General features: G+C 71.5%; 91 protein-coding genes and 2 pseudogenes. 46 read left to right on the forward strand and 47 right to left on the reverse strand.

Features of this window, described 5'->3' with window-relative positions; all coding sequences use genetic code 11:
- Nucleotides 1–190: 190 nt before the first annotated feature.
- Nucleotides 191–715 carry a hypothetical protein gene (locus ACFRMN_RS24990; protein WP_383022992.1) on the reverse strand — a complete coding sequence of 175 codons (525 nt, stop codon included), beginning with the start codon at nt 713–715 and terminating at the stop codon, nt 191–193.
- Between the two features lie 213 nt (nt 716–928).
- On the opposite strand from ACFRMN_RS24990, the gene ACFRMN_RS24995 reads away from it, so the two are divergent.
- Nucleotides 929–1,741, forward strand: a complete 813-nt coding sequence (locus ACFRMN_RS24995) for a hypothetical protein (RefSeq protein WP_383022993.1) — start codon at nt 929–931, stop codon at nt 1,739–1,741.
- Nucleotides 1,742–1,789: 48 nt separating this feature from the next.
- On the opposite strand, the gene ACFRMN_RS25000 is transcribed toward ACFRMN_RS24995, so the two are convergent.
- Together ACFRMN_RS25000 and ACFRMN_RS25005 are read right to left on the reverse strand one after the other, a co-directional pair.
- Nucleotides 1,790–4,291 carry a PQQ-binding-like beta-propeller repeat protein gene (locus ACFRMN_RS25000; RefSeq protein WP_383022995.1) on the reverse strand — a complete coding sequence of 834 codons (2,502 nt, stop codon included), beginning with the start codon at nt 4,289–4,291 and terminating at the stop codon, nt 1,790–1,792.
- Between the two features lie 122 nt (nt 4,292–4,413).
- On the reverse strand, nt 4,414–5,391 hold the full coding sequence (locus tag ACFRMN_RS25005) for a VOC family protein (protein WP_383022997.1): 978 nt from the start codon (nt 5,389–5,391) through the stop codon (nt 4,414–4,416).
- 344 nt (nt 5,392–5,735) lie between these two features.
- Here ACFRMN_RS25005 and ACFRMN_RS25010 point away from each other — a divergent pair, with 344 nt between their 5' ends.
- Nucleotides 5,736–6,383, forward strand: a complete 648-nt coding sequence (locus tag ACFRMN_RS25010) for a TetR family transcriptional regulator (RefSeq protein WP_383022999.1) — start codon at nt 5,736–5,738, stop codon at nt 6,381–6,383.
- 112 nt (nt 6,384–6,495) lie between these two features.
- Here ACFRMN_RS25010 and ACFRMN_RS25015 read toward each other — a convergent pair whose 3' ends face one another.
- A complete protein-coding gene (locus ACFRMN_RS25015) occupies nt 6,496–7,074 on the reverse strand; it encodes a TetR/AcrR family transcriptional regulator (RefSeq protein WP_383023000.1) in 579 nt (192 codons plus the stop codon).
- Between the two features lie 94 nt (nt 7,075–7,168).
- On the opposite strand from ACFRMN_RS25015, the gene ACFRMN_RS25020 reads away from it, so the two are divergent.
- Together ACFRMN_RS25020 and ACFRMN_RS25025 are read left to right on the forward strand one after the other, a co-directional pair.
- A complete protein-coding gene (locus ACFRMN_RS25020) occupies nt 7,169–7,849 on the forward strand; it encodes a pyridoxal 5'-phosphate synthase (protein ID WP_383023001.1) in 681 nt (226 codons plus the stop codon).
- Between the two features lie 100 nt (nt 7,850–7,949).
- Entirely contained in the window at nt 7,950–9,152 is a 1,203-nt protein-coding gene (locus tag ACFRMN_RS25025; RefSeq protein WP_383023003.1) for a flavin-containing monooxygenase, read from the forward strand.
- 41 nt (nt 9,153–9,193) lie between these two features.
- On the opposite strand, the gene ACFRMN_RS25030 is transcribed toward ACFRMN_RS25025, so the two are convergent.
- On the reverse strand, nt 9,194–10,555 hold the full coding sequence (locus ACFRMN_RS25030) for an MFS transporter (protein ID WP_383023112.1): 1,362 nt from the start codon (nt 10,553–10,555) through the stop codon (nt 9,194–9,196).
- Nucleotides 10,556–10,730: 175 nt separating this feature from the next.
- Nucleotides 10,731–12,005, reverse strand: a complete 1,275-nt coding sequence (locus ACFRMN_RS25035; RefSeq protein ID WP_383023005.1) for an MFS transporter — start codon at nt 12,003–12,005, stop codon at nt 10,731–10,733.
- Nucleotides 12,006–12,093: 88 nt separating this feature from the next.
- On the opposite strand from ACFRMN_RS25035, the gene ACFRMN_RS25040 reads away from it, so the two are divergent.
- Nucleotides 12,094–13,086: a GlxA family transcriptional regulator gene (locus ACFRMN_RS25040; RefSeq protein ID WP_383023006.1), complete on the forward strand. Its 993-nt coding sequence runs from the start codon at nt 12,094–12,096 to the stop codon at nt 13,084–13,086.
- Between the two features lie 90 nt (nt 13,087–13,176).
- On the opposite strand, the gene ACFRMN_RS25045 is transcribed toward ACFRMN_RS25040, so the two are convergent.
- The 3 genes from ACFRMN_RS25045 to ACFRMN_RS25055 form a co-directional block, all read right to left on the reverse strand.
- On the reverse strand, nt 13,177–13,650 hold the full coding sequence (locus tag ACFRMN_RS25045) for an ATP-binding protein (protein WP_383023008.1): 474 nt from the start codon (nt 13,648–13,650) through the stop codon (nt 13,177–13,179).
- Between the two features lie 606 nt (nt 13,651–14,256).
- Nucleotides 14,257–14,769 carry an EF-hand domain-containing protein gene (locus tag ACFRMN_RS25050; protein ID WP_383023009.1) on the reverse strand — a complete coding sequence of 171 codons (513 nt, stop codon included), beginning with the start codon at nt 14,767–14,769 and terminating at the stop codon, nt 14,257–14,259.
- 55 nt (nt 14,770–14,824) lie between these two features.
- Nucleotides 14,825–15,199, reverse strand: a complete 375-nt coding sequence (locus ACFRMN_RS25055; RefSeq protein WP_383023011.1) for an STAS domain-containing protein — start codon at nt 15,197–15,199, stop codon at nt 14,825–14,827.
- Nucleotides 15,200–15,572: 373 nt separating this feature from the next.
- Here ACFRMN_RS25055 and ACFRMN_RS25060 point away from each other — a divergent pair, with 373 nt between their 5' ends.
- Nucleotides 15,573–16,154 carry a sigma-70 family RNA polymerase sigma factor gene (locus ACFRMN_RS25060; RefSeq protein WP_383023013.1) on the forward strand — a complete coding sequence of 194 codons (582 nt, stop codon included), beginning with the start codon at nt 15,573–15,575 and terminating at the stop codon, nt 16,152–16,154.
- Nucleotides 16,151–17,425, forward strand: a complete 1,275-nt coding sequence (locus tag ACFRMN_RS25065; protein WP_383023015.1) for a zf-HC2 domain-containing protein — start codon at nt 16,151–16,153, stop codon at nt 17,423–17,425. Before ACFRMN_RS25060 ends, ACFRMN_RS25065 begins: the two co-directional genes overlap by 4 nt.
- 125 nt (nt 17,426–17,550) lie before the next feature.
- Here ACFRMN_RS25065 and purU read toward each other — a convergent pair whose 3' ends face one another.
- Together purU and ACFRMN_RS25075 are read right to left on the reverse strand one after the other, a co-directional pair.
- Nucleotides 17,551–18,435 (reverse strand): formyltetrahydrofolate deformylase, encoded by an 885-nt coding sequence (gene purU, locus ACFRMN_RS25070; RefSeq protein ID WP_383023016.1) that lies wholly within the window; start codon nt 18,433–18,435, stop codon nt 17,551–17,553.
- Nucleotides 18,436–18,562: 127 nt separating this feature from the next.
- Nucleotides 18,563–19,009 (reverse strand): hypothetical protein, encoded by a 447-nt coding sequence (locus tag ACFRMN_RS25075; RefSeq protein WP_030351269.1) that lies wholly within the window; start codon nt 19,007–19,009, stop codon nt 18,563–18,565.
- Nucleotides 19,010–19,183: 174 nt separating this feature from the next.
- On the opposite strand from ACFRMN_RS25075, the gene ACFRMN_RS25080 reads away from it, so the two are divergent.
- Nucleotides 19,184–20,464: an ABC transporter substrate-binding protein gene (locus ACFRMN_RS25080; protein WP_383023018.1), complete on the forward strand. Its 1,281-nt coding sequence runs from the start codon at nt 19,184–19,186 to the stop codon at nt 20,462–20,464.
- A 96-nt stretch (nt 20,465–20,560) separates the two neighbouring features.
- Nucleotides 20,561–21,223, forward strand: coding sequence for an HAD family hydrolase (locus ACFRMN_RS25085; RefSeq protein WP_383023020.1), 663 nt, complete (start codon nt 20,561–20,563; stop codon nt 21,221–21,223).
- On the opposite strand, the gene ACFRMN_RS25090 is transcribed toward ACFRMN_RS25085, so the two are convergent.
- On the reverse strand, nt 21,204–22,478 hold the full coding sequence (locus tag ACFRMN_RS25090) for a transcriptional regulator (protein ID WP_383023021.1): 1,275 nt from the start codon (nt 22,476–22,478) through the stop codon (nt 21,204–21,206). The genes ACFRMN_RS25085 and ACFRMN_RS25090 overlap by 20 nt on opposite strands.
- Nucleotides 22,479–22,674: 196 nt before the next feature.
- Between ACFRMN_RS25090 and ACFRMN_RS25095 the strand changes: the two genes are divergently transcribed.
- Together ACFRMN_RS25095 and ACFRMN_RS25100 are read left to right on the forward strand one after the other, a co-directional pair.
- Nucleotides 22,675–23,091 carry a DUF6415 family natural product biosynthesis protein gene (locus tag ACFRMN_RS25095; RefSeq protein ID WP_383023023.1) on the forward strand — a complete coding sequence of 139 codons (417 nt, stop codon included), beginning with the start codon at nt 22,675–22,677 and terminating at the stop codon, nt 23,089–23,091.
- Nucleotides 23,088–23,282, forward strand: coding sequence for a hypothetical protein (locus ACFRMN_RS25100; protein WP_383023024.1), 195 nt, complete (start codon nt 23,088–23,090; stop codon nt 23,280–23,282). Before ACFRMN_RS25095 ends, ACFRMN_RS25100 begins: the two co-directional genes overlap by 4 nt.
- Nucleotides 23,283–23,365: 83 nt before the next feature.
- Here ACFRMN_RS25100 and ACFRMN_RS25105 read toward each other — a convergent pair whose 3' ends face one another.
- Nucleotides 23,366–24,538: a hypothetical protein gene (locus ACFRMN_RS25105; RefSeq protein WP_383023026.1), complete on the reverse strand. Its 1,173-nt coding sequence runs from the start codon at nt 24,536–24,538 to the stop codon at nt 23,366–23,368.
- A 9-nt stretch (nt 24,539–24,547) separates the two neighbouring features.
- On the opposite strand from ACFRMN_RS25105, the gene ACFRMN_RS25110 reads away from it, so the two are divergent.
- Complete coding sequence (locus ACFRMN_RS25110; protein ID WP_383023028.1) at nt 24,548–25,075, forward strand: hypothetical protein; 528 nt, start codon at nt 24,548–24,550, stop codon at nt 25,073–25,075.
- Between the two features lie 275 nt (nt 25,076–25,350).
- Here ACFRMN_RS25110 and ACFRMN_RS25115 read toward each other — a convergent pair whose 3' ends face one another.
- Nucleotides 25,351–26,733 (reverse strand): transcriptional regulator, encoded by a 1,383-nt coding sequence (locus ACFRMN_RS25115; RefSeq protein ID WP_383023030.1) that lies wholly within the window; start codon nt 26,731–26,733, stop codon nt 25,351–25,353.
- A gap of 308 nt (nt 26,734–27,041) precedes the next feature.
- Between ACFRMN_RS25115 and ACFRMN_RS25120 the strand changes: the two genes are divergently transcribed.
- The 3 genes from ACFRMN_RS25120 to ACFRMN_RS25130 all read left to right on the forward strand — a co-directional run bounded on the left by ACFRMN_RS25120 (nt 27,042) and on the right by ACFRMN_RS25130 (nt 30,468).
- Entirely contained in the window at nt 27,042–27,728 is a 687-nt protein-coding gene (locus ACFRMN_RS25120; RefSeq protein ID WP_383023113.1) for a bifunctional DNA primase/polymerase, read from the forward strand.
- Nucleotides 27,729–27,850: 122 nt separating this feature from the next.
- Nucleotides 27,851–28,750, forward strand: a complete 900-nt coding sequence (locus ACFRMN_RS25125) for an ABC transporter ATP-binding protein (protein WP_383023031.1) — start codon at nt 27,851–27,853, stop codon at nt 28,748–28,750.
- Nucleotides 28,751–28,752: 2 nt separating this feature from the next.
- Nucleotides 28,753–30,468, forward strand: coding sequence for a transporter (locus ACFRMN_RS25130; protein ID WP_383023033.1), 1,716 nt, complete (start codon nt 28,753–28,755; stop codon nt 30,466–30,468).
- Between the two features lie 112 nt (nt 30,469–30,580).
- Here ACFRMN_RS25130 and ACFRMN_RS25135 read toward each other — a convergent pair whose 3' ends face one another.
- Together ACFRMN_RS25135 and ACFRMN_RS25140 are read right to left on the reverse strand one after the other, a co-directional pair.
- A complete protein-coding gene (locus ACFRMN_RS25135; RefSeq protein ID WP_383023034.1) occupies nt 30,581–31,444 on the reverse strand; it encodes an alpha/beta fold hydrolase in 864 nt (287 codons plus the stop codon).
- Nucleotides 31,445–32,290: 846 nt separating this feature from the next.
- Nucleotides 32,291–32,983, reverse strand: a complete 693-nt coding sequence (locus ACFRMN_RS25140) for a metal-dependent transcriptional regulator (protein WP_383023035.1) — start codon at nt 32,981–32,983, stop codon at nt 32,291–32,293.
- Nucleotides 32,984–33,306: 323 nt separating this feature from the next.
- Here ACFRMN_RS25140 and ACFRMN_RS25145 point away from each other — a divergent pair, with 323 nt between their 5' ends.
- The 3 genes from ACFRMN_RS25145 (at nt 33,307) to ACFRMN_RS25155 (ending at nt 36,901) form a co-directional block, all read left to right on the forward strand.
- On the forward strand, nt 33,307–34,062 hold the full coding sequence (locus ACFRMN_RS25145; protein ID WP_383023037.1) for an SIS domain-containing protein: 756 nt from the start codon (nt 33,307–33,309) through the stop codon (nt 34,060–34,062).
- A gap of 654 nt (nt 34,063–34,716) precedes the next feature.
- On the forward strand, nt 34,717–35,301 hold the full coding sequence (locus tag ACFRMN_RS25150) for a carbonic anhydrase (RefSeq protein WP_383023039.1): 585 nt from the start codon (nt 34,717–34,719) through the stop codon (nt 35,299–35,301).
- Nucleotides 35,302–35,371: 70 nt separating this feature from the next.
- Nucleotides 35,372–36,901, forward strand: coding sequence for a SulP family inorganic anion transporter (locus ACFRMN_RS25155; protein WP_383023040.1), 1,530 nt, complete (start codon nt 35,372–35,374; stop codon nt 36,899–36,901).
- 101 nt (nt 36,902–37,002) lie between these two features.
- Here ACFRMN_RS25155 and ACFRMN_RS25160 read toward each other — a convergent pair whose 3' ends face one another.
- Both ACFRMN_RS25160 and pdxH read right to left on the reverse strand, forming a co-directional pair.
- The gene (locus tag ACFRMN_RS25160) at nt 37,003–38,496 is read right to left on the reverse strand and encodes a PAS domain-containing protein (RefSeq protein WP_383023041.1); all 1,494 of its coding nucleotides are present in this window, start codon (nt 38,494–38,496) and stop codon (nt 37,003–37,005) included.
- A 652-nt stretch (nt 38,497–39,148) separates the two neighbouring features.
- Complete coding sequence (gene pdxH / locus ACFRMN_RS25165; protein ID WP_383023114.1) at nt 39,149–39,781, reverse strand: pyridoxamine 5'-phosphate oxidase; 633 nt, start codon at nt 39,779–39,781, stop codon at nt 39,149–39,151.
- Between the two features lie 343 nt (nt 39,782–40,124).
- Between pdxH and ACFRMN_RS25170 the strand changes: the two genes are divergently transcribed.
- On the forward strand, nt 40,125–41,249 hold the full coding sequence (locus ACFRMN_RS25170) for a citrate synthase 2 (RefSeq protein ID WP_383023043.1): 1,125 nt from the start codon (nt 40,125–40,127) through the stop codon (nt 41,247–41,249).
- 104 nt (nt 41,250–41,353) lie between these two features.
- Here the strand turns inward: ACFRMN_RS25170 and ACFRMN_RS25175 are convergent, their stop codons facing one another.
- The 9 genes from ACFRMN_RS25175 to ACFRMN_RS25215 form a co-directional block, all read right to left on the reverse strand.
- Entirely contained in the window at nt 41,354–41,887 is a 534-nt protein-coding gene (locus ACFRMN_RS25175) for a TetR/AcrR family transcriptional regulator (RefSeq protein ID WP_383023115.1), read from the reverse strand.
- A gap of 116 nt (nt 41,888–42,003) precedes the next feature.
- Entirely contained in the window at nt 42,004–42,768 is a 765-nt protein-coding gene (locus ACFRMN_RS25180; RefSeq protein WP_383023044.1) for an enoyl-CoA hydratase family protein, read from the reverse strand.
- A complete protein-coding gene (locus tag ACFRMN_RS25185) occupies nt 42,765–44,360 on the reverse strand; it encodes a 4-coumarate--CoA ligase family protein (RefSeq protein ID WP_383023046.1) in 1,596 nt (531 codons plus the stop codon). The genes ACFRMN_RS25180 and ACFRMN_RS25185 overlap by 4 nt, the downstream gene beginning before the upstream one ends.
- Before the next feature lie 118 nt (nt 44,361–44,478).
- A complete protein-coding gene (locus ACFRMN_RS25190; protein WP_383023047.1) occupies nt 44,479–45,636 on the reverse strand; it encodes an acyl-CoA dehydrogenase family protein in 1,158 nt (385 codons plus the stop codon).
- Nucleotides 45,633–47,741: a biotin carboxylase N-terminal domain-containing protein gene (locus ACFRMN_RS25195; RefSeq protein WP_383023117.1), complete on the reverse strand. Its 2,109-nt coding sequence runs from the start codon at nt 47,739–47,741 to the stop codon at nt 45,633–45,635. Before ACFRMN_RS25195 ends, ACFRMN_RS25190 begins: the two co-directional genes overlap by 4 nt.
- Before the next feature lie 26 nt (nt 47,742–47,767).
- Entirely contained in the window at nt 47,768–49,366 is a 1,599-nt protein-coding gene (locus tag ACFRMN_RS25200) for an acyl-CoA carboxylase subunit beta (protein WP_383023049.1), read from the reverse strand.
- Complete coding sequence (locus ACFRMN_RS25205) at nt 49,363–51,246, reverse strand: acyclic terpene utilization AtuA family protein (protein ID WP_383023051.1); 1,884 nt, start codon at nt 51,244–51,246, stop codon at nt 49,363–49,365. The genes ACFRMN_RS25200 and ACFRMN_RS25205 overlap by 4 nt, the downstream gene beginning before the upstream one ends.
- Entirely contained in the window at nt 51,243–52,016 is a 774-nt protein-coding gene (locus tag ACFRMN_RS25210; RefSeq protein ID WP_383023119.1) for a TIGR03084 family metal-binding protein, read from the reverse strand. The genes ACFRMN_RS25205 and ACFRMN_RS25210 overlap by 4 nt, the downstream gene beginning before the upstream one ends.
- 192 nt (nt 52,017–52,208) lie before the next feature.
- A complete protein-coding gene (locus ACFRMN_RS25215; RefSeq protein WP_383023052.1) occupies nt 52,209–53,288 on the reverse strand; it encodes a DMT family transporter in 1,080 nt (359 codons plus the stop codon).
- A gap of 166 nt (nt 53,289–53,454) precedes the next feature.
- On the opposite strand from ACFRMN_RS25215, the gene ACFRMN_RS25220 reads away from it, so the two are divergent.
- Both ACFRMN_RS25220 and ACFRMN_RS25225 read left to right on the forward strand, forming a co-directional pair.
- Nucleotides 53,455–54,312 carry a LysR family transcriptional regulator gene (locus tag ACFRMN_RS25220; RefSeq protein ID WP_383023053.1) on the forward strand — a complete coding sequence of 286 codons (858 nt, stop codon included), beginning with the start codon at nt 53,455–53,457 and terminating at the stop codon, nt 54,310–54,312.
- 300 nt (nt 54,313–54,612) lie between these two features.
- Nucleotides 54,613–55,548, forward strand: coding sequence for an alpha/beta fold hydrolase (locus ACFRMN_RS25225; RefSeq protein WP_383023054.1), 936 nt, complete (start codon nt 54,613–54,615; stop codon nt 55,546–55,548).
- Nucleotides 55,549–55,673: 125 nt separating this feature from the next.
- Here ACFRMN_RS25225 and ACFRMN_RS25230 read toward each other — a convergent pair whose 3' ends face one another.
- Nucleotides 55,674–58,697, reverse strand: coding sequence for an FAD-binding and (Fe-S)-binding domain-containing protein (locus ACFRMN_RS25230; RefSeq protein WP_383023055.1), 3,024 nt, complete (start codon nt 58,695–58,697; stop codon nt 55,674–55,676).
- Between the two features lie 158 nt (nt 58,698–58,855).
- On the opposite strand from ACFRMN_RS25230, the pseudogene ACFRMN_RS25235 reads away from it, so the two are divergent.
- The 3 genes and pseudogenes from ACFRMN_RS25235 to serC form a co-directional block, all read left to right on the forward strand.
- Nucleotides 58,856–58,933 (forward strand): annotated as a pseudogene (locus tag ACFRMN_RS25235) (DUF742 domain-containing protein); the annotation flags it as partial.
- Nucleotides 58,917–59,633, forward strand: coding sequence for an ATP/GTP-binding protein (locus ACFRMN_RS25240; protein WP_383023056.1), 717 nt, complete (start codon nt 58,917–58,919; stop codon nt 59,631–59,633). The pseudogene ACFRMN_RS25235 and the gene ACFRMN_RS25240, both read left to right, overlap by 17 nt.
- 249 nt (nt 59,634–59,882) lie before the next feature.
- Entirely contained in the window at nt 59,883–61,001 is a 1,119-nt protein-coding gene (gene serC, locus ACFRMN_RS25245) for a phosphoserine transaminase (RefSeq protein ID WP_383023057.1), read from the forward strand.
- Between the two features lie 93 nt (nt 61,002–61,094).
- Here the strand turns inward: serC and ACFRMN_RS25250 are convergent, their stop codons facing one another.
- Both ACFRMN_RS25250 and ACFRMN_RS25255 read right to left on the reverse strand, forming a co-directional pair.
- Nucleotides 61,095–61,934 (reverse strand): ABC transporter permease, encoded by an 840-nt coding sequence (locus ACFRMN_RS25250; RefSeq protein ID WP_383023059.1) that lies wholly within the window; start codon nt 61,932–61,934, stop codon nt 61,095–61,097.
- A complete protein-coding gene (locus tag ACFRMN_RS25255) occupies nt 61,931–63,025 on the reverse strand; it encodes an ATP-binding cassette domain-containing protein (protein WP_383023061.1) in 1,095 nt (364 codons plus the stop codon). Before ACFRMN_RS25255 ends, ACFRMN_RS25250 begins: the two co-directional genes overlap by 4 nt.
- Before the next feature lie 75 nt (nt 63,026–63,100).
- Between ACFRMN_RS25255 and ACFRMN_RS25260 the strand changes: the two genes are divergently transcribed.
- Complete coding sequence (locus ACFRMN_RS25260) at nt 63,101–63,928, forward strand: TetR/AcrR family transcriptional regulator (protein WP_383023063.1); 828 nt, start codon at nt 63,101–63,103, stop codon at nt 63,926–63,928.
- Nucleotides 63,929–63,959: 31 nt separating this feature from the next.
- On the opposite strand, the gene ACFRMN_RS25265 is transcribed toward ACFRMN_RS25260, so the two are convergent.
- Nucleotides 63,960–65,063, reverse strand: a complete 1,104-nt coding sequence (locus ACFRMN_RS25265) for a WD40 repeat domain-containing protein (RefSeq protein ID WP_383023064.1) — start codon at nt 65,061–65,063, stop codon at nt 63,960–63,962.
- A 126-nt stretch (nt 65,064–65,189) separates the two neighbouring features.
- Between ACFRMN_RS25265 and ACFRMN_RS25270 the strand changes: the two are divergent.
- Together ACFRMN_RS25270 and ACFRMN_RS25275 are read left to right on the forward strand one after the other, a co-directional pair.
- A pseudogene (locus tag ACFRMN_RS25270) lies at nt 65,190–65,423 on the forward strand (MarR family transcriptional regulator); the annotation flags it as partial.
- Nucleotides 65,424–65,665: 242 nt separating this feature from the next.
- Nucleotides 65,666–67,222, forward strand: a complete 1,557-nt coding sequence (locus ACFRMN_RS25275; RefSeq protein ID WP_383023066.1) for a carotenoid oxygenase family protein — start codon at nt 65,666–65,668, stop codon at nt 67,220–67,222.
- Nucleotides 67,223–67,284: 62 nt separating this feature from the next.
- Here the strand turns inward: ACFRMN_RS25275 and ACFRMN_RS25280 are convergent, their stop codons facing one another.
- On the reverse strand, nt 67,285–67,845 hold the full coding sequence (locus ACFRMN_RS25280) for a MarR family winged helix-turn-helix transcriptional regulator (protein WP_383023068.1): 561 nt from the start codon (nt 67,843–67,845) through the stop codon (nt 67,285–67,287).
- A 96-nt stretch (nt 67,846–67,941) separates the two neighbouring features.
- On the opposite strand from ACFRMN_RS25280, the gene pip reads away from it, so the two are divergent.
- Both pip and ACFRMN_RS25290 read left to right on the forward strand, forming a co-directional pair.
- The gene (gene pip / locus ACFRMN_RS25285; protein WP_383023070.1) at nt 67,942–68,961 is read left to right on the forward strand and encodes a prolyl aminopeptidase; all 1,020 of its coding nucleotides are present in this window, start codon (nt 67,942–67,944) and stop codon (nt 68,959–68,961) included.
- Nucleotides 68,962–69,148: 187 nt separating this feature from the next.
- Entirely contained in the window at nt 69,149–70,144 is a 996-nt protein-coding gene (locus ACFRMN_RS25290; protein ID WP_383023072.1) for an aldo/keto reductase, read from the forward strand.
- Nucleotides 70,145–70,381: 237 nt separating this feature from the next.
- Here the strand turns inward: ACFRMN_RS25290 and thpR are convergent, their stop codons facing one another.
- Entirely contained in the window at nt 70,382–70,996 is a 615-nt protein-coding gene (gene thpR, locus ACFRMN_RS25295) for an RNA 2',3'-cyclic phosphodiesterase (protein ID WP_383023121.1), read from the reverse strand.
- 130 nt (nt 70,997–71,126) lie between these two features.
- On the opposite strand from thpR, the gene ACFRMN_RS25300 reads away from it, so the two are divergent.
- The gene (locus ACFRMN_RS25300; protein WP_383023123.1) at nt 71,127–71,717 is read left to right on the forward strand and encodes a Uma2 family endonuclease; all 591 of its coding nucleotides are present in this window, start codon (nt 71,127–71,129) and stop codon (nt 71,715–71,717) included.
- An 86-nt stretch (nt 71,718–71,803) separates the two neighbouring features.
- Here ACFRMN_RS25300 and ACFRMN_RS25305 read toward each other — a convergent pair whose 3' ends face one another.
- Nucleotides 71,804–73,369 (reverse strand): MFS transporter, encoded by a 1,566-nt coding sequence (locus ACFRMN_RS25305; protein WP_383023073.1) that lies wholly within the window; start codon nt 73,367–73,369, stop codon nt 71,804–71,806.
- Between the two features lie 29 nt (nt 73,370–73,398).
- Entirely contained in the window at nt 73,399–73,839 is a 441-nt protein-coding gene (locus ACFRMN_RS25310) for a MarR family winged helix-turn-helix transcriptional regulator (protein ID WP_383023075.1), read from the reverse strand.
- A gap of 173 nt (nt 73,840–74,012) precedes the next feature.
- On the opposite strand from ACFRMN_RS25310, the gene ACFRMN_RS25315 reads away from it, so the two are divergent.
- Nucleotides 74,013–74,210: a ribbon-helix-helix protein, CopG family gene (locus ACFRMN_RS25315; RefSeq protein ID WP_383023076.1), complete on the forward strand. Its 198-nt coding sequence runs from the start codon at nt 74,013–74,015 to the stop codon at nt 74,208–74,210.
- Nucleotides 74,211–74,276: 66 nt separating this feature from the next.
- On the opposite strand, the gene ACFRMN_RS25320 is transcribed toward ACFRMN_RS25315, so the two are convergent.
- Nucleotides 74,277–75,731 (reverse strand): NCS2 family permease, encoded by a 1,455-nt coding sequence (locus ACFRMN_RS25320; RefSeq protein WP_383023078.1) that lies wholly within the window; start codon nt 75,729–75,731, stop codon nt 74,277–74,279.
- 264 nt (nt 75,732–75,995) lie between these two features.
- Here ACFRMN_RS25320 and ACFRMN_RS25325 point away from each other — a divergent pair, with 264 nt between their 5' ends.
- Entirely contained in the window at nt 75,996–76,370 is a 375-nt protein-coding gene (locus tag ACFRMN_RS25325; RefSeq protein WP_383023080.1) for a DUF2530 domain-containing protein, read from the forward strand.
- Nucleotides 76,371–76,542: 172 nt separating this feature from the next.
- Entirely contained in the window at nt 76,543–79,158 is a 2,616-nt protein-coding gene (locus ACFRMN_RS25330; protein WP_383023082.1) for a cation-translocating P-type ATPase, read from the forward strand.
- Between the two features lie 39 nt (nt 79,159–79,197).
- Here ACFRMN_RS25330 and ACFRMN_RS25335 read toward each other — a convergent pair whose 3' ends face one another.
- Both ACFRMN_RS25335 and ACFRMN_RS25340 read right to left on the reverse strand, forming a co-directional pair.
- Entirely contained in the window at nt 79,198–82,329 is a 3,132-nt protein-coding gene (locus ACFRMN_RS25335) for a sacsin N-terminal ATP-binding-like domain-containing protein (protein WP_383023084.1), read from the reverse strand.
- A 624-nt stretch (nt 82,330–82,953) separates the two neighbouring features.
- On the reverse strand, nt 82,954–83,904 hold the full coding sequence (locus ACFRMN_RS25340) for a DUF3027 domain-containing protein (protein WP_383023086.1): 951 nt from the start codon (nt 83,902–83,904) through the stop codon (nt 82,954–82,956).
- A 514-nt stretch (nt 83,905–84,418) separates the two neighbouring features.
- On the opposite strand from ACFRMN_RS25340, the gene ACFRMN_RS25345 reads away from it, so the two are divergent.
- The 4 genes from ACFRMN_RS25345 (at nt 84,419) to ACFRMN_RS25360 (ending at nt 88,000) form a co-directional block, all read left to right on the forward strand.
- Nucleotides 84,419–85,780 carry an MFS transporter gene (locus ACFRMN_RS25345; protein ID WP_383023088.1) on the forward strand — a complete coding sequence of 454 codons (1,362 nt, stop codon included), beginning with the start codon at nt 84,419–84,421 and terminating at the stop codon, nt 85,778–85,780.
- A 79-nt stretch (nt 85,781–85,859) separates the two neighbouring features.
- Nucleotides 85,860–86,339 carry a DUF2771 domain-containing protein gene (locus ACFRMN_RS25350; protein ID WP_383023090.1) on the forward strand — a complete coding sequence of 160 codons (480 nt, stop codon included), beginning with the start codon at nt 85,860–85,862 and terminating at the stop codon, nt 86,337–86,339.
- A 63-nt stretch (nt 86,340–86,402) separates the two neighbouring features.
- A complete protein-coding gene (locus tag ACFRMN_RS25355; RefSeq protein ID WP_383023092.1) occupies nt 86,403–87,155 on the forward strand; it encodes a futalosine hydrolase in 753 nt (250 codons plus the stop codon).
- Nucleotides 87,152–88,000, forward strand: coding sequence for a 1,4-dihydroxy-6-naphthoate synthase (locus tag ACFRMN_RS25360; protein WP_383023093.1), 849 nt, complete (start codon nt 87,152–87,154; stop codon nt 87,998–88,000). Before ACFRMN_RS25355 ends, ACFRMN_RS25360 begins: the two co-directional genes overlap by 4 nt.
- A 27-nt stretch (nt 88,001–88,027) precedes the next feature.
- On the opposite strand, the gene ACFRMN_RS25365 is transcribed toward ACFRMN_RS25360, so the two are convergent.
- Nucleotides 88,028–88,411: a cold-shock protein gene (locus tag ACFRMN_RS25365; protein ID WP_383023094.1), complete on the reverse strand. Its 384-nt coding sequence runs from the start codon at nt 88,409–88,411 to the stop codon at nt 88,028–88,030.
- Nucleotides 88,412–88,606: 195 nt separating this feature from the next.
- Between ACFRMN_RS25365 and ACFRMN_RS25370 the strand changes: the two genes are divergently transcribed.
- A complete protein-coding gene (locus tag ACFRMN_RS25370) occupies nt 88,607–88,864 on the forward strand; it encodes a hypothetical protein (RefSeq protein ID WP_383023095.1) in 258 nt (85 codons plus the stop codon).
- On the opposite strand, the gene ACFRMN_RS25375 is transcribed toward ACFRMN_RS25370, so the two are convergent.
- A complete protein-coding gene (locus tag ACFRMN_RS25375; protein ID WP_383023096.1) occupies nt 88,834–89,478 on the reverse strand; it encodes an HAD family hydrolase in 645 nt (214 codons plus the stop codon). The two genes, ACFRMN_RS25370 and ACFRMN_RS25375, sit on opposite strands and share 31 nt — an antisense overlap.
- Before the next feature lie 166 nt (nt 89,479–89,644).
- Between ACFRMN_RS25375 and ACFRMN_RS25380 the strand changes: the two genes are divergently transcribed.
- From ACFRMN_RS25380 to ACFRMN_RS25395, 4 genes are all read left to right on the forward strand, one after another.
- Nucleotides 89,645–90,679, forward strand: coding sequence for a FecCD family ABC transporter permease (locus ACFRMN_RS25380; RefSeq protein WP_383023097.1), 1,035 nt, complete (start codon nt 89,645–89,647; stop codon nt 90,677–90,679).
- Nucleotides 90,676–91,767, forward strand: coding sequence for a FecCD family ABC transporter permease (locus tag ACFRMN_RS25385; RefSeq protein ID WP_383023098.1), 1,092 nt, complete (start codon nt 90,676–90,678; stop codon nt 91,765–91,767). Before ACFRMN_RS25380 ends, ACFRMN_RS25385 begins: the two co-directional genes overlap by 4 nt.
- The gene (locus ACFRMN_RS25390; protein WP_383023099.1) at nt 91,764–92,570 is read left to right on the forward strand and encodes an ABC transporter ATP-binding protein; all 807 of its coding nucleotides are present in this window, start codon (nt 91,764–91,766) and stop codon (nt 92,568–92,570) included. The genes ACFRMN_RS25385 and ACFRMN_RS25390 overlap by 4 nt, the downstream gene beginning before the upstream one ends.
- 115 nt (nt 92,571–92,685) lie before the next feature.
- On the forward strand, nt 92,686–93,561 hold the full coding sequence (locus tag ACFRMN_RS25395; protein WP_383023100.1) for a GyrI-like domain-containing protein: 876 nt from the start codon (nt 92,686–92,688) through the stop codon (nt 93,559–93,561).
- Nucleotides 93,562–93,649: 88 nt separating this feature from the next.
- On the opposite strand, the gene ACFRMN_RS25400 is transcribed toward ACFRMN_RS25395, so the two are convergent.
- Nucleotides 93,650–94,717: a hypothetical protein gene (locus ACFRMN_RS25400; RefSeq protein WP_383023101.1), complete on the reverse strand. Its 1,068-nt coding sequence runs from the start codon at nt 94,715–94,717 to the stop codon at nt 93,650–93,652.
- Nucleotides 94,718–94,752: 35 nt separating this feature from the next.
- Nucleotides 94,753–94,935, reverse strand: a complete 183-nt coding sequence (locus tag ACFRMN_RS25405) for a hypothetical protein (RefSeq protein WP_383023125.1) — start codon at nt 94,933–94,935, stop codon at nt 94,753–94,755.
- Between ACFRMN_RS25405 and ACFRMN_RS25410 the strand changes: the two genes are divergently transcribed.
- A complete protein-coding gene (locus ACFRMN_RS25410) occupies nt 94,915–97,539 on the forward strand; it encodes a helicase-associated domain-containing protein (protein ID WP_383023102.1) in 2,625 nt (874 codons plus the stop codon). The two genes, ACFRMN_RS25405 and ACFRMN_RS25410, sit on opposite strands and share 21 nt — an antisense overlap.
- Here ACFRMN_RS25410 and ACFRMN_RS25415 read toward each other — a convergent pair.
- Entirely contained in the window at nt 97,502–97,915 is a 414-nt protein-coding gene (locus tag ACFRMN_RS25415) for a winged helix-turn-helix transcriptional regulator (protein ID WP_383023103.1), read from the reverse strand. The two genes, ACFRMN_RS25410 and ACFRMN_RS25415, sit on opposite strands and share 38 nt — an antisense overlap.
- A gap of 121 nt (nt 97,916–98,036) precedes the next feature.
- On the opposite strand from ACFRMN_RS25415, the gene ACFRMN_RS25420 reads away from it, so the two are divergent.
- Entirely contained in the window at nt 98,037–98,912 is an 876-nt protein-coding gene (locus ACFRMN_RS25420; RefSeq protein ID WP_383023104.1) for an NAD(P)-dependent oxidoreductase, read from the forward strand.
- Between the two features lie 341 nt (nt 98,913–99,253).
- Here the strand turns inward: ACFRMN_RS25420 and ACFRMN_RS25425 are convergent, their stop codons facing one another.
- Nucleotides 99,254–99,922 carry a VanZ family protein gene (locus ACFRMN_RS25425; protein ID WP_383023105.1) on the reverse strand — a complete coding sequence of 223 codons (669 nt, stop codon included), beginning with the start codon at nt 99,920–99,922 and terminating at the stop codon, nt 99,254–99,256.
- 201 nt (nt 99,923–100,123) lie between these two features.
- On the opposite strand from ACFRMN_RS25425, the gene ACFRMN_RS25430 reads away from it, so the two are divergent.
- Nucleotides 100,124–101,767: a DNA repair helicase XPB gene (locus ACFRMN_RS25430; RefSeq protein WP_249952150.1), complete on the forward strand. Its 1,644-nt coding sequence runs from the start codon at nt 100,124–100,126 to the stop codon at nt 101,765–101,767.
- A gap of 66 nt (nt 101,768–101,833) precedes the next feature.
- Here ACFRMN_RS25430 and ACFRMN_RS25435 read toward each other — a convergent pair whose 3' ends face one another.
- The 3 genes from ACFRMN_RS25435 to ACFRMN_RS25445 form a co-directional block, all read right to left on the reverse strand.
- Nucleotides 101,834–102,172 carry a hypothetical protein gene (locus tag ACFRMN_RS25435; protein ID WP_383023106.1) on the reverse strand — a complete coding sequence of 113 codons (339 nt, stop codon included), beginning with the start codon at nt 102,170–102,172 and terminating at the stop codon, nt 101,834–101,836.
- Between the two features lie 48 nt (nt 102,173–102,220).
- Nucleotides 102,221–103,438, reverse strand: a complete 1,218-nt coding sequence (locus ACFRMN_RS25440; RefSeq protein WP_383023107.1) for a glycosyltransferase 87 family protein — start codon at nt 103,436–103,438, stop codon at nt 102,221–102,223.
- A gap of 98 nt (nt 103,439–103,536) precedes the next feature.
- Nucleotides 103,537–103,734, reverse strand: coding sequence for a hypothetical protein (locus ACFRMN_RS25445; protein WP_383023108.1), 198 nt, complete (start codon nt 103,732–103,734; stop codon nt 103,537–103,539).
- A gap of 389 nt (nt 103,735–104,123) precedes the next feature.
- Here ACFRMN_RS25445 and ACFRMN_RS25450 point away from each other — a divergent pair, with 389 nt between their 5' ends.
- Nucleotides 104,124–106,217 carry a HelD family protein gene (locus tag ACFRMN_RS25450; protein ID WP_383023109.1) on the forward strand — a complete coding sequence of 698 codons (2,094 nt, stop codon included), beginning with the start codon at nt 104,124–104,126 and terminating at the stop codon, nt 106,215–106,217.
- The last annotated feature ends 187 nt before the right edge of the window (nt 106,218–106,404 follow it).

Below are 106,404 nucleotides of genomic sequence, written 5' to 3' on the forward strand. Positions count from 1 at the left end.
CCGGGGCGTGGACCCCGCCAGTGGCGACGCCACCTGGGGCTATGCCCACCACCCCTGCGGCACGCAACACACGGTGTGGGGGCCGGGCTTTTACCCCCCGGCCCCCTCTTTCCCGTTCCGTGGACGCGGTTCCGGTGGACGGGGTTCCGGTGGACGCGGTTCCTGTGGATACCGTTCCTGCCGTCACGATCTAGGTCGTGACGGTCGCCTCGCACTTCCGTACCCGCGATATCTGCCTCGGGCTGTCCATCGGGACCCTGACCGTCGTCGTCTCCCCGCCCTCCAGCTCGACCGTCGTGTCGCCGAAGTCGACGACCGAGCCCGACGCGTCCTCGAAGGTCACATCGACCTCGTAGGTGTCCGCGAGACCGGGTCCGGCCGACACCCGCACGGTCGCGTAGGTGACGGCCTTCCGCTTGCCCTTCGCCCTGCTGACGCAGGTGACGATCCGCGCCTCGGCGCCGGCCGTCGCCGTCGCCGTGGGCGTCGGGTCGTCGTACGAGTTGCCGGACGAGCCGTAGTCGTCATCGGAGTCGTAGCGCGAGCCCGAATACGAACCGTTGCTCTTCTTGGAGTTGGAGCAGCCCCCACCGCCGCTCGATCCCCTGCTCTTGCCGCTTTTGCCGCCCTTGCCGCCCGTGGAGGACGAGAACCCCGTCAGGGCCAGCACCACCACGACCAGTACGGCCGCGATTTTCAGACGTCGGCGTATCACGATCGACTCACTCCCCCGTATGTACTCACTCACCCGTTGGCCCAGGGGCCGACTTGCCCCGTGGACCTGTCAAACGCGCGCGACACCCTAGCAGTTGGGGCACGAGCGCCCTCGGCGGCGTGGCGGGCACCTGACGGTCGCGTGGCGGGGGCCGGATACGCGGCGTAGCGTCGCCAGCGGAGCACGATCACGCACCGCGAAGGAGGGCCGACGATGGTCCGTAACGTCCTCGGCTCGCTGCTCGCTCTCATCGGAGCGGCCGCCGCCGTACTCAGCCCCTTCCGTCCCTGGTACGACGGCAGGGAGGCCAGCGACTACCCCGTCACCGACCTGTTCAACGGCATCTCAGGCAATGGTTCCGGCGTCCTGGCCTCGCTCGCGCTGCCCTTCCTCTTCGCCGCCCTGGTCACGCTGTTCGGCGTGGTGCTGCGCTCGCGCGCGCTCGTGGCGCTGGCCGGCCTCGTCGTGCTCGGCTTCACGGTCCTGTGGATGGTGCGCCAGGGCCAGTCGGCGGACGGCCTCGGCGTCAGCGCCAACGGCGCGGCCCTGGGCACCGGCGTCGCGTACGCCGCCGGTGGCGGGGTCGTACTGCTGCTGGCCGCGCTGGTGATGAGCGGCCGCCGGCGCCGCGAGCGGTGGCGGAGCCAGGAGCCCCCGTACGACTACGAGGCCCCGTACCCGCAGCCGTACCAGCCCCAGCAGCCCCAGCAGCCTCAGTACGAGCAGCAGTACCAGCCTCAGTACGAACACGCGCGGTACGAACACGCGCAGTACGAGCAGCCTCAGTACCAGCAAGCGCGGTATCAGCCTCCGTACGGGCCCGCGCGGCGGCACGATCAGTACGCGTACCAGCCGTACGGATACGAGCCCCAGCCGCCACCGTCCTCACCCCCGGAGGAGTGGTCCGCGCACGACGGCGACACCCAGTCGCTCCCCCGGGTCACCGACGAGCGGTGGAGTCCGAGCTCCACACCGCCGGCGGGATCGCCGCCCGAAGAACCGCCCGACGCCCCCCGGTCGCGCTAGCGCGACCCGCGCCCCGTCGCGTTAGCGCGACCCGCGCCCCGCGTCGCGTTAGCGCGACCCGCGACCCGTAGCCGTCCCCTTCACCGCGTCCAGCGCGTACACACAGCGGTCCTTGCTGCACGCGTACACCACGCCCCGCCGCGCCACGGGCGAGCCCGTGATCTCGCCGCCCGTCGCCAGCTTCCAGCGCAGCTGGCCGCCGCTCGCGTCGAGCGTGTAGAGGCAATGGTCGGCCGAGCCGAAGTGCAGCCGGCCGTCGGCGACGACCGGCGCGCCGATCACCTCGCCGCCCGCCGCGAAACGCCACTTGGGCGTGCCCGTCACCGCGTCCAGCGTGTACAGCGCGCTGCCGCTGCCGACATGGATATTGCCGTCCGCGACCAGCACCGGTTCGATCGACTGCCGGGATTCCGTCGCGATGCGCCAGCGGTCCTTGCCGGTGGTGGCGTCCAGCGCGTACACCGTGCCGAGATAGTCCGCGAGATAGACACCGCCGCCCGTCACGGCCGGCCCCGGCGCGAAGGCGGGCGGGGAGAGGAAGACCGCGGGCGCCTCGAAGTGCCAGCGCACATGGCCGCCGGCCAGATCGATGGAGAGCACGCGCGTACCGGCCGAGACATACAACTGGCCGTCGGCGGCGGGCCGTACCCGCACGGGCACGCCGCCGCAGGAGGCGGCGTCCCCGATGGGGTACGACCACAGCTCGGCGCCCGTGCGCGCGTCCAGCGCCAGCAACCGGGCGTCCTTCCACACGTACACCGTGCCGTCGTGGATCGCGGGCCCGGCCTCCGGTGTCTCGAAGTCCGTCTGGGCCCCGGCGGTCTCCCACAGCTTGTCGCCGTTCGACGCCTCCCACGCCTGGACGCCGCCGCCGCGCGTACCGGTGACGACCGTGCCCCGGTCGACCTTCAGGGAGTACACCCAGGCGTCGGTCTGGAGCCGCCAGCGCTCGGTTCCGTCCGCGGCGTCGAGCGCGTACAGCGTCGGCCCGTCCGAGGCGTGGATACGGCCGCCGGCGACGGCCATCGCCCACGCCACGTCTCTGGTCTTGAACTGGCGGCGTCCGCTGCCCACGTCGAGCGCGTGTACTTCGAAGGACGTGACGTAGAGCAGATCGCCGTCGACGACCGGCGTGCCCCAGACGTCGTTGGACATCCGGAACCGCCAGGGCCGCCAGCGGCCGGGGGCGCCGTCGGCAGGCGGGGCAGGCGCGGGCACCGGCGGGGCTCCCGTGGCGGGCGCCACACCTGTGGGCGCCACGCCGGTGGGCGCCTCCGCGCCGTTCAGCCCGGCCGGCGGGCGGATCCAGCCGGTGGCGGGGCCCGCGTCGGCGCCGCCGACGCGCGTGTCCGCGACCCGAGGTCCTGGCCCGATCGGCACCGGTGACCCCGGCAGCCTGACCGGGCCGTCCGACGGCGCGGAGCGGGGCGAGTGCGGCATGGCGGGCGGCGCCATCGCGGCCGACGCCTCGGACCGGCCGGCGTGCTGGCCCTCGTTCCCGCCACCTCCAGCGCCGTGCCGCGCCGCGCCGGGCCGCCACGCGGCGTCCCAGTCGGGCGCCGCCTGCGCGGGCACCGGCGGCTCGTGCGTGGGCCTCGGCGGTACGGGGGCGACCGCGCCGGGGCCCGCGTGCCGTAGGGCGGGCGCGGGTCCCCGGCCGCCGGCCCTGCGGCGCTCGATCATCGCGGTGGCGAGATCCGGCAGCCACGCCGACGCCGTGCCGCTGTCGTCACTGCCCGAGGCGAAGAGATGCGGGGCCAGCTGGGCCTGGAGGTCGGCGGGCGAGGGCCGCTGCGAGGCGTCCATCTTCATGCACGCCTCGATGAGCGGCCTCAGCTCCTCCGGCAGCCCCGCCAGGTCCGGGCCCTCGCGCAGCAGCATGAAGACCGTCTCGACGGGGTTGGCGCCATGGAAGGGCGCGTGTCCGGTGGCGGCGAAGACGAGGGTCGAGCCGAGCGAGAAGATATCGCTGGCGCCCGTCACACTGCGCGAGTCGCGGGCCTGCTCGGGCGACATGTACGCGGGCGTTCCCACGGCGACATTGGTCATGGTCAGCCGGGTATTGGAGACCCCGGAGGCGATACCGAAGTCGATGACCCGCGGCCCGTCCTCCACCACCAGGACATTCGACGGCTTCATGTCGCGGTGCACCAGGTTGGCGCCATGGATCGACTGAAGCGCCTCCGCGATCCCCGCCGCCAGCCAGCGCACCGCCTGGGCCGGCATCGGACCGCACTCATTCACTATTTCTTCCAGCGAGGGCGCGGGCACATACGCCGTCGCCAGCCAGGGCACGGCGGCCCGGGGATCGGCGTCCACGACGGCCGCGGTGTAGAACCCGCTGACGGCGCGGGCGGCCTCCACCTCTCGCGTGAAGCGGACCCGGAACAACTGGTCCTCGGCAAGCTCGGTACGTACCGTCTTGATCGCCACCCGGCGGCCGGACGCCGAGCGCGCGAGATAGACCAGCCCCATGCCGCCGGCTCCGAGCCGCCCAAGCACCTCGAAAGGGCCGATGCGCCTCGGGTCGTGCTGCGTCAGCTGCTCCACTTGCGTGCCACCTCCCCGTACGGGCCACAAAGGTACGGCCCCGTGCCCCCTGATTCTTCCTGTCGGAGGCGGCGGTTGCGAACCCGGGGGCGGATCGGGGTGTCTCACCTCGATCCGGACACTCATGTGCTTTCCGGCTCCGCTTCCCGCCCCGGCGCGGGCTCCGCCACCGCTCCTTCCCCCGCCGCCTCCCCTGCTTCCCCTGATTCCCCTGATTCCCCTGCTTCCCGTGCTCCCGATTCCCCTCCCGTTGCCGCGCCCGCCGCCGTATCCACTGCCGCCCCCGCCCCCGGCTCCGGCGCGCGCCCCGGCTCACGCTTCGGCTCGGCCAGTACGGCGAAGTACGCGCCCTGGTTGTCCAGCAGCCCCGCCATCCGTCCGTAGTCGATATCGAACGGCGGCGCGGTGACCCTGCCGCCGAGCCGGACGACCGTCGCCGCCGTCTCGTCGCAGTCCTCGACCGAGAAATAGCTGAGGAAATGGCCGGGCAGCTCCGCCGGGAACGCGTCCGTTATCACGCTGCGCCCGCCGATCGCGCTCTCCCTCTCCGTGCCCGGCGCGGACCCGGCCGGGGACCACAACCGGAAATCGACGCCGGAGCCCGGGAGATCCTTGCCCCGGAAGCCGAAGACCCGCTCGTAGAAGGGGTCGACGCGCTCCTTGTCCCTCGTGTAGACCTCCGTCCAGCAGAAGGATCCCGGCAGGCCCGTCTTCTCGAAGCCCAGGTCGCCGCCCGTCTGCCAGAGCCCGAAGACCGCGCCGGCCGGATCCGCGGCGAGCGCCATCACACCGAACCGTCCGACGGCCATCGGCTCCCGCACCAGCTGGCCGCCCGCCGCCCTGATCCGCACGCTGAGCGCGTCGGCGTCCGGGGTGGCGAAATAGATGGTCCATACGGTCGGCATCCGGCCGTCCCGCTTGGCGATGAGGCCCGCGACACGCCTCCCGCCGCTGAACGCCACGGTGTAGTGCCCGTCATCCATGCCCCTGGCCCGGCCGAAGGTCCAGCCGAACAGCTCCCCGTAGAAGCGCTTGCCCGCTTCCAGATCGGGGAGTGACACATCCACCCAGCACGGCGTGCCTTCCGCGAATGCGTCCATGTCACGGACTCCTTCCGTATGGATGAATAGAACAATTGATTCACTATCGCAGCGTGAAGCCGCCGCCACCCCGAGTTATCCACCGAAGTTGTCCACAGGCTGTTGATAACACTATTCAAGCCCGCACCCGCGCCGCCCGCCTCCCGGATCTCCCCGCGACCCCCGCCGATCGCCGCCGATCGCCGCCGATCGCCCCACGATCCCCCGTCGGTCCCCCGCCGATCTCCCCGCGAGCCCCCGCCGCCCCCTGCGCCGCGCACGCGCCGCACCCTGCGCACGATGGCCGGTTCCCCATTTGCAGTCGGCCAAATCGCGCTCGGATCACCCCTCGGTAAGCTGACTGCATGACAGGACAAGTGCGCACCGTCGACGGCCGCGTGGCTGGTCGACGCGGGCAGGCGACGCGGCAAAAGCTGCTCGACTGCCTCGGCGAGATGCTCAGCTCCTCGCCCTACCGGGATGTCAAAGTCATCGATGTCGCCCGCAAAGCGGGCACGTCACCCGCGACCTTCTACCAGTATTTCCCGGACGTCGAGGGCGCTGTCCTTGAGCTCGCCGAGGAAATGGCCAAGGAGGGCACCGGGTTGACCGAGCTGGTCTCCGGCCGCTCCTGGGCCGGCAAGGCCGGCTGGCAGACGTCCGAGGAACTGGTCGACGGCTTCCTCGACTTCTGGCGCAAACACGACGCCATCCTCCGGGTGGTCGATCTGGGCGCGGCGGAGGGCGACAAGCGGTTCAACAAGATCCGGATGAAGATCCTGAACTCCGTGACCGGCTCCCTCACGGAGTCCGTGAAGGAGCTTCAGTCCAAGGGCAGGGTCGACAAGGACATCAGCCCGGCGGCGCTGGCCGGCTCGCTGGTCGTACTGCTCGCCTCGGTCGCCTCGCACCAGAAGGGCTTCCAGAGCTGGGGGGTGAAGCAGGCCGAACTGCGGCCGACGCTCGCCCAGTTGGTCCATCTGAGCGTCACCGGCAAGAAGCCCACGAAGTAACGCGCTCCAACTGGGACAACCCGCTGGGACAACCCGCCGAAGCGGGCCGGCGCCCGGGCCGACGGACACGGTACGTACGTATGTACCCGCGCACCCCTCCCGCCCCGTTCTGTCATGTCGGCGGCAAAAGCAGCCGTTCCACCAGCGCTCCGATCAGCGCACCCGCCTCCTCCGCCGGGAACACCCCCGGAAGCGTCAGCTGCTCCACCACCAGCCAGTTGGTGGCCAGATAGATCATCTTGACCGCATCGGCGTCGCCGGGCAGACCGGCGTCCAGATGGCTCCGGACATTGGCCTCGACATCCGCGCGGACGCGCTCGGTGAGCACTGCCCGCAGCGCCGGGCGACGGGTGGCCTCCAGCCGCAGTTCGAGCAGGGCGAGATAGCCCGTACGGAACGCGGCGACCCGCCCCACCACATCGCGAACGAGCCCCACGACCCGCTCACGGCTGGCCGGCCCTTCCGCCATGGCCGCTATCGTCGCGTCGTCAGGACGCATCCGCTCGTAGATCCGGCCGCCGGCCTGGGTGAGCAGATCGTCGCGGCTGGCGAAGTAGTTGGACGCGGTGCCGTTGGGTACGCGCGCCTCGGTGTCCACGGCGCGGAAGGTCAGCCCGCGCGCGCCCTCACGGGCGAGCACCTCGATGGCCGCGTCCACAAGCGCCGCGCGCCGGGCCAGGTTCTGCCTCATGCAGCGTTTCCGCCCTCTCTCTCGAATCACTCCGACTCTCGAACCACTCCGAGTGTAGTGATATGAACGGAGAAGGAGACATGGACGAGGTTGAATGGCCCGCATGGACGACGACCGGCGGCAAGAGACCTTCCGCGCCCTGCTGCGCGCCCAGTCCGTCTGGGACACCGAACTGCCCGCGTTCGATCCGGCGGACGCGCCCGACGAGCCGCTGCCACTGTTCCACCGCTGGTTCGCCGAGGCGGTGGCCGCCGGTCAGCCGGAGCCGCACACGATGACGCTGGCGACCGCCGACGAACAGGGCCGGCCCGACGTACGGACCCTGATGCTGCATGACGCGGACGCGCGGGGCTGGCACTTCGCCTCGCACGCGACCAGCCGCAAGGGCCGCCAGCTGGCCGCGCGCCCCGAGGCCGCGCTCGGCTTCTACTGGGCGGCGCAGGGACGTTCCGTACGCCTGCGGGGTGAGGTACGTACGGCCGGCGCCGAGGAGAGCGGCGCGGATCTGCGGGTCCGTTCGACGGGAGCGCTCGCCTCCGCGCTGGTCGGGCGGCAGAGCGAAGTCCTGCGTTCGGCGGCGGAGTTGGCGGAGGCGAGCGCGGCGGCGTGGGAGCGGGCGCGGCGCGAGCCGGACGCGGAGGCGCCGTCCTGGACCGCGTACACGCTCGTACCGGACGAGGTGGAGTTCTTCCAGGGCGACGCGCGCAGACAGCATGTGCGGCTGCGCTACCGGCGCGAAGGGAGCCTGTGGGTACGGGAGTTGCTCTGGCCGTGAACGCCGGGGGCCGGCGGGACGGCGGATGTGATCGATTCGCAACCCCTTTTCCGTCTTGGCCGAGACCCAACAAGTGAGGTTACGGTTACGCTCAGCTCTCATGCCCGACGATTCCGGCCGCGCCAACAGCCTTCCCGTCTACGTCATCGGCGCGGGCCCCGGTGGGCTCGCCGTCGCCGCCGCGCTCCGCGAACAGGGCATACGCGCCGTCGTACTGGAGAAGTCCGACGCCGTCGGGGCCTCCTGGCGCCGCCACTACGAGCGGCTGCGGCTGCACACCACCCGCCGGATGTCGGCCCTGCCGGGTCTGCGGATCCCGCGTTCCTTCGGGCGCTGGGTGCCCCGCGCGCGGGTGGTGCGCTATCTGGAGAAATACGCGGAGTACCACGGCCTGGACATCGTCACCCGCGTGGAGGTCACCCGGGTCGAGCCCTCCCCCGACGGGACCGGCTGGCTGCTGCGGGCGACCGGCGGCCGGGAGCTGACCGGCCGCGCCGTCGTCGTCGCCACCGGCTACAACCACACACCGCGGCTGCCGTCCTGGCCCGGCCGCGCGTCGTACGGCGGCGAGCTGCTGCACGCGGGCGAGTACCGCGACGCCCGGCCGTACGCGGGCAAGGACGTCCTGGTCGTCGGCGCGGGCAACACGGGCGCGGAGATCGCCGTGGACCTCGTCGAGGGCGGTGCGGCGCGGGTACGCCTCGCCGTCCGTACCGCCCCGCACATCGTGCGCCGCTCCACGCTGGGCTGGCCGGCGCAGGCGACGGCCGTGCTCGTCCGCCGGCTGCCGGTCCATCTGGTCGACCGGGCGGCCGGGGCGCTGGCCCGGATATCGGTGCCCGACCTGTCGGCGAAGGGCCTGCCGCGCCCGGAGACGGGTCTCTACTCACGTGTCCGCGAGGGGGCGATCCCGATTCAGGACGTGGGTCTGATCAAGGCGGTACGCAAGGGCCGGGTCGAACCGGTGGCGGCGGTCGAGTCCTTCGAGCCCGACAAGGTCGTGCTGGCGGACGGCTCCCGGATCACCCCCGAGGTGGTCATCGCGGCGACCGGCTACCGCCGGGCCCTGGAAGACCTGCTGGGGCATCTGGACGTACTGGACGAGCGGGGACGGCCGGTGACCCACGGCGGCCGCACCCCGGAGCAGGCGCGGGGGCTCTACTTCACGGGCTTCACCAACCCGATCAGCGGCAACCTCCGCGAGATGGCGATCGACGCGCGCAAGATAGCGAAGGCCCTGGCCGGCGGGACCAACCGGACCACATCCGACCGCCGGTCCGGCCGGTCCGGCCGGTCCCGCTGACCACACCTTCCCCGCCCGCCACGCTCGCCCTGCCCGCCCCGCTAAACCGTCGCCGTCGCCGTCGCCGCCACCGGCCTGCGCCTGATCACCAGCGCCATCAGCGCCGCCGCAGCGCACAGCGCCCCCGAGGCGTACCAGACCACGTCGTACGAGCCGAAGACGTCCCGCGCCAGACCGCCCGCGAAGGCGACCACCGCCGCGCCGACCTGGTGGGAGGCGAGGACCCAGCCGAAGACGATCGCGCTGTCCTCGCCGTAGTGCTCACGGCACAGGGCGATCGTCGGGGGGACGGTGGCGACCCAGTCCAGGCCGTAGAAGACGATGAAGAAGACCATCGGCGGATGGACGGAGGGCGCCAGCAGCATGGGCAGGAAGAGCAGCGAGATCCCGCGCAGCGCGTAGTAGACCGCCAGCAGCCTGCGCGCCTCGAAGCGGTCGGTGAACCAGCCGGAGGCGATCGTGCCGACCACATCGAAGACACCTATCACCGCGAGCAGCGAGGCGGCGGCCGTGATCGGCATGCCGTGGTCATGCGCGGCCGGTACGAAGTGGGTCTTGACCAGGCCGTTCGTCGAGGCCCCACAGATCGCGAAGGTCCCCGCGAGCAGCCAGAACGGTCCGGTACGCGCCGCCGAGAACAGCACCGAGACCGCGCGCCGGGCGGCGCCGGGCACCGGCGCGGGCTTGGGTACGAACGTCTTCGCACCGTACGGGGGCAGGCCGACATCCGCCGGATGGTCCCGCAGCAGCAGCCAGACGAACGGGACCACCGCGAGCGCGGCGAGCGCGACGGTGACGGCGGCCGGGCGCCAGCCGTGGTGCTCCACCAGCCAGGAGAGCAGCGGCAGGAACACCAGCTGCCCCGAGGCGCCCGCCGCGGTGAGGATGCCGGTGACCAGTCCGCGTCGCGCCACGAACCAGCGGTTGGTCACCGTAGCGGCGAAGGCCAGCGCCATCGAACCGCTGCCGAGACCGACCAGAACGCCCCAGTACAGCACCAGTTGCCAGGCCGCGGTCATCCATACGGTCAGTACGGAACCGGCCGAGATGATGGTGAGCGCGACGGCGACGACCCGGCGGATGCCGAAGCGGTCCATCAGCGCCGCGGCGAACGGCGCGGTCAGTCCGTACAGCGCGAGATTGACCGAGACGGCGAAGCCGATCGTGCCGCGCGACCAGTCGAACTCCGTGTGCAGCGGCTCGATCAGCAGACCGGGCAGCGAGGCGAACGCCGCCGCGCCGATGATCGTCACGAAGGTGACGACGGCGACGAACCACGCCCGGTGGACGCGCCCCGGCGCGCGGGGCGCGGGGGACGCGGGCGGCGCGGGCCGCGCGGACGGGTCGGGCGCCGTAGCGCCGTTCTCGGAGAGGTCGGTTGTCTGGGTCACGTCAGACAGCATCAAGGGCGGCGACGCTACTGACGAGTGGCCCGACGGCCAGCATTCGCCAGGATCGGGCCACACCCTCGCACCGCCCGCCGCCCGCCGCCCGCCGCTCGACGCCGAGCGCGCCGCCCGCCGCCGAGGCACCACCCGCCGCCGAGCCCGCCGCCCGCCGCCGAGTCCACCACCCGCCTCACTCCACGCGCTTCAGACCCCGGATCGCCGGTACGGTCAGCAGCACCGCGCACACCCCCACATTGATCACCGCCCCGGCCACCAGCACTTCCCGTACCCCCACCGCCTCCGCGACCGGCCCGGCCAGCGCGCGCCCCACCGCCAGCATGATGAGCGAGCCCGCCACGTCGTACGCGTGCAGCCGGTTGAGCGCCGCGTCCGGGATCTGCGTCTGGACCGTCGTCGACCACATCACCAGCCAGAACGCCAGCGACACACCCCCGACGAAGAAGCCCGCGGCCAGCAGCGGCACCGGCACGTCGTACGCCAGGACCAGTACGTTCGCGATCACCCCGAACAGCGCGAGTGCGCCGGCGAACAGGGGTCTGGCCGGTCGCAGCCGCATCGCCAGCAGCCCGCCCGCCACACTGCCCGCGCCCTGGACCGTCATCATCAGACCGAACACCGCCGAGCTGTGCCGCTCGGTGACGACGACCGCCTCCAGCGGGGTGATCGGGCCGAGCACCGTGATGCCGTACACGGACCAGACGGCGATGACCCCCCACAGCCAGGACCGGGCCCGGAACTCGCGCCAGCCGCCGATCAGTTCGGTGAGCATCGACTCACCGGTCACCACCGGCGCGACCGACTCCATCCGGATCAGGAAGAGACAGATCCCGCTGATCCCGAAGGTGGCCGCGTTGACCCCGAAGATCAGGCCGGGTCCGCCGAAGCCGGCCAGCGCGCCCGCGATCGCGGGACCCGCCATCGTCATCAGCGACTCCGCGACCCGCAGCACCGCGTTGCCCCGCTGCACATCGGGCGCCAGCCGCGGAAGCATGCTGGCCACCCCCGGCTGGAAGATCGCGGCGCCCAGGCCGTTGAGCGCGCTGAGCGCGTACACGAGCCAGAGCGCGGGCGCTCCGGCGGCGAAGGCGACGGCCAGCACCGCCGTGCCCACCAGCCGTGCGCCGTCCGCCAGCACCATCATCCGGCGCGGGGTGAACCGGTCGGCCAGCACTCCGCCGACGATCACGAACCCCGCGAAGCACGCCATCCAGGCACCGAGCGCGAAGCTGACGGACGACGCGCCGTACCCGGCGTCGAGCAGACCGGCGGCGAGGGCGACCGGCACCATGCCGTCCCCGAAGCGCGCGACGGCACGGGCGAGGAAGAAGAGCCGGAAGTTACGGTTCCAGAGGGTACGGACAGCCCCTTCCGGAGCGGCCGGGGCTTCGTGCGGAGGTGCGGTCGGTTCGGGAATGCCCGGAGCCACTGTGCGCTTTTCTGTCACAGACGCGACTGATATCAAGTAATGGTCTGGACCACCAGAGCTTTTCCGAGGAACGGACCGCGAAGACCGGAGAAGAGGAGAGCACACCATGCCGGACCGCCGCCCGCACCGGGTCGCCGTCCTCGCCCTCGACGGGGCGATCCCCTTCGAACTGGGCATCCCGCAGCGGATCTTCGGCCGCGCACGCGACTCCTCCCACGAGCCGCTGTACGAGATCGTGACCTGCTCGGTCCGGGAACCGGGGCCGGTACGGACCGACGCCGACTTCGCGATCCTCGTCGAGAACGGCCCCGAGACGCTGGCCACCGCCGACACCGTGGTCATACCGGCGTCCTACAAACTGGGGCCGGTCTTCGACGCGGGCAGGCTCACCGACGAACTCCGCGCCGCGTTCGCCCGGCTGCGGCCGGGCACCCGTATGGTCTCGATCTGCACCGGCAGTTATGTGCTGGCCGCCGCCGGGTTCCTGGACGACCGCCCCGCCACCACGCACTGGTCCTCCGCCGCCCACTTCCAGCGGCTGTTCCCGCGGGTCAAGGTGGACGCGGACGTCCTGTTCATAGACGACGGTGACGTACTGACCTCTGCCGGAGTCGCCGCCGGGATCGACCTGTGCCTGCATATCGTCCGGCGCGATCACGGCACGGCGGTCGCCAACGAGGTCGCGCGACGTACGGTCGTCCCGCCGTACCGGGACGGCGGCCAGGCGCAGTACATCGAACGCCCGGTCCCGGAACCGCAGCTCGCGACCACCGCGACCGCCCGTAACTGGGCGCTCACGCGCCTCCACGAGCCGATCCAGCTGCGCGACATGGCGGAGCAGCAGTCGATGTCCGTACGGACGTTCACACGCCGCTTCCGCGAGGAGGCCGGGATCAGCCCCGGGCAGTGGCTGGTGCTGCAACGGGTCGAACGGGCCAGACAGCTGCTTGAGTCGACGGACCTGTCGGTCGATCAGGTGGCGCGGGACGCGGGGTTCGGCACGGCGCAGTCGATGCGCCAGCATCTCCAGTCGGCGCTGGGGGTCCCGCCGACGGTCTACCGGCGTACGTTCCGCGCGGGAGCCGCAGCGGGCCGGTAGGGCCTGTCGGGTCGGTAGGCCCTGTCCGGCCGCCCGTCACCCGCCATCCGACATCCGACTGCTGAGGATCGACGCGTCACGCGTCACGCGTCACGCGGGCCGCGGGACAGCGCGTGGGGGCTCATACGTGGCAGGGGCGTACGCTTCCGCCGCCACCCCCGGCGCGCTTCTGTCGACCTCGCACCAGATGCGCTTGCCCGCGCCCTCCGGCTGCCAGCCCCACCGGTCGGCGAGGCCGTCGACCAGTTCCAGCCCCCGGCCGTTGGTGTCCTCGCCGTCCGCGTGGCGCGGGCGCGGCGGGCAGGCGCTGGTATCGGCGACCTCCACCCGTACCGTCCCGGCCTCGGCCGCTCCCGAACCGAAGAGCATCCGCAGCACGGCCGGACAGCCGGTGTGCACCACGGCGTTGGTGACCAGCTCCGAGATGAGCAGGATCAGCGTCTCGGCGACCGGCTCATCGTCCTCTATGCCGGAACCGGCCAGCCTGGAACGGGCCCATCTGCGGGCCCGCCCCACCTCCGCGGGATCCGGCCCGACCTCCAACTGAACCTGAAGCACCTGCACCGCTCACACCATCCGAACCGGCGGACACATCGCCTCGCGCCTCGACAAGGTCCTCAACAGAGTCACAAGAGTCTCAAGAGTCACGGAACGTGATTTCCTTGCGAGACAGCATGGTTGACGTACAGTCACCGCAACAAGCGCTTCGGGCATATTCCAGCGCGAAGGAGTACGCGTAGTGCATACTGTGCGACGCGCGTCGCGGGGAGTCGAACACGGGCGCACACGGCGCCTTCGTACCGCGCGAGCGGCGCACATTCGCGTTCCCGGAGCCGCCGTACCGGCAGCACCGCGACCGTCGCGCCTCACAACCTCTCGCACCCCACGGAGCGTACCGGAGGCCGGACACGACTCCGGCCTGTGACGGCCCGCCGCCAGGACACAACCCGGTATCGGCCTCGGGCGCCGCGTTCCGGCCACGGACGGTGACGCGTCAGAGCGCTGGGGCCGGCGCTTTCCCCCGCCCTGAGCAGGGAGTTCATCAGCGGAGAGCTGCCCTTCCCATGGTGCGGAGTCACCGCCCCCGGGGCCGGTGCACCACCCCCGGACCGGCGCACCGCTCCCAGGACCGGCGCACCGGCCCCGGGACTCACCGGCCCCCGGCGCTCATCAGGGCTCCGGCGTCACGTAGTACGCCGCGAAGCCGGACAGGATCTCTCCTTCGTGGATCCTGCCGTCGTGGTCGACGTCCAGCTCCGCCGCCACCTGGGCCGCCGCCTCCGGCTCGACCCCGAGCACCCGCAGCGCGCGCTCGGCCGACGCGCGGGTCACACCCCCGCCGTCCTCGTCGGCCAGGGCGATCGCGGCGCGCAGGAACGGGCGGGCGATCTCCGCGAACCGATCCGGGTTGTCCCGCAGCCGCTTCACCGCGCCGGTGACGAACTCCTGCCTGCTGACCCGCTGGTCACCGTCCACATCCGCGATCCCGGCCATCCCCTGCCAGAACGCCTCGGCCCCGTTGTAGAGCGCCTGTCCCTTGTCGGAGCGTGCCGTCGTACCGAACTCGGCGAGCAGCGCCGCCGCCGCTCCGCTGAAGTCTTCGCGGTCGATGTACCCGCTGCCGTCCTGATCGAAGGCTGCGAACCGTGAGGCGATTTTGGCCTCGTACTCTGCGCTGTCCATCCCCGGAGCGTACGACGGCCGGGGGCCGCGATGTGTCCCGTTACGCGCGGAACCGCTATGCCGAAAGCGGCTGGACCGCGTCGTCGACGGCCGCGGGCACGTCCGGGTAGACCTCGAAGAGCCGGCGTACGCCCAGCGCCGCGAGCACCCGGTTGACGTGCGAACCCTCCTCGGCGCCGCGGGCCGGCAGGATGACATGGAGCCTGCCCCCGCAGGAGTGGAGCAGCCTGCGTGAGGCGATCAGTACGCCGACCCCGCTGGAGTCGCAGAAGAACACCTGAGAGAGATCGAGCACCAGCGTGTGGCGCCCGGCGGCCACCGCGTCGTGGACCCGCTGGCGGACTTCGGGCGAGGTCATGAGATCCAGCTCGCCGGTGATGTGCAGGACGGTCCACGGGCCCTGCTCGGACTCCTCCATCATGAGCGTCACGCGCCTGGGCCTTTCCTCGGGTTCCTGGGCTGATCCTGAAGAGGCTGATTCTGAAGAGGCTGATTGTGAAGAGGCTGATTGTGAAGAGGCTGATCCGGAAGTTGTCCTTCCCCATCCCGCCACTGCCCCGCCGCGCACCCGTGAAACGTTGTGAAACCTCACTTCGCCACTCATCGCCGCCCGCGCCCGGCCCGCAGGAGCGCCACAGGGGCGCACTTGAGCAAAGGGGAGTGCGTTGTCGGCGACGCCCACTACATTCGAAGGAACGGTGGCCAATGGTGGCCGTCGGCGGGCTTCGACATGATGGTGGACAGGGGCACGGGAACGGACAGAGGCACAGGCAGGCGCACGGAGGAACAGGGCTGGGGGTCGCATGGCGAAGGACACACCGCCCCGGTGGGACCGCAGGATGCACCAGCGGCTGTCGCGGGGCGAGGCGGCGGCTCTCGGTGAGCTGTACGACCGGTACGCGTCGCTGGTGCACGGCCTGGCCCACCGGGTGCTCGACGACGACCGGGCGGCGGACCGGGTCACCCGTGAGGTCTTCGCCCATGTCTGGGAGAACCCGGACACGTACGACCCCAAACAGGGCTCCATACGTTCCTGGGTGGCGAAAGTCACACAGCGGCTGGCCGTGCAGCGGCTCCGGCGTACGGAAGCCGAGGCGTACGAGGCGCGCGGCGAGGGTTCCGCGGAGGAGCTGGAGCAGAAGATAAGCCGGGTCTCGGTGGCCGCGCGGGCGGACTACATAGTCAGGTCGATGCCGGCGCCCCTGCGGAACGCGCTGGAGCTGGCGTACTTCCAGCGCAGGGACTACCGCCAGACCGCGGCGGACCTCGGTGTCACGGAGGACGAGGCGCGGCGCCGGCTGCGGCTCGGGCTGCAACTGCTCTCCACGGCCAACACCCATGCGCCGAACGGCTCGTCGCCGCCGGGATACGGACGTTCCTTGTGACCGGCCCGCTGGACGGCGGCTCCCGTGAAGGTCGCGATCCGGACGAGCCGACGGCCTTCCTCCATATCCCGGTACCGAGGACGCCGCCGGACGACGTGACGGAGCAGGGCCGATCGGGGGCGCAGGAACAGCGGCGGGCGCCCGAGGCGCGTGAAGCACCGCCCGCCGCCGAGCCGCTGTCGCACAAAGTACTCATGTCGCTGCTCGGGGCCTGGGCGCTGAGCGCCTGTTCCGCCGAGGAGACCGCGCTCGTCGAGGCACACCTCACCGAATGCGCCCCCTGCGCGGACGAGGCGCTACGGCTGCGTGACGCCGTAGGACTGCTGCACGCCGACGGGAACCTGGACCTCGACCCGCTGCTGCGCTCCCGCGTGCTGGAGAACGCTCTCGGCCGTCGCCCCGCCCGTGTTCCGGTGCCCGGCTGGGCCGCTCCGTACGATGCCGAGACCGCGCGGCTCGACGCGCTCCTGCGGGACATCGGCGACGCCGAGTGGCACGCGCCCGTACGGCTCAAGTGGTACGAGGACGAGGGAACCGTCTCCCGCCGGACGACCGTCGCCGGAGTGATCGGCCATCTGATGACCGTCGACGGACTGGTCGCCACCTCCCTCGGTCTCGACGACCCGCTCGGCTCCGACGCTCCCGCCCACCCGACCGAGCGCACGGAGAGCTTCTGGCGGGCCGCGAAGCCCCCGCCGACCCGCACCGTCCACGGGCCCTGGCGCGAGCAGAGCCACACCCTCATCAGAACGGTGTCCTTCGCCGGCCGCGGGGTCGCCGAACTCTCCGTGTCGTACGGGTTCTTCGCCCTGCCCCTGCGCGACGCGCTGCTCGACCGCGCGTTCGAGTGCTGGGTGCACGGCACGGACATCGCGGACGCGGTGGACTACCCGTACAAGCCGCCCAGCGGCGGCCATCTGCGCGAGATGATCGATCTGGCGACCCGGCTGCTGCCCGCCGCCCTCGCCATCCGCCGCCGGAGCGGTCTCGCGGGACCGGCCCGTGAGCTGGTGACGGCGGGGGCGCCCGGCCGGTCGCTGCGGCTGGAGATCGAGGGCGCGGGCGGCGGCGACTGGTTCATCGCACTGGACTCGCCGGCGGCGGTGGGCTCGCGCGAGCGTTCCGTGGCGCATGTCGCCCTGGACGGCGTCGAGTTCTGTCAGCTGGTGGCCGGACGGGTCTCGCCGGAGGACGCGGCGGCGGGTCAGGAGGGTGACCGTGAGGCGATCAGGGATGTGCTGTACGCGGCGGCCACGATGAGCCGTCTCTGAGCCGTCTCTGAGCCGGTCCCGAGCCGGTCCCGAGCCGGTCCTGAGCCAGTCCGGAGCCGACCCTGAGCCAGTCCCGAGCCGTTCCCAAACCATCACCGGGATCCCCCGTTCGAGGGCGATGCCGGTCAGTCGAAGACGACGGTGCGGTGCCCGTTGAGCAGGATCCGGTGCTCCGCGTGCCACTTCACCGCGCGCGCCAGCGCCTGGCACTCCACGTCCCGGCCGATCGCCACCAGTTGCGCGGGCGTGACCTGGTGGCCGACCCGCTCGACCTCCTGCTCGATGATCGGGCCCTCGTCGAGATCGGCGGTCACATAGTGCGCCGTCGCGCCGATCAGCTTCACCCCGCGCGCGTGCGCCTGGTGGTACGGCTTGGCGCCCTTGAAGCTCGGGAGGAAGGAGTGGTGGATATTGATGATCCGGCCGTTCAGCTGCTTGCACAGATCGTCCGAGATGACCTGCATATAGCGGGCGAGCACCACCAGCTCCACCCGCTCCGCGCGGACCAGCTCCAGCAGCTCGGCCTCGGCCGCCGCCTTGGTGTCCCTGGTCACCGGGATGTGGTGGAACGGGATGTCGTACGAGGCGGCCAGATCGGCGAAGTCCGTATGGTTCGAGACGACCGCCACGATGTCCACCGGCAGCGCGCCGATGCCGGCCCGGAAGAGCAGATCGTTCAGGCAGTGGCCGAACTTGCTGACCAAGAGGATGATCCGCATCCGCTCGTCCGCGCGGTGGATCGCCCACTCCATCCGGAACGAGTCACCGATGGCGGCGAAACTCGCCCGCAGCTTCTCCACCGACACCGGGGCGTCCGCCGAGAAGTGCACACGCATGAAGAAGAGACCCGTGTCGTGGTCCCCGAACTGCTGGCTGTCCTCGATATTGCAGCCGGTCATGAAGAGATAGCTCGACACGGCGTGCACGATGCCCTGTTTGTCCGGGCAGGACAGCGTGAGCACGTACTGGTCGGACGGCGGGGCGACGGATGGCGGCGTGGCGGTGGTCATGACCCCAGAGGATCCCACAACTGTCCCGCGCGCCCCGGAATCGGCCGGTACGTGGACATCGCGCCGATGACGCGGAGTGACGTCGAGTGACGTCACGGCGTCACGGCGTCACGGCGTCACGCCGAGGTCAGGCGGACCGCGTCATGATCCGCAGCACGTCCAGCGAGGTCGGCACCACATCCGGATCGTCCCCGTCGCTCGTCGCCAGCCGTACGTGCGCCTCGCGGGCCGCCCGTACCGCCTCCGGCCAGCCATGGTGCTCCAGATAGGCGGAGACGGGCGCGTCCGCCCCGACCTGGTGCATGATGCGCAGCACCCGGAGCACGGCGAGATCGACGAGGGCGGCCTCGCCCGAGTCGCGGAAGATCGTGCCGACGTATTTCTCGGCGGACCAGTTGTCCAGCCAGGTGTCCTCGACGAGCCGGTAGACGGCGTCGGTGACGTCGCCGTACCCCTCCAGGCCGGCCAGCCAGTACTCCTGGTGGAAGACGGGATCGGAAAGCATGTGCAGCGCCGAGCGCACATTGCTGCGCCAGCGCCACCACGGCATGTCATTGAGCGGCATGCCGCCCATGGTGGGGGAGCGACGGGCACGACGGGAAGAGTTCTCGGAACCTTGCTGCACAGTCCACGACTTTACGTTCCGCGCCGGGGCGTACGGCCGGGCCCCCGCAATTCACCACCAGGTCACCGAACGTTGGCCGATGCTCACTCCGGCGTTACTCGGCAGGCGGAAGTGTGCATAGCTATGACCGGTTGGCGACGCTCTTCCTCTCTCCGCCCCTTCCAGTCCGGCGCGATCCGCGCCCTTTGCATGACGGCTGCCGGAGCCTCGCTCCTGCCCCTACTGACCGGCTGCGGCGTTCTCCCCGGCGGCTCGGGGGGCTCCAGGGAGCCCGTCACGGTCATGACCTGGGCGCCGGTCGGCACCAATGCCACGAATCTGCCCGGTATGCCCGCCATGGCCAAGGCGTACGCCCGCTGGGTCAACGCGTCCGGCGGCATCGACGGCCACGAGCTGCGCGTTCTGACCTGCAACGAGCACAACGACAGCGCGGGCGCCGCCGAGTGCGCGCGCCGGGCGGTGAAGGAGAAGGCCGTCGCGGTCGTCGGCTCGTACAGCCAGCACGGCCGCGAGTTCATGGCGCCGCTGGAGGCGGCGTCGATCCCGTACATCGGCGGATACGGCGTCACGGAAGAGGAGTTCACAAGCTTCCTCTCGTACCCCGTGAACGGCGGCCAGGCCGCGCTGCTCGCGGGCAGCGGCCTTCAACTGGCCCGTAACTGCGACAGGACCGCGCTGGTACGGCCCGACACGATCAGCGGCGACGACCTGCCCGAACTGCTCAACTCGGGCCTGGCCAAGGAGAAGCGCGGCCCGGCCACCGACATCCGCGCGGCGGAGGACGCCACCGACTACACCGACCAGGCCGGCCGCGCCCGCGAGAGCGCCGAGGACGGCGGCTGTGTCACCGCGGTGCTCGGCGACCGTACGGAGACCTTCTTCGACTCCTACCGCCGCCTCCCCGAGGACGGCCTCGACATCCGTGTCTCCTCGGTCCTCGGCAGCGTCGGCCAGCCGCTGATCAACCGCACGGGCGGCAAGGACGGCCCCTTCGAGGGGGCGTACCTCACCGGCTGGTACCCGGTGGCGAGCGACCCGGCGTGGAAGCCGATGCGCGACGTGATCGACAAGTACGCCTTCGGCGACAACGACATCGACCCGTCCGACCCGGGCGCCCAGACCACCTGGATCGCGTACACCGCCCTCAAGGCGGTCGTCGAGACGATCAACAGCGAGACGATCACCCCGGGCAAGATCGCGGACACCCTGGACCGCGGGGTACGCGTCGACACGGGCGGCCTGACCCCACCCCTGCGCTGGCGCTACGAGGACATGCTGGGCACACCGGGCTTCCCGCGGATCGTGAACGGGAACGTGACGTTCCAAGTGGTCCGCGACGGAAAGCTGGTGGCGGAGAAGAAGGGCTTCGTGAACGTGGGCCAGACGTTGAACGGCTCGCACTAGCTTCGCTTCCGGGCCGGGGTACGTGGGTGCCCCCCGGCCCCACCCGGCTCGGCGGAGTGAACGCGCCCGGGTGTAGCGGGCCATACACTCGCGACCATGATTCGCGCGGTGGTCTTCGACGTGGGTGAGTGTCTGGTGGACGAGACCCGGGAGTACGGCACCTGGGCCGATTGGCTCGGGGTCCCCCGTCACACCTTCGCCGCCATGTTCGGCGCCGTGATCGCCCAGGGCCGCGACTACCGCGAAGTCTTCCAGGAGTTCCGGCCCGGATTCGATCTGTACGAGCAGCGTGAGGCGCGCGCCAGGGCCGGCCGGCCCGAGCACTTCGACGAGAGCGACCTGTACCTCGACGTCCGCCCCGCCCTCGCCCAACTGCGGGCGAGCGGGCAGTGGCTCGGCATCGCGGGCAACCAGACCGTTCGGGCCGGTGGCATCCTCCGCGAGCTGTTCGCGGACGATGTCGACCTGATCGGCACCTCCGACGACTGGGGCGCGAGCAAGCCCGACCCGGAGTTCTTCGTTCGCGTCGCCGACGCCGTTCCCTTCGGGAACGACGAGATCCTCTACGTCGGTGACCGCCTCGACAACGACATCCGCCCTGCCCTGACGGCGGGCATGCGTACGGCGCTGATCCGACGCGGTCCATGGGCCACCGTCCAGTGGGCGACCGAGGACGCGAAGAGGCTGCCGACGCTGCGGATCGACAGCCTCACCGAACTGCCCGAGCAGATCGCCAAGCTCAGCGCGCAAGAGCACTGACCGTCGTCGACCAGCTGTACAGCCGGTCGTCGAGCTCCCGGACACAGGGCTCGTGCTGCCACGGCGCAAGCGCCTTCCGTACCTCCCGCACCCGGTCCATTCCGGTCGCGTACCACGTCATGGCCAACTGGTCGAGGGCGCGGATCGCGTACTGGCAGGATTCCCCGGGATTCCCCGCCGCCGCCTCAGCGGCGGCCAGATCGCCGAGAACGACCGTGGCCTGTTCGGCGTCCCCGGGCGACAACTCGTCCAGTACAGCGAGAAGAGTGGCGCGCGCCTGCGGCACGTGCCCTGCCTTGAGCTGGGTGTTGCCTTTGAACGCCGCGAGGCGGGCCGGGCCGAACCAGTCCATCCACTCCGGATTGGGATGATGCGACCCCGCGGCGATGGTGTCCTCGCCATGACGGATCAAATTGAGCGCGGTCCGGCTGTTTCCACAGCGCGTTTCGCATTCGGCCTCGACCGCGTCCAGCCACGCTTCGAACTCCGCCGACGCCTGCCCACGTCGGGCGTAGGTACGTGCCGCCACCATGCGCTCCAGGGCATCATCGCGCCGTCCCTCCCACCCCGGAATGAACGCGGTGTGCGCGAGAACGGCGGCCCCGAGCAGCGGGTCATCCGCCTCCCCCGCCGCCTGCAACGCTCGCAACAGCGTGTCGCTCGCCCGGTCCGGTTCACGCAAGTCGAAGAACTCGATGCGGCCGACGAGCAACCATGTCTCGGACAACGCGGCGGCAATCAGCTTCCGCGTCTGCCCTGCGGTCTCGGGGAGCAACGCGCACCCCAGAGAGGCATGCGCGGCCGCCGACGGGTACAGCGTGGCGGGGGCCACTGACCAGTACAGGCGTCGGTGCGAGCGGGTCACCGCCGTGAAATCGGCCGCCACGCTGGCCGGTTGCACGGCCAAGGCCGTCTGCGTCGGGACGGCCGCGAGGCCGACGGCGGCCACGGTGGTCGTGATCAGATTCCGGCGTACGCGATCCGGGCTCTCGGTGGTGGCTTCCCAGGGTGGAGTGAATCCCAAGGACTCCATGTCCTGGCCCAGCATGTGCGTCAGTACCCGCTGACAATCCGGCTGCGGCCAGGGGGGATTCGCGGACTCCCAGCGGCGCACCTGCCGGACCCCGATCGCCAGGCCGCGGATTCCCAGTCCCTTGGCGGCCTCCGTCAGGGCGTCGGCCAATGCCTGCTGTGAGTTGTAGCCGGCCGCCACCCGGGCGGACTTGAGCCTGATATTGCCTGTGGGTCGGGACACGTTCTACCTCCAGCGCCGGATCGATGGGACTTGAAGTCTCGCATTAGGCCCGCTTCATGTCGCCTCATCACTCGAAAGCGCAAAAAAGGTCCTCTAACCGCCGCCACTAAGTCCTCCTGGAGGCCTCGTCGGAGTGCGGCAGGCAGAGCCACGCTGATCGGGCACCGATCGAGCGACGTCATGAAGACGAGGAGCCATGACCATGGCCGGGACCGGCACAACACCATTGCCGCGCAGGACTCCTGAAGCGGGCGCCGCACCGGCCGGAGAGGGCCGAACCATCGCCCGGTGGCAGCGAACCGTCGACCGGGCCCGGCAGGTCAGCTCCGGCACGCGCACGCGTGACGAGCTGTCCGAGTTGGCCGCGGCCCTCCGCGGGCACATCGGCGAACTGCTCCCCGTCGCACGCTCCAGGGCCGACCGGCTCTGGCGCGGGGGCACCGACTGGTACCGGCTGACCGCCCGTCTGGACAGCGTCCAGCGCCATGCGGAAGAAGAACTCGGCGATGGAGTTCTGGCGGCACACGTCCAGGTGCGGCTGCTCGCGCTCGACTGTCAGTGGCTTTTGGAACGCCATGCCTCGGACCTCACCGGAGCGGAGTCGGCACGGTGACGGGGTGCGTCAAGGGGGGCCATGACTTCCCGTACGAGGACGAGACCGGTGCCTACTGCCACGAGCACGGAGTGACCCTGCTGTGGCGCGGGGATCCGATCGCGGAGAACGGCCTTCCCGGCGGCTGTCCTCCGGGCGCCATGCCAGCCCCCGGGGACTTGGCCGACCCGGTCGGCGCGGATGGCGTCTGAACGGTCCCCGGCGACCAGCCGCACCCCGCGAGGAGGCGCGCGGCGTCCGCGGCGGCGCGTGCCCGGTGGCGGGCTGTCGCGGGCTACAGCTGGGTCGGGGCGCGCTCCGTCAGGCCGTACTTCGTCGCGATGCTGTTCCACAGGCCCGACGCCTTCTGCTTCGCCGCCGTGGCCTCGCCGCTGGCCTGGTTCGCCTTGGCCGCTTGCGAGGTCGTGCGCGCGCGGCCGTCCTTGCAGCCCTTCTTGCCCTTGGCCTGCTTGGCCCACTGCGCGTAGTGGTCGTCCGCCGAGGCGGAGGCCTCCCAGGCGTCGGTGAGGGAGGACGTCAGCGCGGCGTGGTTCGGCAGCTTGTCGAGCGTCAGTGCCTCCAGCTTGGTCACCAGTCCCCTGCGCTGCTCGGCCGCCCCGTGCAGATCGGTGGCCGCCTGGTCCAGGTTGTCGCAGGACTTGATGTCCTCGACCGCGCTGATGACCGCCGAGCGGCTGCTGTTGCTGTCCGCGAGGAGCTTGTCCAGCGCCTCGGCCTGTTGCTTCACCGGGTCCGGGGCGGCCTGGGTGGAGGGTTCGGTGCTGGGCGAACTCGCCGACGCCACCGTCTTGCTGTCGTCCTGGGACGAATCGCCGCCGCCGCTGCTCATCAGCGCGCCCGCGCCCAGGCCGAGGGCGGCGCAGCCGACGACGACGGCCGCGATCATCGGCGCGCGGGACGACTTGCGGCGGCCGGCACCCCGGCTCTGGGACGGCCCCTGAGAAGGCCCCTGCGGCTGCTGGTGCTGGTGCTGGGCAGGCTGCTGGTGCTGGGGTGGCTGCTGGTGACCGTACGGCTGACGCTGCTGCGGCGGCTGCGCGCCCCGGCCCGCGTCGAACTGCGGCATCTGCTGCGTCGACTCGGCGCCCTGTCCCCCGCTCGGCCCGTCCGCACGGAAGAGGTTGTCGAACTCCGCGGGCGGCTGGCGGTCGCCGGGGGCGCCGGGCCGGATGCCGAACGGGGCTCCGGGGGGCGCGGCCGGAACATTCCCCGCGGGGACGGGCGCGATGAACTGCGTGGCGTCCGCGTCCGGACCCTGCGGGGGCGGCGCGGCGGCCGGCAGGTACTGCGTGGCCTCCGCGGCGCTCTCCGGCGGCAGCATGCCCGGGCCGGGCGGGATCGGTGCGATGAACTGCGTGGCGTCCGAGTCCCCCATCGCGGGCACCGGCGGCAGATACTGCGTCGCGTCCGCGCTGCCGGGCGCGGGCACCTCCGCGGGCAGCGGCAAGGGCTGTGAGTGGGGCTGTGCCGGAGGAAGCTGCTGCGGCAAGGGCTGGGACTGCGTCGGCGGAAGCTGCTGCCCCTGGGGAAGCTGGTGCCCCTGCGGAAGCTGCTGCCCCTGCGCATACTGCTGGTACGGCGCGTACGGCTCCCCTTGGGCCGGCTGCCCCTGCGCCGGCTGCCCCTGCGCCGGCGGGAGCGGAGCTCCGTACGACCCGTCGCCCTGCCGCGGCTCGTACGCCTGCCCGTAGGTCTGCCCATACGACTGCCCGTACGGCTGCGGAGCGCCCTGCGGGGCCGACGGTACGCCGCCGCCGTACCCGGGCTGCTCCTGGCGGCCGTCCTGCGGGCCCCAGGGCTGTCCCCACGGCTGCCCGCCGGTCGGCGCGGCCCGGTCCTGGTCCGCGGCCGAGCCGGGAATCCAGGGCCCGCTGCCGTCGCTGGGCAGCACCACGCCTTCGTGCGCGGGGCGAGCGGCGGGGTGCTGCGGCTCATCCCCTTGTCCGCTGTGCGTCACCGGGACTCCTACGTGTGGAACGTGTAGACCTACGGAACCGAATCGTCGGCTCACGCTACCGGGTGAATCGCGGCCACTGCTACGCGCGTCGGCCCTGTAACGACTCGTCTCCTCAAGACGCTGATAACGAGTCCGAATTCACCCACCCCGCCCTGGACTTGATCATTCCCACGCCACCCTCATGCCACTCTCACGTAACCCCCATGGGCGCCCGCACCGCGCCACACGCACGGGGCTCCGCCAGGTCCTGTCCGGTCGGCCCTCGTGCACCACGAAGACCGACCGGGCAGGACCTGGCGCCATCACGCCGCCTGGATCTCCAGCCGCGCCCCGAACTCCCGCACCGCGGGCTCGTTGGCGTACGGCTCCAGCCGCTGCTGGAGATCGTCCAGATATTCCGCGCCCCGGCTGGAGCGCAGCGTACCCAGCAGTTCCACCGCGCGTGTGCCGGTCCGGCACGCCTCCTCGACCTCCCGCTGCTGGACCTGGGACGTGGCCAGCAGGACGAGCCCGATCGCCCGCCGCCTGGCCCGGGACTCGGGATGGCCCGCCAGCGAGTCCTCGGCATGCCGGGCCGCCGCCTCCGGCCGGCCCAGATCGCGGTAGCAGTGCGCCAACTCGTCGGCGAGATAGGCGTGATCGAAATGGCTGATCCAGTCCGGGTCGTCGCCCGAGGCGTCGCCCGACCGCTCCAGCGCGGTGACCGCACGGCCGACGGCCGCCTCGCAGGTGCGGGCGTCGCCCAACAGCGCGTGCCCACGGGCCTCGGCCGCGTAGAACATCGCCTGCGCCCTCGGCGCCACCTGGCCGCGCGCCCCTTCCTGCGCCGCCCGCGCCAACTGCGCGATCTCGCGCGGATTCCCGAGCTGCGCCGCCAGATGACTCATCGACGCGGCCAGCACATAGCCGCCGTATCCGCGGTCCCCGGACGCCTGGGCCAGCCGCAGCGCCTGGATGTAGTAGCGCTGGGCGAGACCCGGCTGACCCGTGTCGATCGCCATGTAGCCGGCCAGCTCGGTCAGTCGGGAGACCGCCGCGAAGAGCCGCCGGCCGACCGACTCCCGGTACGAACCGGAGAGCAGGCCCGACACCACGCTGTTCAGATAGTGGACGACGACGGGACGGACATGGCCGCTGCCGAAACGGTGGTCCAGATCGATGAGGGCCGCGGTCATGGCCCGTACCGCCTCGACATCCGAATCCCCCACCCGCGCACCGGTGTTGCGTGCGACGGCCGGATCCGCGCCCGTGATCAGCCAGTCCCTGCTGGGCTCGACGAGCGCCGAGGACGCCACCGCCGAGCCGGAGAGGAAGTCACGGCGGCCCACATCGCTGCGCCACAGCTCACAGGCCTGTTCGATCGCGCCCATGACCGTGGGCGAGAAATTCAGGCCGACGCCCGAGGCCAGGTTCTTGCCGTTCGCCATCCCGATCTCGTCGATCGTGACCGTACGGCCCAGCTTCCGGCCCAGCGCCTCGGCGATGACGCCCGGGGCCCGGCCGCGCGGCTGCTGTCCACGTAACCAGCGCGCCACCGAGGTCTTGTCGTAGCGCAAGTCCAACCCGCGCTCCGCACCCACCATGTTGACGCGCCGGGCGAGCCCGGCGTTGGAACACGCCGCCTCCTGGATGAGCGCCTGGAGCCGTTCGTTCGGCTGGCGCGCGACGAGTGGTCTGGCTGCCAATGGATACCCCCTGTGGCCGCAGTGATCAGCTCACTGAACACTGCCCGTCACATATGCAAAGAATGCACATGTTCGGCGATAATGGAAAAATTCGAGGAATTTCAGAAAGCTTCGGTAAACACGACAGGACTCACCCGCGTGCCGTCCGCGTTGCCCATATGTTGTCGGACCCCCGAGGGTGGCTACCCCCTTACCGGCCCACCCCTTCCCGCGCGCCCCCACCCATGCATCGATGCGCCCCACATGCAGGGCGGATGTTCCCCGGCGTGGCAACGGGCATCCCGTAACCCGTGGTGGCGGCGGTAGTTGTGCTGTTCGTGGAAGAGACCATCGGAGTGACGGACACCGCGCACATCCCTCAACAGCGGGGCGACCTGCTGCTTGACAGCGCTGTGCGGTACGCGGAAGAGCGGCACTGGGACGTGTTCCCCGGTACCTGGCTGGAGGTGGCGGACGGCCGGGAGACGTGCTCGTGCGAGCGCACCGAGTGCCCTGTGCCCGGGGCGCACGCGACCGGTCCTGACTGGGCGGCCCAGGCGACGGGCAGCGCGGTCGCGGCGCGCAGACTGTGGTCGAAACAGCCCGGGGCGTCGGTCCTGCTGCCGACGGGACGCACCTTCGACGCCCTCGACGTACCGGAGTCGGCCGGCTTCCTGGCGCTGGCCCGGATGGAGCGGATGGAGCTGACGCTCGGGCCGGTGACCCGCACCCCGGACCGGCGGATGCTGTTCTTCGTACTGCCCGGGGCGGCGCTCAAGGTGAACGATCTCCTGCGGAGGCTGGGCTGGAAGCCCGGGGCGATTGACCTGGTCACGCGGGGCGAGGGGGAGTACGTGGCGGCGCCGCCGACGCGGATCGGCGGCAGCGGCGCGGTGCAGTGGGCGCGCCACCCCACGCCCGCCAACCGCTGGCTGCCGGACGTCGAGGAGCTGATGAGCCCCCTGGCGTACGCGTGCGGGCGGGAGGCCGCCGCGGAGCGGGCCCGCCGCGCGTAGGTCCTGTCCGGTCGGTCTTAGCGGATCAGGACATGGGCGGCGCTCAGACATCGCGCCCGTACATTAGGTGGCCCGGCTGATATACGGGGACATCTGTACGAGACATCGAAAGGCGGTGCGCGATGCCGGACCAGGCACGGGACCAGGCACGGGATCGGACACCGGCCGAGGGAGCCGAGCGGGCCGAGGGAGCCGGGCGGGCCGACGGGGCCGGCAGGGCTGACGGGGCTGACGCGGCCGGGGGAGCCCGGCCCATACCTCCCGCCGTTCAGGTCGAGGGGCTGTGGAAGCGCTTCGGCGAACACATCGCCGTCGCCGGCATCGACCTCGAACTGCCCGCGGGCCAGTTCATCGGCCTGGTCGGACCGAACGGCGCGGGCAAGACCACGACCCTGTCCATGGTCACCGGCCTCCTCCGGCCCGACCAGGGGCGGGTACGGGTCGCCGGACACGACGTCTGGCGGGACCCCGTCGAGGTCAAGGCGCGGACCGGGGTCCTGCCGGAAGGGCTGCGGCTCTTCGAGCGGCTTTCCGGGCGGGAGCTCCTCGGCTACACCGGGCGGCTGCGGGGGCTGCCGGGCGCCGAGGTCGACAAACGGGCCACCCAGCTACTCGACGTACTGGACCTGGCGGGCGCGCAGCACAAACTCGTTGTCGACTACTCGACAGGTATGCGAAAGAAAATCGGCCTGGCGGCAGCGCTGCTCCACAATCCCCAGGTCCTCTTCCTGGACGAGCCGTTCGAGGGCGTCGACCCGGTCTCCGCGCAGACGATCCGGGGCGTCCTTGAGCGCTATACGGACTCGGGCGCGACCGTCGTCTTCTCCAGCCATGTCATGGAGCTGGTCGAGTCGCTGTGCGACTGGGTCGCCGTGATGGTGGCGGGCCGTATCCGCGCGCAGGGCACCCTCGAAGAGGTACGGGGTGACGCGCCCTCTCTCCAGAACGCCTTCCTGGAGCTGGTGGGCGCGCGGGGACGCGGCGCCGGAGAGTCACTGGACTGGCTGGGCGGCGCGCGATGAACATGGCCGAGAACAACCCCGCGCCGACAGCGACCAGCACCAGCCCGCTCGCGCCCGTCCCGCCGGGACCCGTCCTCCCGCCCGCGTCCGTCGGGCCCGCGTCCGTCGCGTCCGCGTCCGTCTCGCCGACGCCCGTCTCGCTCACGCCCGTCTTCGTACGGCTGAAGCTCTCCCTCCTGCGCAACGGGCTGCGGCAGTCGTCGGGCCGGGCGGTCGCGTACATCGCGTCGGCGGTCTTCGCGCTGCTCCTCGCGGCGGCGCAGTTCCTCGGTCTCCTCCTGCTGCGCGGAAACGACCACGCGGGCACGCTGGTCGTGCTGCTGACCGCCCTGCTGGCGCTGGGCTGGGCGGTGATGCCGCTCTTCTTCCCCGGCGGCGACGAGACGCTCGACCCGACCCGGCTGGTGATGCTGCCGCTGCGCCCGCGACCGCTGGTCGGGGCGCTGCTCGCGGCGTCGCTGGTGGGGATCGGGCCGCTGTTCACGCTCTGTCTGGCGGTCGGCTCGGCGGCGGCGACGGCGCACGGCGCGGCGGCCGTGGCCGTCTCGGTCCTGGCCGTACCGCTGGTCCTGCTCGTGTGCGTGGCGCTGGCGCGTGCCGTCGCGACGGCCAATATCCGGCTGCTGACCTCGCGCAAGGGCCGTGATCTGGCCGTCCTGAGCGGTCTGGTCATCGCGGTGGGCATCCAGGTCGTCAACTTCGGCGCCCGGCGGCTCGGGGACGCGGGCGGGCTCGCCGCGCTCGATCCGGCGGCGCGGGTCGTACGGTGGCTCCCGCCCGCGTCCGCGATGGGCGCGGTGGAGTCGGTGAGCGAGGGCGCGTACGGGCGGGCGGTGGCCCAGCTGCTGCTGACGGTGGCCGCGCTGGCGGCCCTGCTGTACGCGTGGCGGCGGTCGCTGGTGAAGCTGATGACCGCCCCGGACGGCTCGACGCTCGCGGCGGCGGAACCGGCCCGCAAGGAGTCGGTGTGGCAGCCGGGGCGGCTGCTGCCCGAGGGGCGTACGGGCACGGTGATGCTGCGCAGTCTGCGATACGTGTGGCGCGACCCGAAGACCAAGGCGGCCTGGGTGACCTCGCTGGCCATCGGTCTGATCGTGCCGCTGTTCAACGCGCTCCAGGGCACGGGCACGATCTACTTCGCGTGCTTCGCGGCCGGCATGCTCGGCATCCAGATGTACAACCAGTTCGGCCAGGACACCTCGGCGTTCTGGATGGTGGCGCTGACGATCTCCTCGACGCGGGACGCCTATCTCGAACTGCGCGCGCGTGCGCTGGCGCTGCTGGTGATCACCCTGCCGTACTCGGCGCTGGTGACCGTGGCCACGGCGGCGCTGCTGGGCGACTGGCAGGCCCTGCCCGAGGCGCTCGGGCTGTCCTTCGCGCTGCTCGGCGCGATGCTGGCGACGGGCGCGGTCGCCTCGGCGCGCTTCCCGTACTCGATACCGCAGGACAGCGGTTACAAGAACGTCGCTCCCGGGCAGGCCGGGCTCGCCTGGATCTCGATCTTCGGCGGCATGCTCGGCGCGGCGCTGCTGTGCGCGCCGGTGCTCGCGCTGGCGATCTGGGTCCATGTCTCCGGCGCGGACGAATGGGCGTGGCTGCTGCTCCCGGTCGGTACGGCGTACGGGGCCCTGGCGGCGGCGGGCGGTCTGCGTCTGGCGGCCCCGCGCACGGCGGCGCGGCTGCCGGAAATCCTCACGGCGGTCAGCAAGGGCTGACCGGCGCCCGGGGCGCACTCCCCCGCCCCGACGCGGTCGTCACGTCAGTCCTGTCGCGTCAGGACGTCCCGCCAGGCGAGCGCGTCCCGCCAGGGCCGCGCGTCCTGTCGCGTCAGGGCGTCAGCACGCCGTCCAGGAACGGTTCGATCGCCGCCCGCCAGGCCTCCGGCTGGTCGTAATGGGCGAGATGGCCCGCGTCCGTCACCTCCGCGTACTGGCCGCGCGGCAGCACCCGCACCATTTCCTGGGCCTCCGCGCGGCCCAGCTCGCCGTCCAGACCCCGGACCACCAGCGTGGGGCACTGGACCTGCGCCAGCTCCTCCCAGTGCGCGTCATGGACCCAGGTCTCCCGGGACGTCAGCATCTGGCGGCGCGCGAAGACCGGGCGCCAGCCGTCCGCGCACTCCTTCATCACCTCGGCGAAGAACTCGCCGCGCGCCGGCGTGGGGCGCTCCACCCAGGGGTCGTCCTCGCCGAACCACTTCCGTACGTCGGCGAGCGTCGCGAACGGCACGGGCCAGGCCCGGAACCAGTCCGCCCACTCCCGCTGGGACGCCGCCCCCAGCGCGGAGGCCCGCATGTCGCAGATGACCAGGGCCCGGACCAGATCGGGGCGCTTGGCGGCGAGCTGCCAGGCGGTGAGCGCGCCCATCGAGTGGCCGATGAGCGTGACGGGCGCCAGCCCGAGCTGTTCGATCGCGGCCTCGGTGTCGGCCACGTACGCCTCGCGCGTGAACGGCCCCTCGGAGGGCTTGTCGCTGCGGCCGTGGCCACGCTGATCGAGCGCGATCGCGCGGTGCCGCTCCGAGAGCCAGCGCGCCGTCGCGGCCCAGTGCGAGGCGCGGCCCATGAGGCCGTGCAGCAATAAGACGCCGGAGGCCCGCTCCGTCTCCTCGCGTCGCTTCGGCGGGTCGGCAAACTCCCAGGCAGCGAGACGTACGCCGTCCGCTCCGGTTACATCGATGCGCCGCACCATGCGTCCCGGCACCCCCTTCGGTCCTGAGTGGTCGAGTCGGATTCCGCTATGGCCCCGTTCCGATGCGTCCAGCCGCACCAGACTATCGAACTCCCATTCGAAAACATGATCCCCACGCGCAACACCGCTCGTTCGAGTGACCACGCTCCAGGATTGCCGGACGCGGCTCTGGGGAGATCTCCACCGGGAGGCGGGCCGCTCGGGGATGACGGCCCGAGGGGAATGACCCTGGGAGCTCGGGGCTCCGGGTCAGCGCAGGGGAGGACAGGCTCCGGTGCCGGAAGGCGCCGGAGCCGTCTCCTCGCGGAACACCCCGGCTCGCACAGCCGGGTTCACGCGGAGCGCGTGGATCGCGGAGTCGGACCAATCCGCACAGATGGCCCCGTCCGCTCGGGCGTCCTGGTCCGCTCGGGCGTCCTAACGATCGCCCCCGCAGGTCATACGCGCCGTACCGCAGACGCGACACACAGTGCACACCCCCGCACAGGCGCATCACCCTGCTCCCTCCCCGGCCTCGGACCGACCCGGAGCCGCACCCCCGGTCGGCACCTCAGGTCATATGCCTCTGCCACAGACTGGCACGCGAACGCCCAGCCGTCGCCCCCTCCGGCCGGAAAGCGCATACCCTCCGGCCACGGAGCGCCCCCCTGAGTCACTCCGCTGTCCGGAAGTCTCAGCACTCCTCGGTACGCACACCGCAGGTACAGGCCCCCGCACACACATCCGGGTGCGCGCACCCGCACGCGGGCCGGGTACGCGCACCCCGGCGCGGTCAGCGCCCCGTCGTCAAAGCCCCGCCCGCCCCCACAGGCGGACGGCGCTCCTCCGACGACGGGACCCGGCGGCTCAGCGCTTGGCGACGAAGACGTGCGACGCCACGTCGGACTGAAGCTCCGCCGCCTCGCCGCTGCTCCCGACCAATACCCCGCCGGGAGACTCCGTCACACTCACCACGGACCCGGGCTGTACGCCCGCGCGCCGCAGCGTGTACATCAGCTGGGCATCGGTCTGGATGGGCTCACCGATCCGCCGCACCACGACCGTCTTGCCCTCGCTGCCCGGATCCAGCTCGGCGAGGCTCACCAACCCCACATCCAGGAACGGGTCCGCCTCGGCCTTCTCGCCCAGCTCCTCCAGGCCCGGGATCGGGTTGCCGTACGGCGACTCCGTCGGGTGGCGCAGCAATTCGAGCACGCGCCGCTCCACCGCCTCGCTCATCACATGCTCCCAGCGGCACGCCTCCGCGTGCACCTGCTCCCACTCCAGGCCGATCACATCGACCAGAAGACACTCGGCGAGCCTGTGCTTGCGCATGACGCGCGTCGCCAGTCGGCGTCCTTCTTCCGTCAGCTCCAGATGCCGGTCACCCGCGACCTGCACCAGTCCGTCGCGCTCCATTCGCGCCACGGTCTGGCTGACCGTCGGCCCGCTCTGGTCGAGCCGCTCCGCGATCCGGGCGCGCATCGGGACCACACCTTCCTCTTCCAGCTCAAGGATGGTGCGGAGGTACATCTCCGTCGTGTCGATCAGTCCGGACATACATGCCCCTCGATAAATCGTGCGCTGGCCCTGACTCAATTCTGACGCATACCACCGACAACCGTGCCGTGCCGTGGAGAGCGGAAGGGGGCGGGATCCCGATGCGGCGGGACAGCCATGTCGAGTCGCCGTATTGACAGAGCAATGGTCCAGACCTCAACGTGATCCGCGACACAGACATTCCCTGCCCCCGCCCCACCCTCGTCCCGCCCCCGCCCCGCCCCCTGGTTCCAGCGCTGATCCACCCTTGAGCAACCCTTGATCCACCCTCTGCGACACCCTCCTGTTCCGCCCTTGAACCCCACCCTGGAAGGGCCTCCTCGATGAGCGAGAGCAAGCTGGCCGGTCAGTTCTTCGATGCGGCGATCGGTCTGCTCCAGCGGGTACGCGACGAGGAGTCCGCCGGCGTCGCCGCCGCCGGAGCCGCCATCGCCGACACCGTCGCCGCCGGGGGCCGGCTCTTCGCCTTCGGCGCCGGACACTCCTCGCTCGCCGCGCAGGACGTCGTCTACCGGGCCGGCGGCTTCGCCGTGATGAATCTGCTCACCGTGCCCGGCGTGGTCGGCGTCGATGTCATGCCGGCCACCCTCGGCTCCGCGCTGGAGCGGGTCGACGGGCTGGCGGGCGCCGTGCTCGACTCCAGCCCCGCCCGCGCCGGCGATCTGCTGGTGATCATCTCGCTCTCCGGGCGCAACGCGCTGCCCGTCGAGATGGCGATGAACGCGCGGGCACTGGGGCTGAAGGTCATCGGCGTCACGTCCGTGGCGTACGCGACGGAGACCAAGTCCCGGCACGTCACGGGGACCTATCTCAAGGATCACTGCGACATCGTGCTGGACAGCAAGATCGCGGTCGGCGACGCGGAACTGACGGCCGACGGTATCGAGGCGCCCTTCGCCCCGGCATCGACCGTCGTCACCAGCGCCCTGATGCAGGCGATGATGGCCGCGGCCGCAGGAGAACTGGTCGAACGTGGAATCGAACCCCCGCTTCTGCGCTCGGGGAATGTCGACGGTGGGACCGAATGGAATGGCAGGGTCATGACCGAGTACGGCGACCGGATCTTCTACCGTCACTAGAACGTTTTTACGGTAAAGCGATGTGTGTGCAGAAATAAACGCGACACACGCGACACCGGAAACCGAGAGTGACAGCAGAGTGACATCTGGGGCCTGCGGGGGACATTCCCGCAGGCCCCAGCCCGTTCCCGTAACCAGGAACCACAACTTTGCGTCACCGCGGGAGCACTTGGCGAAATTTTGATCTTTCACAAAGAAGTAATGTTCAGGCAAAGTGGGGAAGGCTCCGGTGCAGCATCATCGGAGTTGACGACGTGTCGGATGCGTCGGCGCGTACTGCCGCGCCCGCACGGCACTACGGAAAGACCGAAAGACGGGAAGGGCGAGCTGTGAGAATCCAACTGGACCGCGAGTCCACCGTCAGACGCGGGACGACCGCTTCCTGACCCGGCCGCCCGGACCACCACACGGCAGCCGCCACGCCGGCCTCCCCCAACTGCCGCGATCCGGCAGGGGCGCGACGCCCGCACGGCTCCCCGTCAGGCACGGAACGTCCACCGTCGCTCGGCCCTTTCCCTCACGATGTGACCCTCACGCCTCACCCTCACGCTTCACCCTCACGCTCAACCCGTAGTTCTCGCACACCGTTTCACCCCCCACTGACCCGACCACACCGCGCCCCGGCAAGCCCGGGAGTGCAGGAGGCAGGCCATCATGAAATCCCTCATCGACAACGCCCGTTCCTTCTCCGTGCAGGTGGCTGAACGCCCCGACGAGTTCCGAGATCTCGCGGCGGGGCAGACGCCGCAAGCGCTCTTCATCACCTGCTCGGACTCCCGTGTCATCCCCTCCCTCATCACCGGCGCCCGCCCCGGCGAGCTGTTCGAGCTGCGCACGGCGGGCAACATCGTCCCCCCGTACGACGCGGACCGGCCCAGCGGCGAGACCGCCACCATCGAGTACGCGCTGCGCGTGCTGGACGTCCGTGACCTCGTCGTCTGCGGTCACTCGCACTGCGGCGCCGTGGGCGCCATGGTCCGCGGCGAGGACCTGTCGGCCGTTCCCGCCGTGCGCGGCTGGCTCGGCCTCGGTGCCTCCGAGCTGCCGTCGGCCCACGGTCTCGCCCACGCCGTACAGCACCACGCGGCGGCCCAGCTCAACACCCTCAGGAGCTACCCCGCCGTACGGGAACGCCTGGCGGAGGGCCGTCTCTCCTTGAACGCCTGGTACTACGAAGTGGACACGGGCGCGATCAGCGTCCACCGGCCCGAGCTGGGTGGGGAGTTCAGACCGCTGTGACAGCGGCCTCGGTATCGACCTCTCCCCACCTCCTGTCCGCTCGCGGACCGCACAGCTAGGACAACCCGTCATGCTCTCCCTCCCACTTCTGAAGGACCAGCGTGTCCTTCGACGCGAGATACTCGCGTCCCTCGTCGTCTTCCTCGTCGCCCTGCCCCTCTGTGTGGGGGTGGCGGTCGCCTCCGGTGTCCCCGCCGAACTCGGTCTGGTCACCGGCATCGTCGGCGGACTCGTCGTGGGCTTCCTGCCCGGCAGTTCGCTTCAGGTGAGCGGCCCCGCGGCCGGTCTCACCGTCCTCGTATACGAAGCCGTCAAGGAGTTCGGCGTCGGCACACTCGGCGCCATCGTCCTGGTGTCCGGATTGCTGCAACTGGCCCTCGGAGCCTTCGGTTTCGGCCGCTGGTTCCGGGCCATCTCGGTCGCCGTCGTCCAGGGAATGCTGGCCGGCATCGGCCTCGTGCTCGTCCTCGGCCAGGTGTACGCCATGGCCGACACCGCACAGCCGTCCGGCGGCCTCGGCAAGATCGCCGGGCTGCCCGGACTGGCCTTCGACATCGTCACCGACGGCACGGCGCTGACCGCGTTCCTCATCGGGGCCGGGACCATCGCCGTACTGGTCCTCTGGCCCCGCCTCCCGGCCGGGGCCCGGATGATCCCGGGCCCGCTGGCCGCCGTGGCGCTGGCCACCGGCGCGGCCTTCCTGCTGGACCTGCCGGTCGCCAAGGTCGAGGTACAGGGCCTGCTGGAGTCCATACGTCCGCCCGGGCTCGGCGAGTTCGGGCACCTGGCGAGCGTGGCCGCCATCGGCACCGTGCTCGCGTTCACCCTGATCGCCTCGGCGGAAAGCCTGTTCAGCGCCGCGGCGGTGGACCGTATGCACGACGGTCCGCGCACGGACTACAACAAGGAACTCATGGCCCAGGGCGTGGGGAACACGGTCTGCGGGGCGCTCGGCGCACTGCCGATGACCGCGGTCATCGTACGCAGCGCCGCCAATGTCCAGGCAGGAGCGCGGACTTCACTCTCCCGGATCCTGCACGGCCTGTGGCTGCTGCTGTTCGCCGCGCTGCTGCCGGCGGCGATCGGCGTCATCCCGCTCGCGGCACTCGCCGGTGTCCTGGTGCACGCGGGCTGCAAGCTCGTACCGGTCAAGGACTTGCGCCCGCTGTGGCGGGAGCACCGCGGCGAAGTGGCGATCCTCGTCATCACAGCGCTGGCGATCCTGGTCACGAACCTCTTCGAGGGCGTGGTCCTCGGGCTGCTGCTCGCGGTCGTCAAAACCGCCTGGGAGATCTCCCACCTCCATGTCGACGTCCATGAACTCACCGGCGGCCGGATGGTGGTGTCGGTCACCGGCAACGCCACGTTCCTGCGGCTGCCGCGCATCATGGAGCAGTTGGAGGCGCTGCCGAAGGACCGTCCCATCGAGCTGGATCTGTCCGGCCTGCGCCATGTCGACCACGCCTGCCGCATCGCCCTGGAGAACTGGGCGCTGCGGCACAACGACGCGGGGACGGAACCGGTCAGGATGCTGCCCCCGGAGGCAGCGTCCCTCCGGGACGGCGGGCCGGCGTCGGGCCCCAAGGCTGGCACGTCCTGACGGTATGTCAGCGCCGGACGGCACGGGCGGCAGCGCATGCGACGCCGCCCGTGCCGTCCGGCACCTGTCCCAGGATGCCGTCTCGGGCCCAGGATGCCGTCTCAGTCGGACAGGACGCCGAAGAGATCCAGGGCCGCCGCCACGCGGATCGTGACATCCTCCGCGTACACCGCGTCCGGCCGCTCGAAGGCGGCCCGGCTCGCTCCCCGCAGGAACGTCACCACACCCAGCGACCGGCCCCGGCTGCGCAGCACCGTACACAGGGCGTGCACCGAGTCCGCCGGCCACTGCCGCGAAGTCGCCCAGGTCGGGGAGGGGACGGCGCCCGCCGCCTGCGTCTGCGCGGAGGCCGCGGAACCGGCTGACGCGCCGGGAGCGCTCGCGCGGACCGAGCCGTTGCGGTCCATCGCCTGAAGCGCCGGATGCCCGGTCACGTACCGCACCGGTATCCCGCCCGTCTCTACGGGCATACCCGGCCCCGACCCGCCACCGGACGGTGTCTCCACCACCCGCACCAGCCGTACGGGAGCCGCCGCCGCCCCGTCCGGCCGCTCCCCCGCCACCAAGTCGATCAGCGCGTGATCCGCGAAACCCGCCAGCGCGAAGTCCAGATAGACCGTCGCCGCCTCCAACGGGTCCTCGCACTCCGCCGCCGCGCGCCCCGCCCGGTACAACTGGCTGGAACGGAACCGCAGCCGGTCCGCCTCCTGCGCCGCCAGCTTCGACTCCGTCACATCCTGGAACATCCATCCCACGCCCAGCGGCACCGGCTCCTCCGCCAGCGGAGACGCCAGCCGCAGGAATCCGCTGCGCCAGCAGCGCCGCCGCTCCCCGTCCGCCGTGGGGACCGACACCCACAGCTCGGCGGGCGACTTCGGCGCCCCTTCCGCCAGCACATGGTGGAGCGCGGCCTCCACCTCCTCGACACCCTGCACGACCAGCTCACCCAACGGCCGCCCGAGCACCGAGACCCGCCCGGAGCCGAAGGCGCGCGCCGCGTATCCGTTGACGACGGTCGGCCGCAGATCGACGTCCACGAGTACGACACCCCAGGACGCGTCGTCGAAAAGTGCCTCGCTCAGCGCGATGGACCGCTCCAGATCGATCTGCTCATGGACCTCGCTGAAGGCGCTGTAGACCCCGGCGGGCTTGCCGTCGGCCCCGCGCATCCCGGACGACTGGGTCCGTATCAGCACCCTGCCGCCGTCCTTGCGCAGCAGCGCGAACTCGTCCACCTGCCGCCCCGGCGTCTCCATCACGGCCATCAGCCGCGCCTGCACCTCGTCCGCGTCGGCGCTCCGCGCGGCCCATCCGGCGAAGCCCTGCCGTCCGACGGCCTCCTCGGCGGACCAGCCGAGTATCCGCTCGGCCTCGCGGTTCCAGTGAGTGATCACGCCCTGCGCGTCAAAGGCACACAGAGCCGCGTCCATACCGTCGAGCAACGCCGCGAGCAGATCGGACCCGGCGTCATCCCGCTCCGCCCCGCCCCCGCCGCCCGCCCCGGCATCGGCTCCGGCACCGCTCTCCGATTCGGGATCGGGCTCCGGCTCGTCCGGCCCGCGCGGATCGGTGGTCTCACTCCGAGAAGCACTCATCCTGGCACCCCCTGCAGGGCGTCTCCGCCTGTGCTGACGCACGTCCGATCATTCAACTCGAACGTGACTCAGCACACACAAGGTTCCCCGAAATCGTCGCACCCCAAAAGCGGTCCCGCACACCGGCTACCACACGCCATGGTCAGTCGATCAGGGTTTCGACGAGGAACACACATACGAGCGTACCCGGCTTCCTTCGAGCGCGGGCCGGAAATCCTCCGGCTACCGGGGTCTGGACCGGCCGTGTCTCCGGCCGTGTCTCCGGCCGTGCCAACGGTCGGCACCGCCTCATCACCTCGGCCGGAGGCCCCTCCCGGAACTCCCTCACGAAAATCGCTTGAGAGTCTTCGAGGCCCCTCCTAATGTGTGGCACACACTGAAAGGAGGTGATTCGGAAGTGATTTCTTTCCGGACTCGTGAGGTGGCTGCGGGCTGACGGCCCGTTGTCGTACTCAGTGCGGAGCCGGTAACCGCCGGCCCAATCCAAAGCAGTCACCGCCCCGCGGGCTCGCCGGTACGTCCGGCCGGCTTCTCTTCGGAGGAACCCGAGCCCGCGGGGTTCTGCTTTTCCCGCGGGTTTTCCATGGGTCTACGGGCCAAGGCTCTACGGGCCGTGAGATCTACGGGCCGTGGGATCTACGGGCCGTGGGATCTACGGGCAGAGCCGCTCCACCCGCCAGCCGCCGTCGCCGTCGCCGTCACGTACGTAGCGCAGCCGGTCGTGGAGCCTGTTCTCGTGGCCCTGCCAGAATTCGACGGTCTCCGGTCTGACGCGGTAGCCGCCCCACTGCGGGGGCACCGGTACGCGCTCGTCCTCCGGGTAGCGGGATGCCAGCTCGTCGTAGCGATGGAGCAGTTCCTCGCGGGAGGCGATCGGGCTGGACTGGTCGCTGGCCCAGGCGCCCAGCTGGGAGCCGTGGGGGCGGGTGCGGAAGTACGCGGCTGTCTCGTCGCGGCCGGTGCGCGCGGCGGTGCCCGTGACGATGATCTGGCGGGCCATGGGGTGCCAGGGGAAGAGCAGCGAGACGAAGGGATTCGACCCGATCTCGCCGCTCTTGCGGGACGTGTAGTTCGTGAAGAAGACGAAGCCCCGGTCGTCGTATGCCTTCAGCAGCACCGTGCGCGAGGAGGGCCGGCCGTCGGGGGTGGCCGTCGCGACGACCATCGCGTTCGGCTCGTGGAGGTCACCGGCCACGGCCTCCTTGAACCAGCGGGCGAACTGGTCGGTCGGAGCGGGCGCGAGGTCCTTCTCCAGCAGCGGAGTGGTGCGGTACTGCTCGCGCATGGCGGCTGGATCGGCGGGATCTGCGGGATCTGCGGCGTCGGCGGGATCGACGGAATCCGGGGTCTCGTAAGGCACACGGTCATCCTGCCGCAGCCCTAGTTTCCCCGGCACCGGATGCCGCTAATCCCTTGGGGAGGAAGTCTGGCAGTGTGCCGGTTATCACGCTTCCCCGCATCGGAGGAACCCGCCAAAATCTTGGGGCAGGCCACTGTGGCCTTCGTACACCAGGGGCTATCGTTCCTGCCTCCCGGACGTTCCTGACTCCCGGACGGCTGCCGCAGGGGGCATCCACCGGGGTGACCGACCCGCCGAAGTCCGCCCCCACCCTCAGAGGAGCCGCCTCATGTCCGCTTCCGACACCTCCTTGGACAATTCGTTCGTCCCCGGACTCGAAGGAGTCGTCGCGTTCGAGACGGAGATCGCCGAACCGGACAAGGAGGGCGGCTCGCTCCGCTACCGGGGCGTCGATATCGAGGACCTGGTCGGCCAGGTGTCCTTCGGCAATGTGTGGGGGCTGCTGGTCGACGGGGCGTTCGCGCCCGGTCTGCCGCCCGCGGAGCCGTTCCCGATCCCGATCCACTCCGGTGACATCCGGGTCGACGTACAGTCCGCGCTGGCGATGCTCGCACCCGTGTGGGGGCTGAAACCGCTTCTCGACATCGATGAGCGGACGGCCCGTGACGATCTGGCGCGTGCGGCGGTGATGGCGCTCTCGTACGTCGCCCAGTCGGCCCGTGGGCAGGGGGTGCCGATGGTGCCGCAGCGGGAGATCGACAAAGCCGAGTCCGTCGTCGAGCGCTTCATGATCCGCTGGCGCGGTGAGCCCGACCCCCGGCATGTGCGGGCCGTCGACGCCTACTGGACGTCGGCCGCCGAGCACGGAATGAACGCCTCCACGTTCACCGCCCGGGTCATCGCGTCCACGGGCGCCGATGTGGCGGCGGCGCTGTCGGGTGCGGTCGGCGCCATGTCGGGGCCGCTGCACGGCGGGGCGCCCTCGCGGGTCCTCGGCATGATCGAGGAGATCGAGCGCACGGGCGACGCGACGGCGTACGTCAAGCGGGCCCTGGACAAGGGCGAGCGGCTGATGGGCTTCGGGCACCGGGTCTACCGGGCCGAGGACCCGCGGGCGCGGGTGCTGCGGCGTACGGCTCGCGAGCTGGCCGCGCCGCGGTTCGAGGTGGCGGAGGCGCTGGAGAAGGCCGCGCTGGACGAGCTGCACGCGCGCAGGCCCGACCGGGTACTCGCGACGAACGTGGAGTTCTGGGCGGCGATCGTGCTCGACTTCGCGGAGGTCCCCGCGCACATGTTCACGTCGATGTTCACCTGTGCCCGTACGGCCGGCTGGTCGGCGCACATCCTGGAGCAGAAGCGCACGGGCCGGCTGGTGCGTCCTTCCGCGCGCTATGTGGGACCGAGGACGCGGAGCCCGCGTGAGATCGAGGGGTTCGACGCGATCTCACGCTGAGAGCCGACGGGTGAGCGGTGAACGGCGAACGGCGAACGGCGAACCGTGAACCGTGAACGGACCTGGCTGCCCTGTCGGACCGCCCGACGGGGCAGCCAGGTCCCTCAGCCGAGCACGCCGTCCAGGATCAGCGCCCACTGCGCGACGACCCGCTCCCGCCGCCGCGTGTCGTCCGTCAGCAGCGTCGCCAGGCCCAGGCCGCGCGCCATGTCGAGCAGCCCCTGCACGGTCTCGCGTACGCCGGGCACGGACTCGTCGGCGCCCAGCAGTTCGACCGCGATCCGGTGGGACTCGCGGCCGACCCGGGCCTCCAGTTCGGTGACGCGGGGCCGCAGCTGGTCCTCGTCGGAGGCCGCGACCCACAGGTGCAGTGCCGCGCGGAACAGCGGGCCCGTATAGAGCGCGACGATGCCCTCGACCGCCGCGCGGCGGTGCGCCGGCCCCGCCGGGACCAGGGCGCGCAGCGCGGAGGACCGTTCCTCCGCCACGTACTCGACGGCCGCCGTGAACAGGTCCTCGCGGGTCGGGAAGTGGTGCTGCGCCGCCCCGCGCGAGACGCCCGCGCGCTCGGCGACGACGGCGACGGTGGAGCCCGCCCAGCCGTACTCGGCGAGGCAGGCCACGGCGGCCTCCAGCAGTCTGCGCCGGGTGGCGCGGCTGCGGTCCTGTTTGGGCGCGGTCCCGGCGGGTTTCGGCGCGGTCCTGGCAGGTTTGCGCCCGGTCCCGGCGGGTTTCGGCGCGGTCCCGGCGGGCCCTATCGCACCCACGAGGCGTCCCGCCGTTCGAGGAACGCCGCAATGCCCTCGCGGGCCTCCGCCGTCACGAAGAGCGAGGCGGAGCGCTGGACAAGATCCTCGGCGTACCGCTCGAAGGCGTCCAGTACCCCGACCGTCAGCAGCTTCTTGGATTCGGCGAGCCCTTGTGGCGAGGCCCTGCGCAGTCCGTCGAGTACGGGCGCGAGCGCCGCGTCCACATCGTCCGCGGCTTCGGTGATCACCCCGGCGGTGGCGGCGCGCTCGGCGTCGAAGCGCTCGCCCGTGAGGTAGTAGCGGGCCGCCGCGCGCGGTTCGACGCGGGGCAGGAGCGGCAGCGAGATCACGGCCGGGGCGACCCCGATCCGTACCTCCGTGAAGGCGAAGTCGGACGTACGGTCGGCGACGGCGATGTCGCAGGCGCCGAGCAGCCCGATGCCGCCGGCCCGGACATGGCCGCTGACGCGCGCGACGACCGGCTTGGGCAGTTCCACGATCTGCCGCATCAGGGCGATGAAGGTGTACGGGTTGGCCGGTTCCTTCAGGTCGGCGCCCGCGCTGAAGGTGGTGCCGGTGTGGGTGAGCAGCACGGCCCGTACGGCGGGGTCCTTGGCGCAGGCCGTGAGGGCGTCGCCGAGCGCGTCGACGAGCCGCGCCGACAGGGCGTTGCGGTTCGCCGGTGAGTCCAGGGTCAGGGTGGTGATGCCCCGCTCGTGCGCCGTGGTGACCAGCGCGGGCCCGGACGCCGGTGGCTGGGTCTGCGTCACGTGTTCTTCCTCTCGCGGTCCCGCGCTTCCCTGTCTCTCAGTTCACGTCTGAGGATCTTTCCGGAAGCGGCGCGGGGTACGCCTCCGACGAATTCGACCCGGCGGACCTTCTTGTACGGGGCGACGTGTTCCGCGACGAACGCCATGACGTCCTCCGCCGTGAGCACATCCGCACCCGACTGACGAACAATGTATGCCTTGGGCACCTCTTCGCCGTCCTCGTCGTGGACCCCGATCACCGCCGCGTCCGCGATGCGCTCATGGGTGAGCAGCAGCGCCTCCAGTTCGGCGGGGGCGACCTGGAATCCCTTGTACTTGATCAGCTCCTTGACCCGGTCGACGACGAAGAGCCAGCCGTCGGCGTCCACCCGGCCGACATCGCCGGTGTGCACCCAGCCCGCGGCGTCGATCAGTTCGGCGGTGGCGTCGGGCCGGCCGAGATATCCCTTCATGACCTGCGGGCCGCGTAGAAGGATCTCGCCCTCGGCGCCCGGGTCGAGGTCCTTGTCGGGGTCGTCCAGCGCGACGACGCGCATCTCCGTACCGGGCAGGAGCTTGCCGACGGCGCCCGGCGGCGGGTTCCGCGCGCTCAGCGGCACGACATGCGTGCCGGGTGACAGCTCTGTCATGCCGTACGCCTGGCGTACGGGCGGGAGTCCCAGCCGGGCCGAACAGGCGGCGGCGAGCCGGGCGTCCAGCGGGGCGGCGGCGCTCAGGATGTAGTCGAGCGAGGAGAGGTCGTACCGCGCGACGGCCGGGTGCTTGGCCAGCGCGAGGACGATGGGCGGGGCGACGTACAGGCCGTTGACGCGGTGCTTCTCGATGGCCGCGAGGAACTGGTCGAGATCGAAGCGGGGCAGGACGACGACCGTCGCGCCGTGCCGCAGCGGCGCGTTCATCAGGGCGGTCAGGCCGTAGATGTGGAAGAACGGCAGGACGGCGAGGATACGGTCGCCCGGCCCCATGGGCATGACCGGTTCGAGCTGCGCGAGATTGGTGGCGATCGAGCGGTGCGTCAGCATGACGCCCTTGGGGACTCCGGTGGTGCCGGAGGAGTACGGCAGGGCCGCGATGTCCTCGGCCGGGTCGATGGCGATCTCGGGTTCGGGAGCCGTCGACCGTGCCAGGTCCAGGATCGAACGGTGCCCCTGCGCCCGGTCGCAGACGAAGATCTCCTCGATGCCGCCGACGAGTTCGGCCGATCTGCGGGCCGCGTCGAGCAGCGGCGAGACGGTGACGATCCAGCGGGCGGAGGAGTCGCGCAGCTGGGTGGCGAGTTCTTCGGGGGTGGTGAGGGGATGGACGGTGGTGACGGAGGCGCCGGCGCGCGTGGCGGCGTAGAAGACGGCGGGATACGCCACGGTGTTCGGGCTGTGCAGGGCGAGGACGTCCCCCTTGCGCACCCCGGCGTCGGTGAACGCGGCGGCGATCCGGCGGTGGAGGGCGTCGAGCTCGGCGTACGTCGTGCTCGTACCGGTCACACCGTCGACGAGGGCGACGGTGTCGCCGTACGCGGCGGCTTGGCCGAGCACGGCCTCGTGGATGGGCAGTTCGACGGCCGGGACATCCGCGTACTCACTGTGGAACACCATGACGACCCCTTCGACGCGGTGGACGCGTGGACGTACTCGACGCGTGGACATACTTGACGCGTGGACGTACTCGACGCGTGCACGTACTGACGTACTGGGAGGGACAGAATCCCCTGTTTCAGTAGGACTTGGGGAGACCCAGGGACTGATGGGATACGTAGTTCAGGATCATTTCCCGGCTGACGGGCGCGATCCGGGCCACCCGGGCGGCGGTGATGAGGGACGCCAGACCGTACTCACGAGTGAGCCCGTTGCCCCCGAGGGTGTGTACGGCCTGGTCGACGGCCCTGACACAGGCTTCCCCGGCTGCGTACTTGGCCATGTTGGCGGCCTCGCCCGCGCCGGTGTCGTCGCCCGCGTCGTAGAGGTGGGCGGCCTTGCGCATCATGAGGCGCGCCAGTTCGAGTTCGATATGGGCCTGGGCGAGCGGGTGCGCGATGGCCTGGTGGGCGCCGATCGGCTCCTTCCACACCTGGCGGGTCTTCGCGTACTCGACGGCCCGGTCCAGCGCGTAGCGGCCCATGCCGAGGGCGAAGGCGGCGGTCATGATCCGCTCGGGGTTGAGCCCGGCGAAGAGCTGGAGCAGTCCGGCGTCCTCGTCGCCGACGAGCGCGTCGGCGGGCACCCGTACGTCTTCGAGGACCAGCTCGAACTGCTTCTCCACGGCCTGGAGTTCCATCTCGATCAGGGAGCGGTGGAAGCCCGCGGTGTCGCGGGGGACGATGAACAGACACGGCTTGAGGCTGCCGGTCCGCGCGTCCTCGGTACGGCCGACGACGAGGGTCGCGTCGGCGATGTCGACGCCGGAGATGAAGACCTTGCGGCCGTTCAGCACCCAGTCGTCGCCGTCCCTGTGCGCGGTGGTCGTGATCCGGTGGGAGTTGGAGCCGGCGTCGGGTTCGGTGATGCCGAAGGCCATGGTGAGGGAGCCGTCCGCGAGACCGGGCAGCCACCGGCGCTTCTGCTCGTCCGTACCGAAGCGGGAGATCACGGTGCCGCAGATGGCGGGCGAGACGACCATCAGCAGCAGCGGGCAGCCGGCTCCCCCCAACTCCTCAAGTACGAGGGAGAGTTCGGCGATCCCGCCGCCTCCGCCGCCGTACTCCTCGGGGAGGTTCACGCCGAGGTAGCCGAGCTTGCCGGCCTCGCGCCACAGGGTCTCGCGGTCGTATCCGCGTCCGTGGCGCCGGCCGAGGGCGGCGACGGCGGCGCGCAGTGCGGTGTGCTCTTCGCTCTCGATGACGCTGCTGTGGCCACTTCGGGTGCTTCGGCTCATGGTGACGATTCCTCCTGGGCGTCCTGGGCGTCCTGTGCGTCCTGTGCGTCTGTGCCGGTGACGACGGCGAGCAGGGCGCCGACCTCGACCTGGCGGCCGGGGACGGCATGGAGCGCGGTGAGCGTGCCGGAGGCGGGAGCGGTGACGCGGTGCTCCATCTTCATGGCCTCCAGCCAGATGAGCGGCTGCCCGGCCGTGACCCGAGCGCCTTCGGCCAGCCCTGGGGCCAGCCGTACGACGGTTCCGGGCATCGGGGCGAGCAGCGATCCGGGTGGGGTGCGGTGGTCGGCTCCCGTGAACCGGGGCCGGGCGATCAGCCGGTACGCGCCGGTGGCGCTGTCCACATGGACCTCGTCGCCGTACGTACGGACGTCGAAGTGCCGTACGACACCTCCGATTTCGAGGCTGACGCGGTGAGGAGAGGCGGCGACCACTCGCACCTCGTCGCCTTCGTCGGCCTCCACGACGAATCCGTCCCGGGTGGCCCGGTAGCGCACCTCGTGGTCCCCGTACGTCTTGCGCTGCGCGGGCGCGCCCACATTGCGCCAGCCGCCGAGCCGCGCGGGCAGCGTGTCACCGGTGGTACGTGCCGCCGCGTCGGCGAGCGCGGCGGCGACGGCGGCGTGCCGCTCGCCGGGGCCCGGGGCGGTGAGCGCGTCCAGATGCCGTTCGTAGAACCCGGTGTCGAACCGCGCGTCGGTGACATCGGGGTGGCCGAGCGACCGTACGAGCAGTTCCCGGTTGGTGCCGGGGCCATGCACCCGGGCGCGTCGCAGCGCGTGCCGGAGCCCGCGCAGCGCCTCGGCGCGCGTGGGGGCCCAGACGATGACCTTCGCGAGCATGGCGTCGTAGTGCGTCCCGATGGTGTCGCCGTGCGTGTAACCGGTGTCGACGCGCAGGCGTGGCGCGGGGGCGGCCATCGGCACAAGCCCCGACGCCGGGCCCGCCACCGGCCCCGCCACCACTTGGCCCGACGCCGGGCCCGCCACCGGCCCCACCGCCTGACCCGCCACCCGGCCCGCTACCGGCCCCGGCGCCCGTACCGGCTCCTGCCCCGGCACCTCCAGCGCGTGCAGCCGTCCCGTCCGGGGCGCCCACCCCGCCGCCGGATCCTCCGCGTAGAGCCGCGCCTCCACCGCATGCCCCTGGGCGGCCGGCGGCTCCGCCTCAAGCGCCGCGCCCTCCGCGACCGCGAGTTGCAGGGCCACCAGATCCAGCCCGAACACCTCTTCCGTCACCGGGTGTTCGACCTGGAGGCGGGTGTTCATCTCCAGGAAGTACGGCCGCCCCTCGGGTGAGATCAGGAACTCGACCGTGCCCGCGCCCCGGTAGTCGACCGCGCGGGCCGCGGCCACGGCCGCCTCCCGCAGTACCGCACGCAGCTCGTCCGGGAGACCGGGCGCCGGGCACTCCTCGATCACCTTCTGGTGCCGGCGTTGCAGGGAGCAGTCCCGGGTGCCCAGCGCCCACACCGTGCCGTGCGCGTCCGCCAGGATCTGCACCTCCACATGCCTGCCGCGCTCCACATACGGCTCGGCGAACACCTCCCCGTCCCCGAACGCGGACGCCGCCTCCGCCGAAGCGGCCTTCAACTCCTCCTCCAGAGAGGCCAGTTCACGCACGATCCGCATCCCGCGGCCACCGCCGCCCGCCGCCGCCTTCAGCAGCAGCGGCAGGTCGGCCCCGGTGGCGGTGGCCGGATCGACCGGCGCCGGCAGCGGTACGCCCGCCGCCGCCATCAGCTTCTTCGCCCGGGTCTTGGACGCCATCGCCTCGATCGCGCCCGGCGGCGGCCCGACCCAGACGAGGCCCGCGTCCAGCACCGCCCGCGCGAACTCCGCGTTCTCGGAGAGGAAGCCGTACCCGGGATGCACCGCGTCGGCGCCCGCCGCGAGCGCCGCCTTCACGATCAGGTCGCCGCGCAGATACGTGTCGGCGGGCGCGGCCCCCGGCAGCCGTACGGCCGCGTCCGCCTCCCGTACGTGCAGCGCGCCCGCGTCGGCGTCCGAGTGGACCGCGACGGTGGCGATCCCCCGTTCGCGGCAGGTCCGGAAGACCCGGCAGGCGATCTCGCCCCGGTTGGCGACGAGCAACGACTCGATCATCTGGGACGACTCGATCATCTGGGACCTCACATCCGGAAGACGCCGAAGCCGCCCCGCACACCCTCGACCGGGGCGGTGTGGACGGCGGACAGACACAGGCCGAGGACGGTACGGGTGTCGCGCGGGTCGATGACCCCGTCGTCGTACAGCCGCCCGGAGAGGAACATCGGCAGCGACTCGGACTCGATCTGCCGCTCCACCATCGCGCGCAGCGCCGCGTCCCCCTCCTCGTCGTACGGCTGCCCCTTCGCCGCCGCCGAGGCCCGCGCCACGATCGACAGGACCCCGGCGAGCTGCTGCGGGCCCATCACCGCGGACTTGGCGCCGGGCCAGGCGAAGAGGAAGCGCGGGTCGTACGCGCGGCCGCACATGCCGTAGTGCCCGGCGCCGTACGAGGCGCCCATCAGCACGGAAAGATGCGGGACGCGGGAGTTCGAGACCGCGTTGATCATCATCGCGCCGTGCTTGATGATGCCGCCCTGTTCGTACTCCCTGCCGACCATGTAGCCCGTGGTGTTGTGCAGGAAGACGAGGGGGATGTCGCGCTGATTGGCGAGCTGGATGAACTGCGCGGCCTTCTGCGACTCGGCGGAGAACAGCACTCCCCGCGCGTTGGCGAGCACCCCCACCGGATAGCCGTGCAGCCGCGCCCAGCCGGTCACCAGGCTCGGCCCGTACAGCGGTTTGAACTCGTCGAAGTCCGAGCCGTCCACGATCCGGGCGATGACCTCGCGCGGATCGAAGGGGATCTTCAGATCGCCGGGGACGATGCCGAGCAGTTCGTCCTCGTCGTACTTCGGCGGCTCGGCCGGGCCGGGATCGGGGTGCGCCTTGCGCCAGTTGAGCCGGGCGACGATCCGCCGCGCGCGCCGGATCGCGTCCTGTTCGTCCAGCGCGTAGTGGTCCGCGAGCCCGGACGTACGGGCGTGCATCTCGGCGCCGCCGAGCGATTCGTCGTCGCTCTCCTCGCCGGTGGCCATCTTCACCAGGGGCGGGCCGCCGAGGAAGACCTTCGACCGTTCCTTGATCATGACGGTGTGGTCGGACATCCCGGGGACATACGCCCCGCCCGCCGTGGAGTTGCCGAAGACGACCGCGACGGTGGGGATACCGGCGGCGGAGAGCCGGGTGAGGTCGCGGAATAGGGCGCCGCCGGGGATGAAGATCTCCTTCTGGGAAGGGAGATCGGCGCCGCCGGACTCGACCAGGCTGATGACGGGCAGCCGGTTGGCGAAGGCGATCTCGTTGGCGCGCAGGGCCTTCTTCAGCGTCCAGGGGTTGGAGGCTCCGCCGCGTACGGTCGGGTCGTTGGCGGTGATCAGACATTCGACGCCCTCGACCACTCCGATGCCGGTGACCATGGACGCGCCGACGGGATGGTCGCTGCCCCACGCGGCGAGCGGGGACAGTTCGAGGAACGGGGTGTCGGGGTCGAGCAGCAGCTCGATCCGCTCGCGCGCGAGCAGCTTGCCGCGTTTGCGGTGCCGGGCGACATACTTCTCCCCGCCGCCCGCCAGGGCCTTGGCGTGCTCGGCGGCCAGTTCGTCGAGCTTGCCGAGCATGGCGGCGCGGTGGGCGCCGTAGTCGGCGGACGCGGTGTCGAGGGCCGAGGGGAGCACGGTCACAACAGGACCTCCGGAATATCGGCGCGGCGGGCGCGCAGCCACTCGCCGAGCGCCTTCGCCTGGGGATCGAACCGGGCCTGCGCGGCGACGCCTTCGCCCAGCAGCCCCTCGACGGTGAAGTTGACGGCGCGCAGCCGGGGCAGGAGATGACGGACGACGGTCAACTCCCGGCTTTCCGGGATCAGTTCACGGAATCTGTCGGTCGTCAGCGTATGGGCGAGCCAGCGCCAGCCGTCCTCGCTCCTCGCCCAGACACCGACGTTGGCGTCGCCGTCCTTGTCGCCGCTGCGGGCGCCCACGACGAGCCCGAGAGGAGCGCGACGGGTGGGCAGGCCGGCGGGCAGCGGCTCCGGCGGCGGGGGCGCCGGGACCGGCTCAAGTGCCTTGGTACGTAAGGGAGCGGGCACCGCCACGCGTCGCCCGTCGGGGAGCACGGCCGTATGGGCGACCTCGGACGCGTCCGCGTACGCCGCCTCGAAGACCCCGTACGGCACGGCGTTGCCCGGCGGGGCGGTCACATGGAAGCCGGGGTAGCTGCCGAGCGCCAGCTCGATCGCCGCCCCGCTGACGGCCCGGCCCACCACTTCCGGATCGCTGTCGCGCACGACGAGGCGCAGCAGGGCGCTGGCGGTCTCCTCGGTGTCGGCGTCCGGCCGGTCCGTACGGGCCAGCTCCCAGCGGACCTCGGCGGGGCGCCGTCCGGCGAGCGCGTCCTCCATCTGGCCGCGCACCAGCCGGGCCTTGGCGTCGATGTCGAGGCCGGTGAGGACGAAGACGATCTCGTTGCGCAGCCCGCCGAGCCGGTTGAGGCCGACCTTGAGGGCCGGGGGCGGCGGCTCGCCCCGTACGCCGGAGATCCTGACGCGGTCGGGCCCGTCCTGGTCCAGCCGTACGGTGTCGAGGCGCGCGGTGACATCGGGTCCCGCGTACCGGGCGCCGCCGGTCTCGTACAGCAGCTGCGCGGTGACCGTACCGATGTCGACCACCCCGCCCGTGCCGTCGTGCTTGGTGATGACCGCCGAGCCGTCGGCGTGGATCTCGGCGAGCGGGAAGCCGGGCCGGCGTATGTCGTGCCGCGCGAAGAAGGAGTAGTTCCCGCCGGTCGCCTGCGTACCGCACTCCAGCACATGCCCGGCGACGACCGCGCCCGCGAGCGCGTCGAGATCGCCGGGGCGGTCGAGATCGCCGGGGCGAGCGGGGTTGTCGGGGCGATCGGGGTCGCCGGGGCGGCTGAGGTCGTGTGGGCGGCTGAGGTCGCCGGTACTGGTGAGGTCGTCGGTGCCGGTGAGGTCCCAGCCGAAGTGGGCGGCGGCGGGCCCGGTCACCAGCGCCGCGTCCGTCACGCGTCCGGTGACCACGACATCGGCTCCGGCCCGCAGGCAGGCGGCGATTCCGGCGCCGCCGAGATAGGCGTTGGCGGTGAGGACGCCGTCGCCCCAGCCGCCGCGGGCAAGGAGATCGTCCCCCTCGACATGGGCGACCCGTACCGGCACGCCCACCCGCGCGGCCAGCGCGCGTACGGCGGCGGCGAGTCCGGCCGGGTTCAGTCCGCCCGCGTTCGTGACGATCTTGACGCCCCGTTCGTGGGCGAGTCCAAGGCCCTCCTCCAGCTGCCGCAGGAACGTCTTCGCATAGCCCGCGTCCGGGTTCCTCAGCCGGTCCCGGCCGAGGATCAGCATGGTCAGCTCGGCGAGATAGTCGCCGGTGAGGACGTCGAGCGGGCCGCCCGTGAGCATGTCGCGCAGCGCGTCGAAGCGGTCGCCGTAGAAGCCGGAGGCGTTCCCGATCCGCAGAACCCCGGGCGGGGAAGCGGGCAGTGAAACGGGTGGAGAGGCGTGCGGGGAAGCCGGTGGGGAATCGGGCGGGGAAGGGGGCGTCATCGGGCCCCCTTGGGCGCGCGGCCGGGACCCGCCGGTCCGGCGAAGGCCTGCGCGATATCCAGCCACGCGTCGGCGTCAGCGCCCTCGGCCCGTACGGCGAGATCCGCGCGGTGCGCCCGCTGGGTCACCAGCAGACAGAAGTCGAGCGCGGGCCCGGTCACGCGCTGGGCGGCACCCTCGGGACCGTACGTCCACAACTCGCCTTGGGGACCGGCCAGTTCGACGCGGAACGGCCCGGCGGGCGGCTGCTCGCCCCGTACCGCATAGGCGTAGTCACGGGCCCGTACGCCGATCCACGCCACATGGCGCAACCGCGCGGTCGGCTCGCGGCGTACGCCGAGCGCGTCCGCGATGTCCTGGCCGTGCGCCCAGGTCTCCATCAGCCGTGCGGTCGCCATCGAGGCGGCGCTCATCGGCGGCCCGTACCAGGGGAAGCGTGCGCCGGGCGGCGCCCCGCGCAGGGCCCCGTACAGCCGCGCGCGGCCGTCGCGCCACCGGGCGAGCAGTTCGGCAGGCTGGAGTACGGCGCCGGCCGCCGCGCCCTCGTCGACGAAGGTGTCGGGGGCCGCGAGGGCCTTACGGGACTCCCCCGCGTAGGCCCCCGGGTCCGTCACGGCGAGCAGCGCGGCGGAGTCGGTCCAGGTCAGATGGGCGATCTGGTGGGCGATGGACCATCCGGGTGACGGGGTCGCGAGAAGCCATCTCCCGGGCTCCAGCGGGGCGACCAGCCGGTCGAGTTCCTCGCTCTCGCTGTGCAGATCCCCGAGCAGATCGGCGGGCCGATCGGTGGGCCGATGGGTGGGCCGATCGGTGGGCCGCTCGCTGGATGGATCGCTGGGCACTGCGGCAGAGCCGGAGTCGGACACGGATGCGCTCCCCTCGGGACACGGCGGTGTGCGTGCCCCGGAGCATGGCAGCGCCCGGAGAAACAATCAAGCGTGCTTGCTTTGCCGTTACCCGGCCTACCCGGCCTCTTCCCGGGCCTCGCCCGGGGCCGGCTCGGGGGCGGGCTTCGCCGCCGACTTCGACGTCGCCACCGACTTCGGCGTCGGCGTCGGCTTCGGATTCCCGCCGCCGATCTGGGTACGTACCGCGCCCATGCTCGCCGCGATGACCAGCGCGATCGCCAGCGCGTCGGTAGCGGAGAGAGCCTGGTGCAGGACGAGGAATCCGGCGGTCGCCGCGATGGCCGGTTCCAGACTCATCAGCACGGCGAAGGTGGGGGCGGGCAGCCGCCGCAGGGCGAGCAGTTCGAGGGTGTACGGGAGGACGGAGGACATCAGCGCGACCAGGAGGCCGAGCCCGAGCGTGGAGGGCACCAGCAGTTTCGAGCCCGACTCCACGATGCCCAGCGGCAGGGCCAGCACCGCGCCGACCCCCATCGCCAGCGCCAGCCCGTCGGCCTGCGGGAAGCGCCGTCCGGTGCGCGCGCTGAAGACTATGTACGTCGCCCACATGGCACCCGCCCCGAGCGCATACGCCGCGCCCACCGGGTCGAGCCGGTCGAAGCCGCCGCCGCTGAGCAGCAGCACACCGCCGAGCGCGAGCCCCGCCCACAGGAGGTTGACCAGCCGCCGCGAGACGATCACGGAGAGCGCGAGCGGCCCGATGACTTCCAGGGTGACGGCCGCGCCGAGCGGGATACGGTCGGCCGCCTGGTAAAAGAGGCAGTTCATCGCGGCCATGGCGGCGCCGAAGGCGATCACCGTGCCCCAGTCCGCGCGCGAGTGCCCGCGCAGGGCGGGCCGGCAGACCGCGAGCAGCACGATCGCGGCGAGCGCGAGCCGCAGCGAGACGACACCGAGGGCGCCGGTCCTGGGCATCAGGAGGACGGCGACAGCGGCACCGAACTGCACGGAGAGCCCGCCGGCCACGACCAGGGCGACGGGCCCGAGGGCCCGCTTGCCTCCGACGGGCCGACCGGACCCGTCGACCGGGACAGACCCGTCGGCGGGGACAGACCCGGCGACCTGGACAGACCCAGCGGCTTCCGGCAGCGAGACAGCGGCGGCGGCATCGACAGCGGTACGCGGCTCTTCCACCGGATTCCTCACTCAGTTCACTTCGATCAGTTCACTACGATCAGTTCGCTTCAATGGACTCGCGGTCTAACATACTGCACTTGTACGACTGTCGTTCACGATCACGCTACGACCCCGGCGTCCACCCCGTGAAATGCCGATTGGGCTGCCGTTATGCTCTGGACGCATGAGCATTGAGCTGCGCCATCTCCGCTGCTTCCTCGCCATCGCCGAGGAGTCCAGCGTGACCAGGGCGGCGGCCCGGCTGCATCTCACCCAGCCCGCCGTCTCCCGCACCCTCGCCGCGCTGGAGAAACATCTCGGCGTACGTCTCGCGGAGCGCTCCACCCACCATCTCGCCCTCACCGCCGAGGGGCACGCCTTCCGCGACCGGGCGGCATCCGCGGTCGCCGCGTTCGACGATGCCCTCGACGCCGAACGGCTGCGCCGCCGGCCGCTCCGACTCGGCCACGCGTGGTCGGCCTTCGGCCCGTACACCACGCCACTGCTGCGCCGCTGGGAGCGGGAACGTCCTGAGACCCCGCTCGAACTGCTGCGGATCGACGACCGTACGGCCGGGCTGGCCCGGGGCGAGGTCGACGCGGCGCTGCTGCGCGGCCCGGTGACGACACCCGGGCTGGTCACGGAACCGCTGCTCACCGAGGCCCGGATAGCGGCGGTCCCGGCCGATGGACCGCTGGCCGCGCGTACGTCCCTGACGCTCGCGGACCTGGTGACGCAGCCGCTGATCGTCAACCGGGTCTCGGGCACGACGAGTCCGGCGCTGTGGCCGCCGGGGGCGGGTCCGGCGACCACCGTCACGGTCACCAACACCGACGACTGGCTGATGACCATCGCCGCGGCGCGCGGCATCGGCGTCACGGGCGCCTCGACGGCCGCCGTGCACCCCCACCCCGGGGTCGCCTACCGGCCCTTGCCCGATGCCCCGCCGCTCCAGGTCTTCCTGGTCTGGCGCGAGGGCGCCGCGCATCCGGCGATCCCCCATCTCGCGGCCCTGGCGCACGAACTGGCGTCGGGTGCCTGACCCCGCCCGACCGCGCCCGACCCGGCCCGACCCGGCCTCGCCCGACCTCGCCGACCCCCGCCCGACCTCTCTCGACCCCGCCCGGCCTCGCCCCGTTCACCCGCATGCCCGCCACCGCGCGCCCCCTCGACAGGGGGTGAACACACTGATGTCGACTCGCCCTCACCCGTCTCAAGAGAGGAGAGAGACATGCACATGCCATCCACTCCCGGGCGCCGGATACGTTCGCGTCCCGGCCCGAGGAGAGGTCCACGTTCCGGCCCTCGGATACGTTCGCACCACGCGTGCGCCCTCGCCGCGATGTTCACCGCGACGGCGCTCGTCAACGCCATCCCCGCCGCGGACGCCGCCGCCGCGGCCGACCACTCCGCGAGCCGCGGCGTCACCGCCGCCAAACCCACCATCGTGCTGGTGCACGGCGCCTTCGCCGACGCGTCGAGCTGGGGCGAGGTCGTCCCGAACCTGCAGAACGACGGCTACCGCGTCATGGCCCCCGCCAATCCGCTGCGCGGCCTGCACGGCGACGCGGCGTACATAGCCAGCTTCCTCAGAAGCATCAAGGGCCCGATCGTTCTGGTCGCCCACTCCTACGCCGGCGCGGTGATCAGCGGCGCCGCGATCGGCAATCCGCACGTCAAGGCGCTTGTCTACATCAACGCGCTGATGCCCGACAAGGGCGAAGTGCTCTCGGTCCTCTCGGACAAGTTCCCGGGCAGCGAACTCGGTACGGCCACGAACTCCGTACCGTTCACGCGGCCCGACGGATCCACCGGCACCGATCTCTACATCAAGCCCGAGCGGTTCCGGCCGGTGTTCGCCGCCTCGCTGCCGGAGGCCACCACCGCGGTACTGGCGGCCACACAACGCCCCATCGCCGCCCAGGCGTTCGCCGACACGGCCGGCCCCGCCGCCTGGAAGACCATCCCCTCCTGGGCCCTCGTCTCCACCCAGGACAAGACCATCTCCCCCGAGCTGGAGCGCTTCGAGGCGAAGCGGGCCCGCTCCCATACAGTCGAGATCAACGCCCCGCACCTCGCCATGCTCGCCAATCCCAGGGCCGTCACCGATCTGATCCTCGACGCCGCCCGGTCCCGGGCGGCGGGCGGAGAGCCGGACGGGGCCCTGGCCTCCACAGGCCCCAACCCGTCGGTCATCGCCGGAGTCGCCGGCGCGACCGTCATCGCGGGGGCGAGCCTGGTCTCCGCGACGCGCAGGCGACGGCCCACCGCGAGCTGACGCGTGCGGCGCGGGCACAGCAGCCGGCCGGCCGAAGCCCGAGGCTCACGGCCTGGCGCGGAGGAGCCGGCCGAGGGGCCCAGGCGGTTCACGGCGCGCGGACGCCACAGTCACCGCGTCTCCCGTCACCGCCCCTCGGCCGGCCCCCCGGCCGGCCTCTCCGTCGGTTCCTCCGTCGGTTCCTCCGTCAACTCTCCCTTCACCCCTTCCTTGGGCCCTTCCTGCGGCCCTTCCTTCACCCCTTCCTGCGGCCCTTCCTTCAACGCCTCCGCCAGCACCTCCGCCAGGTGCCGCGCCCGGTGTCCGCCCAGCTGCGCCAGTTGGGTACGGCACGAGAAGCCGTCCGCCAGGATCTCCGCCCCGTTTCCGGCCGCCCGCACCGACGGCAGCAACTGGTCCTCCGCGCAGGCCACCGAGACGTCGTAATGGCCCCGTTCGAAACCGAAGTTGCCCGCCAGCCCGCAGCAGCCGCCGCTCAGTTCGCCGGTCAGGCCCGCGCGTTCACGCAATCGCCGGTCCGCCTCGTCGCCGAGGACCGCGTGCTGGTGGCAGTGCGTCTGGCCGGTGACCGGACGGTCAAGACGGGGCGGTCGCCACTGCGGCGCACACTCCTCCAGAGCCTGGGCGAAGGTCCGTACGGACGCGGCCAGCCGCGCCGCGCGCGGGTCGTCGCCGAGCAGTTCCGGCAGGTCCGTGGTGAGCGCGCCCGCGCAGCTCGGTTCCAGGACGACGACCGGCAGGCCCGCGTCCAGCAGCGGTTCCATCAGGTCCAGCGTGCGGCGCATGACCGTACGCGCCCGGTCGAGCCGGCCCGTCGACACATACGTCAGTCCGCAGCAGACCCGGCCCCCCTGCGGCGGCGCGACAACACCGACCCCGGCCGCCTCGAACACCCGTACCGCCGCCCGGCCCACCGACGGCGTCAGATACTCGGTGAAGGTGTCCGGCCACAGGACCGCGGAACGGCTGCGCGCGAAGACCTCCGTACGGGCCTTCATATGCCGCCCCAGCCACCGTCCGAACGGCTCGGGCGCCAGCCGCGGAATCGCACGTTCCGGGGTGATACCCCCCAGCCGCTTGGCGAGCGACGCCAGCGGGGACACCCGCGCCGCCGCGTTCAGCACCCGCGCGAACGGCGCCGCCAGACGCAGCCAGCGCGGCAGCGAGCCCATCGCGTAGTGCGCGGCGGGCCGCATCCGGCCCGCGTAGTGGTGGTGCAGGAACTCCGCCTTGTACGTGGCCATGTCCACGCCCACCGGGCAGTCGCTGCGGCAGCCCTTGCAGGACAGACAGAGGTCCAGCGCGTCCCGTACCTCCGTCGAGCGCCAGCCGTCCGTCACCACCTCGCCCGCCAGCATCTCGTGGAGCAGCCGCGCGCGCCCGCGCGTGGAGTGCTGTTCCTCGCCCGTCGCACGGAACGACGGGCACATCACTCCTGGCCCGCTCACCCCGGTCCCTGACCCCGGTCCGCCGACCCGGCACTTGGCGACCCCCACACACCTGCGTACGGCCGCCGAGAAGTCCCCTCCGCCCGGCCCGTCGTGCGGATAGCCGAACGCGACCTCGACACGCTCGCGCGGCAGCACCGCGAAGCGCAGATTCTCGTCGAGCCGGGCCGGGCGGGCCAGCACACCCGGGTTCATCCCGCCCGCCGGGTCCCACAGGTCCTTGAACCGGCCGAAGAGCCCGACCAGTTCGTCCCCGTACATCTTCGGCAGCAGCTCCGAGCGCGCCAACCCGTCGCCGTGCTCGCCCGAGAGCGAGCCGCCGTGCGCGACGACCAGCGACGCCACCTCCTCCGAGAACCGCCGGAAGCGCCGTACCCCGTCCCCGGTCAGCAGATCGAAGTCGATACGGACATGGATGCAGCCGTCGCCGAAGTGCCCGTAAGGCGTGCCGCGCAGACCGTGTTCCGCGAGCAGCGCGCGGAAGTCGCGCAGATACGCGCCGAGCCGGGCGGGCGGCACCGCGCAGTCCTCCCAGCCGGGCCACGCCTCCGTGTCGTCGGGCATGCGGGTCGCGGTCCCGGCCGCGTCCTCCCGTACGCGCCACAGCGCCCGCTGCCCGGCCGGGTCGGTCACGACCGTCCCGTCCAGCGCGTCGGCCGCCCGGAGGATCGTGGTGGCGGCGGCCCGCGCCTCGGCGGGCGTCGCGCCGCCGGTCTCCACGAACAGCCAGGCCCCGCCGCGCGGCAGTCCGTGCCCGCTGTCGCCCCGTACGCGCACCAGGTCCTCGGACATGCCCTCGACCGTCAGCGGCCCGTACGGGAGCAGCCCGGCCGCGGCCTCGGCGGCGGCGCTCTCGTCCGGGTAGCCGAGCACGGCCAGGGCGCGGGCCGGGGGCGACTCGACGAGCCGTACCGTCGCTTCGGTGACGACCCCGAGCGTGCCCTCACTGCCGCAGAAGGCGCGGGCCAGATCGGTGCCGGCCTCGGGCAGCAGCGCGTCCAGCGCGTATCCGGAGATCCGCCGGGGCAGCCCGGCGGGAAAGCCCGTGCGCAGCGGCGCGAGATTGCCCTCGACCAGCTCGCGCAGCCCGGCGGGGGCGCCGTCCCAGCCCTTGCCGAGGCGCGGTGCGGCGCCGCCGTAGGTGGTCACCGACAGCTCGTGGACATTGTCGGCGGTCGTCCCCCAGGCCACCGAGTGCGCTCCGCACGAGTTGTTGCCGATCATCCCGCCGAGCGTGCACCGGCTGTGCGTGGAGGGATCGGGTCCGAAGGTCAGCCCGTACGGCCGTACGGCCTCGCGCAGCACGTCCAGGACGACGCCGGGCTGGACGACCGCCGTGCGCGCCGCCGGGTCCACGGACACGATCGACCGCAGATGGCGGGTGAGGTCGAGCACCACGCCCAGGCCCGTGGCGTTTCCGGCGATCGAGGTCCCGGCGCCGCGCGGCACCACCGGCACCCCGTACCTACGGCAGACCGCGAGCGCCGCCGCCACGTCCGCCGCGTCACGCGGGGCGACGACGCCGACCGGCACCCGCCGGTAGTTGGACGCGTCCATGGTCGTCAGCGCTCTGGCCGCCGCGCCGAAGTCCACCTCACCGCGCACGGCCGCCGTCAGCGCCGCGGCCACTTCCGTGGCCGGTGCCACCGCTTTTCGTGCGTCGCGTGTATCTCGCCCATCCCGCGTATCGCGCTCAGCCATGAATCCAGCATGCCCCGGACGCGCTCACCGTCCCGGTTCTTCCCGGTTCGCCGCTCCCGGAACTGCAAAGAAAGGAAACAGGAACCACCCACACTGATCGTCAATTCTCATATAGTGGCCACCGTTTCAGCATTATCCAACAGCGCCCGCGCCTCTCACCCCGGACGGCCCGGGCGGCCGACCGCCTTCCCGATCCCCACGTCCTGGAGCAGGTGCGCGTTGGACTCCGCAACCTCCGAACGGGCCGCCGGCCCGTCAACGGACCGGCCGACCCTGGCCAGTACCGCCGACAACGGTCTGAAGATCGTCATCGTCGGCGGCTTCGCTGTCGGCAAGACGACCATGGTCCGTTCCGTCAGCGAGATCCGTCCCCTCAACACCGAGGAGGCGATGACGCGCGCGGGCCAGGACATCAGCCAACTCGCCGGGCTCGACGGACTCCAGCGGAAGAACACGACCACCGTCGCCTTCGACTTCGGCCGGATCTCCCTCGACGCGCGCTCGGTGCTCTATCTCTTCGGCGCTCCCGGGCAGGAACGTTTCTGGTATCTCTGGGACCGGCTCTTCTCCGGCACGCTCGGCGCCGTCGTACTCGTCGACACCCGCCGGCTCTCCGACTCGTGGTACGCGATCGACCGGCTGGAGCACCACGGCATTCCCTTCATCGTGGCCTGCAACGACTTCGGCGGGCCCGTGCACACCGAGGAGGAGATCCGTGCGGCGCTCGTTCTGCCGCCGGACGTGCCGCTGGTGGAGTGCGACGCGCGGGACCGCTCGTCCAGCAAGTACGTACTGATCACGCTCGTCGAGTACCTCCATACCCTGTCCGAGGAGAGAGCGGCGAAGAGAGCGGCGGACCCGGCCATGGACGCGCAGGCGGAGACCACCCCGGAGGCGGTCGCCCCGGAGGTCGTCGCCCCGGAGGCAGCCCCGTAACGACCGGCTCACCGCCGAGGAGATCAGGGCGCCGCCACACTCCCAGCGGTCGCACTCCCGCCGTCGCGCTTTCCAGCCGTCGTACTCTCCAGCCGTCGTACCTCCTAAGGGTGAAGCTCCGATCGCGGAGGCGGGTGGCGACAACGCGAGCGGGCCCGTCGTAACCCCTGATCCACGCCCCAGTCGGATGTGTCTCACCCGACGGACACGGTTGTCGGCCGTGCTACGGGAGCGACTACGCTCCGGCCCGTGGCCGATATCGAGATTCCCGCTGACATCAAGCCCGCCGACGGCCGTTTCGGCGCAGGCCCCTCCAAGGTGCGGACGGAGGCGGTGGACGCGCTGGCCGCCACCGGTACGTCGCTCCTCGGTACGTCCCACCGCCAGGCCCCGGTCAAGAACCTGGTCGGCGCGGTGCGCGAGGGCGTACGGAGCCTCTTCGAGCTCCCCGAGGGCTACGAGGTGATCCTGGGCAACGGCGGCTCCACCGCCTTCTGGGACATCGCGACGCACGGTCTGATCGAGAACAAATCACAGCACCTCTCCTTCGGTGAGTTCTCCTCCAAGTTCGCCAAGGCGGCGAAGCTCGCGCCGTGGCTGGCCGACCCGACCGTCATCTCCTCCGACCCCGGCTCGCACCCGGACCCGAAGGCCGAGGCGGGCGTCGACGTCTACGCGCTCACCCACAACGAGACCTCCACGGGTGTCGCGACCCCGATCAAGCGCGTCGCGGGCGCCGACGCGGGTTCGCTCGTCCTGGTCGACGCGACCTCCGGCGCCGGCGGCCTGCCGGTCGACATCTCCGAGACGGACGTCTACTACTTCGCCCCGCAGAAGTCCTTCGCCTCCGACGGCGGCCTGTGGATCGGCGTCTTCTCGCCGGCCGCGCTGGAGCGCGCCGCGCGCGTCCACGCCTCGGGACGCCATGTCCCCGAGTTCTTCTCGCTGCCGACGGCGATCGACAACTCGCTGAAGAACCAGACGTACAACACCCCGGCGCTGGCGACGCTCTTCCTCCTCAACGAGCAGCTCACATGGCTCAACTCCCAGGGCGGCCTGGACTGGTCGGTCCGCCGTACGGCCACCTCCTCCCGCACGCTCTACGGATGGGCCGACGCGTCCAAGTACGCGACCCCGTTCGTGGTCGACCCGGCGAAGCGCTCGCAGGTCATCGGCACGATCGACTTCGCGGACGAGATCGACGCGGCGGCCGTCGCCAAGACGCTGCGCGCCAACGGCATCGTCGACACCGAGCCCTACCGCAAGCTGGGCCGCAACCAGCTGCGCGTGGCGATGTTCCCGGCGATCGACCCGGCGGACATCACGGCGCTGACGGAGTGCATCGACTACGTGATCGAACGCCTCTGACGGTTCGGATCCGATGATCCGGAACTTCGCTTCCCGGGCCCCGGCGCACGCACACCGCGCCGGGGCCCGTCGCATGCGCCCCCGGGGCTCGTCTCATCTGCTCAGCCGCTGAAACCTCCGTACCGCCAGCGGTACGAACACCGCCGTCAGCGCCAGCGGCCAGGCCACCGACAGCAACAGGGCGTGCTCCTCCGGCCAGGTGCCGCCGCTCGCCACCGGATTGCCGAACAGCTCCCGCGTCGCCGTCACCGTCGAGGACACCGGGTTCCACGCGGCCACGGTGCCCAGCCAGTCAGGCATCAGCGAGGGCGCCACGAAGACGCTGGAGATCATCGTGAGCGGAAAAGCGACCACGAAGAGGTTCCCTGCCGCTTCCGGACCGGGGACCAGCAGCCCCAGCCAGACCCCCACCCATATCAGCGAGAAGCGCAGGAGCAGCAGCAGTCCGAAGGCCCCGAGCGCGCCCAGGAACCCGCTGTCCCACCGCCAGCCGATGACGAACGCCGTCACGGCCAGGATCAGCAGCTCCGCGACCGCCGTGAGCAGATCGCCGACCCCCCGGCCCGTGACCACCGCCGACGGGGCCATCGGCATCGACCGGAACCGGTCGATGACCCCCTTGGCTCTGTCGGTGACCACCGCCACCGCCGTGTTCATAAAGCCGAAGGCCATCGTCATCGCGAACATCCCGGGCATCAGGAACTCCCGGTAGTCGCCGCCTCCCGGCACCTTCATGGCGCTGCCGAAGACATACCCGTACAGCAGCACGGAGACGATCGGGAAGCCCAACTGCCAGATGATATAGACCGGTTGGCGCTGGTAGTGCGTAAGCCCTCGCCGTACGACATTCCAGCAGTCGGCCACCGCCCAGTACGCCCGGCCATGGCTGCTTCCGTAGTCGCTCCCGGTCTCCAGATCCAGCGCGACACTCACGCCGCCACCCCCTCCTTCACGCCTGCGGACACGTCCCCGTCCGGACCTCCGACCGGACCTCCGTCCGGGCCGGATTCGAGGTCGGCGTCGACGCCCGTACGGCGCCCGGTCAGCCGGAGGAACACATCATCGAGGCTCGGCCTGCGCAGCCCGATGTCCTCCACCGCGGTCCCCCGGTCCTGGAGTGTGCGCGCCACGTCCGTCAGCGCGGCCACCCGGTCGCTCACCGCCGCGTGCACCCGGCGGGCCGCGTCGTCCGTCTCCACCGCCGCGTCGGCCACCCGCGCCACCGCCTCGACCGCCACCGGTATGTCCGCGCGTTCCGCCACCACGACTTCGATCCGGTCGCCGCCCACGATGTTCTTCAGCTCCGCGGGGCTGTCGTCCGCGATCGCCCGCCCCTGGTCGATGACCGTGATACGCGAGGCGAGCTTGTCCGCCTCGTCCAGATACTGGGTGGTGAGCAGTACGGTCGTACCACCCGCCACCAGGGCCCGGACCGCGTCCCAGACCTCGCCACGCCCGCGCGGATCGAGACCGGTCGTCGGCTCGTCGAGGAAGAGGACCTGCGGGGCGAGGATCATCGACGCGGCCAGGTCCAGGCGCCGCCTCATCCCGCCGCTGTACTCCCCGACGCCCTTGCCACCCGCCTCCACCAGATCGAACTGCTCCAGCAGCTCACCGGCGCGCAGCGCCGCCCGCCGCGAGCCCAGGTGGAAGAGGCGGCCGAACATCTCCAGGTTCTGCCGGCCGGTCAGGATCTCGTCGACCGCCGCGTACTGCCCGGCGAGCCCGACCCTGCTCCGCACGCCCCGGGGATCGCGCGCCACATCGACGCCCGCCACCTCCGCCCGCCCGCCGTCGAACCGCAGCAGGGTCGCCAGCACCCGGACCGCGGTGGTCTTGCCCGCGCCATTGGGCCCGAGCAGCCCGTGGACGGTGCCTCTGCGCACGGCGAGGTCGAAGCCGTCGAGCGCGTACGTCCCTCCCTTCTTCCCCTTCTTCCCCTTCTTCCCTTTCTCCCCGTACCTCTTCTGGATCGCCTCCGCCAGCACGGCGTGTTCGTTCACAGCCCCTCCCAGGCAAGCCATCGATCAACTGAGTACACCGTACCCACATGAGAGTACACCGTACCCATTTTCTTTCCGGGGGATTACGCTGAGCCCATGACATCGACGGAATCGACCGGCAGCGGCAATGTCGCGCGCAGCCTCGAACTCCTCTGGGGATCGGGCGAACGCCCCAGCCGCGGCCCCAAACCCGGCCTCACGCTCGACCGGATAGTCACGACCGCCGTCGCGCTCGCGGACGCCGAGGGCCTGGACGCGGTCTCGATGCGCCGGCTCTCCACCGAGCTGGGCACGGGCACCATGTCGCTCTACCGGTACGTACCCGGCAAGGGCGAGCTGATCGATCTGATGCTGAACCAGGTACGGGGCGAGACGGCCGCGCCGCCCGAAAGCCCCGGCTCCGAATCGGGCTGGCGGGCCGCCACCGAGGCGGTAGCGCGCGCCGCGCTCGCGCTCCACCAGCGCCACCCGTGGCTGCTCTCCGTGAACCAGGCCAGGCCGGTCCTCGGCCCGAACTCGGTCAGCGGGCTGGAGAAGACCCTCTCCGCCATCAAGGGCATGGGGCTGAGCGACCCGGAGCTGATCTCAGTGATCATCATGGTCGAGGGCTATGTGACCGGGGTCGCTCGTACGCATGTCCACGCCGTCGAGGCGGAGAAGCGGTCGGGTATTAGCGACCAGGAGTTCTGGCAGGCCCAGGAACCCGTCCTGTCGAACGCCATGACCAGCGGGGTGTATCCGGTCATGGCCTCGCTGTCCGTCGAAGCGTTCAGCCCCGAATTCGACCACTTCGAATTCGGGCTCCAGCGAATCCTCGACGGCTTGGAGGTCCTGGTCGAACGACGCGCGGCGGAGGCGGGGCGGGATACGGCGGAGCGGAAGACGGCGGAGCAGGGTACGACGGGACGCGGTACGGCGGGATGACGGGACACGGCCGGTGCTGCGTCTCTCTCAGTCAGTCCTTCCGGCGCAGTCGCTTGAAGGCGAGGACCAGCGCGGCTCCACCGATGACGATGATCGCGCCGAGGGTGGCATTGCCTTGTTTCTCGCCGCCCGCGCCGTCGGCCGTACCCCCGTCCCCACCCCCACCTGACGAGGAATTCCCGCTCCCGGAGGATGAGTTGGCGCCCGAGGATGAGCTGCCGCCGGAGGACGAGTTGCCGCCGGCGCCCTTGTCCAGGTCCACCCGCACGACACCGCTCTCCTTGCCCTCGGTGCCGAACATCAGCGCCTTGCCGTCCGCCGTATAGGTCACCGACTCGGCCTGCCACTGGAACGGCGCGCTGATCCCGCGCTCCGCACCCAGCCGGCCGTTCTGCCACGCGTAGGCACGCGCGCTGAAGTACGAGCGCAGCACCAGCTCCTTGCCGTCCGGCGAGAACGCCCCGTCCGTCACCCAGGGCACCTCATCGATCCGCCGGAAGGTGTTCGTCCCGGACGAAGTCAGCTCCGCCGGGCCCTCGTACAGCCCGCCGCCCTTCTTGTTCTTCGAGGCGATATAGACCCGCCCGGTCTTGGGGTCGACCATCATCGACTCCGCGTCGCGCGGCCCGTCGGCGTACTTCACGGTGAACTGCGTGGCGCGCACCGTCGCGTCCTTGAGCTGCTTGGGCTCGGGGAAACGGTAGATCCACACGTGATCCCAGGTGCCGTTCAGGTTGTCGCCGATATCGCCGACATACACATTCCCATCGGGACCCATGGAGATGGCCTCCACGTCCCGGGGCTTGCCGATGCCTTCGAGGGTGAGCGTCGCGACAGTTTCCCCGGTCCTGGAGTCCACGGCATATATCTGGGGCCCATAGCCGCTGTCGTTATGTGTCCAGTAGACGCCGGGATGGGTTCGGCTGGCGGCCAGACCGCTGGACTCGGTGATCCTCGGGTCCTTGATCGTGAAGCTCTGGTCGGGCGCCTCCTCGTCGGCCGCCACGGCGGGGGTGACGGCGGGCGCGAACACCACCGCCGAGGCCGCCGTCAGCAGTACGGAGACGATGGCACCGGCGGTGGCGGCGACGGCACCGGAAACACGCGGGCCAGGGTGGCGCGGAAGCGAACGCATGCACCAAGACTGCCATCCCCGCCCACGCCGGCCCGCCGGGATGGCCCATACGTACGGCCGATCCGGATGGCCCGGTCCGGGACTCGGGCGAGCGCGGGCTCCGCCCCGAACTGAGGGTCGATCGGTGCGGGCAAGACGGTCGACCGCCTGGAGTCCTTGAGCTACGGGGTACGCACCGATGACCCGGCGGACGCCCGCCGCAAACTGGTCCGCCTCACCCCACATGGCTTCGACCGCCTACGCGACGAGTGGGCCGAAACGCTGGGCCGGGACCGCGTCCGAGCCATGGAGTCGGACCTCCGCACGGTAACCCCGCCCGAGGCTTTCCGCCTGGACGCGGCGGGGTGGTTGGGGGGTTAGGGGCTTGAGGGGTTAAGGGGTGGACCGAGGTCAGGACCGAGGGGTAGTCGGGTGGGCCGGAATCGGTCATGGCGGGTGGGGGCCGCCCCGACTACCCCCCACTCCTCACCCCGCCGCCCTCCGGGGCCCAGCAACACCCCCGCTCGGGTCCCAGCCCTCCTGACCTGAGGCGCGTTCCGTCGGAGACTTCTGGTTGTCACGCCGCTGACCAGCGGCCACAACCACACGACGGGGGATCGACCATGACCGACCGGACTCGGCGGAACATCATGCGCGGCGCGGCAGTAGCAGCCGCCGGAGGGTTCTTCGGCCTCCACAGCGGGGCGCCCCTCGGCGCACGGGCAGCCGCCGCAACCAGCGCAACCGCCGCAACCACCGGAACAACAACTCCCGCCCCCAGCACCACACCCACCCGCCCCTTCCTCGAAGGCCCCTTCGCGCCGGTGACGGACGAGCTCACCGCCTTCGATCTCCCCGTCACCGGCCGCATACCCCGCGAGCTCAACGGCCGCTACCTGCGCAACGGCCCCAACGCCCTCGGTCTTGAGGACCCCATGGCGCACCACTGGATGCTCGGCGACGGGACGGTCCACGGCGTACGCCTCCGGAACGGCCGCGCCGAGTGGTACCGCAACCGCTGGATACGGTCGGCCGCCGTCGCCCGCAAGCTGGGCGAGCCGTACGACGGTCCCGTGCCGGAGGACGACTTCGCGACCAACACCCATGTGATCCCGTACAAGGGGCGCGTTCTGGCGGTGCAGGAGAGCGGGCCGCTGCCCTACGAACTCGACGACGAGCTGAACACCGTCGGCACGCACGACTTCGGCGGAACGCTGAGCGGCGCGTTCACCGCGCACACCAAGTTCGACGCGCGAGCCGACGAGTTGCACGCGATCACGTACTACCCGACGTGGGACCACGTCCGGCATCTCGTCGTGGACCGAACGGGCCAGGTCGTACGGACCACGAGGATCCCGGTGGCCGACAGCCCGATGATGCACGACTTCGCCCTGACCGAGCGGTACGTGGTCGTCTTCGACATGCCGGTGACCTTCGACCCCGTGGCGGCCGGGGCGGGCGCCCCCGTCCCGTACGTCTGGAACGACCGGCACCCGGCACGCGTCGGGGTGATGCCACGGGCCGGTGGCCGGGTCCGCTGGTTCGAGGTGCCGTCCGCCTACTACTCGCACACCCTGAACGCCTATGACGAGGGCTCGTCCGTGGTCGTGGATCTCACCACCATGCCGGCGCCCTTCCTCGCGGCCGGCCGGGGCTCCGGCGGCCCCAGCGCGCTCGGGACCCCGTCCCTCGACCGCTGGACGATCGACCTGGCACACGGCCGCGTGCGTACGCGGCGCCTCGACGACCGTCCGCAGGAATTCCCCCGGGTCAACGAGGGGTTGGTGTCCCGGCGGCATCGCTACGCGTACTCGGCCACGGCCGGGGCGATGTGGAGGGCGTATCTGACGGTCGACGGCGTCCCGCCGGACCGCGCCTTCAGCAACGCCCTGATCAAGCACGACCTGTTCCGTGGCACCACCGAGGTGCACCGCTTCCCCCGGGACGCGGCGGCGGGCGAGGCCGTGTTCGTACCGTCGCGTGCGGAGACCGGTGCCACCAAGGACACCCGCGCCGAGGACGACGGCTATGCGCTCGCCTACGTGCACAACCCCGAGCGCGGCGCGGCCGACCTGGTCATCCTCGCCGCTCAGGACTTCACCGGCGAGCCGGTCGCCCGTATCCATCTGCCGGGGCGGGTACCCCTCGGATTCCATGGCAGTTGGGTCCCCGACGCGTAACCGCGTGATCGCGTGCCCAAGTGATCGCATGATCGCGTCTCCCCGCCGTACGCCAGGACCGATCAGCCCTCCGTATCCGAGTCCGCGCCCGCGCCCGGGCCCAGAGCCGCCCGGTCAGCGATCCGTTGGCCCATCGGGCGGCGGTCCAGCGCCTCCAGCGCCTCGCCGATCAGCCGGCTCAGTGGGTACGGCAGCTCCGCCTCGAACTCCGCCGCCGCGCCCGAGGTCGCCTCCCACTCGACGTTCAGCGCCGGAAGCAGCTCCTTCGCCCGGGGTGTCAGCCGGACCATGCGCCGCCGGGCGTCCTCCCCCGGAGCCAGGACGACCAGGCCGTCCTTGACCATCTGCGCGACGGTCTGACTCGCCGCGGAGTGCGTCACTCCGGTCGCCTGCGCCAGTTCACGGATGGAGCACGGCCCCGGAGCGGCGGCCAGGGCCCGGACGATGGGGGCGTAACGGGGGCGGAAGCCGTCCATGCCGAGATCCGTATAGACGGCCTCTACCCCAGCTTCGAGGCGGTCGAGGAGATGCCGTAGCCGGGTCCCGAGCAGTTCGGGACCCGGTGAGCCGGGTGGAACGCGCGGACTCGGCGTGCCGTGCGGACCAGGGCTGTCTGAAGTCATAAAAGAAAATGTAACAGGGCTGTTGCATCTGTAGGGTCGGCGCCGACACCACCGAACGCCCCGCGCGCCGCGCGCCGCACCCAGGGAGCCCGCCCCATGCCCCGAGCCGAGAACTCGCCCCAGCCTCAGCCCCAACCCCAACCCCAGTCACCGGACCCGCTCCACCCGCCCATCGACCCCTACGACGAAGGCATGCTCGACGTCGGCGACGGCAACCTCGTCCACTGGGAAGTCTGCGGCAATCCCCAGGGCAAGCCCGCCCTCGTCGTCCACGGCGGCCCCGGGTCGGGAACCGGCCCGCGTTCCCGGCGGTTCTTCGACCCCGAGCGCTACCGCATCGTCCTGTTCGACCAGCGCAACTGCGGACGCAGCACCCCGCACGCGAGCGACCCGGCCGCCGACCTGCGCCACAACACGACCGACCATCTCATCGCCGACATGGAACGGTTGCGTGTCCATCTGGGGATCGACCGCTGGCTGCTGTACGGCGGCTCCTGGGGCTCGACACTGATCCTGGCGTACGCCGAGCGGCACCCCGATCGCGTCTCCGAGATCGTCATCGCCGGGGTCACCACGACCCGGCGGTCGGAGATCGACTGGCTGTACGGGGGCGTCGGACAGATCTTCCCCGAGGAGTGGGACCGCTTCCGCGCGGGCGTCCCCGAGGCCGAGCGCGGCGGGCGCACCGCCGATCTCCTCGCCGCCTACGCCCGGCTGACGGAGCATCCGGATCCCGCCGTACGGGAACGGGCCACGACCGACTGGTGCGCCTGGGAGGACGCCGTACTCTCCATGGAGCCGCACGGCTCGGCCCACCCGTTCGGCGAGCGGGAAGCCGCAGCCCGGCGCGCCGTCGTCCGGATCTGCGCGCACTACTTCTCGCACGGCGCCTGGCTCGACGAGGGCTCGCTGCTGCGCGACGCGGGGCGGCTGGCGGGGATCCCCGGCGTACTCGTGCACGGCCGCTTCGATCTGAGCGCGCCCCTCGGCACGGCATGGGAGCTGGCCCGCGCCTGGCCGGACGCCCGGCTGATCGTCATCGAGGACGCGGGGCACAAGGGCAGCACGGCGGAGCGCCGCGAAGTACGGGCAGCGATAGACGCGTTCGCGAGCTGAGACGGGCTGGATGCAGGCTGGGGGCGGGCTGGAGACAGGCTGGAGGCGGGCTGGGGTGGCCAGGGGCTCACGTTTCGCGAACGTGAGCCCCACGACCCCGAGCCCACTCCCGCCGCCGGTACGAAGACGACCACAAGGCCCAGCAGGGGTTGCTTCGAGTGCGCTCGAACGCGTTGGCTATGGAGTCATGAAGTACACGCAGCTCGGACGCACCGGACTCAAGGTAAGCCGACTCGTCCTCGGGACGATGAACTTCGGCCCGCTCACCAATGAGGCCGACAGTCACACGATCATGGACGCCGCGCTCGACGCGGGCATCAATTTCTTCGATACCGCCAATGTCTACGGCTGGGGCGAGAACAAGGGCCGTACCGAGGAGATCCTCGGCACCTGGTTCGCCAAGGGCGGCGACCGCCGCGACAAGGTCGTCCTCGCCACCAAGGTCTACGGGAACATGGCCGGCGACGACCCCGCGTGGCCCAACCACGACAAGCTCTCCGCCCTCAATATCCGCCGCGCGGTCGACGCGAGCCTCAAGCGGCTCCAGACCGACCACATCGATCTCTACCAGTTCCACCACATCGACCGTGACACCCCGGTCGAGGAGATCTGGCAGGCCATCGACACCCTGATCCAGCAGGGCAAGATCCTTTACGCGGGGTCGTCCAACTTCCCCGGCTGGAAGATCGCCCAGACCAACGAGACCGCCCGCAGGCTCGGTTCGTACGGTCTGGTCAGTGAGCAGTGCCTGTACAACCTGGCCGAGCGCCGCGCCGAGATGGAGGTCATCCCGGCCGCGCAGGAGTACGGCCTCGGGGTCATCCCCTGGTCGCCGCTGAGCGGCGGTCTGCTGGGCGGCGCGATCCGCAAGGAGCGCGAGGGCGGCGGTTCCCGCACGGCCGGCGGCCGTTCGGGCAGCGGGCTCGCCAATACGACGATCCGGGCGCAGGTCCAGTCGTACGAGGACCTGCTCGACAAGCACGGCATCGACCCCGGCGAGGCGGCGCTTGCCTGGCTGCTGACCCGGCCCGGGGTGACGGGCCCGATCGTCGGCCCTCGTACGCTGGAGCAGCTGGAGTCGGCCCTGCGGGCGGTCGAGCTTGAGCTGTCGGAGGAGGTCCTGTCCTCGCTGGACGAGATCTTCCCGGGTCCGGGCCCGTCGCCGGAGGCCTTCGCCTGGTAGTACGCGGACTGCCGGGCGCCGACGACCAATGAGGCCGGCACGCCACGGCGACGGCGACGGCGCGTAGCTGAAGGCGGCTGGGGCCGGTGACTAACCGACCGCGGCCGCCACAGCGATGATCACGAACATCAGCACAAGCACGCCCGCCATGATGCGGTTCCGGGTTTTGGGGTCCACAGGTCGAGGTTAACGGCCGGGGGCGACAGCACCGACGCCCGGGTTGCCCGGACGTCCGGGTTACCCGGACGCCCCGGGCCGGGCCCGGCCGAGCGGACAGCGCGCGACCGCCTCGTACCGCGGCTGCTCCCCCGGCACCCCGCTCACCGGCAGCCGACTGCGTACGAGCACGAGCTCGGCCACCTCCCACGGCGTGCCCTCGAAGCTGTCGAGGGCTTCCGCGTACAACGACAGGTCCACATCCGTACGGCCGCCGGTCACGTCCGCACGACCGCCACGACCGCGCGCGAGCGTCAGATGCGCCTGGTAGCGGCGGTGCTCCTCCATCGACAGCCCGGCCCGCCGCGCCGCCGCGTCGGAGCGCTCCGCGAGAAGGCGCAACTCGCCGATCTGCCCGGCGGCCCCGGCCCACAGGGCCCGCCCGCCGAAGTGCCCGGCTCCATGGATACGGAGCGCGAACGGCTCCGTACGCCGCGCGGCCCGCTCCAGGCGCTCGGTCAGCTCGGGAAGCAGCCGGTCCTCGACCTCTCCCATGAAGGCGAGCGTGAAGTGCCAGCCGTCGTGGCCGGTCCACCGCAGCCCGTCGGCGCCGGGCAGCCCCCGGAGCCGGTCCACGGCACGGGCCAGTTCCTCGACGGCTTCGGCGGGCGGCAGTACGGCGGCGAACAGTCTCATGGTCATGAACCTCTCCTGCTCATGAGGCCGAGTCTCCCAGCCGTCCGAAACCGTACGTAACCCGGTCACCGTGCGTATCGTTGTACTGCGCGGCTGCCGCATCCATGCGGCAGCGGGGAGGAGCGCCAGGATGACCGTCATAGAGATTGACAGGATCGCCATGGCCGACGAGAGCGACAAGCTGACTCTGGACAGGATGTTCCAGGCGCTCGAAGAGATGCCTGTCCCCGAGGGAATCAAGGTCGAGATCGTCGGGGGGAACATCTTCATGTCGCCGCAGCGTCAGGTCCATTGGGAGATCACCCTGGACATCATCGAGCAGTTGCGGACCACGTATCCGCGAAAGCGGCTGACGTCCGATGTGCGCATCGATTTCCCTGGGTACCTCAACGGCTTCTGCGCAGATGTCGCCGCGTTGTCGGAGGAATCCGTGAAAGACCCCAAAGGGCGTTGGCGGTACCAGGACGTCGAGTTCATCGGCGAAGTGATCTCCAAACGTACCGCCGTCAACGACTACGGGCTGAAGAAGGCCATCTACGCGGCTGCCGAGGTCCCTGTCTATCTCATCGCCGATCCCTACACGGGCAGGTGCCACATTTACACGGAGCCGAAGGAGGGCGAGTACACGGACGAGCGGACCACCACCTTCGGCAAGGAAATCGACCTCACCGCAACTGTCGTGGGCCTGACCCTGAAGACCGACGAATTCCCCCGCGACTGACCCCCGCGCACGGAACTGAGGTGTGGCCCCGACCGAACCCATTCGGTCGGGGCCACCTCCGTCCGCCGCCACCCGGTCCACCCCGTCTACGCGGCCGCCGCCAGCTCCTCCTTCTTCGGTACGAACGCCACGTGCGGGCGTCCGCCGCGCAGGCCGACCTTCAGCCGTACCCCCGCCACCCGGGTCAGGATCAGGCCGATCGTCCCCGCCGCGAGCAGCGAGACCAGGCCGCCCGTGGCGAAGCCGACGCGGGCGCCATACGTATCGGTGACCCAGCCCAGAAGCGGGCCGCCGATGGGGGTGCCGCCGACGAAGACCATCATGTAGAGGCTCATCACCCGGCCCCGCATCTCCGGGTCGGACGCCATCTGGACGCTCGTATTGGCGCTGATGTTGGTCGTCATGCCGAGCATGCCGATGGGCACGAGCACCAGCGAGAACAGCCAGACCCACGGCGAGAAGGACACCACGATCTCCAGCACGCCGAAGGCCATCGCCGCGAGGAGAAGCACCCGCAGTCGGCTGGAGCCTCGGCGGGCGGCGAGCAGGGCGCCCGCCAGGGAGCCGGCCGCCATCAGGATGTTGAAGAAGGCGTACAGGCCGGCGCCGCCGTCGTAGACCCCATGCGCGAACGCCGTCAGCCAGATCGGGAAGTTGAAGCCGAAGGTGCCGATGAACCCGATCAGGACGATCGGCCAGATCAGCTCCGGACGGCCACGCACATAGCGCAGCCCCTCCCTGAGCTGGCCCTTTCCGCGCGGTACGCGGACGGACTTGTGCAGTTCGTGCTGGCGCATCAGCAGCAGCCCGACGAGCGGGGCGATGAAGGACAGGCCGTTGAGCATGAAGGCCCATCCGCTGCCGACCGTGGTGATCAGGACACCGGCGACGGCGGGGCCGATGAGCCGGGCGGACTGGAAGTTGGCCGAGTTGAGGCTGACCGCGTTGCGCAGCCGGTCGGGGCCGACCATCTCGGAGACGAACGACTGGCGGCTCGGGTTGTCGACGACCGTCACCATGCCGAGCAGGAAGGCGATCAGATAGACGTGCCAGACCTGGACATGTCCGGAGAGCGTCAGAAAAGCGAGCGAGAGGCCGCACAGGCCCATCGCGGCCTGGGTGAAGAGCAGCAGCTGACGCTTCGGGTAGCGGTCGGCGATGACGCCGCCGTAGAGACCGAAGAGCAGCATCGGCAGAAACTGGAGAGCCGTCGTGATGCCGACGGCCGCCGATGAGCCGGTGAGGCTGAGGACCAGCCAGTCCTGGGTGATCCGGGACATCCACGTACCGATGTTGGAGACGACGGCACCCGTCGCGAACAGACGGTAGTTGCGGATCTTCAGCGACGAGAACATCCCGCCGTCGGTCGTGCGCTCGACGGACGCGCCGTCGGGTATCTCGCTCTCGGATATGCCGGCGTCGGATATACGGCTGTCCTGGGTCGCACACTCCGGGATCGCACTCTCCGAAGTCGTGCTCTCCGAGGTCGTGTTCCCCGAAGGCGTGTACCCCGAGGTCGTGTTCCCCGAAGTCCTGCTCTCCGAGGTGGCCCCGTCCGGCGTGGCCCTGTCCGAGGTGGCTCTGTCCGAGGTGGTGAGGTCGTGGGTGGATTTCGGTGCGGGGGCGGAGTCTGCTCCGGATCCCGTACTCAAAGTGGGTTCGCCTCCTTACGGCGCGCGAATTACAAGTGGGCGAGCTTCTCCAGTACGGGGGCGGCAGCGCGCAGCTTCGCCCACTCGTCATCGTCCAGGCCCTCGGCGAGGGACGCCAGCCAGACATTGCGCTTGCGACGGCTCTCTTCGAGCATCGCCTCGGCCCGCTCTGTCTGGCTGACCACCTTCTGCCGACGGTCGTCGGGGTGCGGCTCCAGCCTGACGAGACCCTTCGCTTCGAGCAGCGCCACGATGCGGGTCATCGACGGCGGCTGAACATGCTCCTTGCGCGCCAGCTCGCCCGGGGTGGCGGAACCGCAGCGGGCAAGGGTGCCCAGTACCGACATCTCGGTGGGGCTCAGCGACTCGTCGACACGTTGGTGCTTCAGGCGCCGGCCCAGCCGCATGACGGCGGAGCGAAGAGAGTTCACGGCGGCTTCGTTCTCGTCGCCGTGGGGTAGGTCAGGCATGTTTGTTAGCGTAACTCATTACCCAATCTAAATACCACCGGGATGCACGCACCGGAAGCGGGCACTCAGAAGCTCGCACCGGGCGCGAAGATTATGGCGAGAATCACCCAAACGAGTGAGAACGCTGCGGAAAGTGACGCGCATGGGCACGTATGGGCCCGACCCTGGTGCGTATGGGATCGACAGTGCTCAGCCTGCGGATCGACGGTGAGCTGCTCGACCGGCTCCGGCGGCATGCCGCCAAACGCGGAATGAGCGTCCAGGACTATGTGGTCCGGACGCTCATTCGCGATGACTTCGACGAACGCTTCAAGTCGGCCGTCGAGGAGACGGAGAAGTTCTACGGGGTGGATGAGTACGGGGTGAAATGAGGCGGCCCCCGACCCCGCCCCCGCCCCCGCCCGCGCCCCCGAAGGTCCGCCGGACGGGCCCGTGCGCTACGTCAGGCCCAGCGCCGGCATCGCGTAGTAGAAGACGAAGACCGCCGATACGACATACATCGCCACCGGTACCTCGCGGCCCCGCCCGGCGGCCAGCCGCAGCACGCTGAAGCTGATGAAGCCGATGCCGATGCCGTTGGTGATCGAGTACGTGAACGGCATCATCACCATCGCCAGGAACGCCGGAACGGCGATGGTGAAGTCGCTCCAGTCGATGTCCCGTACGGAACCGGCCAGGATCAGGAAGCCGACCGCCAGCAGTGCGGGCGTCGCGGCCTGGGACGGGACCATCGTCGCGAGCGGGGTGAAGAACAGCGCCACCGTGAAGAGCAGACCCGAGACGATGGACGCCAGCCCGGTCCTCGCGCCCTCGCCGACACCGGCCGTGGACTCCACGAAGCAGGTGTTCGCCGAGGCCGAGGACGCGCCGCCTGCCGCGACCGCGATGCCGTCGACGAAGAGGACCTTGTTGATACCGGGCAGATTCCCCCGCTTGTCCAACAGCTTGGCCTCGTCGCCGACGCCGAGGATCGTGCCCATCGCGTCGAAGAAGGACGACAGCAGCACGGTGAAGACGAACAGCACACCGGTCAGGACGCCGGCCTTCTCGAAGCCGCCGAACAGGCTGAAGTCACCGACCAGACCGAAATCCGGGGTGGAGACCGGGTTCCCCGGCCACTTCGGGGTCGTCAGACCCCAGCTGGGCACCTTCACGACCGCGTCGATGACCATCGCCAGGACCGTCATCGCCACGATGGAGATCAGGATCGCGCCCGGCACCTTACGGATGATCAGCGCGAGCGTGAGCAGCACCCCGATGACGAAGACCAGTACCGGCCAGCCGTGCAGATGCCCGTTGGAGCCGAGCTGGAGCGGCACGGTGGTCTGGGCGATGTCCGGGATACGCGAGACGAAGCCGGAGTCGACCAGCCCGATCAGCATGATGAAGAGACCGATACCGATCGCGATGCCCTTGCGCAGCCCGGGCGGCACGGCGCTCATGACGCGCTCCCGCAGACCGGTCGCCACCAGCAGCATCACCACGAGACCGGCGAGTACGACCATGCCCATCGCGTCCGGCCAGCTCATCCTGGGGGCGAGCTGGAGGGCTACGACGGTATTGACGCCGAGGCCGGCCGCCAGGGCGATCGGTACATTGCCGATGACCCCCATCAGCAGCGTGGAGAAGGCCGCGGTCAGCACGGTCGCGGTGACCAGCTGACCGTTGTCGAGCTGATGCCCGTACATGTCCTTCGCGCTACCGAGAATGATCGGGTTCAGCACGATGATGTACGCCATCGCGAAGAAGGTGGCGAAGCCGCCACGTACCTCACGGCCGACGGTGGAGCCGCGCTCCGAGATCTTGAAGAACCGGTCCAGCCCGCCGGACGGCTGCCCGGGGGGCGGCGGCTGGGCATCGGAACCGACCGGGGCGGTGGCCGAGGGGGGCATGCGGAACCTCAGTCGTCATACGAAGGAGACAGCAAGGACAGAAAAGGACAGAACAAAGAGCGGATGAGCGAGCAAAATCCAGCCGGACTTGGACATTCAAACGAACAAAACCAGTCAGCCAGAAACCGTTTCAGTATGAATACATGAGTCGAAGATCGCTATCTCCGCGCGTAGACCCTTGCGTGGCCCACCTCCCCGGCGCCCCGGCCCACACCTCATCGGGCCCGCTCAGGCCCTCCGCCTGCCCCGCATAGACTGACGGGCATGACCGGTTCTTGGACGGGAACTCCCCGGCGTGCGGCGCCCGAGCCCCTGGAGGGGCCGGTAGTCGGCACCATCACGGGCGGCACGATCATCTGGTTCGCCCTCTTCCTTCTTCAGCTCCCGTTCTACGGCTGGTTCAGCGACCACGGGCACACCTGGTGGCTCTGGACCTGTCTGGCCGGCGGCGGGCTCGGGCTCATCGGGATCTGGTACGTACGGGGACGGGACGCGGCGATCAAGCGCGCGGCAGCCGCGGCGGCGGGCAAGGCGGACGGAACGGACCGGACAGACCACACGGACCGAACAGGCCATACGGACCGGACAGGCCATACGGACCGGACTGACCGGACTGACCGGACGGACGGCGCCCCCTGACCAGCTCCCCCGATCCGCTTCCCTGACAGCGGGAACCCCGACCCACCCCCGGCGAAAGTCTCATCCCCCACCCCCCTCGCGTACTGCCAGGGGACGATCCGCCTCGTCCCCGGGTCGGATCTTCCCCCTGGCCGGCGGGTGAACGCGCCCCACCGGCCGTACCGTCGGAACCATGACGCAGCGGGCGAAGATCGACACCGACGGCCCCGAGCCCGATGGCCCCGAGCCGCACGGCCGCGGATCTCACGGCCCGACCGGCTCGTCCGACCCAACCGGCCCGTCCGGCCCGGTCGGCTCGACCGACCCAACTGGCCCGACCGGTCGGGCCATCGACGCGGGCGCCGAACTCGACCCCGTACACCCCATGAGACCGCCCCGGCCCAGCGGCCGCCACAGCGGCCTGACCGCCGCCGAGGTGGCGCGGCACGTCGCCCGCGGCGAGGTCAACGACGTCCCGGTCCGCAGCAGCCGTTCCCTCTCCGAGATCGTCCGCGCCAACGTCTTCACCCGCTTCAACGCGATCATCGGCGTCCTCTGGGTGATCATGTTCTTCGTCGCGCCGATCCAGGACACCCTCTTCGGCTTCGTGATCATCGCCAACACCGGTATCGGCATCATCCAGGAGTGGCGCGCCAAGCGGACCCTCGACGGGCTCGCGGTCATCGGCGAGGCGAAGCCGACCGTACGGCGTGACGGAGTCGCCGCCGAGATCTCCACCAGCGAGATCGTCCTCGGGGACCTCATCGAGCTGGGCCCCGGTGACAAGGTCGTGGTCGACGGCGAGATGGTCGAGGCCGACAGCATCGAGGTCGACGAGTCGCTGCTGACCGGCGAGGCCGATCCGGTGCTGAAACGCCCCGGCGACCAGGTGATGTCCGGCAGCTTCGTGGTCGCGGGCGGCGGCGCGTTCCGGGCGACCAAGGTCGGGCGCGACGCCTACGCCGCGCAGCTCGCGGAGGAGGCGTCCCGCTTCACGCTGGTCGACTCCGAGCTGCGCAACGGCATCAGCACGATCCTCAAGTACGTCACGTGGATGATGATCCCGACCGCCCTCGGACTGATCATCAGCCAGCTCGTCGTCAAACAGAACGACTTCAAGAACTCCATCGCCAGGACGGTCGGCGGCATCGTCCCGATGATCCCCGAAGGGCTCGTCCTGCTGACCTCCGTCGCCTTCGCGATCGGGGTCATCCGGCTCGGCCGCAAGCAGTGCCTGGTTCAGGAGCTGCCCGCGATCGAGGGGCTGGCCCGCGTCGATGTCGTCTGTCTCGACAAGACGGGCACGCTCACCGAGGGCGGTATGGACGTCCGCGAGCTGCGACCGCTGAACGGCGCGGACGTGACGTACGTACGGCAGGTCCTCGGCGCGATCGGGCGGTCGGACCCGCGCCCCAACGCCAGCCTCCAGGCGATCATCGACGCCTACCGCGACGAGAGCGGGCGGTGGCCCGTCGCGAAGGCGCTGCCCTTCTCCTCCGCGCGCAAGTACAGCGGCGCCGCCTTCAGTGAGGCGGCCTTCGAGAAGGGCACCTTCGGGGAATCCGGCGGGGAGGGCACCTTCGGGGAATCCGGCAGGGAGTCCGCCCGCTGGCTGCTCGGCGCGCCCGACGTCCTGCTGGCCTCCGACGATCCGGCGCTCGCCGAGATCGACCACCTCAACCGGCAGGGCCTGCGCGTCCTGTTGCTCGCCCGTACCGACAATGAGCTCGACGCGCCCGACGCCGCGTCCGGGGCCCGCGCGACCGCGCTCGTCGTCCTGGAACAGCGGCTGCGGCCCGACGCCGCCGACACCCTCGCGTACTTCGCGGAACAGGACGTCGCCACCAAGGTCATCTCCGGCGACAACGCGATCTCGGTCGGCGCGGTGGCCGGAAAGCTCGGCCTGCCGGGCGCGGAGCACACGGTCGACGCCCGGCACCTGCCCGCCGAGCGGGCGGAGATGGCCGACGCGCTCGACTCCGGAGCGGTCTTCGGCCGGGTCACCCCGCAGCAGAAACGCGACATGGTCGGCGCGCTCCAGTCACGCGGGCATACGGTCGCGATGACCGGGGACGGCGTCAACGACGTCCTGGCTCTGAAGGACGCGGACATCGGCGTCTCGATGGGCTCGGGCTCGGAGGCGACGCGCGCCGTCGCCCAGATCGTGCTGCTGAACAACAGCTTCTCGACGCTGCCGTCGGTGGTCGCCGAGGGCCGCCGGGTCATCGGCAACATCACGCGCGTGGCGACGCTCTTCCTGACGAAGACGGTCTACTCGGTGCTGCTCGCGGTCCTGGTGGCCTGCTTCCAGGTGGAGTACCCGTTCCTGCCGCGCCATCTGACGCTGCTCTCCACGCTGACGATCGGCATCCCGGCGTTCTTCCTGGCGCTGGCCCCGAACACCGAGCGCGCGCGGCCGAACTTCGTACGCAGGGTGATGCGGTACGCGATCCCCTCGGGCATCATCGCGGCGATCGCCACCTTCGTCACGTATCTGCTGGCCCGGAGCCACTACTCCGGCCCCGACGCCCTGAACGCGGAGACCAGCGCGGCCACGCTCACGCTGTTCCTGGTCTCCATGTGGGTCCTGGCGATCGTCGCGCGCCCCTACACCTGGTGGCGGATCTGCCTGGTGGTGTCGATGGGGGCCGCGTTCCTGGTGGTGCTGGCCGTGCCGTGGCTCCAGCACTTCTTCGCGCTGAAACTGGTGGGTACGACGATGCCGTGGACGGCGGTCGGCATCGCGGTGGTGGCGTCGGCGGCGCTGGAGTTCTGCTGGCGATGGGTGGGCCGCAGATTCGCGGCGTAGGTCCCCACCCCAGCCCACCCCACCCCGTCAGTCGAACCGTCAGTCGAACCAGCGGTCCCTGGCCAGCTCCGCCGTCCGCGACGGATCCTCCAGCAGCGCCGCCACCTCGAAGCGCCGCGGCCACTGCCCCGTCGCCCAGGCGAGCCCCGCCGCCACACCCTCCACCGTCGCCGCGTGCACCACCCCGTCCGGCGTACGGCGCCAGTCCAGCTCGACACCGCCCGCGAGAAGTTCCTCGTGCTCCACATACGTGTCGGGGGTGCCCGCGCCCAGCAGTACGCGGACCGAGTCCGGGACCGTGTGCTCCTCGCCCTCCGTGGTGACCTCCGCCGCGCCGGCCATCACCTCGCTCAGCCGCCGTACCTGAAGCAGCTCGGCCAGCTCGGCCACCCGGGTCGGTGACACCGGCAGCAGCGGCAGCCCGCCCGCCAGCGGCAGCAGATCGGGCGCGTCCGCGATCACCGCGTCCGCCGCGTCGGCCACCCGCACCTCGCCGTCCACGACCGCCCGCAGCTCGTCCGGGAGCGTCACCTGCTCGGGATCGAGATCCGCGAGCGCCGTGTAGAGCCCGTGCAGCTGCTCCGGGCTCACCTCCCGCTCCGGGTCGGCCAGCCTCCCCAGCAGCTCCGCCGCGCCGCCCGGCTCGTCCAGCAGCGCGGCGACCGAGGTCCGCACCCCCAGCGCCCGCAGCACCTGCGCGTCGTCGAAGCCCGTCGCGTCCACGGAGTCGTACAGCCCCGCCAGCAGCGGGTCACCGCTCGCCGCGCGCAGTCCGGCCGGGCGGCGCCCGTCGAGTACGGGATGGTCGCGCAGCCACCACGCGGTGTACGAACGCACCGTCTCCGTCGTACCGTCCGGCAGCAGCACCCGTACGGACTGGGTCAGCGCGTCCCGCAGCGGCGGCCGTGCCAGCAGCGCCAGCGCGCGCGGCCACGCGTCGTCATCGACCAGATCCAGGTCCCGTACGGCCACGATCTCGGTCGCGACCGGCGGTACGGGCGTCTGGGGCAGCCGGTCCAGTACGTCCTCGCACCACACATCGACCGCGTCCAGCAGTCCGGCGTCGTCCGGCTCGGCGAAGTCCCCCTCGCGGGGCTCCAGTTCATCGGGGTCCAGCACCACGTCCGTGGCCCGTACGAGCGCGAAGTCCGCCAGGACGCCGCACGCGGCGAGCGGCTGCTCGCCCCAGCGCTCGGCCAACTCCGTGTCACAGAAGGCTAGTTCGTCCTCGCGCAGCACCGAAGCGAACGAGCTGCCGGGCAGTACCAGTTCACCGGCCGGCGCCGGCTCGCCGTCCTCGTCGGTCAGCGCCAGCGCGCCGAGCCACGGCTCGTCCCCCGCCTCCAGACCGGCGTCCCGTACGAGGCCGAGCACGATCTCGGCCAGCTCCTCCGCGTCGGGCGTGTCGGCGTCCTCGTCCCAGACCTCGCCCGCGTCCAGCGAAGCGGCGACCGCCGCGCGTACCTGCGGGGTCGTCAGTACGGCACGAGGCGTGGCGGGCAGCGCGCCCAGCTTCTCCAGCAGCGGATGCGTGGCCTCGGGGTGCGCCACCTTCAGCCCGAGCCGCGCGAGCTCGGCCGACCCGGCGGCGTCCGGCAGCGGCAGCAGGATCTGGCGCGGCCCGATCGTCGTACGCCCATTGGCCAGCGGCACCGGCAGCCCGGACAGCCGCTCGGGATCGACGCCCGCCAGCGACTCGTAGAGCCGCCACCACCAGGCGGGCGGCCGCTCGGCGCCCGCGATCCGCTCGATGGCCTCACCGAGCGGCAGCCGCCCGACGCCCAGCGTGCGCAGCTCCACCCGCCGCTCCAACCCGGCGGGCATCAGCGTCGGCAGCACCTCCGCCAGCACGCTCACGGTGTCGGCGCCCGCGCCCTCCACGACCTCCGCCTCGAACGGCCGCAGCGCGGTCAGCTCCTCACTCGGAGCCGCCGGGGCCAGGAAGGCCACCCGGGGCAGCCGCTCCAGGATCGCGGCCCGCAGCCGGCCGTCCAGCTCGCCCTTTCCGAGCGGACCGGGCACCAGATCGATGGTGCCGGTCGAGACCGGCTCCCAGCCGCCCAGAAGCTCCGCGTACGCGTCGGCCGCCTTCCCGACCAGGAAGTCGGTGAGCGGTCCCGGCGCGGGATGGCGCCGTGTGGTGTCGAGCGGCAGCGAGGCGATCAGCAGCGCGGGCACGCCGAGCGGTTCGTCCGTGGGCGTCGGCGCGTGCACGACGGGCGCGGTACGGGGGCGGGCCGGGGCACCCTCGGCGTCCACGGGCACGGCCCAGGTGACGGACCAGTGGGGCCGCAGCCGCTCTTCCACGGGCCGCCCTTCGAGCAGCGTGGGCGGCGTCGCGCCGTGATGGCCGACGACCCGCCAGCGGTGCGTGGCGCCGTCCGCGCTGTCGTCCACGTCGATGTACGGCCCGTCCTGCGACCGGCGCAACACCCGTACCCCGTCGGGGGTTTCGATCACGACCTCGGCGAGTCCGGCGAGCGTCAGCAGCAGCGCGTCATCGACCTCGGCGAGGAGCCGCGCCACCAGATCGGCGGCGGTGCCGTCCCGCAACGGCAGGATGACGACGGTGTCGTACCCCTCCGGTGCCGTGCCCTCCGCCGGCAGCGGGAGCCGCAGCAGCGGTACGTGTCCGTCGCGGCGCCGCAGCTCGTCCCCGAGCCCGGGGCTCGCCTGCGCGGCCCGCCCGGCCAGCTCACGGGCCTCCGCGAGGGACCAGCGGACCCCGCCGTGCCGTCCGATGACGGCGGGTTCGTCGCTGACGGCGAGCACGGCCGCGAACCCGACGCCGAACCGGCCCACGGCGCTCTCGTGCCCCTCGCGCTTGGCCGAGGCGCGCAGCGTACTGAGCGACTCGACGCCGGTCGCGTCGAGCGGCGCGCCCGTATTGGCGGCGACGAGTACGGCGGGGCTCTCGGGGTTGCCGTCCGCGCCGCCGGGCCGCAGGGTCAGCCTGAGCCGTCCCCGCACACCGGCGCGGGCGGCGGCGTCGGCGGCGTTCTGGGCCAGCTCGATGACGAGCCGGTCGCGGTAGCCGCCGAGCGCGAGGTCTTCCTCGGCGTTGGCGTCCTCCCGGAACCGCGCGGGGCTGGCGCCCCAGGCATCGAGCACCCCACGCCGCAGCCGAGCCGTCCCGAACGGGTCGGCCCCTTCGGTGGTCCTGACGCTCACGCTGTGACTCCGCTCTTTCGCTGTCGCGTACGTGCGGGCCGAAGGTATCGCGCGGCGCGGTCCGACGGGGGGTGTGGGGTGCGCCTCCGGCGGGGGTGTGCCGTCCGGCGGGGGTGCGGGGTGTGCCGTCCGGCGGGGGTGCGGGTGCGTGCGGCTGGTGCCGGGTGCCGGGGCCTCCGGAGGTACATGTCCGGACGGCATGATTTACGGCGCGAGTCCGGCCACAGTCAGGACACGGGCGGTCGCGCGCCACAAATCACGCTTTAGTGTCCGGACACGCACCTCCTACGACCCCGACCCCCTCCCGTCGGTGGGTCGACCCGATCGCCGCCCCAGTGGGGGTGAAGGGGTGGGTGCGTGACGGTGGCCCCGGCCACTCGCCGGTCCGGCAGAGGTGAGTGGGCTGGTGCGGCCCGGTGGTCCGCCCGCTCGCTGCCCTGGTGGACCGGGTGCCGCCGCCTCTCCCGCCTGCCCTCGCGCACGGCCGCGTGGTCTGCGGCGGGAGGGGGTCGGGGTCGGAGGAGGTGCGTGTCCGGACGTAAAGCGTCGCAGCACGCGCGAAGCGCGGTGACCACGCGACGGAGTCGCAAATCGATCGCAGCGCAGTCCGGACACGCACCTCCGCTACGAGTGGCCCAAATCCTCCGACGCGTCCTCCGTCGTGATCACCGACCCGCTGTCCGGCGACGGCCTCAGCGGGAACGCGTCCGTCGCCATCGAGTCCAGTACCGGCGCCGCCCGCCCCGGCGGCTTCGGCATCACCGCCGCCTCGGAGTGCCCCCCGCACCCGTACGCAAGCGAGACGACCCGCCCGTCCGCCGGTGAGAACTCGTTCGCGCAGACGCCGAAGGCCTGCCGCAGGGAGCCGGCCAAAGGCAGCAGGAAGCCGCAAGTCACGCATGGCGCGGGCGCCGCCTGTGCCATCGGGGTCTTCGCGCCGAACGCCTCGTCCCAGCGGTCCGCCGCCGCGTGCAGCCCGTAGCGCGACAGCACCCGGGCCCGGCGCATGCCGAGTTCCTCGGCGACCGCCGCGATCGAGCCACGCTCGGGCGCGGGCGAGGTGTCCGTCGCGCGGTCGGCCGGTTCTGCGGTCTCCGGACCCGCGTCCTCCGCTTCGACGAGGTCCGCGAGGTTCTGCGGAGTCACCACATCCGGCAGCACCGAGTTCGGCGGCGGGGCGTCCGCGCCGGAGTAGCCGGGCTCAAGCCGCAGATCCTCGGCCTCTGTGGGCAGCAGATCGCCGGGGCCCATGTCGCCGGGGCGCAGCCGTTCGCTCCAGGGCACCCACTCGGGGGCCAGCAGGGCATCGGGTCCTGGCAGCAGCACCGTTTCGTCCAGCGTGACGACCTTCGCGCGGGATGCCCGCGCCACCGTCACCGCCCAGCGCCAGCCCCGGTAGCCGAGCTCCTTGCACTCGAAGAAGTGCGTGACGACCCGGTCCCCGTCCGCCACCACCGAGACATGTTCCCCGACGACCCCGGGCGCGGCGGCCTCCTCGGCAGCCGACCTGGCGAGGTCTACCGCCTCGGCGCACAGGCGGTCGGGGGTTCGGCTTCGCGTCGTCGCAGCACTCACAGGTCTCGCTTCTCTCCTACGCCGTCTCACGGGTGCGCCGGCCGATTCGCGATGTACGAGCCGAGGGCGGAGCGGACCAGAGGGCCGCATCGACGTCCACGCCCGATGTCTCCTCGGGCACACCTATCGTTATCCATTCTGCGGGATGACGAAGAGGCGCGCGGCCGAGAACAACCGCCGGTGGCGCGCTACGCACGCTACCCCCTCTCTCGCCCCCCGCCCACCTGCACGCCGCCTTTCCCGGACTTCGGACCACACCGCAACCAGGCCGTGACCCGGAGGAACCCCATGGTGGGAGGCCGACAATGTGTTCGGATCCACCCGGGAGACCACCCGGGAGAGATTCCGGGCCCGCCCACCGCTCCAGCTCCGGACCGCCACCGCTCCGGTACCGGCCGGTGAACTGTCCCCGGCTCGCCGGTGACCCGCGCCGGCTCGTCCTTCATGGCACCGTCACGGCCCCGTCACGCTCGGAATCGGTTCGCGCCAGGGGGCCTTGGGGCACTATGACGAGGTGGCAGCCGTGAGATCGTCCGACACGCATACGGCCGGCCCGGTCCGGAGGACCGGGCGGGCCATCGGTCATGCCCTGCGGCTCCCTCTGACGGCCGGGGCGAGAGGGATCCGCAAGGCCACCCACGCGCACGGCGCGGGAGAGTCGGGGCTCGGCAAGCTGATCGAGCTGCACGCCGTGAACGGCGCGGGCGATGTCATGATCACCGTCGCTCTCGCGTCCACGGTCTTCTTCTCCGTGCCGACGGACGAGGCGCGGGGCCGCGTCGCGCTGTATCTCGCGGTCACGATGGCGCCCTTCACACTGCTCGCGCCCGTCATCGGCCCGCTCCTCGACCGTCTCCCGCACGGCCGCCGCGCCGCCATGGCCTGCGCCATGTTCACCAGGGCCGCGCTCGCGATCCTGATGTCGACCGCCGTCATGACGGGCAGCCTGGAGCTGTATCCGGCCGCGCTCGGGGTGCTCGTGGCATCGAAGGCGTACGGGGTGGTCCGCAGCGCGGTCGTACCCCGGCTGCTGCCGCCCCGTTTCTCGCTGGTGCGGGCCAACTCCCGGGTCACGCTGGCCGGGCTGCTGGCCACCGGTGTGGCGGCGCCGATCGGCGCGGGGCTGCACCAGATCGGTCCGAGGTGGCCGCTGTACGGCGCGTGCCTGATCTTTCTCGCCGGAACGTTCCTGGCGTTCACGCTGCCGCGCAAGGTGGACTCCGCGAAGGGCGAGCGCAGGGCACGGCTGGTCACGGTCGTCCAGGGGGAGAAGCGGAAGCCCTCGCTGCGTACGGTCGGCCCGGCGGTGCTGCACGGCCTCCAGGCGAACGCGTCCCATCGCGCCCTCTCCGGCTTTCTGACCTTCTTCCTCGCCTTCCTGCTGCGCGAGCATCCGCTCTTCGGTCACAGCGCCGTCGTCTCCCTGGGCATCGTGGGCGTGGCCGCCGGGGCGGGCAACGCCCTGGGGACGGCGGTGGGCGCCTGGTTGAAGGCCCGCGGTCCGGAACTGATCATCGCCACCGTCCTGGGCGTCGCCCTCACCGCGGCGATCGTCGCGGCGCTGCTCTTCGGCGGCCTGATGATGGCGGTGCTGTGCGCGGTGGCCGGATTCACCCAGGCCCTGTCGAAGCTGTCCCTGGACGCGGTGATCCAGCGGGACGTCCCGGAGCAGGTACGGACCTCCGCCTTCGCCCGCTCCGAGACGCTGCTCCAGATGTCCTGGGTGGTGGGCGGCGCGATCGGGATCGCGCTGCCGCTCAACGGCGTGCTGGGGATGTCGGTCGCCGCGGCGATCGTCGGGATCGGGGCGGTCATCGCCGCGCGCGGGCTGCTGACCGCGGCCCGTCGCGGCACGGCGCACGCGCGCGTCGCGTGACACCGGCCGGGCCACCCCGGTCGACGGCTCGCCGTACCCCCTCGCGGCGTGGGCGCGGGCGACCGATAGCCTTCGCCCCATGACCGTTGCGTTCTTCTCTGGTAGGTACCGCCGGGCCGGTGTCGCCCTCGGTGCGGTGTCCGCCGGACTCCTCGTCCTCGCCGCCTGTGAAAAGCCGACGCCGCTCGCGACCGTGACGGTCGGTGACAACTCGATCAACACCGAGGCCGCCTGTTACAACGACGGCAAGGCGATCAAGACCGCCGACATCCAGCCCTGCCTGAACAAGAAGGCGGACAAGGTCGTCGAGATCTCGATGGACGACAAGGTCCACTTCGGCGTCGACCCGACGATCGCCGAGCACGGCTGGACGCTCTTCATCAACGGCCAGCAGGCCGAGCAGGAGCCGTACAAGAAGACCTACCGGACCATCCCCGGCAACGCGTTCTTCTCCACCCAGACCGGCGAGACCACGAGCGACACTCAGGTCAGCATCGTGGAGACCAACGGCAAGACGCTGACCGGCATCTGGCACTTCGAGTTCAAGAAGCAGTCCTGACCGACCCGGTGATCCGGCGGCCGGTACGGCCCCGGAGGCCGGGCACCACTGGAGGCTCCCGCCATGCGTGTACTTGTCGTCACGGCGGTGGCCGCGGAGGCGGACTCCGTCGCCGCGGGCCTCGGCCGGTTCGCGGGCGCCGGTGTCCGGGAGCTGACGGGTGGGTACGAGATGACGACCCACGCGCAGTTCACGCCGAGGCCGGGGTCCGTGCGGATACCGGTGGTGGAGGTCCTGGCGGGCGGCGCGGGACCGGCAGCGGCCGCGGTCGCCACGGCGACGGCGCTGGCGGCCTCGCCGTACGACCCGCCGTACGATCTGGTCATCTCCGCCGGTATCGGCGGCGGCTTCGCGCCCCACGCGCCGCTCGGCTCGCTCGTCGTCGCGGACACGATCATCGCCGCGGATCTGGGCGCCGAGACCCCCGACGGCTATCTGCCGGTCGAGGAGCTGGGTTTCGGCCGTAGCGTCCACCGGCCGCCTGCCGCGCTGACCGCCCGGTTGTCGAAGGTCCTGGACGCCGATCCGCGGGTCCACTCGCTTCTCGCGCCCGTCCTCACCGTCACCACCGCGACCGGCACGGCCGCCCGTACCGCCGAGCTGACCGCGCGTCATCCGCGCGCCGCCGCCGAGGCGATGGAGGGCTTCGGGGTCGCGGAGGCCGCCGCCGCCCACTCCGTACCGTGCGCCGAGATCCGCGCGATCTCCAACACCGTCGGCCCGCGCGACCGCGCCAGTTGGCGGATCGGCGAGGCGCTGGACGCGCTGCGGTACGCGTTCACGCTGCTCACCCCCGTATTCGAGGAGCCGTCATGACCCCGCAGCCGCTGCAGATCGCCTACTCGCCCTGCCCCAACGACACCTTCGTCTTCGAGGCGTGGGCACACGGCAGGGTCACCGGCGCGCCCGACATCGACGTCACGTTCGCGGACATCGACATCACCAACGGCATGGCGGAGCGCGGGGAGTTCGACGTACTGAAGGTCTCGTACGCCGTGCTGCCCTGGGTCCTGGACGAGTACACCCTGCTGCCCTGCGGCGGCGCGCTGGGCCGGGGCTGCGGCCCGCTGGTGCTCACGAGGGAGCCGGGCGCCGATCTGACCGGCGGGACCGTCGCCGTACCGAGCGAGCGCTCCACGGCCTATCTGCTCTTCCGGCTGTGGGCGGCCGATGTGCTCCCCGGCGGGGTGGGCAAGGTCGTCGTGCTGCCCTTCCACGAGATCATGCCCGCGGTACGCGACGGCAAGGTGGACGCCGGACTCGTCATCCACGAGGCGCGCTTCACGTACCAGGACTACGGGCTGCACCGCCTCGCCGACATGGGCGAGCACTGGGAGTCCACGACCGGGCTGCCGATCCCGCTCGGCGCGATCATCGCGAAGCGTTCGCTGGGCACCGAGGCGCTTCAGCTGCTGGCCGGGTCGATCCGCAGGTCGGTACGGATGGCCTGGGACGATCCGGAGACCTCACGGCCGTACGTGCTGGCGCACTCCCAGGAGATGGACCCGGCGGTGGCGGACCAGCACATCGGGCTGTACGTCAACGAGTTCACCGCGGATCTGGGCGAGGACGGCTACGCGGCGGTCCGCGGGCTGCTCACCCGCGCCGCGGCCGAGGGGCTTGTACCGCCCCTCGGCCACGACGCGCTGCGTTTCGTCTGAACCATCCGGCAGGCTCACCCGCCCCGGTCACACGTCCAGTTGGTCGGCCACCGCGCGCAGCAGACCGGCGATCTTCCCGCCCTGCGCCTTGTCGGGGTAGCGCCCGCGCTCCAGCATCGGCGTGATGTTCTCCAGCAGCGTCGTCAGATCCTGGACGATCGAGGCCAGTTCGTCGGGCTTGCGGCGCTGGGCCGCCGCGACCGAGGGCGTCGGGTCGAGGACGGTCACCGAGAGCGCCTGGTCCCCCCGCTGTCCCGCCACCACGCCGAACTCCACGCGCTGGCCTGGCTTGAGCGCGTCGACTCCGTCGGGGAGGACCGACGAGTGCACGAAGACGTCTCCGCCGTCGTCGCGGGAGAGAAAGCCGAAGCCCTTCTCGCTGTTGAACCACTTGACCTTGCCGGTAGGCACGTCTGTCCTCGTCCTCGTACTCGTTGGGGGCGCCGGAGGATGTCGACACCCCCTGGCGCGCGAAAACGGCTCTGGATAGCACTACAGCGGGTCCATCGACCCGCCACCACCAAGGCTAATGGTCCAGAGGCTGGTGACAAGACGTCGCCGGACGGTTCCTGTCCGCTGCTTTCCGCAGGGAACTACCCTGGTGGCGTGACTGCTACTCCTGAACCCCGTGCGACGGAAGAGGCCGGACCCGGCGACGGGCTGGTCCGTATCGGCGCGATCGTCTTCATCGTCGGCGCGATCGCCACCCTGATCACCGTCGCTCCGCTGTTCCTCGGCTCCGAGCCCTTCCCGTCCATCGCCTATGCCGTCTGCATGCTGATGGGAGTGGGTTTCCTGATCGCCGCCGCGGGTGTGCTGCGCTCGATCGCCGCTCAGCGCCGGCGGGCCAGGCCGGCCGCGTAACCCTGGAACCAGGCGGGGAAGAGCGTCAGGTCGGACAGGATCACCTCGGCTCCCGCCGCGCGCAGCGCCTGCTCGTCGCACGGCCCGGTCGGTACGGCGACGGACAGCGCCTCCGCCGTACGCGCCCCTCGCACATCACCGATGTGGTCGCCGACGAACACCGACGCGTCGTACTCCCGCAGCGCCTCGCCCTTGGCCTCGGCCCACAGCCAGCCGACCACCACGTCCGGCTCGATCCCGAGGTGGGTGAGGTGCAGCTCGGCGTTCGGCTGGTGCTTGGCCGTGATGACGATCGCGCGCCCGCCCAGCTCCTGGACGGCGGTGACTGACTCCCGGGCACCGGGCATCTCCCGCGTCGGCGGGATCGCGTATGTGGGATAGATCTCCCGGTAGCGGTCGGCCACTTCGGCGACCCGTTCCTCGGGGAACCAGTGCGCCAGCTCCTGTTCGAGCGGCGGCCCGAGCCGGGTGACCGCGAGATCGGCGTCGATCGGGACCCCGGTCTCCTCGGAGAGCGCCTGATAGACGGCGCGGATCCCGGGCCGTGAGTCGATCAGGGTCATATCGAGGTCGAAGCCGACGGTGAGCGGTTGCCGAGCCGTGAGGGAAGCCATGGGGCCATTGTGCCCAGGCTCCGGGCCGCCCGTAGGGGCGTCGGGCCCCGGCGGATGGCCGGAACCGGGTGCTTAGACTTAGCCAAACCTAACCACCGCTCGTCCGTCCTCGCCCGTCCGCCGCACCGTCCGCCGCACCGTCCGCCGCACCGTCCGATAGGTTCCGATGCCAACCGCCGCCCCGCCGATCCACAGCACCAGACACGCCCTGGTCGCCCGCCGTATCGGCTGGACGGCGGCAGCCGTCGTGGCCGTGCTGCTCTCGGTCCTGCTGAGTCTCGCGGTCGGGGCGCGCGCCGTCGCCCCCTCCGCCGTCATCGACGCGCTGCTGCACGGGGGCCGCGGCGACGACGCCGAGGTCATCCGCCAACTGCGGGTGCCGCGCACACTGATCGGGCTGATGGTCGGCGCCGCGCTCGCCCTGGCCGGCACCGTCCTCCAGGGCATCACCCGCAACCCGATCGCCGACCCCGGCATCCTCGGCATCAGCCAGGGCTCCTCCGTGGGCGTCGTCCTGGCCATCGCCTTCGCCGGGGTGCACACGCTCTCCGGCTATGTCTGGTACGCGTTCGCGGGCGCGGCGGTGGCGTCGGTGGCGGTGTACGCGATCGCCTCCAGCGGACGCGGCGGCGCGACCCCGGTCAAACTCGCCCTCGGCGGCGCGGCGATCAACGCGCTGCTGGTGTCCGTGACGATGGGGGTCCTGACGACGAGCGCGGCGACGCTGGACGAGTTCCGCTTCTGGCAGGTCGGCGCGATCTCGGGCCGGGACGCCGAAGTGGCCGGGCAGATCTGGCCGTTCCTGCTGCTCGGCACCGTACTGGTGATATCCGTGGCCCGTGGCCTGGACGCCCTGGCCCTCGGCGAGGACGTGGCGAAGAGCCTGGGCCGGAACGTCGCGGCCGTCCGCATCGTCGGCGGCCTCGGCGCGACCGTACTGACCGGAGTGGCGGTCGCGGCGGCGGGACCGATCGCCTTCATCGGTCTCGCCGTTCCGCATATCGCCCGTGCGATCGTCGGCTCGGACCACCGCTGGGTGCTTCCGATGGCGGCCCTGATCGGGCCCGTGATGCTGCTGGTCTCCGATGTCATCGGGCGGATCGTCTTCCCGCCGAGCGAGGTCCCGGCGGGTGTGATGACGGCCCTGATCGGGGTGCCGTTCCTGGTCGCTCTCGTACGCCGGAAGGCGGTGCCGGCATGACGACGGCCCTCAAGGAGGCCCCGGAGCGCGTCGCCGGGGCGGGCAGGACGCGCCCGGCGGGCTATACGCCGGTACGGATCGGACGCGCCTCGTTCCTGCTGCACCGGCGGGCGGCGGCCGTGGCGGTCGTGCTCGCCGTCGCGCTGGCGGCCGTGTGCGTGGCGTATCTGAGCGTCGGCGAGAGCTTCGTGGCACCGTCCGAGGTCCTGAAGGTGCTCCTCGGACAGACCTCGTCGAACGAGCTGGTGGTCGGCACGCTGCGGCTGCCGCGCATGGTGGTCGGGCTGCTGGTCGGGCTCGCGTTCGGCATCGCGGGCGCGCTGATCCAGACCGTCGCCCGCAACCCGCTCGCCAGCCCCGACATCATCGGCATCAGCCAGGGCGCGAGCGTGCTCACGGTCGGCGCGATGACCTTCGGCGTCACCTCGTACACCGTCCTTCCGTATCTGTCCGTGGCGGGCGGCATCATCGCGGCGGCGCTGGTGTATGTCTTCGCCTGGCGCGGCGGGCTGCACGCCACGCGCTTCGTGCTCATCGGCATCGGCTTCGCGATCGCCCTGCGCTCCCTCACCACGCTGTTCCTGACCAAGGGCGACTATCTGGTCGCCCAGCAGGCCCAGGTATGGATGACCGGCTCGCTCAACGGCCGGGGCTGGGACTCCGCCACACCGCTCGGCTGGCTGCTGCTCGCGCTGGTGCCCGCGGTGCTGTGGGCGGCGTACGCGCAGCGCACGGTCTCCATGGACGACGACACCGCCACGTCGCTGGGCGTACGGCTCGGCCGCGTCCGGCTCGGGCTCGTCCTGCTCGGTGTGGTGCTGGCGTCGGTCGCGACGGGCGCGGCGGGTCCGGTGGACTTCGTGGCGCTGCTGGCGCCGCAGATCGCCCGCCGTATGACCCGTACCGCGCAGATCCCTCTGCTGTGTTCGGCGCTGATGGGCGCGGTCATCGTCGTCCTCGCCGATCTGCTGGCCCGCAGGCTGCTGTCACCGACCGAACTCCCGGTGGGTGTACTGACGGCGGCGGTCGGCGCCCCGTATCTGATCTGGCTGATCGTCCGCGGCCGTACCGCAGGAGGCAAGGCATGAGCAGGCTCACCGCCCGCGAGCTGACGCTCGCGTACGAGGACCGCACGGTCGTCCACGAACTGGACCTGGCCGTCCCCGACGGGCGGGTGTCGGTGATCGTCGGCCCGAACGCCTGCGGGAAGTCGACGACCCTGCGCGCGCTCGGCCGGCTGCTGAAGCCGCGCGGCGGTTCCGTACTGCTGGACGGCACGGAGCTGGCGCGGATCCCGACCCGGAAGATCGCGCAGTCGATCGGCCTGCTCCCGCAGTCACCGGTCGCCCCGGAGGCCATCACGGTCGCCGACCTGGTCTCGCGCGGCCGTCAGCCGCACCAGCACTGGTGGCAGCAGTGGTCGGACGAGGACGAGCGCGCGGTGACGGACGCGATGGAGCGTACGGACGTGACGGCGCTCGCCGACCGGTCGGTGGACGAACTGTCGGGCGGCCAGCGCCAGCGGGTGTGGATCGCGATGGCGCTCGCGCAGGAGACGGATCTGCTGCTGCTGGACGAGCCGACGACGTTCCTGGACATCGCGCACCAGGTGGAAGTGCTCGACCTGGTCCGCCGCCTCAACCACGACCAGGGCCGCACGGTCGTGATCGTGCTCCACGACCTCAACCAGGCGGCGCGGTACGCGGATCACCTGGTCGCGATGAAGGCGGGGCGGATCGTGGCGGAGGGGCGGCCGGGGGACGTCGTGACGGCGGAGCTGGTACGGGAGGTCTTCGGCCTGGAGTCGGTGGTGGTCCCGGATCCGGTGACGGGGTCGCCGCTGGTGGTGCCGGGCGCGCCGTACCGGCCGGACTCCTCGCGCGCTTCGTAACCTCCCGCGCTTCGCGACGTCCCGCGCGACCCGACAGGACCGGGCACGGATTGCCGGGTCCGGCGGGGTGCCCTCTCCCTAACGTGGCTGATCAGCAAGGGAAGGAGGTCCGGTGATGCTGGAACGGCTGAACCAGGCCATGGAGCACATCGAGCGGAACCTCGACCAGCGGATCGAGGCGGCCGAGCTCGCGCGGATCGCGGCCACGTCGGAGTACCACCTCCGGCGGCTGTTCTCCGCGCTGGCGGGCATGCCGCTCTCCGAGTACATCCGCCGCAGACGGCTCACCGTCGCCGGCGCCGAAGTGCTCGGTGGGGAGCGGACGCTGCTCGACATCGCGGTGCGGTACGGGTACGGCTCGGGCGAGGCGTTCGCGCGCGCGTTCCGTGCCGTACACGGCGTCGGTCCCGGCGAGGCCCGGCGGACCGGCGCGGCGCTGCGCTCCCAGCCACGGATGTCCTTTCGCCTCATCGTCGAAGGGAGTACTGACATGCGCTACCGGGTGGTCCGGAAACCGGAGTTCAGGGTGGTCGGCCCGAAGACACGGGTCCCGCTCGTGCACGAGGGCATGAACCCGGCGATCGTCTCGTTCATCCGGGGCCTCGGCCGGGACACGCTCCGGCGGCTGGAAGAGCTCGGGGAGCTTTCCGGCGGGGAGCCGCGCGGGATCGTCGCCGTCACCGACGACCTCTCCGAGAGCCGCGCGGAGGGCACCGAACTCGACTATCTGCACGGCGTGGTGACCGAGGCCGCGGCGCCCGAGGGGATGGCGACGCTGACGGTCCCGGCGGGGACGTGGGCGGTCTTCGAGAGCTCGGGCGAGTTCCCGAAGGCGCTCCAGTACTTGTGGCGGGACGTCTACACGCAGTGGTTCCCGTCCAACCCGTACCGGAGTGTGCCGGGCCCCGAAATCCTCCGTACCCGTCTGTCCGAGGACGGGACGCGGGCGGACGCTGAGCTGTGGATCCGGGTGGAGCGCGAGGAGGGGTGAGGGTGGGGGTGGGGCCCGTACGGAGGTGAGAACACCCGGTACGGGCCCCGCCTCACCCTCGTCCCCACCCCACCCTCGTCCCCGCGGCTCACCCCGCCCGTTTGCGCCGCGCCCGCCAGACCAGGTAGAGCGCGGAGGTCACCGCCGCCACGCGGAGCACCACCGGCCAGGTGCCGGCCAGGGCGTCGGCCATCCCGTCCTTCGGGACGGTCTCGCCCCAGCGGCCGTCCAGCCGGCCCCAGAGCCAGACCAGTCCCCCGGCGGCCGAGATTCCGGGAAGGCCGAAGACCGCCCATTTGGCTTCCGCGCGGGAGAGCTTGCGGGAGGCGTACGCGAGGAGCCAGCCACCGGCCAGAGCCAACCAGGAGCCGAACGCCGCTCCGGCGACCAGCAGCGCGGCGGCGAGCAGCAGGAACGGGTGGGAGAGTCCGCCGGTCCGCTTCTCCGCGCCCCGGCCCCGGCGCGACAGCCGGGGGCGCCACCGGCGACGGCCGGCGTCCTCGGCCGCTTCTTCGGCCGCGTCCTCCGTCGCGTCTTCCGCCCCGTCCCCGTCCCCGTTCCCGTCTCCGTCATCGCTATCGGCTTCGGCACCCTTCGCCGTCTTGTCCGGCTTCTCCTTCGGCGGTGGCTTGAGTATGTCGGGGATCTCGACCCCGCCCACGAACCCCGGCACCTGCTCCGCCGAGCCCATCGGATCCATCGGGCCCGGTTCGATCCGCCACCAGTCGGGCCCCGGGCCGCCGGTCGGGCCGAGCTCGTCCATCCCCGCCAGGTGCGGCGGCGACGCGGCGGGCATCGCGGGGGCGGGCGACTCCGACGCCTGCTCCGGGATGACCAGTCTCCTGGCCCCCTTCAGCCGCCGGGTCCGCTGCTCCGGCAGCGCGGACCGCGGTTCCGGGGCACGGGCGGGGGCGTCGTCGCCCGCGGCGCCCTCGGAGGCGGCCCGTACCACCGCGTCCGGTGGCCCCAGCCGCCCCAGGATGCGGCGTACGGCGGCCGGGCTGTCCCCGCCGGCCTTCCCCCGCTGCTTGTCGATCTCGTTCCGCAGCGACGACACCAGCCGCATCCGGTCCCCGGAGGGCAGATGCCGCTGCTGAGCCTCGTCTCCCACACGACTCAGGTAGTCATAGACCAGCTGATCGCTCTCGATCCCCACACAGTCCTCCGCACAGGCACGCCCGGCAGCCGCCATCACGACGGATACCCGTAGGCGATCGTGTCGAAGTCACCCCCGTACGTCCACCCCGTACCTCCACCCGCATTCCGCGCGTACATCGGCCCGCGCATCGGCCCGTACATCCGCCCGTACATCCGCCCGTACATCCAGTACGAAGAAGGCGCGGCGGCGCCCCCATGGCCCGGGGGCGCGGGCATAGCGCCTCCCAGGGGCTAACGTGGAACGGATGGGGACCCGCGAAGCCTGATCAGGAGGCGCACGTGCCAGAAGGAACCGGCGGTACGCCACCGCGTACGCTCGCGGAGGCCCTGCGCACCCAGGGCGACGGATCGCTCGTCGCGCTCTTGCGCGCACGCCCCGATCTGCTCAATCCCGTACCCAGCGACCTCTCGCAGCTCGCGACGCGCGCGGGCACCCGCGCCTCCGTCGTACGGGCGCTGGAACGGCTCGACCGGTTCACGCTCCAGACCGCGGAGGCCCTGGCCGTGGCCACCGAGCCCGCGCCGTACGACACGCTGCGGGCGCTGCTGACCGGCGACGAGGGCGACCCGGAGATCGAGGCGGCCCTGCCCCGCGCGGTGGCGACGCTGCGCGACCGTGCGCTGATCTGGGGCGCGGACGACCGGCTGCGGCTGGTACGCACCGCCCGCGAACTGCTCGCCCCCTCCCCCACCCACCCCTCGCCGACCGGGCTCGGCCCGACGGTCGCCGAGGCCACCGCGGGCATGTCGCCGGGCCGGCTCCAGGAGATCCTGACCGCCGCCGGGCTGTCCTCCACTCACGATCCGGTCTCCGCGGTGGCCTCGCTCACCGCGCTGTTCACCGACCGGACGCGGATGGCGGCGCTGCTCGACACCGCGCCCATGGAGGCCCTTTCGGTGCTGGACCGGCTGGTGTGGGGGCCGCCCTACGGCGAGGTCACCTCCAGCCCCACCCCGCCCGTGCAGTGGCTGCGCGACCGCGGGCTGCTGCTGCCCGCGACCACCCGTACGGTCGTTCTCCCACGCGAGGCCGCACTGCATCTGCGCGCCGGGCGCGCGCACCGTACGCCGGAGCCCGTGGCACCCGCCGTCGCGCCCCGCGCCTCGGACGCGAGCACCGGCGCCCGTCCACAGGTTGTGGACAACACGGCGGCCGGGCAGGCGTACACGACGCTCGCCACCATCGAGGAACTGGCCAAGGACTGGAACGAGGGCGGCCCGAACGTCCTGCGGGCCGGCGGTCTGTCCGTACGCGACCTCAAGCGCACCGCCACCGCCCTGGACGTCAGCGAGTCCATCGCCGCCTTCTGGATCGAACTCGCCTACGCGGCCGGACTGCTGGCGGCCGACGGCGAAACCGACGAACGGTACGCCCCGACGCCCGCCTACGACGACTGGCAGGAGCTGCCCGCCCCGGAACGGTGGGCCCGGCTCGCCACGGCCTGGCTGACGGCGACCCGCACCGCCGGTCTGGTCGGCAGCCAGGACTCCAAGGGCCGTACGCTCGCCGCGCTCGGCCCCGATCTGGACCGCGGCGCCGCGCCCGAGGTACGGCGCCGGATCCTCGACCTCCTCGCCACCCTCCCCGAGGGCACGGCCCCCGACCCCGAGTCGCTGCTCGCCCGGCTGCGCTGGGAACGCCCCCTGCGCGGCGCGTCCGGCGCCGGCCGCCCCGACGATCTGCGCACACGGCTGGCGGCCTGGACCCTGAACGAGGCGGAGATGCTGGGCATCACGGGCCGGGGAGCGCTCTCGTCGCACGCGCGCGCCTTGCTGGCACCGGACGCCGCCGACGACCCCGCCTCCGGCACGCGCACCCTCACGGAAACGGCCGCGGCGGGCCTCCGAGCCGCCCGCGCCCTGGCGCCACTCCTCCCCGAACCCCTCGACCACGTCCTCCTCCAGGCCGACCTCACCGCCGTCGCGCCCGGCCCCCTCCTGCGCCCCCTCGCCGAACTGCTCGCCATCGCCGCCGACATCGAGTCGAAGGGCGGGGCGACCGTCTACCGCTTCACGCCCGGCTCCGTACGCCGCGCCCTCGACGCCGGACAGTCGGCCTCCGACCTGCACGACTTCCTCAGGAACCACAGCCGTACGCCCGTTCCCCAGCCACTCGCCTATCTCATCGACGACGTGGCCCGTAAGCACGGCCACCTCCGGGTCGGCGCCGCCTCCGCGTACGTACGCTGCGACGACGAGGCCGTACTCGACGAGATCCTGGCCGACAAACGCTCCCAGAACCTGCGGCTGCGCCGCCTCGCCCCGACCGTGCTGGCTGCCCACGCCGACGCGGTCACCCTGCTCGACGGGCTGCGCGTCATGGGCTTCGCACCGGCCGCCGAGTCGGCCGAGGGCGACGTCATGATCACCCGCGCCCACGCCCACCGCACCCCACCCAGAACGGCCCCCGCCCCGGTCCCTGACGGACCCCCCACCCCGGACACGGCGCTGCTCAGCGCGGCGGTGAAGGCGATCCGCGCGGGCGACCTGGCCGCCACGGTCGTCCACAAACCGGTCCCCGAACCCTCCGGCTCCGGCTCGGCCGCCCTGGCCTCCGCGGCAGCCGCCTCCAGAAACGGCGCCCTCCCCCGCACCACCTCCGCCGAAACCCTCGCCACGGTCCAGGCCGCCGCCATGACGGGCTCGGCGGTCTGGATCGGCTACGTCAACGCGGACGGCGCGGCCAGCCAACGCGTCATCGCCCCGGTACGGGTGGAGGGCGGCTATGTCACGGGCTACGACCACACGGCGGACGAGGTCCGCACGTACCCCCTGCACCGCATCACGGGAGTGGCGGAACTGGCCGACGACCCGGCGTGACTTGCCGAGCAGTCGCGGCAACGTCGCCGGAGACTTTTTCGGCCCCGATCCGCCGCATGCGTTCGGTGCCCCACTCTCCCAAGGAGGCAAGGGCGGCGTTGAGCGAGACGCCGTGCTCCGTCAGGGAGTACTCGACCTTCGGTGGCACCTCGCGGTACACCTCACGATGCACGAGCCCGTCTTCCTCCATCTCCCGCAGATGTTGAATCAGCATCTTCTCGCTGACACCCGGCAGACCGCGTCGAAGCTCGGCGAACCGGCGGATCCCGTGGTGGTGCAGCTCCCAGAGGATGAGCGACTTCCACTTGCCGGCAACTACGTCCATCGCCGCGTCGATGCCACAGAAATAGGGACCACGTCGCGCTGAAGTTCCCATCCGCCCCCCAAGAGGTACTTACTCACGGGTGAGTACCCGACTAATTAGTCCGTACTGGCCAACTTTACTGGCCGCGGAGAGGATCGAGCCGAAGGACAAACACGAGGGGGAGCGTCAAAAAATGACAACTGACAACAGCGTCCAGGTGAGTGTTCTCGGGCTGGGGGCTATGGGCGGCGCTCTCGCGGGCGCCCTGGTGAAGGCCGGATACGCGACCACATGCTGGAACCGCTCACCGGGGAAGGCGGACGACCTCGTCGCGCAGGGCGCCAAGGCCGCCGACACGGCCGGCGACGCGGTCCGGGCCGGCCGATTGGTGATCGTATGCCTGCTGGACCACGCGTCGGTCCATGAGGTGCTCGATCCGCTCTCCGATGAGCTGGCCGGACGAACCCTGGTCAACGTGACCACGACGTCGCCCGCTCAGTCACGGGAGTTGGCCCGCTGGGCCGCCCGAGCCGGGGTCGTGTATCTGGACGGCGGCATCATGGCCGTACCGCACATGATCGGCCGGCCTGGGGCATCGATCCTCTACAGCGGTTCGGCCGATGTCTTCCATCAGTACAAGCCGCTGCTCGACCTGTGGGGAACCAGTACCTACTTCGGTGAGGATGCCGGGCTGGCGTCCCTGTACGACCTCGCCCTACTCGCGGGCATGTACGTCATGTTCGCCGGATTCATGCACGGCGCCGCCATGGTCGCGCCGGCCGGCGTGACGGCGGGCGAGTTCGCTGCCATGGCCACACCTTGGCTGACCGCCATGACCGGCTCCTTCCAAGGATTCGCCGCGGTCATCGACGGCGGGGACTACACCGTCGAAGGGCAGCAGAGCCTCGACTTCTCCAACCTCGGTGACCTCCTGGCCGCCAGTTCCGACCAGGGCATCAGCACCGAGGTGGTCGCCATGGTCCAGCGGCTCGTCCAACGCCAGATTGACGCGGGCCATGGAGAGGAAGGCTTCGCCCGAATCATCGAGAGCATCAAGCAACCGGGCTGAGAACCCCGGGCGGGCGTGGGTGGTCCAGGCGCGGCGGATGAGAACGCTGGTGAGGCGTTCACCTCCCAGCCAGGGCGGCGGGGCAGGCGACCACCGGCGGGAGGGGGCCGGGGCCGGAGGAGGTGCGTGTCCGGACGTAAAGCGTCGCAGCACGCGCGAAGCGCGGTGACCACGCGACGGAGTCGCAAATCGATCGCAGCGCAGTCCGGACACGGACCTCCGGAGACCCCGGCACCCGGCACCCGGCACCCGGCACCCGGCACCAGACCAACGCACCCGCACCCCCGCCGGACGGCGCACCCCGCAACCACGAACCCCCGCCGGACGGCGCACCGCACCCCTCAGCGCCGCCCAAGCCGCCCAAGCCGCCCAAGCCGCGCACGCCAAGACCCGCCCGCCGCCGAGCCGAACCGCTTCGCCTTGGCCCCGGCCTTCGTGCCGGTCTTCGTGCCGGCCTTCGCCGCCGCCGCCCGCGGCTTACCCTTCGGCCGCGGCTCACCCTTCGGCCGCGGCCTCGCCGCCGACTTCCGCCCGGCGGACGCACCCGCACCCGCACCCGACGCGCCCGCCGCGCCGCCCGCGCGCCCACCCCCCGCGCCCAACGCGTGGAACCGCCGCCCAATCACCCTCCCCACCAGCACATACGCGATCACCGCACCACTCGTGTTCAGAATCACGTCGTCCACGTCGAACGCCCGCCCCCGCACCACCGCCCCCTGCGCCAGCTCCACCAGCGCCATCACCACCACAGTCAGCGCCACCACCCGCACCATCCGCAGCCTGCGCGGCACGAGCACCGGAAGGATCAGCCCGAATGGCGCCCCCATCAGCAGATTGCCGCCGATCTGCTTGCACGCGGCGAGGAACGTGTAGTCCTCCGCGTACTGCCTCAGCGAGCGCCCCGGCCTGAGATTGGCCCCCGCGATCTCCTCGGACGCGGGGGACGGCGTCAGCGTCAGTTCGGCCAGCACCGCGGCGAACGCCGTCAGGGCGACCAGCGCCACCGTCATGATGAGAATCCGCAACACAGCACGCCCCCAAGGGATACCCCCTGGGACAGCCTTCGCCGACTTGGGCCTTTCCGTCTCCGCGGTCATAGACCCCGGATGCCCCGGCCCGCCCCGGATACGCGCCCCCCTGCCCCGATCCGCCGAAGATGCGCGACACTGGTCGTTTGGCCGTGCTGAGCCATCCCCGAAAGGCAGCCGCGCGTGAACGGACCCCTTATCGTCCAGAGCGACAAGACCCTGTTGCTCGAAGTCGACCACGAGCAGGCCGACGCCTGCCGCCGCGCCATCGCGCCCTTCGCCGAGCTGGAGCGTGCCCCCGAGCACATCCATACCTACCGGCTGACCCCGCTCGGGCTGTGGAACGCCCGCGCCGCCGGGCATGACGCCGAGCAGGTGGTCGACGCGCTCGTGGAGTACTCCCGGTATCCCGTGCCGCACGCGCTGCTCGTCGATGTCGCCGAGACGATGGCCCGCTACGGCCGGCTCACCCTCTCCAAGCACCCCTCCCACGGCCTCGTCCTGACCTCCACGGACCGTCCCGTGCTGGAGGAGATCCTTCGCTCCAAGAAGGTCCAGCCGCTGGTCGGCAACCGCATCGACCCGGACACCGTCGCCGTCCACCCCTCGGAGCGCGGCCAGATCAAGCAGACGCTGCTCAAGCTGGGCTGGCCGGCCGAGGATCTTGCCGGTTATGTCGACGGCGAGGCGCACGCCATCGAGCTGGACGAGACGGGCTGGGCGCTGCGCCCGTACCAGCGGCAGGCCGTCGAGGGGTTCTGGCACGGCGGCTCGGGTGTGGTCGTGCTGCCCTGTGGCGCGGGAAAGACGCTGGTCGGGGCCGGTGCGATGGCCGAGGCCAAGGCGACGACGCTGATTCTGGTGACCAATACCGTCTCGGCCCGCCAGTGGAAGCACGAGCTGGTGAAGCGCACGTCCCTGACCGAGGACGAGATCGGCGAGTACAGCGGTACGAAGAAGGAGATCCGCCCGGTCACCATCGCCACGTACCAGGTGCTGACCACCCGCCGTAAGGGCATCTATCCGCACCTGGAGCTGTTCGACTCCCGCGACTGGGGCCTGGTCATCTACGACGAGGTGCATCTGCTGCCCGCGCCCGTCTTCAAGTTCACCGCCGACCTCCAGGCCCGGCGCCGCCTCGGGCTGACCGCGACGCTCGTACGGGAGGACGGCCGCGAGTCGGACGTCTTCTCGCTCATCGGGCCGAAGCGGTTCGACGCGCCGTGGAAGGAGATCGAGGCGCAGGGCTATATCGCGCCCGCGGACTGTGTCGAGGTACGGGTCAATCTGACCGACAGCGAGCGCCTGGCGTACGCGACGGCCGAGACGGAGGAGAAGTACCGCTTCTGCGCGACGACCGCGACAAAGCGGAAGGTGACGGAGGCGCTGGTGCGTAAGCACCGGGGCGAGCAGACGCTCGTCATCGGCCAGTACATCGACCAGCTCGATGAGCTGGGCGAGCATCTGGACGCCCCCGTCATCAAGGGCGAGACCAGCAACGCGCAGCGCGAGAAGCTTTTCGAGGCGTTCCGGCAGGGCGAGATCTCGGTGCTGGTCGTGTCGAAGGTCGCGAACTTCTCGATCGATCTGCCGGAGGCGACGGTCGCGATCCAAGTCTCGGGTACGTTCGGCTCCCGCCAGGAGGAGGCCCAGCGCCTGGGCCGTGTCCTGCGCCCGAAGGCGGACGGCCACGAGGCCCGCTTCTACTCGGTCGTCGCCCGCGACACCATCGACCAGGACTTCGCGGCGCACCGCCAGCGGTTCCTGGCGGAGCAGGGCTACGCGTACCGGATCGTGGACGCGGACGAGCTGCTGGCCGAGAGCTGAGGGCTGAGGCTCAGCCGACCCCCGACCCCCGACCCCCGACCCCCGGCCTCCGCGCCTCCGGCCGCCTCAGTCCATCAGCGCCAGCACCGGCCCCGCCGCCAGCAGTACGTACTGCGCCACCACCGCCCCGCACCGCACGCCCCCCAGCATCGAGCCCGCCGGCAGCGCCGCGGCGGCCAGGCCGACGAGCCCGGACAGGTGGAGGGACCAGAAGCCCGCGCTGATGTACGCGCCTGCGACGCCGTCGGCCGGATCGACCGCGTCGGTCAGGGCGATGACGACCGTCACCACGTAGCCGCCCAGCAGCAGCCCGAGACCGCCCAGCGCCCAGAACCGGAGAGCGAGGAGAGCGCCGCGGTCGGTGGTCTGCTCTGGGGTGGGGGCGGGGACCGTCGTCGTTTCCATGCCCCGATGACATCACCGGGACGGGGCGCCCCGCCTCGGCGCCCGTACTCACCCCGTCCCCGCCGTCGTACTCACCCCCGAACCGGCCTCCGCACGCTGCACCGGAAGGACGAAGGAGGAGCCCTCCTTGTCCGCGCCCGCGCCCGTGCGCCACGCCGCGAACGCCAGCAGCCCCAGCGCGAACAGCGGGTACGGCGACGACGGCACCTGCTGCCACCACGGCAGCCGGAGGTCGAGATCGCCGTCGTGCGGCACGAGCCAGAAGCTGCGCGCCGTCCAGACCACCCCGACCGCCGCCGCCGTACGGAACCGGCGCTCCGCGATCAGCACCGCGAGCAGCGGTACGCACCACACCCAGTGGTGCGACCAGCTGATCGGCGACACGAGCAGCGCGGTCAGCGCCGTGACCAGCACGCCCCAGGTCTCCAGCCCGGCCCCTATGACGGCCCGCCGGGCGATCCACAGCCCGGCGACGGCCGTGAGCCCGGCGGCCACCGCCCACACCGCGCCCGGCTCCGGGGTGTGCAGGAGGCGGCCCAGCATCCCTTGCAGTGACTGGTTGTCGACGATCCACGCCTTGCCGACCCGGCCCGTCTCGAAAACGCGCGTCGTCCAGAACTCGCCACTCGCCTCGGGCAGTACGAGCGCTCCGAGCAGCACGGTGCCTGTGAAGGAGGCCAGGGCGATCAGTCCGGACCGTACGCGCCCGGTCACCAGCAGATACACGATGAAGACGGCCGGAGTCAGCTTGATGCCCGCCGCGACACCGAGGGCGAACCCCTTGCCGAGCGCGTGCTCGGGTCTCGACAGGTCCCAGAGAACGAGACAGGCGAGTACGAGGTTGATCTGTCCGAAGAGGACGGTCTGGAATACGGGTTCGAGCCAGAGCCCGACGGCGACGGCGGCCAGCAGCGGTACGGGACCGGCCGGCATCCCCGCGAACCGCCAGGACAGCCGTACGAGCAGCGCAAGCAGCGCGGCGTTCCCGATGACGAAGACGACCTTGAGGGCGTCGATGGGCAGCCAGGTGGTGGGTACGAAGAGGATCGCGGCGAACGGCGGGTAGGTGGCGGGCAGTTGCCACTCGGTGACCGTGAACCCGTACAGGTCGGTGCCGTCCACGACGGCGGCGCCTTCGGCGCGGTAGACGAGTGTGTCGGCCATGGGGATGCGCCGGGCGACGCAGAGAGTGGCGAGTGCGGCCAGCGACAGGGCGAGCGCGCCCACTGCGGCGAGTGAACGGGGCGTCACGGTCCGGTAGGTCACGGCCGCGACCCTAGTGGATCAGAGGCGTTACTCAGGAGCGCGGCGGGACGAGGCGGGGCGCGGTTGGCGCGATACGGATCAACGGCGTTCGATACGGATCAACGGCGCTTGATACCCGCCTCCTCCGCGTACTCCCCGAGAACGGTCACATTGAACGCGGTGGTCACGAAGACCTTGACGGCGCGCAGCGCGTTGCCGAGACGGTGGGCGGGGTGGGGAACGGAGCCCGTGGCGGTCGCGCCGGGAAGCGGCGAACCGTGCGGGGCATGGGCCGGGGTGAAGGTCGCTGTACTCATACATCCATGATGGGCACGTGCGCTGTGTGAGTCATCGCTCTGCGGTTTGAGCCTCGTGTGAGGCCGTGTACGACTCCGGTCCAACGCCATCCCCTACGGGGTGGAGGCGGCGAATGGCACGGGGGACGGACGCGCTCCCGCCGCCGAGCACTCGCGCCGGACCCGTACGCATGCCCCGTGGCGCGAGCCCCCGCCGAAAACCATTCGCCTCCCCGTCACCCGCTGGCTACAATCGCCCACCTTGCCCGCCTCCCTCGCGGAGCGCCGTCGTCCGGACGGAAACCGGACGGCCGACCGCCATGACGTGATCCACGCCGAACGGCCACCGCCGCCCGTCGCCCGACGGGGTGCGGCCCGTCGGCCTGCGTAAAGCCCCCGGAGGCACCACCGTGTCCGCGCACGCCCCTGACGACCTCAACGACCTCACCCCCGATCCCCTGGCGCGGGAACGGGCCCACCTCGCCGCCTCCCGCTCCGCCCTGCGCGCCATGCGCGAGGACGTCCAGGCGCTCGACATCAGCGACGTCACCGCGAACTGGGTCAACGCCGCCGTCCTGGAGGCCCAGATCGAGGACCGCATCAAGGCGCTCGCCGATCTCTCCCACACCCCGCTCTTCTTCGGCCGCCTCGACTATCTGCACCCCGTGGGCGCGGCCGAGGCCGAGGGCGCCGAAGGCGAAAGCTTCTATATCGGCCGGCGTCATGTCCACGACGCCGACGGCGATCCCATGGTCATCGACTGGCGCGCCCCCGCCTCCCAGCCGTTCTACCGGGCCTCCAAGAAGGACCCGCTGGACGTCGGACTGCGCCGGCGCTTCGGCTACACGGCCGGCGACATCACCGCGTACGAGGACGAGCACCTCTCCGACCCGGCCGAGACCGCGCGCTCCAGCAAGCTGCTCCAGGCCGAGATCGAACGGCCGCGCGTCGGCCCCATGCGCGACATCGTCGCGACGATCCAGCCCGAGCAGGACGAGATCGTACGGAGCGGCCTCGGCGGCACCGTCTGCGTCCAGGGCGGCCCCGGCACCGGCAAGACCGCCGTCGGTCTGCACCGGGTCGCGTATCTGCTGTACGCGCACCGCGAGCGGCTGGCCCGTACCGGCACCCTCGTCATCGGCCCGAACGCCTCCTTCCTCCACTACATCGAGCAAGTCCTGCCCGCGCTGGGCGAGTTGGAGGTGAAGCAGGCGACGGTGGACGATCTGGTCGCCTCGGTCGACGTACGCGGTACGGACCCCGCGCCCGCCGCCGTCGTCAAGGGCGACGCCCGCATGGCGGAGGTCCTGCGACGGGCCGTGCGGTCCCACGTCACACCACCGACCGAGCCGGTCGTGGTCGTACGCGGCTCGCGGCGGTGGCGGGTGCCGGCGTACGAACTCGAAGAGATCGTCGAGCAGCTGCTCGCCCGGGACATGCGGTACGGCGCCGCGCGCGAAGCGCTTCCGCAGCGGATCGCGCACGCCGTGCTCGTACGGATGGAGGAGGCGGGCGAGGCGCCCGACGACCGGGTGCAGGACGCGGTGGCCCGCAACCCGGCGGTGAAGGCGGCGGTGAAGGCGATCTGGCCACCGGTCGAACCGGCGAAGCTGGTGCTGCGGCTGCTCTCCGACGCGGAGTTCCTGGCCGCGCACGCGGAGGGCGTCCTCACGCCCGACGAGCAGAAGACGATCCTGTGGACGAAACCGGCGCGGAGCGTGAAGTCGGCGAAGTGGTCGGCTGCGGACGCGGTACTGATCGACGAGACGGGCGATCTGATCGCCCGTACCCACTCGCTGGGCCATGTGGTGCTCGACGAGGCGCAGGACCTGTCCCCCATGCAGTACCGCGCGGTGGGCCGCCGCTGCTCGACCGGCTCGGCGACGGTACTGGGCGACCTGGCGCAGGGGACGACGCCATGGGCGACGGCGAGCTGGACCGACGCGCTGCGGCACCTCGGCAAGACGGACGCGGTGGTGGAGGAGCTGACGGCGGGCTTCCGCGTGCCGCGCGAGGTGATCGCGTACGCGTCGAGGCTGCTGCCGTCCATCGCGCCGGGGCTGGCGGAGGTGGCGTCGGTACGGGAGTCGCCGGGCTCGCTCTCGGTACGCTCCGTGGCGGCTGGGGGGCCGGCGGAGCCGGCGGGTCTCGACGAGGCCGTCGTCGCGGCCTGCGTGGAGTCGCTGGCGCACGAGGGCTCCACGGGTCTGATCGCGGCGGACGCCCGTATCCCCGCGCTGCGGGAGGCACTGACGGCGGCGGGGCTGCCGTACCTCTCCCCGGGCGAGGAGACGACGGCCGAGGCCCGGCTGACGCTGGTCCCGGCGTCCCTCGCGAAGGGCCTGGAGTACGACTACGTGGTCCTGGACGAGCCGGCGGCGGTGGTCGACGGCGAACCGGACGAGCGGACGGGGCTGCGGCGGCTGTACGTGGCTTTGACGCGGGCGGTGTCGGGGCTGATCGTGCTGCACGCGACGGGGTTGCCGGGGGCGTTGTCGCTGTAGCGGGGGGTGCGCCGTCCGGCGGGGGGGGCGCCTGCCGGCGGGGGTGCGCCGTCCGGCGGGGGTGCGGGTTGCGGGTTGCGGTCGCGTCGTCGTCGGCCGGGTGCCGGGGCCTCCGGAGGTGCGTGTCCGGACTGCTTTCCTCACCGCGCTTCGCGCGTGCTGCGACGCTTTACGTCCGGACACGCAC

Source organism: Streptomyces sp. NPDC056835 (assembly GCF_042789485.1).
Classification (GTDB): Bacteria; Actinomycetota; Actinomycetes; order Streptomycetales; family Streptomycetaceae; genus Streptomyces.

What these genes read in the sequence shown, in the direction of transcription:
- ACFRMN_RS25290 (WP_383023072.1), top strand. Translation starts at nt 69,149, where the DNA reads ATGAAGTACACGCAGCTCGGACGCACCGGACTCAAGGTAAGCCGACTC.
- ACFRMN_RS25155 (WP_383023040.1), top strand. Translation starts at nt 35,372, where the DNA reads ATGCTCTCCCTCCCACTTCTGAAGGACCAGCGTGTCCTTCGACGCGAG.
- ACFRMN_RS25005 (WP_383022997.1), bottom strand. Translation starts at nt 5,391, where the DNA reads ATGGACGCATTCGCGGAAGGCACGCCGTGCTGGGTGGATGTGTCACTC.
- ACFRMN_RS25225 (WP_383023054.1), top strand. Translation starts at nt 54,613, where the DNA reads ATGTTCACCGCGACGGCGCTCGTCAACGCCATCCCCGCCGCGGACGCC.
- ACFRMN_RS25330 (WP_383023082.1), top strand. Translation starts at nt 76,543, where the DNA reads ATGACGCAGCGGGCGAAGATCGACACCGACGGCCCCGAGCCCGATGGC.
- ACFRMN_RS25315 (WP_383023076.1), top strand. Translation starts at nt 74,013, where the DNA reads ATGGGATCGACAGTGCTCAGCCTGCGGATCGACGGTGAGCTGCTCGAC.
- ACFRMN_RS25190 (WP_383023047.1), bottom strand. Translation starts at nt 45,636, where the DNA reads ATGAGCCGAAGCACCCGAAGTGGCCACAGCAGCGTCATCGAGAGCGAA.
- ACFRMN_RS25185 (WP_383023046.1), bottom strand. Translation starts at nt 44,360, where the DNA reads ATGGTGTTCCACAGTGAGTACGCGGATGTCCCGGCCGTCGAACTGCCC.
- ACFRMN_RS25320 (WP_383023078.1), bottom strand. Translation starts at nt 75,731, where the DNA reads ATGCCCCCCTCGGCCACCGCCCCGGTCGGTTCCGATGCCCAGCCGCCG.
- ACFRMN_RS25025 (WP_383023003.1), top strand. Translation starts at nt 7,950, where the DNA reads ATGCCCGACGATTCCGGCCGCGCCAACAGCCTTCCCGTCTACGTCATC.
- ACFRMN_RS25075 (WP_030351269.1), bottom strand. Translation starts at nt 19,009, where the DNA reads ATGGGCGGCATGCCGCTCAATGACATGCCGTGGTGGCGCTGGCGCAGC.
- ACFRMN_RS25040 (WP_383023006.1), top strand. Translation starts at nt 12,094, where the DNA reads ATGCCGGACCGCCGCCCGCACCGGGTCGCCGTCCTCGCCCTCGACGGG.
- thpR (WP_383023121.1), bottom strand. Translation starts at nt 70,996, where the DNA reads ATGAGACTGTTCGCCGCCGTACTGCCGCCCGCCGAAGCCGTCGAGGAA.
- ACFRMN_RS25280 (WP_383023068.1), bottom strand. Translation starts at nt 67,845, where the DNA reads ATGACTTCAGACAGCCCTGGTCCGCACGGCACGCCGAGTCCGCGCGTT.
- ACFRMN_RS25080 (WP_383023018.1), top strand. Translation starts at nt 19,184, where the DNA reads ATGACCGGTTGGCGACGCTCTTCCTCTCTCCGCCCCTTCCAGTCCGGC.
- ACFRMN_RS25230 (WP_383023055.1), bottom strand. Translation starts at nt 58,697, where the DNA reads ATGGCTGAGCGCGATACGCGGGATGGGCGAGATACACGCGACGCACGA.
- ACFRMN_RS25415 (WP_383023103.1), bottom strand. Translation starts at nt 97,915, where the DNA reads ATGGGAACTTCAGCGCGACGTGGTCCCTATTTCTGTGGCATCGACGCG.
- ACFRMN_RS25145 (WP_383023037.1), top strand. Translation starts at nt 33,307, where the DNA reads ATGAGCGAGAGCAAGCTGGCCGGTCAGTTCTTCGATGCGGCGATCGGT.
- ACFRMN_RS25445 (WP_383023108.1), bottom strand. Translation starts at nt 103,734, where the DNA reads ATGAGTACAGCGACCTTCACCCCGGCCCATGCCCCGCACGGTTCGCCG.
- ACFRMN_RS25325 (WP_383023080.1), top strand. Translation starts at nt 75,996, where the DNA reads ATGACCGGTTCTTGGACGGGAACTCCCCGGCGTGCGGCGCCCGAGCCC.
- ACFRMN_RS25395 (WP_383023100.1), top strand. Translation starts at nt 92,686, where the DNA reads ATGCTGGAACGGCTGAACCAGGCCATGGAGCACATCGAGCGGAACCTC.
- ACFRMN_RS25030 (WP_383023112.1), bottom strand. Translation starts at nt 10,555, where the DNA reads ATGCTGTCTGACGTGACCCAGACAACCGACCTCTCCGAGAACGGCGCT.
- ACFRMN_RS25380 (WP_383023097.1), top strand. Translation starts at nt 89,645, where the DNA reads ATGCCAACCGCCGCCCCGCCGATCCACAGCACCAGACACGCCCTGGTC.
- ACFRMN_RS25350 (WP_383023090.1), top strand. Translation starts at nt 85,860, where the DNA reads ATGACCGTTGCGTTCTTCTCTGGTAGGTACCGCCGGGCCGGTGTCGCC.
- ACFRMN_RS25310 (WP_383023075.1), bottom strand. Translation starts at nt 73,839, where the DNA reads ATGCCTGACCTACCCCACGGCGACGAGAACGAAGCCGCCGTGAACTCT.
- ACFRMN_RS25385 (WP_383023098.1), top strand. Translation starts at nt 90,676, where the DNA reads ATGACGACGGCCCTCAAGGAGGCCCCGGAGCGCGTCGCCGGGGCGGGC.
- ACFRMN_RS25085 (WP_383023020.1), top strand. Translation starts at nt 20,561, where the DNA reads ATGATTCGCGCGGTGGTCTTCGACGTGGGTGAGTGTCTGGTGGACGAG.
- ACFRMN_RS25205 (WP_383023051.1), bottom strand. Translation starts at nt 51,246, where the DNA reads ATGACGCCCCCTTCCCCGCCCGATTCCCCACCGGCTTCCCCGCACGCC.
- pdxH (WP_383023114.1), bottom strand. Translation starts at nt 39,781, where the DNA reads ATGCGCGAGCAGTACCGCACCACTCCGCTGCTGGAGAAGGACCTCGCG.
- ACFRMN_RS25300 (WP_383023123.1), top strand. Translation starts at nt 71,127, where the DNA reads ATGACCGTCATAGAGATTGACAGGATCGCCATGGCCGACGAGAGCGAC.
- ACFRMN_RS25255 (WP_383023061.1), bottom strand. Translation starts at nt 63,025, where the DNA reads ATGGCTTGCCTGGGAGGGGCTGTGAACGAACACGCCGTGCTGGCGGAG.
- ACFRMN_RS24995 (WP_383022993.1), top strand. Translation starts at nt 929, where the DNA reads ATGGTCCGTAACGTCCTCGGCTCGCTGCTCGCTCTCATCGGAGCGGCC.
- ACFRMN_RS25410 (WP_383023102.1), top strand. Translation starts at nt 94,915, where the DNA reads ATGGCCCGGGGGCGCGGGCATAGCGCCTCCCAGGGGCTAACGTGGAAC.
- ACFRMN_RS25130 (WP_383023033.1), top strand. Translation starts at nt 28,753, where the DNA reads ATGGCCGAGAACAACCCCGCGCCGACAGCGACCAGCACCAGCCCGCTC.
- ACFRMN_RS25010 (WP_383022999.1), top strand. Translation starts at nt 5,736, where the DNA reads ATGACAGGACAAGTGCGCACCGTCGACGGCCGCGTGGCTGGTCGACGC.
- ACFRMN_RS25195 (WP_383023117.1), bottom strand. Translation starts at nt 47,741, where the DNA reads ATGATCGAGTCGTTGCTCGTCGCCAACCGGGGCGAGATCGCCTGCCGG.
- ACFRMN_RS25360 (WP_383023093.1), top strand. Translation starts at nt 87,152, where the DNA reads ATGACCCCGCAGCCGCTGCAGATCGCCTACTCGCCCTGCCCCAACGAC.
- pip (WP_383023070.1), top strand. Translation starts at nt 67,942, where the DNA reads ATGCCCCGAGCCGAGAACTCGCCCCAGCCTCAGCCCCAACCCCAACCC.
- ACFRMN_RS25265 (WP_383023064.1), bottom strand. Translation starts at nt 65,063, where the DNA reads ATGCGTTCGCTTCCGCGCCACCCTGGCCCGCGTGTTTCCGGTGCCGTC.
- ACFRMN_RS25275 (WP_383023066.1), top strand. Translation starts at nt 65,666, where the DNA reads ATGACCGACCGGACTCGGCGGAACATCATGCGCGGCGCGGCAGTAGCA.
- ACFRMN_RS25425 (WP_383023105.1), bottom strand. Translation starts at nt 99,922, where the DNA reads ATGACGGTGGCGCTGGTCGCCCTGACGGCGTTCGCCGCGGTGCTGGCC.
- ACFRMN_RS25140 (WP_383023035.1), bottom strand. Translation starts at nt 32,983, where the DNA reads ATGTCCGGACTGATCGACACGACGGAGATGTACCTCCGCACCATCCTT.
- ACFRMN_RS25420 (WP_383023104.1), top strand. Translation starts at nt 98,037, where the DNA reads ATGACAACTGACAACAGCGTCCAGGTGAGTGTTCTCGGGCTGGGGGCT.
- purU (WP_383023016.1), bottom strand. Translation starts at nt 18,435, where the DNA reads ATGACCACCGCCACGCCGCCATCCGTCGCCCCGCCGTCCGACCAGTAC.
- ACFRMN_RS25125 (WP_383023031.1), top strand. Translation starts at nt 27,851, where the DNA reads ATGCCGGACCAGGCACGGGACCAGGCACGGGATCGGACACCGGCCGAG.
- ACFRMN_RS25160 (WP_383023041.1), bottom strand. Translation starts at nt 38,496, where the DNA reads ATGAGTGCTTCTCGGAGTGAGACCACCGATCCGCGCGGGCCGGACGAG.
- ACFRMN_RS25060 (WP_383023013.1), top strand. Translation starts at nt 15,573, where the DNA reads ATGGCGAAGGACACACCGCCCCGGTGGGACCGCAGGATGCACCAGCGG.
- ACFRMN_RS25375 (WP_383023096.1), bottom strand. Translation starts at nt 89,478, where the DNA reads ATGGCTTCCCTCACGGCTCGGCAACCGCTCACCGTCGGCTTCGACCTC.
- ACFRMN_RS25015 (WP_383023000.1), bottom strand. Translation starts at nt 7,074, where the DNA reads ATGAGGCAGAACCTGGCCCGGCGCGCGGCGCTTGTGGACGCGGCCATC.
- ACFRMN_RS25150 (WP_383023039.1), top strand. Translation starts at nt 34,717, where the DNA reads ATGAAATCCCTCATCGACAACGCCCGTTCCTTCTCCGTGCAGGTGGCT.
- ACFRMN_RS25390 (WP_383023099.1), top strand. Translation starts at nt 91,764, where the DNA reads ATGAGCAGGCTCACCGCCCGCGAGCTGACGCTCGCGTACGAGGACCGC.
- ACFRMN_RS25135 (WP_383023034.1), bottom strand. Translation starts at nt 31,444, where the DNA reads ATGGTGCGGCGCATCGATGTAACCGGAGCGGACGGCGTACGTCTCGCT.
- ACFRMN_RS25260 (WP_383023063.1), top strand. Translation starts at nt 63,101, where the DNA reads ATGACATCGACGGAATCGACCGGCAGCGGCAATGTCGCGCGCAGCCTC.
- ACFRMN_RS25020 (WP_383023001.1), top strand. Translation starts at nt 7,169, where the DNA reads ATGGCCCGCATGGACGACGACCGGCGGCAAGAGACCTTCCGCGCCCTG.
- ACFRMN_RS25355 (WP_383023092.1), top strand. Translation starts at nt 86,403, where the DNA reads ATGCGTGTACTTGTCGTCACGGCGGTGGCCGCGGAGGCGGACTCCGTC.
- ACFRMN_RS25435 (WP_383023106.1), bottom strand. Translation starts at nt 102,172, where the DNA reads ATGGAAACGACGACGGTCCCCGCCCCCACCCCAGAGCAGACCACCGAC.
- ACFRMN_RS25220 (WP_383023053.1), top strand. Translation starts at nt 53,455, where the DNA reads ATGAGCATTGAGCTGCGCCATCTCCGCTGCTTCCTCGCCATCGCCGAG.
- ACFRMN_RS25095 (WP_383023023.1), top strand. Translation starts at nt 22,675, where the DNA reads ATGACCATGGCCGGGACCGGCACAACACCATTGCCGCGCAGGACTCCT.
- ACFRMN_RS25405 (WP_383023125.1), bottom strand. Translation starts at nt 94,935, where the DNA reads ATGCCCGCGCCCCCGGGCCATGGGGGCGCCGCCGCGCCTTCTTCGTAC.
- ACFRMN_RS25050 (WP_383023009.1), bottom strand. Translation starts at nt 14,769, where the DNA reads ATGGACAGCGCAGAGTACGAGGCCAAAATCGCCTCACGGTTCGCAGCC.
- ACFRMN_RS25170 (WP_383023043.1), top strand. Translation starts at nt 40,125, where the DNA reads ATGTCCGCTTCCGACACCTCCTTGGACAATTCGTTCGTCCCCGGACTC.